Consider the following 115,343-nt stretch of genomic DNA (forward strand, 5'->3'; position numbering starts at 1 on the left):
CCCTGCAAATATTTTTCGGAGATGGCTGGACAATCTGCAAAACAGCGATCGCCTTTTTTATAGCTGCGATCGCAATTCAAGCAACGTTATGGTTAATTAAAATCATCAGTGATACGGTAGTCTCTGCCAGCCAATTACTAGTTAGTCGCATCATCTCTGCAACTCAACACAAACGCTCATGGACAGCTAAACGGCTCAAATCTATAGCTGAATTTAGTTCTGGACAACTGCGTTCAGTTGATTTTTTGCGATCGCTAGTCAATGAAATAGTAATAGTATCCTGGGTTTTAATAGTGATATTTTGGTTAGCTCGTTGGCAAGGCGTTACAGATGCACGACGAGACGCTGGTCAAAACTCCACTTTGCCAGTTGTAGCCTTAATTACACCGGAAGAAAAGTTTGCTCTAGGACGCAAACTTGATGATATATTTGCCGATCCATCTTTGAAAGGTTATCGCATAATTGGCGATCGAGGTTTATTCGATGACTTACGAGGCAGGGAAGACAATGATATCAGCAATCAAAAACAACCGAGAGTCTGGCGTTTACTTCTAGAACGTGGCGGCTGGATTTATTTGTTTAGAGCATTGCCCTCAAATGCAAAACCTGATGAGCTACCGTCAGTTTTAGCTATTCAAGAAAGTGATAAGGGACATATCATCATTCGCAGTCCAGAAGTTTCTAAAACTACTTCTCCTTGATATCTTGAATAACTTGTTTAAATTTAGGTTGATAAAAAATATTTTTCTTTAACCACCGTTTTATAATAATTTTTTACAGGATCTCGTTTAAAATACTCCAGATTCAAAGGAAAAATTTGATGAACCAGTGGCAACCTACTCCTCAACTCAGGAGATATTTAACTCAATTAGTTTCCACTTGTATTGTTAAACCTTTGCAGTTTATAAGACAGTGGTACATACAGCCAATCCAAAGTTGGTTCTATAGACATTCTTCGTGGAGCATTGTCTCTCTATTTTTGGCTGGAATTAGTTTGAGTATCCTGTTAGCTGCTTGCTCTTTACGTAATATCAATTACACTGGTAATACTAGCGCAGCTTATCAGCCTAATGTAACCTTAACGTTTGTTTCTTACTCTGTTACTAGCGCAGCATACGAGCAGATAATTCCCAAATTTATCAAACAGTGGAAGGAAGAATACAACCAAAACATCACTTTCAATCAAAGCTATGATGCGTCAGCTTCCCAAACCCTTGCAGCAGTGATTGAGGGTAAGGAAGCTGATGTGGTACATTTGTCACTTCCCCTTGACATTAATAAACTTGTTGAAGCGGGTTTTATTCAACCAGGTTGGGAAAAAGAAGCGCCTAATAATGCAATAGTTACCAAATCTGTAGATGCGATCGCTATTCGTGAAGGTAATCCCAAAAATATTAAAACTTGGGCAGATTTGGCAAAAGATGGCATCAAGATAGTTACAGCTAATCCCAAAACTTCTGGTGCTGCTCGTTGGAATTTCCTGAATCTCTGGGGTTCGGCGATCAATGCTGGCGGAAATGACAGTCAAGCAATAGACTTTATTTCCAAAGTCTATAATAATGCACCTGTGTTACCCAAAACTGCTCGTAATGCCAGCGAACTGTTCTTCAAAGATGGTCAAGGTGATGTTCTTCTCAACTATGAAAAAGAGATGATTGTATCGGACAAAAATGGTGAAAAACTCCCATACATTGTACCCGATCTTAATATCTCCATCGACAATCCTGTTGCTGTTGTCGATAAAAATGTTGATAAACACGGTACTCGCTCTGTTGCAGAAGCATTTATCAAATTTCTCTACACCCCAGACTCGCAACGAGAATTTGCCAAATTGGGATTTCGTCCCGTTAACCTTGCGATCGCCAAAGAAACAGAAGCCAATTTTCCCCAAATTAAAACTATCTTCAAAGCTGAAGATTTAGGAGGATGGGACGAGATTCAGGCAAAATTCTTTGATGAAGGTACAATCTTTGACAAAATTCGAGCGAAAAAGTCAACTTAACCTTAAAAGGGCAATAATTGGCCCTTATCTACGAGACACTAAGCTCTTTCTTCAACGCCTAGCGCAATGAATCAAAAGCTCTCTAGCCCTGGCGACTAGAAGTCGCGGCTACACAGACAAAACCTGCCTACGCAGGTTAAAAACTCTTAATTTTTCTTAGTCCACGCAAGTGGACTTTGTTTGTGTAGTAGCGAATTCGATTCACCCAATACTTTTAAAACATCCTCTAATCAAGTTGAGTATTTACCATTAATTTCTATATAACCCTCTGAAAGATCGCAACCCCATACAGTTGCAGAGGCATCGCCAATATTAAGGCTAACATGAATATCTACTTTATCTTGAGACATAATTTGCCGTAACTGTTCCAAATTTTCCTCAGTTAAGCTACTAGGATAAACTTTCACATTATCAAAACTAATAACAACTTTATCTTGATTGATCTGCTGTTCGTTTTCACATTTGCCTATAGCCATAGCAACTCTTCCCCAATTCGGATCTGCTCCATAAACAGCAGTTTTTACTAATGGTGAATTTACAATTGCTTTCGCTACTGTTTTAGCTTGTGCATAGTCAATCGCTGAATCTACAGTTACCTCAATTATCTTAGTAGCACCTTCTGCATCTCGTGCAATTTTCAGCACTAATTCCTGTGCAACTTCTTGCAATGCCCTAGCAAAATCTGGTTCTGAAACTTCACCGGCTATTCCATTAGCAAGAATCACAGCAGAGTCACTAGTAGAAGTGTCAGTGTCTACACTCAAACAATTAAAAGTTTTATCTATAGTAGAGCGAAAAATAGAACGAAGGCTATTTGCAGAAATTGCAGCGTCAGTAAAAAAGAAAGTTAAAAGGGTAGCCATATTAGGCTCAATCATGCCAACACCTTTGGCAATTCCTACTAGTTTGGCATTTCCTATTTGCCGTGTAGCTAGTTTCGCTACTGTATCGGTGGTCATAATACCACGAGCGGCAGCATCAAAATCAGCATCAGTCAATTTTTTGCCAAATCCTAATAAACCAGCCCGGATTTTTTCAATCGGGTAACGTCTGCCAATTACACCTGTAGAAGCGATCGCGATATTATGTGCAGCAATTCCAGTTTCAGTTGCGACTAATTGCAGAACCTCTTGGGCGTCAGCGATGCCAATAGAACCATTAGCTACATTTGCATTTTTAGATATAACGACAATTCCTTGTGCTTGTGAATCTTTTAAATTATCGCGGCTAATAGTAACACTTGGCCCAGCAAAAAGACTTTGAGTGAAGACCCCATCTGCAACACAAGGCACTGATGATTTAATAAATACAAAATCATCAGTTGTATCTCGTATTCCCAAATTCGTGATAAATGCACTAAAACCCTGAGGTACGGAAGATATAGTTAATGACATTTTTCGATATTTAATAATTTGCTTTCATTATCTCATATCAAGTTTAGTTAATTACTTATCATGAAATCTATTTATGCAGCTTGGTTAGACGGCAGTGAAAACCAAGCTAAATAAAAAATAAATTCATGAAATATTAATATCAAAAACCTGTTACTCTTCTAAAACAATTTGCTAACTATTCAAAAATTTGACAACACATTTTTTTTACTCTTCACCTTCATCGAGAAAATTTTGGGTTAGAGTACTATAAATCAGTTAATGTAAGAGTGAATGAAGTCCATCCATTGCCACTTTCTACTTTAATCTTTCCTTGCAATTGTTCAACTAGTTTCTGGACTATAGATAAACCTAAACCCGAACCACCTTGATTCCAGATATCTGTATTAGGGAGACGATAAAATTTATCAAATATCCGTGGTAACTCTGTCAGCGCAATTTCTACTGAATTACTGACAGTAATAATTGTTTTTGCAGGTGCTTCCGAGGAATTGTGACTTACACTTAAGACAATTTCACCATCGGCAGGTGTGTATTTACAGGCATTATTGAGCAATTCTACTATAATGCGTTCCAAGCTAATGCCATCTGACAATAGCGGCGGGAGGTTTGCAGGGAGATTCGCCTGTAGAGTTTGCTGATGTTCTTGAACACGAATTTGAAACGGCTCGATAACCCAAAGTAACCACTGTTGTAAGAGCAACGCATCAGGTGTAATAACTTGATAGGATGAGCTTTCTAGCCGTTGTAAGTCTAGTAGATCGTTAATTAATTCTAGTTCGCGATCGCACTCGCTTTCCATTAATTTTAGATAGCGTTGAGCATCCTCAGTACTTTTAGATAGTTGTATCATTTGAATCATCATCTTGATATTACTCAGAGGCGATCGCAGTTCGTGAGAAACTAAATTCAAAAAGTCATTTTTGAGTTGATTTATCTCTTCCCATTGCTCCACAAGTTGTTCTTGCTCAATTTGCTTTTGACGCGCCTCAATTGCTCGTTTATGCTCAGTAATATCTCGAAACACTAATACAGCGCCTGTAATATTATCTTTGTCATCTTTAATCGGTGCAGCGCTGTCATCAATTGGTATTTCTGCACCATCTTTAGTAATCAGAATTGTTTCTGCAGGAAGATGAACAATAATACCATCTTGAAGAACTTTTATAATCGGACTTACAATAGGGTTATGAGTTTCGCCATTAGCAATATTAAATACTTCTGAAGAATTTTTGCCACAAGCTTCTTCCTGTTTCCACCCAGTCAGATTTTCTGCAACCGGATTCATAAAAGTAATTAAATTTTGTAAATCGCTAGCAATCACACCATCGCTGATACTTTTTAAAAGTGCATCCAGCCATTTTTTATTAACTTTTAATTGCCTTTCCAAACCATGCTTAGTCAAAGTTATTTCAATATTTGTTTGTAGTTCTCTTTCTTTAAAAGGTTTCAGTAGGTAGGCAAACGGTTCTGTTATCTTAGCTCGTTCCAATGTATTCTCATCTGCATAAGCAGTCAAATAAATTACTGGAATATCCAAACGCTTATAGATTTCTTCAGCAGCTTCTATTCCGTCCATTGAGCCTTTAAGCTTAATATCCATCAGTACTAAATCTGGAGATATTTCTATTGCTATATCGATCGCTTCTTCTCCTGAAGAAGCAATAGCAGGCACTGTATATCCAAATTTCTTAAGCCGATATTGTAAGTCTTTGGCAACAATAGCTTCATCTTCCACAACTAAAATTTTTGCGTTTGTCATCTTTTATTGATTGTCTATTTATGGTAAAGGAAATGTCACCTGACATTCTACTCCAGTAGAGCTTGTAATATTGATGTTTCCTGCTAACTGATGGGTTAAAGCATCTACTAACTCCCATCCTAATGATGCAATTTTTTTTAAATCAAAGTTTGCTGGTAAGCCAATCCCGTCATCACGAACTATTAGCATTAAATTATTATTAATTATTTTCTTTATTTCAATATTGATTGCACCAGTACTACCTTTGGTAAATGCATATTTTAAAGAATTAGATACAAGCTCATGGATAATCAAGCTACAAGGAATTGCTGTATCTAAACCGAGAAAAATACAATCTTCGGTACTTATTGTCAAAGCGATCGCATCTTCATTGACTTCATAAGCAGTAAATAAACTTGTTACCAAATCTCGAATATATTCACCAAAATTAATCCTAGCTAAGTCTTGAGATTGATACAATTTTTCGTGAACGAGAGCCATTGATGCAATTCGCTGCTGGCTTTGTTGAAATATTACCAAATCTTCTTTGTCTTTGATATAGGCAGATTGCAGGTTGAGCAGACTGGAAATAACCTGTAAATTATTTTTGACACGATGGTAAATTTCTTTTAATAACACTTCTTTTTCTAATAGTGATGCTTGAATTTGCTCCTCCCACTGCTTGCGTTCGCGCTGCGCGGCTTTCCGTTCGCTAATGTCTTCGACCACAGAAATAAAATATTTTGGCTCCCCACTAGATTCGCGCATTAAAGACACAGTAAGATTAACCCAAACTATGGAATTATCTTTGCGGAAATAGCGCTTTTCCATCGAGTAAGTTTGAATATTCTCTGCTAAAATCTGCTCAACATATTTCAGGTTAGTGTTAAGATCGTCCGGGTGAGTAATATCTTGGAAAGTTAACAACTGTAGTTCTTCGAGTGTGTAACCGAGAATATCGCAAAGCTTCTGATTAACTAACAACCAGCTTCCATCGATTGCGACATGGGCAATGCCAACAGCAGCTTGATGGAATGCAGCCCGAAATCGCTGTTCGCTCTCTCGCAATGCTTCTTCTATTCGCTGGCGTTCAGTAATTTCTGTCTGTAATGATTCGTTGATTCTTGTTAACTCTGCTGTTCTTTCCTCAACCATGCTTTCTAATTGGTTAAGTAGGCTATTTAGTCTCTCCTCTGCTTGCTTGCGATCGGTAATGTCAGTATGTGAACCTGCCATTCGTACTACATTACCATCTTCATCCCACAGTGCTTGCCCTCGATCTAAAATCCATTTATGGGTGCCATCTTTACATAAAACTCGATACTCGGTAATGTAAAACGGTGTTTTCTGAGCAAAGTGATCTTGAACCGCTTGTTTCACCCACTCAATATCGTTCGGATGCACTCGTGTCAAGCATTCATCTAAATTGTTAGAAATTTCGTGGTTTTCGTAACCGAGCATTTCTTTCCAGCGAGCCGAGAAGAAAACTTCATTGGTTTTAACATTCCAGTCCCAAATTCCATCATTATTGCCTCGCAGTGCTAATTGCCAGCGTTGTTCGCTTTCCCTCAACACCTCCTCAGTCCGTATGCGTTCAGCAATTTCTTTTGCTAGTTGGTAGTTTGCAGCCTCTAATTGGGCAGGACTCGGTAGAGCTAGTACTTGTGGCATTAATGGCACAAGCTCTACAGCAGTTAATACGGAGACAAAAGCGGTAATAGCTTTGACTAACCCTGATAGCCAATAGGTAGGATACCAAAGCGTCCATATATCCATTAAATGAGTTGTGCCACATGCAACGATGAATGTACCAAACATTAAGAATATCCAGCCGAAAGGTATATCTCGCCGTTTACGAACAAAATAAACCAACATCACTGGAATTGAATAATAAGCAAGTCCAGTTAACACATCTGAAATCAGATGCAACCACACCAATCCGGGTTTCCAGAGATAGCAATGTCCGTGGGGAATAAACTGGCTAGTAGAGAAAAAGTTATTTAAAAATTCCATCATAAAAACCTATACATTGCATAAGTCTTCACTAAAGCCTGAATTGCGAAAGAAGAGGTTTTTAGCCTCAGACCTTTTGTAGATGCGTATACGCCTAGAGAGTGGCTCTCATCTTTTAAAAAAGAACTAAGTTTGGCATTTTTCAGAGTTTTACCGTACTAGTTTTAGGCTAGAATCGATTATTAGCTTGAGCTTCTACATTCTGTGTTCGTCATCTTTTCTGAGTTTTTTAATCTGAATAATATAAGATTTATGAAAATTAAAGTACCGCGATCGCTTTGGTTAGCGTTACCGTATATCCTCTGAAATCAACCATTTACATATATAAAAACCTTCAAAAATTACAGTAATATTTCGGTTATATAATAATCTAATTCTAATCTAGCTGCATACGTGTATTTGCGGGTTAACTCAAATCACTTTGGGTAGGTCAGCACTATTAATCTGTCATATAGTGTCTAGTGTCCGGTTAAAGATTTATCGTTAACACCGCACATAGCAAGTGGAAAAGCTCGCTCTCAAGGTTTGGAGACAGAGCAACTGGCATTAGATGAGGCTGAGGTAGCAAATCACAGACTATGTGTTGTAAGTAAAAAGACTAAGAAATCAATGTTATTTTAGCTACAAAAATATAAAACCACTTTGGAAAACATTGATAGCTACATCTCTTTCATCAGGAGAGAACCTAGCCATCAATAGGTGTATTTATAGATAAAAACTCTTGTAGCTAAACCGCCGAATTGCATCTGGGATAATAGCGATCGCGTCCTTAGTTTTCCCTACACAGTACCTTTTTTCACACAAAAGCTACCAAATCGAATATTGACCCAAGATTTGCTACCAACATGGCACTCATCGCTCCAATAGCCCATACATCAGCAAAACTGTCGGCATTGCTGATAGTGAGGGTATCTGGGCAATCGCTTCCAAGTGCTTGCGGTTAAATATAAGTATAAATTAGTGCTTTCTGTATTGATAAAACCGACTGCTACCATTACTCAGATGGCTTATTACTTATCTTGAAGTGAGACATTGGGTATTGGGCGCGATCGCTCCTACTACACACCCCAAAATTCCCTACAGCGATGCCAAGGTACAAATCCACAGCTAACCTACTAGCTAGAACCTGTTTAAACCAAAAATTAAGCGCCCTCCAGCGATCGAGGACCAAGGCACAGAGAGGCGATCTCACTTGACTGTCAAAAAACTTTGGTGATTGTTTCTACTTTTCCGAAAAAGAGGAATCGTAATGTGATTACTATTGTAGAAAACTTCCAATGCTTATTTTTATTAAATAAATAAGGATGCACTATGAGTACACAGAATGGAAAAAACTCCTTAGTCGAAACACAGTCTTTACTTGAGGAAAGTAAACAACCATTAACTCTCAATGATTCAAGAGGTCAGCAAGGTGTACAACAAAACGCCGATGCAGTAAATAATACTTTTAATCTACCACAAAACTATATACAAACAGACCCCTGGATTTACCGTATGATTGTTGGTACACTTACCTCTACGGTATTAATTTGCCTTATAGGTGCAATTGGTCTACAAGCAAAGGGCAACAAACACATTCCTGAACTTTTAACCGCTCTTGGAACTGGTTCTTTGGGTGCTTTATCAGGATTACTAGCACCATCCCCTATAAAAAGATAGTGTTTTCTTAATGCATCTTTTTTTATACAATCTTTCTCGTACTTAACTGTAGAGCGACGAATTATTTGACCACAGCGAAAAATAATTTGTCAAGTTCTTCAAGCTTGTAAGCTTCGCTTTAGAGGAATCTGATTTTTAGCGTTTCTGAGATGAAGCTATAGAAATTACTTGAACAAGCAATATAGAAGAATTTGGATTCTTGACAAAAAATCTGCCGTTTTGGTCAAATAATTTGTCCCTTTATAAGATTTAATCAGCAACTCAGATTTTAGTTTCCTCAATGCAAAGTATAACTCAATCAAAAAGGAAGTCTCTAATGGTTAAGACTTTGACTGCTCGTCAAATTAGAAAGACAACAAACCGTTTTGTTATTGGTACTGCTGCAATGGCTGTTGCTTGCAGTAGCATTGCTTTAACTCCAGCTAATGCTGATGCTGTTATTCGTGACTATTCATGTAGTAAAGGAGGTTTTACAGGCACAATTAAAATCGATTACAATCAAGGCTTAGGAGGAAGAATAGGCTCAATAATAAGAATCAACTATAAAATTAACAAGGGAAGTAATCGCGGCGGTAATAAAGCAAATGTTACGTATGTTGACAACGGAAATCTACCCGCTACAGTATTTAAAACCGGAGATGCAGGCATCCAAGATAATAAATGGCGTTACTTGGGTGGCAGCTATTCACGAGGTAGTGGAAATATCTATGTTAAGTTCATTTTTGATAAAAGCTTCGCTTCTGATCCTAGCTGTAAAGTAGACATCTCCAGATATTAAATATGCGTTATCCAGAACCCTTGTAGAAACGTAACACTGTTACGTCTCTACATTAGACTTCTTGCATAAGTCGGGAAAAAGGGAAGGGAGAAGGGCAAAAGGTTCAGTATTGTCCCCTTCCCCTTTAACCTTTACCCTTTTCCCCTCTCTTGCAAAAAGCACTTTTGCAAGAGGTCTATTCTTTTTCAGCAGATAACTAGTACCGCAAGGCGGAAGTCAAAAGTCAAAAGTCAAAAGTGTCAGGGAATAAGCTTTTTAGGGATTTGAAATTGTTGCTCTATTTACGCCGTGGCGTACTAGTGAAAATTACACGATCGGGGAAGGATTGAAGTCCTCGAAAAAATCCCTTGCATCCATATAAGTGTCACCCTAAAAATTTGACTGCATTTCAAAGCTGTGATTCCCGCTCTCTAAATTGTCCATTAACGGTATTCCCCTAGTATCGGCAGTCGTTTTACATCCAACAATTCAACGTTTTGAGACGTTGCAGGCTCAAGCTTTCAACTTTGTCTAAATGCGATCGCTCTTATTATTTCACATATTTCTAAAGGTTATAAATTGCGGCATTCTCAGTTAACCACTGCTTTTGCTTCAGATAATCTGGCACAATACGCTCCACCCTATGCCAAAATGCAGTGCTGTGATGCGGTTCAATTAACGTGAGTTCGACGAGTATTATTTGACCTCTCCCCCAACCCCTCTCCGTGTCGGAGAGGGGAGCAAAAGCTGAATTTTTCGCTACTCCTCCCTTTGGGTTTCGGAGAGGGAGGCTGGGAGGGAGAGGTTTGTCGAACTCACGTTCAATTAGATGCACCAGTTCATGAACTGCCAAATACTCAATACAATCATAAATTTGAGGCGATCGCTGTAATAAAACTTACTTTTACCTGCAAAATCAGTTTTATTGTTCATGCATCGGTGTGTTATGCCATTACGTCGGCGTGTTATGCCATTACATCGGTGTGTTATGCCATTGCATCGGTGTGTTATGCCATTACATCGGTGTGTTATGCCATTGCATCGGTGTGTTATGCCATTGCATCGGTGTGTTATGCCATTGCATCAGTGTGTTATGCCATTACATCGGTGTGTTATGCCATTACATCGGCGTGTTATGCCATTACATCGGCGTGTTATGCCATTGCATCGGCTTGTAAAACTGAAATTATCTTTTCTTTAACTTTGCCCGATCTAAAAACCTTACCCGACGGTTATTGAAAATTATATCTGCTACGCCTGTCGTCTACCGAAGTAAAAGCTGCTGTAAAATATAACTACCGTTGCAAATTCAACAAAACGCTTGATAATGACAGTATATCTCTTGTTGAGAGACACTCCAACACACTTCCAAATTGCTGAAGTCTAATCTTTCAACTTGCTAGCTATACGCCAATACCCTTGGGTTAAGGGTATTGGGTGTAGATGATTGGTCTTTCGAGACGCGATAAATCGCCGTCTCTACAAGTGTTTTGTTGCTCATTCTGAACTGTATTGAATCATACTGGAATTACATGACCTGCTTTGATTTGGACGTAGACGCTAGACGGCTTGCCCACTTGTTCTAATTCAAACTTTACAAGTTCGAGCGATCGCTTTTGATTGTCTCGTTGGAGCATCCACCGTGCACTTTTTCCAGATTCAAATAATTCTGGTTCTAATCTTTGATATAGGGTATCCAGACTGGATAGTATTCACTAATTTGTTAACAGTGACAAGATTTTGTTAAAATTGAGATTAATCTGTTAACAGTGACAAATAATTAGTGAATGTACAATTAATTTGTCACCGATGACAAACAATTAGTCACTGTACAAACAAAAATGGACGTAACTGGATTCGAACCAGTGACCTCTACGATGTCAACGTAGCGCTCTAACCAACTGAGCTATACGTCCTTAACCACACAGTTATCAATAGTAGCATATACTTCTCTGATAAGGCAAGATAAAAGACCAAATCAGGCGAAATCTATCAATCCCTAAGTAATCAAGCGCAGATGATGTGAAGTATTTGTTCGATTCGTAAAAAGGTTGCACCACTTGCTACAAATCAAACAAATAAGTCAAATTTTTTTTCCTTTTGCCTCCAGCAAGACTGCCTGATTTCCTGCAAGCGTCTTTAAGTTTCCCGAATCCAAAAGGCCAATCCTCCCCCACGACCGCGAGCTGCAATGAAATCTTCTGTCACTAAAAAGAAGCCAAAGAAGGGTAGTTTCGCTATAGGTTGGTTGTAGAAATCTTCTGTTTGAACTTTACCAGCACGGATTGCTCTGTTGTAAATAACACGACTAAACAAACTGATAATCATCTGGTTAAAGTCAAAGGCCAATAAATTTTTCTTCCCGAAATATTGCACTGGCCCTGTGAGTTTCAGTGAAACTGGGTTGAGCTCAACCTGATTAGCAATTTCGCCTCTGTCTGAATCCTTTTCCAAAGTGGCATTAAAGGAAACATGAATTGCCATAAACTTGGGTACATAGAAACCGTTGCCTAATACAATTCCGCCGCTACCTCTGTTTTTCTTAGTGCCAGTGACAAAGCAAAGTTGCCATTTACCGAGCAGAAACTCAAACGGATAAGTCAACTTTTGTTGCTTGGCAGTTTTTTCTGCTTGTAGCAAAGCCTTTACTAATATTTCACTACTAGGGCGTATACTTTTTGGTTCTCTATACTTAGCCGCAGCCTGGGATAGCACGTTAATAAAGTCAAATGTCGCTTTAGGTGTTAAATTAGCCGTCATGAAGCCACTCTGGATTTAACTATTTCTTTTATTTTCTGATAGATTGTAGCGTTCATCCGCAAGAAGACACATCTTTCAACCGTAGTATCCACTAGAAGTACGTCAGTCGATTTATGACTCTATATTCCCTATCTTCACCAAGGATTACCAACCATTGTAAATCCAGCCCAATAATAAGGATGCATAAGTGATTCATCAGCACTGTCAGCAGGTAAAGGCAAATTCCCAACTCCTCCTAGACCTTGCACTTGTCCATCCTTGACATAAATTTGCCCTTTGACCATAGCTACCTGAGCCTGTCTAAGAGCTTCTGCCTTAATTGGAGCTGTCTTTAAATTCTCATAAAATTTTGTCATCAACGCTGCTGTGCCAGCATCATTAACCGACCAAAGACTAGCAACACTAGTTTTCACACCTGCCAGCACTGCTAAACCTGCAAATCCCAGTTCAGATTTTTCATCCCCTAAAGCTGTTCTACAAGCACTCAGCACGAGCATTTCAACTTCAGGTTCATTCAAGCGCAATTGTCGTAATTGGTTCAAGCGCAACTTGTCTTCCCACAGTTGAATATAGGAATTACTCAAAGCACCCGTAGCAAAATCTGCATGGGTTGCCATGTGAATTATTCCAAAAGGTTGTTGGCGGCGGATCGTTTTGAGATTTTCTAAGGTGGCTTGCTTGTCTAACAATAATTTGCCTTGCCAGAGTTTAGATACTAGTGTTGATAACTCCAGGGGGACTGCTGGTAAAGGCTCTTGTCCCTGAGTACTCTGAGAAACTCCCAGCGCTAAAATTTGAGATTTTTTGATGTCTTTATAGAGGGTATTAGTCAGACTAAGACTAGGCATTAAGCCAATACTGTATTTTTCTACTAGAAATCCCTTACCATCGTGAAGTGCTGCCATTGGGGTTGAACGTAAACCAATGTCTGGTAAAAAGACCAGATTGTTGATTTCTCTCGCTTGTAAATCTGCCTCTAATGGTGCAATAATCCAGCGATAAAGTTGTTGAGATGAACGCAAATAACCGGTGCGACGACGGTTTTGTGGACTAACGATTTGGTCACGAAATTCTTGAGCTACTTGGAGAACTTTGGCTTTAGTTGTTTCTGGGATGCGCTTGCGGATAGGATCGCCTTTTCTTGTTACTACTACTAGTTCCAGTTGGTCGCTATCTTGTTCTGCTACGGTATTCAATTGTTTAGTAGATTTTTTAGCTTTGCCAAGATTTACCCCTGGTAGAATTTCCACAGGGACAAAACTGATGTAGATAAATGCAGGTTTCACACCAGTAGCTTCTTCAATTTTGCGAGCAATTTCTTTGGCATCATCTAGGGTTTTGATTCTAGGGGTGGGTATGCCTAAATGGTCGGTAAAATCATCTGTGAAATTATCTTCGGGAGTGGGGTCGGTATTAAGAACGGGGTTATCAATCTTAGGATTATTGAGGACAGGGTTATTCGGTTTACTTGGTAGATTGCATTGGAATGTGCACGGGTCAAGATTGGGAGTTTCAGGATTGGGAGTCTCAGGATTGGGAGTTTCAGGATTGGGAGTTTCAGGATTGGGAGTTTCAGGATTGGGAGTTTCAGGATTGGGAGTTTCAGGATTGGGAGTTTCAGGATTGGGAGTAGGAGTTTGACTGACGTTGATTCCTATCTGTACAGGTGCAGAAGAGGAAACGCCATCATTTGCGCTAATTACAAAGGCATTTAGTGACCCATTTGTATCTGCTGGGGGTGTGTATACCAAAGTATCGCCGCTAGATAAGGTTGTAACACCAGGGATGACGGGAACGCCATTGACAGTGATATTTCCCGTATTCACGACATCCACCTTGATGGAGGTGATGTCATTATTAACATCGCTGACCAGCGGAGCCAAACTAGAGAACGTTAAGGTAACAGGTTGATTAGTCTGGGTATCGGGTAGCGATGAGTTTGCCGTTAATGTCGGCGGGGTATTAACGGAAGTAATGGTGATGCCGGTTGGTGTACCGCTAGCATCTCCGCCATTTGGCAAGACTGGAAAGCTGTTTGAAGCGATTATTGAATTGTCACCTGTAGTGATTGACCCTGCTGTACCATTGACACTTGCATCACCGACAATAAAATCTACATTATTTGGGCCACCATCATGGCGAATGCTAATAGTACCTCCTGCTAAAGGTTGAACATTAGTATCTCCTTCGCCAGTAAAAAATCCACCAGTTGCGATCGCTTCACCGGTTCCTGTTCCTTGAATCAGTCCGTTGGTTAGCACTTGCACATTGCCACCTTGAACTGTGTTTCCATCAACAAAATCGTCTGCTATGGACTGGGTGTTGATGTTGGTAAAACGAATATTGCTGCCAGCATTATTGGTAGTCTGTAAAGTAACGTTGCCAGCTGTAACGTTTCCAGTTCCATCGACTCCGGTAGCGATCGCGAAGGCGTTAATGGCATCATTAACAGTGATATTATCTCTGGCAGTTAAACTAATCGCGCCAGCAGTGCCAATAAAATCGCCACCTCCTTCCTTAACTACAAATGAGTTAATTGCCCCTGTGGTAATACTGCCGTCTGTGGTTGTTGCGGCTACATCACCAGCCTTACCTGAGCCATTGGCATCATTTGAAGAGGAGTTAATGGTATCCGCAAGGATATCGCCTGCCGCAGTCAAAGTTACCGTTCCACCCGTGGCATTGCCAATCCCTCCACTATCGCTGGTGTTGATCTGATTTAGGGTAATTCCACCATTGCTGCTTACTACTTGAACATTACCTGCTGAGTAGCCCTGTCCACTGGCAATGATGTTGCCTGCACTAATATTGCCACTTGCAAACAAGTTTATATCCCCGCTTCTATTGAAATCAACAGTTGTGTCTAGATTTCCTAGTGATAAGCTAGCTCCTGAAATGTTAATGGCTCCTCCGGTTGTGCCGATTGTGTTGGTAGGATCGACAAAGTTTACAGAACCGGTTTGTGAACTCAGGCTGAAGCTACCGCCATTACCTAAGTTTAATGTAGCCACACCAGGGGTAGTCACTCCTGGCGTCGCTCCGGTGATGTCATTGATGGTAATATTCCCTGTAGCTTGTAAGTTGATATTTGCACCCGAAGCTGCGATCGCACCCCAAGAAACAGTGTTAGCCCCAATATCTGCATCGCCAAAGGCAATATTGCCTGCTGTGGCATCAAAATCACCTGTTCCTGCTGCACCATCGATAATTGTCAATGTGCTGGGGTCTAGCAATAAAGTACCAAAGTTGCCATTGACGGCTGAAGTATCTACTAAACCGTTGAAGGTCAAGAAATTTTTGCCTGATACTTCTACAAAACCACCATTCCCCGCATTTGCTCCTCCACGAGCCGAAATTTTTCCAAAAAACTGGGTTGTGTCGTTACCCCAAACAATTACCTGTCCGCCGTTTCCATTCAAATTACTATCAGCATTAATGACGGATTTTGAGTCCACGTAAGTCCGATCTGCGTTGGGTAAAGTCCCTTTACCTTGATAATCTCCACCAATTAGCACAGTACCGCCGCCATTATTCCCAGAGGCGTTAATATTGGCATCAATCACCGCGACTTTTTTACCCAAAGCAGTTACCGTACCGCCTGTTTGACTCGCTGCATTTACTTGCCCAGATACAATCGTTGTACCTGAAGTTGTGGAAATTGTGACATTGGAGTTTGTCAATTTTACAGTTCCATCAGGATTGGCAGTTAACCCTGTGTTACCAACTGTCAGCAATTCTGGTAAAGATGCAATGGGAATTGTCCAGTTATTGGGTTGGGTGCTACTAGAGGCGAGGGGCTGAATTTCTAGACTCAGCAGATTTCCTGGCTGACTGAGACGCACCCAATTTTGTCCTGGTACGGATGTAAGGGCAATCTGCCCTCCTGGTGCTGAAAGTTGCCCGGTGTTGACTACAGTACCGCCTAATAAATTCAAATTTTGCCCAGCACCTACTACCAAATTTCCAGCATTTGCGATCGCTCCTGGCTGGTTTGTACTAAAGGCAAATCCATTGGGGTTTCCAACTAAGTCATTGTAGTCATTAACACCAATAGCGTTAAACCAACTGCTACCAAAACCAATACCATTGGCTGTTGTGACTGTGAAAGCACCAGGCACATTTAAACTGGCGTTTGCTCCAAAAATAAATCCGGCTGGATTCATCAAGAAAAGGTTAGCATTGCCACCTGTCACCTGAATTAAACCATTGATAACCGAGGCATTCCCGCCTGTAATTCGACCAAGGATATTTTGCAGCGCCGGACTAGCTTGAAAGTTGGCGATTTGTTCTGGTGAAATCCCAAATTGTTGAAAGCTATGAAAGAGGTTTGCACCATCTCTAGAAGTTGTGCCGCCAGTGATATCAAGTCGATTGCCGTTGGGAGTCACAATTGTGTTTGTCCCATCGGTAGCTGGGACAATTTGTTGTGCTTGGACTAATCCCGCACTCATGCCTGTTACCAGAGGCATAATAGTTAACACTGAAGCGGCAATGTTGTGTAGTAGAGGTTTTTTGCGCCGTAATATGAAGCGACCTGTGGGTAATTCTACATCGATTTGTAACTTATTTGCTAATCCGCGCCGCCAAAGTGCTTGAGCGATCGCCTTTTGTGACCAGAGGATTTGTTCTGTTCTCCTGCTAACAGACATGTTTTGAGAATGATTTCGGTAGAAATAGAGTGGCTCTTTGACTCGACGTACTTGGGCTACTTCTGAAAGTCGCAGACATAGGTCATAATCATAGGCACTACAAGAGAAGGATTCGTTAACACCTCCCACTCGGTCGTAAACCGATCGCCGCATCAAGCGGAAGTGGAAAGTCATGAAATCTACCAACAGACCCGATCGAGAGTAAGGAATGTCACAGCGATCGCCATAACCGATAACTTTGCCGTTTGGATCGATATTTAAGTAGTCGGTGTAAACAAATCCCGTTTCTGGGTGGCGGTTGAGGACTGTAGCGGTTTGAGCAAGAGCTGTGGGGGCAAGGATATCATCATTGTCTAATATACCGACGTAAGTGCCGCTAGTTTGGCCGATCGCTGCCTTACAAGCCGCAGCAACTCCTTGATTGTCTGCCTCCACCACCCGCACTCGCCCATCTTTTTGAGCATAAGTGCGAGCGATCGCCACCGATCCATCTGTGGAGCCATTATCCCAAATTAGTAACTCAAAGTTTTGCCATGTCTGCGCTAAGACACTAGCGATCGCTTCTTGAAGGTAAGACTCCCGGTTGTAATTGACGATGACAATGGAAATCAGTGGTGACATCGAAGTTTTCCCAAGTTTTCTACCTGTTACCACAATATAATGCTAGGGACTATCACTTAGAAGAAATCGCTGTTAATTATAGTTTTAGTTACAAATCTTTTGAAATTTGAATATCAAAAATATGATATTGAAATACTCATACAGCCATAGCACACTCAAAAATCAAAATCAGCCCAGTCGTTATATAAGGCACTCCACTGAAGAGAAATGAGAAAAGAAACAGAAACTGGTGTTCAGCCTAGAGCAACGACTCAGCAAAAAATTGTCTATTTATCTCATCAGTTAGATACTTGGCGGAGTTTGGCAATTACTAAATGCAGTAAGCACAGTTTCAGCTTTCGGTGCGGCTTGCTAATTCTGCCTGCGGTCTGGATTGTAACTGCAAATGGACTGAGAGCTAGAGCTAATATTATTACACCTAACTCTGTTCAAAATAGCAGTCAGTCAGAGTTACAAATAGTACAGGAAACAGAACCTACTCCAGCAACCAACCCGCAACCAGAAACACCACAACGCATTCGGGTTCGCAAAATTCAGGTTGTAGGTAGCACAGTTTTTAAGGAAAATGATTTTAATCCAGTAGTGAAACCTTTTGAAGAACGGGACTTAACTTTAGAAGAAATCAGACAAGCCGCCGATGCCGTTACCCAACTGTACCTAAATAAAGGCTATATAAATTCCAGAGCGATTCCAGATACTCAACAATTTAGTACCGCAGATGGTGTTGTGGTGATTCGGGTGTTGGAAGGGCGTTTGACAGAGATTGATATCGAAGGGACGCGGCGATTAAACCCATCTTATATTCGTAGTCGCATCCAACTAGGTGCTGGTATTCCTCTGAATACTGTTAAGCTCGAAGAACAGTTGAAATTGTTGCGACTCGATCCCTTATTTACAAATGTGGAAGCGAGTTTGCGTCCAACGGGTAAGGTTGGTCAAAGTATTCTCGTTGTGAGAGTTGAAGAGGCAAACCCTTTAACTGGTAGCTTGGGTGTAGATAATTATTCGCCTCCCAGTATTGGTGCGGAAAGATTGGGTGTTGAATTGCGATCGCGCAATTTAACCGGTATGGGAGATGAGTTAGCTGGCTCCTATTACCATACACTCTCTGGTGGTTCCGATGTCTTTGATTTTAGTTATCAGGTTCCCGTGAACGCCATGAATGGCAAAGTGCAGATTCGAGCGGCATTTAATCGCAACGAAATTACTGAGCCACCCTTTGATGCCTTTGACATTCGGGCAAACCAGGATCTTTATGAAATCAATTATCGTCAACCATTGATGCGATCGCCCAAAGAAGAATTTGCCCTATCTTTAGGATTTACCTATCAAGATGGTCAAACCTTCCTTTTTGATAACCTCGCAACCCCCTTTGGCATTGGGCCTGATGCCAATGGCGTTAGCCGTACCAGTGTAATTAAATTTGGTCAAGATTATATCAGGCGCGAACCAAAAGGAGCTTGGTTTTTGCGATCGCAATTTAATTTTGGCGTTGATATATTAGATGCAACTATCAACAATGACCCCATACCCGATGGTCGCTTTTTTAGTTGGCTAGGTCAAATACAGCGCGTGCAGCAACTCAGTAACGATCATCTATTGCTCATCCAAGCAGACTTGCAGCTTACACCAGATAGCCTTTTACCTTCCCAGCAATTTGTGATTGGCGGCGGACAATCGGTAAGGGGATATCGCCAAAATATCCGTTCTGGGGATAATGGATTTCGGGTAGCGATCGAAGATCGGTTTACAGTGCAGCGCAATGAATCTGGATTATCAACAATTCAACTTGCGCCATTTGTGGACATGGGAGCCGTCTGGAATCAGTCTGATAATCCCAATCCGCTACCCAATCAAACTTTTTTAGTGGGCGCAGGCTTAGGATTATTGTGGAATCAGGCAATGGGAATTGATAATCTCTTTTTGCGGCTCGATTATGGATTTCCATTTATCGATCTGAGCGATCGTGGTAATAACGCTCAGGATGATGGCTTTTACTTTAGCCTTCGCTATCAACCCTAGCTAAAGACTATGGTAATCATAACTAATTCTGCGGGCATGATATTATTTGAGCCGCATTTGAGCAAGTCGAGTTTAATCGGCAAAATGCTATTTCACTTACTCCTTTTAGTGTTTTCCGCAAAAAATATGTCATTTGACTTACTCCTTTTGGTAGATGAGGTGCTTAATTCAGTATTTTCCACAGTTAATTACCTGTTCTTCTGCTTTATCCTAATATTGAACTAAAAAATTTACTTCTTTCTTCAGGAATTTGAATTTTCTCCTGTGTATATACACAAAGAGAAAAGTTTTAGTTTATAAATTTAAGAAGAAAAGAATTATAAGAGAAAACTTATGACGCAACCTAACTCGCAAGACAAAAATAGCTTTCTTTACCCTCGTAGTCGATATTATGGTAAATTTCAGCCAGAGAATTTGGTGTTTAATGCCAACCTCCAAGAATTCTCTCAAAAAATTAGTTACATCACTTGCCTAGAGACAGGGGGGAAATTGTCTCAGGAAGAGGCTTACCAGCAGATTAAGTCACTCTGGAAAGAGTTGAAACATAGCAAAAAGCAACTCTCTATTGGCGGAAATAGAGAAATTTAAACTAATGTGAAGGAAGGATTGGGAATTTTTATTAAATCCATTGCAAAAATCCTATTGCAAGAATACTTGAACAGCTAAAGACTTAAGTCTCTAGCTAATAGCAAAAGTTCGTTGAAACAGACGAAAAATACTTTCATAGCCAGTTTCAAACGAATTGAGTTATTAGCCCGAAAATTTATTTTCGGGCTATTTTTTGGCTTTTGCAAGAAGTCTTCTTTTTCGTCATGTTAATTCTAGTAGTTACAGGTAACAAGTAATAGACAGCAAAATTTTGCGTATCTACATTTTTTTTCGTCAGATGTCTAGTTAATTACCTTCTAGCAAAGTCCAGAAATAGCCATCTGGTGCGATAAAGGAGAAACTCGTCTCGCCAAATTCATTGCTAATAATATCTGTAACTTTTTGTGCAGTACTCGCCTTGATGCGATCGCAATATTCCTGTATTCCTTTAACCCGATAGGTATATAAAGACATACCAAAGCTACCTGGTTGGGCTGCCTCAAAGCGCGATTCTAAATTAATAGATTCTGGGAATCGAATGACATAAAGTCTACCACTGCGTGTAGCCATCAGATCGGACTTAGAAGAACGAGGATCGTCAAAGGTAGTCACAATAAACTTTTCACCAGGATTCAGGTCAAAAATATCTTTACCTGCTGGCGAAGATTCATAGCTAGTTTCGACACCATCCCGCACGCGCAGCAAACCCAAAACTTCTTCATAAAACTTCAGGGTTTCTTTGCTGTCATCTTGAACAATAATCCCCATGTGCGTAAACTGACTAGTCTTGAGAGGCGCATTCTGGTTAACTTGTCCGTAATGTGGTAGCGTATAGCCAAATCGTTGAAACAAAACCTGTCGAGCTAACGGTTGTAGTAGCAGCATTTCTCGCACGCCAACTGCTGGCTCAAGAAAAGGACGGCTTTTTCTATCTTTGTTATAGATGACTTCCCAATAAGGGCTAGAGTATCTAATAGGAAAACCTGCTGCTTTTGCATCCTCTATATGATTTAAAATACTCAAGACATCCGCAGTTAAACTTGTTGCCCAGCGATTTCCCTTAATTTTCATTGACGCTATTCCCAAACCTTCATTGGTGGGATTTTGCCAAACCATCAGCCGAATCAAACCATGATCTACATTTTGGTGGTAGAGGCGAATTGAGCGTAAAGACGAATTCACCCCATATAATTGATGGGCTACCTCTGCGGTTAATTCACCCACTTCACCAATGCGATAGCCAAATTGCTCCCAATAGTGAATTGCAGAAATTGGCTCTGGAATGCCGATGCAGACTTCATAGATACCTGCAATTGTAGTTTGTTGTTCTTGAGTCATAATCAGGGCTGAGTTGGGAGAGACGCGATGAATTGCGTCTGTACAAGAGTGAGAAGTAGAGACGCGATGAATTGCGTCTGTGTTTACAAAAGTATCTCTTAAAGAATCCGAAAAGCAACAACTTTATTTTGTAGCTTATGATGTACCTACAAAAGCGAGATTTAGCGATCGCAATCAAATTTTTCAACAGGAGTTAAGCTATGACGCAGCGACTGACTCAAGAGCAATTATCACAAATAGTTACAGAAGTAGAAGGTCTGCAATTGCGTCGGGAAGCGGAACTAGACCAACAGCAGGTTAAAGAAATTTTACAGGAGTTGAATTTACCGCCAGAGTTACTAGATGAAGCGCTGATTCAGTTAAATCGCCGCCAAGCACTGGAAGTACAACAACGCCGGAATCGATGGATTACCTCTGGAGTGGTGGCAATTGTAGTAATTGTCATTGCATCTACAATATTTTTCATGCAGCAGCAAAGTTCTACACTTTCCAGTGTTTCTGCTCAACAAGACCGCATCACTTTAACACAAGATAATGGCAGCGACTTAAAGACAATTTCTCGCCAAACCAATCCAGAAGTGTTGTATCGTGTCACCTTAAAGGATGCACCTTTGGGTAAAAAGCTGGCTCTCTCTTGTAATTGGATTGACCCAAGCGGTCAAATTGTCAAGCAAAACAACTATCAAACCCGCGAAATTAATACATCTGTCTGGGATACCCAGTGTCGCTACACTATTAACCCAGCTGCAACTGTTGGCAATTGGCAAGTGCAGATGTTTCTAGAAGGTCGGCAGATTAGCGATGCAACCTTTGAAGTTAAATAGTCCAGATGGGTATCCCGCATCACTTTCTTGGCTATTGGGGTTACGGCGAGCAACAGGAGTTGGAAGCGCTGTTGACTAGTGTTGTGGAAAACCTCTCTTTTAGAAGGGGAGAGGCTTTGAAGTTTTCTGCACAGGAAAATAATCCTCTTCCCATCTGGAATGTTGTTTACATAGGAATCGATGGCAATTCCCCACCGCAACAAAATCGAATTGCTGCCATCTCCGCATCAGGATTATTTAGTTCACCCGATGCTTGGGTAAGTCTCCAGGAAAACAACTGCCTAGTTTTGGGAAGAGAACCTTTCGGAAGAGTTCCTTTGTATTGGACTGTGCAAGGACAAATAATCTGGTTTGCATCCCAACTGCAATTACTTTTACCGATTTTGCAACAGTCAGAAGTTAGCATTCCTGGGTTATATGGCTATAGCTGTTTTTCTTACGTTCCTACACCCTTAACTCCTATTAAAGAAGTGTTTGCAGTGACGGCGGGAACTGAATTAGTTTGGCAGAGCGATCGCCAATCAGGTATTCTGCAAACACCTGAATCTAAAAAAATCCACTCGTGGCGAGAAGCGTCAGAACAGTTAACAGACGAAGCTACAGCAATTACTGAATTGCAAACTCTCCTTAAAAACTCCATTGAGCGACAAATTGCCGATTTAAAGGATGAGCCTGTCGGGGTGTTTCTCTCTGGTGGACTCGATTCTTCAGTGGTGGCGGCGCTGCTGGTACAAGCAGGGGTGAAAGTCCGCGCCTACACTTTAGATTTTGGTAACGCAGGTATTCCAGAATATCTCTATGCTGAACAAGTCGCCCAGTTTCTCAAAATTCCGCTTGTTAAAGTTGCAGTAACCCCAAGTTCGATCGAGAATGCCTTAATTCCGACTGTGCAAGCATTAGATTTGCCCTTTGGAGATGGCGTGTGTGTGCCGTTGTATCTCCTGTCAGAGAGAGCGAGTCAGGAAACTCAGGTAATTTTTAATGGCGAAGGTGGAGATCAATTATTTGCCGGTTGGACGAACAAACCTTTAATTGCCGCAGGTGTTTATCAAGCAGAAAATCCCGCCGGACAAGAAACTTTTATCCAGCAATATCTCCGCACCTTTCACCGTCTTGGAGGATACGAATCTCAAGTTTATCAGCCGGAGGTTTATGCACAGATCCAAAATTTGCATCCTGAAGATTGGCTGTTGGCGGCTCTCGATCGCAATGAGTGTCCATCTTTGCTGCATCGCTTGCGCCGTGCCAGTTTGATGCTCAAAGGAGCGCAGAATATCCATCCCCGTGCGACTGCATTGGGGTTTGCTCATGGGTTGTGGGTGCGATCGCCTTTTTGTGATTTACCTTTAGCTGAGTGGACATTCCGCCTATCTGGAGAACTCTGTTTGCAGGGAGCCTGTGAAAAATATATCCTCAAACGGGCTGTAGAAAATTGGCTTCCACCCGAAATTGTCTGGCGACAAAAACGGGGTATGGGGGTTCCTTTGACTTCTTGGTGTTTAAATGATTTTTGGCATCAACTCGGCATTTGGCTCAATCCAGAAAGACTTCGCGCTCACAATCACTTTTATCCTCACATCGCGGCACAAATCGTTGAAGGCAATCTAGGAGGAGCTATTCAAGGCCGTCGAATTGGTGAAACACTCTGGTTACTAATTATGTGGCAACTTTGGCGATCGCACGTTTTAAATGAAGAACTAAGTAAACAGTCTTGGGATCATCCCTTTTGGTTACATCGTTGGCTATGGAGAAATTACAAGCGATGGCAAGGTTAGATAAATGTAGGGAGTTGGGAGTTGGGAGTGAGGAGTTGGGAGTTAGGAGTGAGCAATTAATCTCCTCATCTCCCCCATTCTCCAGGGAATTTGCCGAGGAATTACTGAATAACTACGGTTCTCCGCTTTATGTTTATAATGGCGATCGCTTGCGCGAAACTATTGAGCGGATTAGCAAAGCAGTCAGTTATCCGCGCACGCAATTTCGGTTTGCCAGTGTTACTAATGGCAACATTGCGCTGTTAAAAATTTTTCGCTCCTTTGGGTGGGGACTTCACGCCAATACGCCAGGAGATATTTATTTAGGATTGCAAGCTGGTTTCGATCCAAGTGAGATTGTTTATAGCGGCAGTAATTTGAATCAGGCTGAGATGATACAAGTTTTGAATTGGGGAGTTACAACTCTCAATTTTGATAGCCTCGCTCAGTTGCAGTTGTGCTGTGAAGTTTTGCCCAAACCCACAGAGAAATCTATTCGGCTGGGTTTACGCCTTAATTTGCCGGAAATTACCGGAGATAGCCGCATTGGTGTACGTCCAGAGGAATTTAGTGATGCGATCGCTTTAACTGGTGAGGTGGGATTAAAGCTGAGTGGTTTACACTTCTATCGAGGAACGGGAACTAACGCCACAGCAGCTTTTACCCAAGCGATTGATACGGTAATCGCTATTGTACAAAAGTTACCTGATTGGGAATATTTAGATTTTGGTGGTGGCTTTGGCTATCCTTATCACCACAACAAAACAGCCTTTAACTGGGAAATATTTGGGGCTGGGTTAACCGAGAAAATTACTCGTTTAGGACGGGAAATTGATTTGGTGATTGAACCCGGACGAAGTGCGATCGCTGGATGTGCAACTTTGCTTGCTCAAGTTGTTTCTGTAAAATGGCAAGGAGAAAAACAGATTGTTGGAGTTGATACCACCGTTGCTAATCTTTCAGTACCCTCAGTACACGGCGGCTACCGAGAAATTATCACTTGGAAACAAGTAGACAATCCATTCACTACTGACATTTGTGGTAACACCACATATTCACGAGATTATCTAGGGAAAAATTGCCAACTCCCAGCGCTAGAAATTGGCGATATCGTTGCCATTTTAGATGTCGGTGCTTATGGTTATGCAATGTCGTCTCACTTTTTACACCGTCCCAAACCTGCGGAAGTCTTGCTAGAAAATGGCACACATCGCTTGATTCGTCGGCGGGAAGACTACAGTGTTTTATTAACAAATCAGGTGCTAGATAAATAACATCAAAAAACCATTATGAAGTGTATTAACTGCGGAACTGACAATAAACTAAAAGATCGGACAGCTAATCAAGGTCGGTGTATAAAATGCAATCATCCCTTTGCCTTTGAACCGACTAGCATGAGTAATGTTCAGATTACCGATCCTTTTTTTGCAAAAGCGATCGCTGACATTTCTGCAAATAACACTTTATTCTTTACACCCAAGCAACTGCTTTATTTTCTAGATAATCGGCTCAAAAAAAATTATAAGTCAATTTCACGATTTGGCTGGCTATTTCCTTTTATATTTTTTAACTTGGTTACATCAATAACGATTTTTTTACCACTAATAGTAAATCTGGTGGTTATTATTTTTTTTCATGAAAGTAGCAAATCAACTAAACTCAATCTTGTAAGTCGCAAACAGTATGCGAGGAATTTACAAATCATAGGAGGAATTATTCTTGCCATAGGAATTATACTAAGTCTTGGCTCAAACTCATTCAGCTTCTTTGTCATTGTTGTTCTTATAGGAATGCTGCCCATATATTTAGGAACTCGACAGATAGGGCGAATTGAATTATTAACACAAGACTTTTTAATTTCTGAATCTCAGGTTAAAGATTGGCTAGATCGTTGGCAGCAGATAAATGGTTCAATTCTCAAAATCCTTCCTTCGCCAAAGCAGGAAAATACACCAGCCACGATTAATCCTGATGTAACAGCTTACAGTTTTGATAGATTAGTAGTTTGTGATAGTGCTAGTATTGCTCAACTATTAATTGCTAATAATTTTCACTTTGAAAATAACTGTGCAATTCTCAGCATTACTGGATATCCCCAAAGCATTTTTAACACCACAATGCAAATGCTGCGGCGCAATCCCGATTTGAAAGTCTATGCAATACATGATTGCAATCTCCAAGGAATTGGTTTAGTTCATAATTTGAGAACCAATGCTAATTGGTTTCTCAATAGCGAGATTGCGATTATTGATATCGGACTAACGCCACGTCAAATTATCGCTACGAAGCGCGGAATGTTCATTCAAACCTCTCCAGAGTCGGCGCAAGCAGCTAAACAATTACCTGAAGAAGTTCGTCAAAGTTTATCTGCTGAAGAATTAGCATGGTTAGAATCTGGAAAATTTGTGGAATTAGAATCTTTTACTCCCCAAAGAATAATTAAAGTTCTGCAAAAGGGTATTGCTGGCAGCCAAAGTTTAGAAGGTGATGACAGTAGCTTGCTTTTAGTTGGCAATACAGGAAATGATATGTACGTTGTTGAAAGTTTTGGTTAGTATTCTCATTTCAATTGTAGGGGAACACAAATGTACACCCCTACATGAATAAAGCGCAGTTTCAGATAAAATTTATTTAATTGATTTGCAGATTAGATTATTCAATTGGTTGGTTTAACCAAGCTTCTAAATCAGAAATAGCTGAAAAGTCTAACAAAGCCTCTCCTAACGCCTCCAATTGTTCAATAGATAATCCTTGAACTCGCTCAATAGTAGATGAATCAATCTCACCCAAACGGTGATTTAGTTGACGTATAATTAAACGTTGTTCCCCTTGCTTATTCCCTTCTTGTATAGCTTGTTCCCGGTCTTGTTGATAAAGTGGTTTTAATCGCATAATTAACTCCCGATCGTCTTCTTCTGAATTTTGATTAACTTGCAAGTTTTGCCGCAAGTTATAAAGTAATTCTAGCGTTGCTCTGCGAAATGGATGATTTGATGATAGTGCTTCTAATTCATCTATTGCTTGTTTTTGTACTGTTCCTCGACCGAGAATTCTTAACCACAGAGTTTCTTGGGTGCGCGGTAACTGGTGAATCGCAACGATCGCAGTCCGCAAATACTCTGCGATAAAATGTACTCCAGGTAGCCAATCTACTTTTTGAGTAGCACCGAATCCTGCCAGCAGTGTTGTAGATGCTGTTGGGGTGAGTATCCATAATTTGGGAAGTTCTAATTCTGGAATGGAAGTTTTATTGCGATTTGCTTGACGTTGTAATCCACCCCTTACTTCTAATAATTTTAACAGACAATCACAAATTTCTTCTTTTGATGCAGGGTTGCGGAAGGGTTCAAAAATGGCTGTTGTAGCGGCAAATCTTCCTAATAATCCTAGTGTTTCTAAATTTGTGCTTTGTTTTATTAAAGGAGAAAATAAAACATCGATTTCTCGAACTTCTCCCGCCACACGGCTAGAACCTTGCACTTCTCCATAAGGTTTTAGTAATTCTTCCAAATAATCTTTTGCAAATTGGTCATGGATAAATCTAGTCATTCAATTAAAAAAATTTATTTAGCTAAGGAATTGGCGATCGCTCCAGTTACCTTTATCAGATGTATAATTTGTAATTTATCTCAAACCTCTTTCCATAAGCATTTGAGGTTCGACACTCTTAACATTAGCGATCGCTTCTAACTGAGAAATGCCAGCGATCGCATCAACAATCTTACCTGATTTGGCACGCAACCAAGCGGTATGAGGCGCATAAGAAAGGCTTTGTGCAACTTCATAACCCGCTTGATTAATTACCTCGCGTTGCGATTCCACATCAACGCTTTCAGCAAAGCGGATAAAAATTAATCCAGTTGGTACTGCTAAAGAAGCATTGGATTCTAATGTATAAACCGGACTCAATATACCCTGTTCTGATTGATTGGGTTCGCCTGAAAAAACTGCGATCGCACCGTCGTTAAGTCGTAAAATTGCCCCTATTGCCACAGTGCCGGGTTGATTGTAATGTACTGCATAGTACCCAGGTTTACGAATGTAGGATACAGCAGTGCGTAAGCGTAGCCCATCGTAGCCATCACTACCAACGCGAATTTGTTCAGGATACTCAGAAAAGTAGTCTTTTTGAAATCTCACTTCACCAATCAGGGGTAAAGAGTACACCTGGAGAAAATACTCAACCGGAAAATAAAACATCTTTCTCAAGTTCTAATGATCTTATAGTGTTTTTCAATGGTATGGAATACATTCTTTTCATCGTGATTCACAGTTATACGCCCCTACTAATAGTGAAGATTCTTAAAAAAACCTGATTTTGAATCCTCTCTTTTCTGGAAAGACTAATCGAAGGTTTGTATAAACTGAGATAGATTAAATTCTGTATCGTAGTACACATATAACACATGAAATCAGAAGCATCCATAAGGTAAACGTAAGCCTAAGATGGGTACAGCAAGCTTTAAAAGTAAGGCATAATACGGTTTTCCAATGCCCAATTTTCAAAACATTTAGGAGATTAAACAATGGTTCAGGTTCGCTATGGTGGACAGAACGGCCAACAGTATGAATTTGCTATCAGTAACGAACACGTTGTCGTCCGTACTGAAAGCCGTAGCACTATTGTTGGTGCAAGATCCTTTGAAGTCGCACCTGTATCACCCATAGCTCGTAGTATCCTCAATCAATTTGAGTTAAAAACACGGTTTCGGCAAGCGGGTGTAGAAATTTTACAAGCGAAAGTTCCGAATCAGGGTGTTGCTTTGCGCGATCGCGCCCGTGAAATACTTAACAACGAGTCCGAAGTCCAATTTGCCGGACGCGTCTTAATCGATCCAGTATCTCAACAACCTGTAGTTTACACTGAAAACCTTTTTGTTAAATTTGATAGCGAAGAAGAGTCAAGGGTGTGCCAAGAGGTTTTAAAACGTTACAACTTAACAATTAAACGCCAACTTGAATACGCACGAAATGCTTATTTTGTCAGCGCCCCTACAAATACTGGTATAGCCGTCTTTGACATCGCCGAGAGACTTCTAAATGAGGAATCAGTTGAACTGTGCCATCCCGAACTAGCGCGTGAGTCACGCCAACGTCAGGTTTTCCCACAACAGTGGCACTTAAAGCAAACAACAATTAATGGTAAAACAATTAACGCCCATGCCAACGTTGAAGCAGCTTGGAAGTTGAGTAATGGCACTGGGACAATTATTGCAATTATCGATGATGGTATGGATCTCGATCATGAAGAGTTCCGTTCTTCTGGCAAGATTGTTGCCCCGCGTGATGTCACACGTAAAACGAACAATCCCAGACCGGGAAATGATAATAACCACGGTACATCCTGTGCAGGAGTAGCGTGTGCAAACGGTAACTTTGGGGCATCTGGTGTGGCACCTGGTGCAAAACTCATGCCGATTCGTTTAGCTTCAGCGTTGGGGTCGCAGGATGAAGCAGATGCTTTTATTTGGGCGGCTCAAAATGGTGCTGATGTCATTTCTTGTAGCTGGGGCCCAGCAGACGGTACTTGGTTTGAGCCAGACGATCCCGCACACAAGCAAAAAGTACCTTTGCCTGATTCCACACGACTTGCTATAGATTTTGCAATCAATAAAGGGCGCAACGGCAAGGGCTGTGTAATTTTATTTGCAGCTGGCAATGGTAACGAAAGCGTCGATAATGACGGCTACGCCAGCTACCAAAAAATAATTGCAGTGGCAGCTTGTAACGACTATGGCACGAGAAGCGCTTACAGTGACTTTGGTCAGGCAGTCTGGTGTGCCTTCCCCAGCAACAATGGTGATATTTCTCAAACCACTGGAATTTGGACAACCGATCGCTCTGGTGTACTTGGCTATAATTCCGGTAATCGAAATCTGGGTGAGGCTTTAGGCAACTATACGAACGAATTTGGCGGAACTTCTAGTTCCTGTCCAGGTGCAGCAGGTGTAGCAGCCTTGATTCTTGCCAGAAACCCAAATCTGCGTTGGGATGAAGTGCGAGACATTATTAAACGCTCTTGCGATCGCATCGATCAAGCCGGAGGTAAATATGATGCCAATGGTCGCAGTCCCTTTTACGGTTACGGTCGAATCAATGCTCTGAAAGCTGTAGAATTGGCTAAGCCACCGCAAACATCACCCATCAGCAGATTCCAAGCAGTGCAAGATGTGCCAATTAACGACTTGCAAACATCAACATTATCGGTGGCGATCGCTAATACTACCCCCCTAAAATCCATCAAAGTTAATGTAGATATCGAGCATACTTATATTGGGGATCTTATAGTTACTCTCCTTCCCCCGGTACAAACAGGCATACTTCCCATAAATCTGCACGATCGCCAAGGCGGAGCTACAGATAATATCAAAACAACTTATGACGAGGTAAACACCCCTAAACTTGCTGCTTTTAAAGGTAAAAGTCCCCAAGGAACCTGGACTTTGGAAGTTGCAGATAAAGCTGAAGGAGATACAGGAAAAATTCGCAGCTTGACCATTGAAATGGGATTTTAAGCCAAGCGTATTAGCTTACAGCATTTTTCTCTGTATTTGAACTACATTTATCGTACTGACTTTTCCTGTTAAGTCTTGAAAAGCTTAAAATTATTACTAAAAAATAGCGGGAAATTAGCGATCGCACTTTATTTACCGGATCTGACAAAACCGCATTGCTCCCATGCGAACCTGACTTTTCACGGGAAGTCCTCAAGCCTCGATAAAGCGTGACTTTTTTCACAGAGTAATTATCAATAACTCAGAGTTAATGATAATTACTAACGGAAAAATTAGGGTTTAGGAAACCGCTAAAATGAGCTTTTCCACATGCTGTGAAAAGTCAGTTGTTCTCTCCAAATCGGCTGTTGTACATTCCTGAATAAACGGTATCACAGACTACTATTTTTTAGCGATCGCAGAACTTTTCGGTCTACTGACTTTCCTCCAAGCTCCTACTGTATATAGTAAATTACGAAAAATAGCTCTATTTGGTTACTAGAACCTCATCAAATGCAGTATTTACAGATACTTCCTTCCAAGCATCTAGTTCTGTTTTGACTGACTCCAGCTTGGCATTAATCGCATAAATTGCATCTTCTCCTAGCACCAATCTCAGTGGCGGATTATCACTATCAACTGCCTTAATAATTGCCAAAGCTGCTTTCTTCGGATTACCTGGCTCCTTAAATTCCAATTTCATATCCAGGATATCTCGCGCACCTTGACGCATCTCACCAATCACTGGTTCATAGTCATTAATTTGGATATCAGTTATGACAAGAGAACCTGTCACAAAATCTGTACGAAATGCGCCAGGTTCAACTATTGTGATTTTGATACCAAGAGGTGTAACTTCTTGAGCTAATGCTTCAGAAATTCCTTCTAGCGCAAATTTCGCACCATTATAAATTCCCGTACCAGCATAAGACACAAAACCACCAACTGATGAAATATTAAGGATGTGTCCACTGCGTTGTTGTCGCATCTGAGGTAATACTGTCCGTAGCACTTCCAAGACACCAAAAAAGTTTGTTTCAAACTGACTACGAACTTCTTCATCCTTGACTTCTTCTATTGCCCCTAAAACCCCATATCCAGCATTATTAACAAGTACATCAATTCGTCTAAACTTGGCAATTGCCTGTTTTACGGCCTCCCGAACTTCTTCGGGTTTGGTGACATCAAGTTTCACCGCTAATGTCCGATTCGGGAACCTTATTACTAAATCTTCTATTTGCTGTAGATTTCGTGCTGTTAATACCACAGTCTCACCATGCTCAAGGACTGTTTCTGCTAAAGCTCGACCTAAGCCCTTGGAGCAACCAGTAATAAACCATATCCGTGTCTGAGAAACTGAGGGATTCACCATATAAATTCTCCATTTTTAACAAGCGTTACTAAGGTAAAGAAAGTTGGAATTTCAGTAGCAGGAAAATGCTTATATTTTGTTGAGTGGTAGAAAAAAACCACCCAAATACGCAATTTAAATGCACATCTGCCTAAATATTCCCACATGTTTCCTGCATCTTTTTCCGCAGACTAAGCGGTCTCATATCAGTCCAGACTTCTTTGATGTAATCCAGACATTCTTGCTTTAAACCATTTTTTCCAGCATCCTTCCAACCAATAGGGTTTTCCCGCTGAGATGGCCAAATCGAATACTGTTCTTCATGATTAACTACAACTTTGTAAACTGTTGCGTCTTCTTTGTCGTCTTGATACATAATTCACCTCTTGATATTTGATTAAATATGTCTTGCAATCTGGTAGTAACTTATTTAATTGGTGCAGAACAACTTTATTATTTTACTAGTTATACATCTCACTATTTGCTCACTTGCGCTTTAAGTAAACTTAAATATTTAAATTCCAAAACTGTTAGTACAAATACAATTAGCATAAATAAAACATCTGCAAAAAGCATTCCATAGTATATGCCCCTTACACCTGATATTTTTGAAAAGAATAGTACCATTGGCACGGTTAAGATTATACTTCTTACCAAAATTACTGCTAATACAGTTTTACCTTTGCCTATAGATATAAAAAGAGTATTGCTAAAGTATGCTAAAGGCCATATCGGTATTAATATACTGAGGATTATAAAATTAAATACATCACCTTCTGTAAAATTAGCACTTGGGAGAATTATACCTAAAAGTGTCTTTGGAAATAATTGTAAAGGCAACCAAATTAATATTGCTAAAATAGTGCCAATGATTGCAAAAGTTAAGTAGGCTTTTTTTATTCTTTCATAATTTTGAGCGCCATAATTCATGCCGATTATAGGTTGTAATGCTTGGGCAAAACCAATGATGGGAATAAATACAAATGAAGACACTTTGACTGTTGCTCCAAAGAAAGCAATATCGCTATTTGTACCGTAGAAAGAAATTAAATTGAAAATCAGAAAATCTTGAATCAATATTGTCACCGGATAGAATAATTCTGATATGCCAACAGATAATATTGCACGGAGTAAATCTACAGCGATCGCTATTTTTTTAAGATTGACTGGGATAGAACTTTTACCAGAAATAAAATAACCTAAATTGACGATACAATAAACAATCATCGCAATAACTGTAGCGAAAGCAATACCTTGAGTTTTCCAATTAAATACACTAATAAATATATAATTCAATAAAATGTTGACAATAACAAAAAGCCAGTCAAATATTGTGGCTAACCTAATTTTACCTTCTGATTTTATGACACGACTACAAGCTTCTCCTAATATCAAAAATACTGAGCCTAGTATATAAGTCTTAAAATATTTTGTGCCTTCTAATGCTACTTCACCGCTTCCTCCTATTAATACAATTAATTCTTCACCAAAGCTGTAACCAAAAATTGTGATGAATAATGAGATGACAACACTCATCACAACTAAGTTACCAAATATTTTTGACTGAATTTTGATATCTCCAGAACCGATAGCTCGACTAATAACAGATGCAGAACCTACCCCAACTAATAGAGCAAATCCATTGATAATACTTGTAAATGGCAATGCAATTGAAATACCAGCTAAAGCAGATTCACCAATAAATCGTCCTGCAAACAAAGCATCAATAAAAGTGTTTAAACTAAGCATCAATATTCCCAAAGTACTGGGAATTGATAACTTAAACATCAGCTTAACAAGATTACCTTGAAGTATTTCATGTGTAATTTGAGATTGTTTTTGTGAAATCATTTTTTAGTTTTTGGCTCATTTCTGTTTACTCAACCTTAATCAAACGACTAACGCAATACTGCCTCACTGCTTCTAACTCCATCTCTTTTGCTGAGTTAAATGCACTCATAATCTCACCACATACTTCTACTCTGGCTTCATAAGCACCTGATGCACTACCATCTGGAAGTGCAAAATCAATCCGAACTTCTGCCCAGTCAGCATGCTCTCCTTCAGCAACCTCTTCCATCGCCAGCACTTTGCCTGCTTTCAAGTAATCTAGCCAACTCCAACCACGCTGCATCCAAATTTCGCGTTCAGCACTTTGCTCAAATTCGCTTAAACCAGTCCATCCTCGATAGTATTGACGTAAACCAGAAACTGAACCATTTCGCTGCACTAATAAATCCAATACATCTGGCTCTAGATGTCCCCACAAGCATCCTTGAGGTAAATCAACTAAAGTAGGAGCAAACTGATGGCCACCAAAGTGAGTTGTTTGCCAGACTCTTAATTTTCCATTAGAAACAGGAGCATATTCTTTACGTAATCGTCGATAGATGGGAGTCCCAAATCTGCCACAAGCCAGGTCAACTTGAGCATGTGTACAAACCATGAGTTCGCGGATGTGACTCGTTTTTTGTTGATATTGCTGAAATTCTGATAAATCGTTGGGTTGTTGCATTAATTGCTTGAATATTGCTGTCACCAAAGCAGCCGCTTTGCTTTCTGGAACAACAAATTCCTGTTTCTGAAACTGAGAAAATAACTTTGTAGGGCGATAGTAGTAGAAAATGCGGGTCAAGCCAGGATGAGAATACTCGCTGTCAGGAGCAATTAGCAAGGGTTTCAACTTGACCCCATGCTTAAAAACTAACTCTTCAAATAAACCCATCAATGGCTTAATAGTTGGATTTTCTTGAAATATTTCTTGCGGCCAAGGTTGTGGAACTTCCATAATCAACCAATACTCACAAGTCCCTGCTGTTCCAATTGGGTCTTCTCCATTAGCTTTAGAAACTAAGGAACAAAAACGGCAATCACTTATGAGAAATTGGTGAGTATGTTGAGTTGGCATATTTACTATCTCTGCTCCAGTTTTTCTTCAAAAAGAATGAAATAGCGATAAGTTACTAATCAAATCCCATTCCTTTTTGCATACCCTTATAAAAATTGTCATAAAAATATTGATGTGGCACCAATCTTTTATACAAGGCATACAGCCTAAGTTCCCATGATGATTGTGTGACAAAATATTGTCTTTTGGGCTTTTTAGCTCTCAGAGCTTCCAAAATCGTATTTGCCACTTTTTCAGGTGGTAAACCTGTGTTACGATTGTCCTCTACTGCACCTTGCATATATATTTTGTAATTCTTGCCATATATAGCTTTAGTTTCGGGAGACATATTAGCTAATGTTTCCTGATAACTAACTTCTACTTTATCAGCCTGTTCTGGGGTTACTATTCCCCCTGGTAAGATGGAAATAACCTCAATGCCACTAGAGCATAATTCCATTCTTAAACAATCTGTAATTGCCTCGATCGCAAATTTAGAAGCACACAAAAGACTTCTATAAGGTAGAGCTAATCTCCCACAAATTGCACTGATATTTATAATTCGACCTTTTGCTTGTCGAACCAATGGCAAGAATGCTTGGGTAACTGTAATTTGCCCAATAACATTTACTTCAAAGTTCCATCTGATATCATCTATTTGAAGACATTCTAGTGGGCCGTCTACTGCTACAACTGCATTATTAATTAATGCGAACAATCCTTCATCTCCAACCGCTAGTGAGACAAATTCCAAAGCAGCTTTAATTTCTTCTGCTTTGGTGATGTCCATAATAATTGGTGTTAAATTACCAGATGCAGCCTGTTTTAGCGACTGTGAATCTTTCTCAGTACGGACTCCAGCAAAAACTCGATATCCTTCCTTAGCAAGTGAAAGCGCAGTTACTCGACCTAAGCCAGTGGATGTTCCTGTGATGACGACTGCGCCTTTACGACTCTGTTTCATATTTATTGTCTCCAAGATGAAATGTATTTTTATACCTGAAAAGGGTAAAACTAGAAATATGGCTTATATCAACTGAATAAAAAACTAAATCCAATATCTAAACAAAGTCAGAAACAAGTGGTTTTGACTTTCCTTGATGCTGACGCCGACCATGCATAACCATTTTTACGCCACTCTTGGCGTAACATTGATCGTTGGAATGCTTTGCTTGTTCTGGTCGCTTATTAACCAGCGTTAATTTGTAGTTTGAAAGAATTGTTGCTAACACAAGCTTCATTTGAAAGCTCGAAAAAGCTCCTGCAATACAACTACGAGCGCCGCCACCGAAGGGGATAAATTCATAGGGAGAGAATTTGTTTTCTAGAAAACGCTCTGGCTTAAATTGTTTCGGCTCTGGGTACACATCTTCACGTTGATGTGTTGAATAAATATTGGTAAAGAGTATCGTACCTGGAATTAACTCATACCCCATGATCTTCACTGGGGACATTACCACCCTTGGCAGTGAGAACATCGAACTTGGGTAAATTCGTAGAGCCTCATTACAAACAGCATTAAGGTAAGGCAATGCTACAATCTTCATCGGATCTGGGTTTTCACCAAGGCTATCGAGTTCCTCAAGCAGTTGCTCACGAACATCTGTTAAACTGTGAACCCAGTATAATACCCAGGTAAGGGAATCTGTTGCACCATTATTACTTGCTGAAATAGGCAAAAACAAAAGATCGCGTACCTCTTCATCACTTAGCGGTTTACCTGTTTCATCACAAGCAAATATCAGATCGGAGAGCATATCAGTGCGTGAAGAATCTGCTTGTTTACGGCGTTCTTTGACTTCATTGTATAAAAATTGGAAAATTTCTTTCAGGAGATACTTGTGGTATCCCCACGGACTCAGCCGACCTAAATCCAATTGTGCAAAAGGCAATTTTTTTATGATCTCAAACAGAGGAGATTTTTCATATTTCATACAAGAGGTATATAGATGTTTTATTTTTTCATAGCGCTCTCCTTCTCGTAATCCAATCACAACTTCTAGAGCTACTTGCAAAGTGATTTTTGATAACATTTCATTGGCAATGAAAGTTTTTGCTATCGTCTGTTGACTAATAACTTTTTCTGTGAGTTCACAAATACTTTTTCCAGTAGCGTTCATCCGCTCCCCGTGGTAAGCTTTCATTAACAGAGGACGACGATGTTTGTGAACTAAGCCATCAACATGAAGAATTCCCTGCTGTCCCATCTGTCCGACTGTAATTGGAGAATCTCCTGGGGGAATAGTAGAGATTGTAATTTCTTTGGTATTAGTCAAATACTGTTTTATTCCTGATGGATTGCTGACGTAAACTATTGGTGTAGAACCAGCCATTATGGTGATAATATCGCCGTAGCGTTTGTAAATACCATCCAAACAGCCAAGGGGATTAGTATCGAGTTGCTGACGTAGTAGCCATAAGGGTGTTTTCGGCCCTGGGGGTAGTGTCATAAATCTTATTTACTCCGATGATTTATAGATATTTAGCTAGAAAAGAACAAATTCAAAAATCAGAATTTTCAGAAATATATATCAACAGAATTAAAAATCAAATTCATTAGTTAAACTAAACCAACAGCTAACGGCTGCGACTTTCCTTGATCTTGACGCCGACCACACATAATCATTTTCACCCCACTTGCCGGAGAAGAAATTAAACCTGCAAATTTGGGACGCTCTGGGCGCTGACTGACCAACTCTAATTGGTAGCGTGAAAGAATGGTTGCTAATATAAGTTTCATTTCAAATAGGGCAAAACTCGCGCCAATACACACACGAGAACCGCCACCAAATGGTAGAAACTCGTAGGGAGAGAATTGTTTTTCTAAAAAACGTTCTGGCTGGAATTCTTTTGGATTTGGATATAAATCATCACGCTGATGGGTAGAATAAATATTACCAAGTAGTATTGTGCCAGGATGGAGTTCGTAGCCCATTAACTCAATTGGAGATTCTACCAACCTGGGAAATGTAAACAATTGGGTTGGGTAAATTCGCAAAACTTCGTTACAAACAGCACTTAAATAGGGGAGTGCAACAATGCTCATAGGGTCTGGATTTTGACCAAGACTATCAAGTTCTTCTAGTAGTTTCTCTCTAACAGTTTTTAGCCGATGAATCCAATATAAAGACCAACTGATAGCAGTTCCCGAAGCATCACCAGCTGCAAATATAGGTGATAATAGCAGGTCACGCACCTCTTCATCACTTAATGCTTCACCTGTTTCATCACAAGCAAATATCAGATCGCCAAGTATATCAGTATGTGATAAATCTGCTTGCTGGCGACGTTCTTTAACCTCAATAGATAGCAATTGAAAAAGTTCTCGCCGGAGATGAAGCAGATATCCCTGTGGACTCCATCGACCTAAATCTTTTTCTTGGAAAATCTTGCTAAAAATCTTAATTATAAGAGATTGCCTATCGAGTTTAAGCAAAGATGCAAATAAATGCTTAATTTTGTCATAGCGCTCTCCTTCCTGCAAACCAATTACCCTTTCTATACCCACTTGAAAGGTAATATCTTCAATCACCGGGTAGGCAACAAAAGGTTTTCCAATCATCTGTTTATTCATCATCTTTTCTGTGATTTCACAGATACCTTGACCACAGGCTTGCATCCGCGCTCCATGAAAAGCTTGCATTAGGAGCTTACGCCGATTTTTATGAATTAAACCATCAAGTTGCAAGACTCCTTTATTTCCGGTTATGAAGGCGAAATCTTGGTTTAATGCACCGCTAGCTGTAATTTCTTTGGTATTTGTAAAAACTTCTTTTATCCCTGAAGGATTGCTGATGTAAACAATTGGTGTAGAACCAGACATTACAGTAACGATATCACCATAACGTTTGGAAATAGCATCTAAATAACCAAAGGGATTAACCTCGAATTGTAGACCTAGCAACCATAACGGTGTTTTAAGTTCTGAGGGAAGTTTCATTAGTCTTTTTTACTCCCATTATTTATGACATTGCACGCAGCACGATCAATACAATTTTTCAGATGTTTGGCTAATTCCTGAATATGAGGTTCAACGAAAACCGAGAAATGATCGCCAGGAACTTCAATTACTTGAATGGGTTGATTAGAATATTTACCCCAACCTAATAATGGGTCATCAGTATTCCATTCTGGATTGTCAAAGTCATGAATAATCTTCTCCTTGGCTCGAAATAGAGTTATAGGCTGAGGATAAAGTAGCGGAACATAATCTCGCATGGCTTGAACATCAGCTTTGAAAAGTTTGTAATAGCTAATAAAATCTTCAATCTCTGTATCAGTAAAGATGAAATTTGCTTTTTTATTAATTAACTCGAGTTGCTCATTTAGTGACAACTGTCGAAGTTCTTCAAAAGGAATTGAAAAATCTATATTATTATCGGTTTTTATTGATTCAGCCATGCGGAGTAAAAACTTTGCATCATCATCTTTTGTAGATTCAATGCGTGTTTCTAAGAGGATGGCATCAATAACAACTAACAAATCTACCGTTTCACCCTGTCTTTGTAATTGCTGCGCCATTTCAAAAGCGAGTACACCACCGTAACAGTGACCACCTAAAAGATAAGGACCATTTGATTGTACTTTCCGAATTTCTTGGAGGTAATTATTTGCTGTCTCCTCTAATGAGAGAATTTCAGTTTTTTCTTTGTCAGGGGTATGTTCTAAGGCGTAAAATGGATAATCTTCACCAAGCCTTCTGGATAACTTAAAGTAATTATTAATACCGCCACCAGCACCATGCATACAAAAGAAAGGTATCTTGGAACCAGAAGAGTTAATTGCTACAATTGGAGAATTAGGATTTTGGTGCGATCGCTGGCCAATAATAGGAGCAAGTTTTTCAATTGTGGGATTTTCAAAAAGAGTAGATAGGCTAAGATTATGCCCGAATTTATCTTGAATTTGAGCCATTAAGCGCACAGCTAAAAATGAGTGACCACCCAAGTCAAAGAAATTATCTGTAATGCCGATGAGGTTAGTATTTAAGAGGTTCTCCCACAATTTTACTAATGATAATTCTGTAAAATTACGAGGAGCAATAAAAGATTTAGTAGTATTTTGTCGGATAACTTTATTTGTAGAAAGAGAACGCTTATCTACTTTGCCATTAGGTGTAAGTGGGAGTGTATCTAATACCACAAAGGCAGATGGAAGCATATAATTAGGTAATTTTTGCTGTAAATAAGACAACAATTGTGTAGCTATATCCTGATTATCTGTAACAACATAAGCAATCAAACATTGATTTTCTTGCTCATCATTACTGGCAATTACAACAGATTCTTGTACATCTGAATGCTGTCTAATAACAGTTTCAATTTCACCCAATTCTACACGAAAACCTCTGATTTTTACTTGCTCATCATGACGACCCCAGTATTCAATATTACCATCATTCAGATAACGTCCTAAATCGCCTGTTTTGTACAGCTTTCTTTGGGGAACAAAGAGGTTATCGATAAATCTTTCCTGAGTTAATTCCAGACGATTTAAATATCCCCTTGCTAATCCGTCACCAGCAACATAAAGCTCGCCAACAACTCCTACAGGTGTTGGTTGTAAATTGCGATTTAACACGTAGACTTGAGTATTATCGATAGGACGCCCGATGGGGACACTATTTGCTTGATCTTGTAATAAACTTGTGTCGTAGTAAGTGGCGTTGGCTGAAACTTCCGATGAGCCATAAAGGTTGATTAATTTTGCAAATGGCATTAATTCTCGGAAAGTTTTAGCTAAGTTAATAGATAGTGCTTCTCCGCTAGTTATCCAGAGTTTTAGTTGTGATAATTTTTTGGTTAGATGATGGTAATTATCTATAACTAAACGCAGTAGTGAGGGTACAAGTATAATACGGGTAACTTTGTGATGTGCTAAAGCTTCTATAAATAGCTGTGGGTCTAATATAGTTGCATTACTGATAATTACTGTAGGAATTCCCTGAAGTAAAGGAGCAAAAATTTCCCAAACAGAATCTACAAAACTAATAGCTGTTTTCTGACAACAAACTTCTTCTGGGGTGAAAGGATAAGTTTTCCATAACCAGTGTAAGCCATTTACTGTACCGCGATGAGTTCCAAGAACGCCTTTAGGAGTTCCAGTTGAGCCAGAGGTGTAGATAATATAGGCAAGATTATCAGCTTTTAAGATGTTAAGGGGGTTTTCTAGACTTTCTTGAGCAATTTCGTCTTTTTGAATATCTAAGCAAACAGTTTTAGCTGAAGATAATGATAGTTTTTTTAATATTTCCTGCTGAGTTATTAATATCGATGCTTGAGAATCAGAGAGCATAAAATTTAAACGCTCAACTGGATAATTTGGATCGAGTGGAATGTATGCACCGCCAGCTTTGAGGATAGCTAAAATCCCTACCACCATATCTACAGAGCGTTCAAGACATAGAGCAACTAAGGTTTCTTTTGTTACGCCCTGTTTTTGTAAATAATGTGTAAGCTGATTAACTTTACAATTAAGTTGACGATAGGTAACTTCTTCTAATTGACTAATTAATGCTGATGAATCAGGTGTTAGTTCAACTTGCTGTTCAAATAATTGAGCCAGAGATACATCTTGATAGTCTGCATTAGTTTGATTAAAATTTAGTAATAATTGCTCTTGCTCAGAAGCATTTAGTAGCGATAACTCACAGATACCTTGCTCTGGATTAGCAAGAACATTTTCTAACAAAGTCTGAAAATTGTTAATAAAATTGGCAATTGTTGTTGCATCAAAAATATCTGTATTGTACTCCAAGCATCCTGTCAAATCATCTTGAAACTCAAACATCGATAGGAAAATATCAAGTTGAGATGTGCCGCTATCAAACTCTAAAGTACGCAAATTTAATCCAGATACTTCTTGTACAGATGTTGGAGTATTTTGCAAAACAAACATGACTTCATAAAGCGGATTTCGGCTTAAGTCTCGTTCGGGTTGCAATTCTTCTACAATCATCTCAAAAGGCAAATCTTGATGTGCATAAGCATCGAGAGTTACCTCACGAACCCGATGTAAAAGTTCGCAGAAACTAGGATTGCCCTTGAGGTTATTACGTAATATTAAAGTGTTAACAAATAAGCCCAACATTCCTTCTAATTCGGATCGATTACGGTTGGCAATTGGAGAACCAATCACAATATCTTCTTGGTCTGTATAGCGATATAATAATATATTAAATACTGTCAGCAAACTCATAAATAAAGTGGCATCTTCTCGCTTACTTAATTGTCTGAGCGCATCAGTCAAGGCTTTTGAGAATGTAAAGTATTGCTTGGCACCAGCAAAAGTTGTGACGCTAGGTCGTGGGCGATCTGTGGGTAATTGGAGTACGGGAAGTTCACCGCTTAGTTGTTGCTTCCAATAATTTAATTTGGTTGTAAGGAATTCACCTTGAGTGCGATCGCGCTGCCAAATGGTAAAGTCTGCATACTGAATAGGGAGTTCGGGTAAGGGAGAAGGCTGATTTGTAGAGAAAGCCGCATACAGCGTTGACAACTCTCGCAAGAACACACCACAAGACCACCCATCTGTAATGATGTGGTGCATGGTAACAAGCAAAACGTATTCTTCTTCACTCAAACGTAGTAAACTTGCTCTGACTAAAAATCCTTTAGCTAAATTAAAGGGTTTTGTTGCTGACTCAGCTACAAGTTTTTTTACTTCTCCTTCCCAATTTTGACCAGACAAATGCTCAAGATTAATGATAGGTAAATCCCAAGTTAAATCTGATGCGATTTCCTGTATTGGTTCTCCATTTACAAGTGTAAAATTTGTGCGCAAAATTTCGTGACGCTTGAGAATTTCATTCAAACTTTGCTGAAGTACTGCAATATTCAGTTGTCCTTTTATATGAAAAGCGATAGGAATATTATAGAAAGCGCTTCCGTGGTAAAGCTGGTCAATAAACCATAGTCTTTGTTGGGAGAAAGATAAAGGAATATTCTTAGATGTTTGACGTTTGGGAATAGTATCAGCTTGAAATTTTCCTCCTTTCCATTTTTCTAAAAGGGCTTTTTTTGCAGGTGATAAGTTAGAGTGCTGTTTGTTCATTGGTAATATATAATTAAAAGTTATTTTTAGCGATCGCAGTCATATTTGATTTGTAATTTCATAAATCTAGGAAATACAAAGCTTTTATAAAACTTCTGCTTGGAAACTCTTTCTCTGCGACAAAAAATATTTAATTTTATACAAAGGTGCAGAGAGAAGAGTTTTCACAAACGATTTAGGATTGCTGTATTACTTAAGCGGGGTTTTCTGACAAACAAAGCAAGCTATATCTTCACTCTCTCCAAAGTCTCTAGTATTGTAATAATTGAATTCTGTAAAGCCCGCATCTTTTAAAGCTGACTCTACTTCTGCTAGAAAGTGATCTTTTCTTAACCAAATGGTGTCTGAACGCTGCCATTGTTTTTCTATCAATTCAAACCCTGTGACTTTGATTTCCCACATTCTTTCTTCGGGCTTATAGGAGAACAACTCCATTAAAGTGCATTCATCATTGACATAAACAATGTTAAAATTGTTTTTTTGAGCGGCTTCATGTAGCCAATCTGTTATTGGTATGTTGAATACAAAGACGCTACCATCTTTAAGTGCAGCATATACGTTTTTAAATACCGTTTTTAAATCTTCATTGTTTTGGATAAAATGGAGAACATCATTTGCCAAAACTGCATCGAAGATGGGTTGTAACTCAAAATTACGTATATCACTAAGAATAAATTCACTTTCAGGGGCGTTTTCTCTAGCGTAGTTTAGCAGCCCTTCAGAAGCATCAATTCCAGTAACTTTATATCCTTTAATGTTAAGCTGTTGGGCTAAATAGCCAGAACCACAACCTAGTTCAAGAATATGCGCTCCCGTAGGAAGTTGTGATAAGAATATTTGCTCTAAAGCAGGTATTATACCTGCTAATAAATCTTCAGGTGTATTCTTGAATTCGTTCTGCAAGCGAGCGATTGGTTCATAGTTGGGGAGAGTATTTACTAGAGACATGGAGTATTTTTCCTGTTTTTTAAATGAAGGTTTTCAAGTTTTTAACAAACCGCAGAGGCGCAGAGGGCACGAAGAGAAGGGAGAAAGTGTATGCTTCTTGTAACTTTATTTGTTAATTAAAAGAGCTTCTACTTCTTCTTCAGATAATTCTTCTATTTTTTCTAATAGAAGTTGCTCAATCATTTCCGCCTGCTTGGTTGGAATCATGGCTTGTAATAAAAGGTCACGCAGTGGTAAATCTATGGGAAATTTTGCTCTCAATCGAGAAACTAATTGACTTGCAATCAGAGAGTCTCCTCCTAACTCATAAAAGTTGTCATAAATACCAACTTCTGCAATCCCAAGTACCTCTTGCCATATTTCCGTAATTTGTTTTTCCAACTGATTCGTCGGAGAAACGTAGGAATTACTAAGTTGAGGTCTGGAATAGGATGGAGATGAATCTAATTGATTAGAAGATTTTGCATTTGCTAAATCATCAAAGTTAGATGCATAATTCTGTCTAGCCTTTATATCTACTGTAGAAACAATAATCTGAGTTCCTTTCTCTAAGGAGAATATTCTTTTAAATACTTCTATAGTTTCTGCGGGAGTAATGCCCAATTGCACACCAGATGCTTTTCCTAGCATTTTTTGCTCTTGGGTAAGATTTAGGTGTAATTTATCCCAATTTATAATATGCCATGACAAAGAATTATTTCGGTTGTGTCGGTTAGCAAAGCTATCTACAAAATGATTAGCTGCCGAATACAAACCTAACCCAAATCCCCCTAAAATGGAAGCTAAAGAAGAAAAAATAATACAAAAATCTAACTCTCTATTTTGTAAAATTTCTTCTAATACAGTAATCTTACGACGTTGGCAGTCAAATAAATTTTCTAATTCTATTTTACCAATTTCTGGAATCGAACCAAATATTTTTTCACGATTGATTCCAGTTGAATAAATAACCCCGTTAATTTGCCCAATCTTATCAGATGAAAAGCATTGATGCATTTGTTCATAATTAGTTGGATCTGCACGCATTACTAAAAAATCTGCACCTAATTTCTCTAATGCCAGCAATTGTTTAATTTTGTAGCTTACTTCATCTTCTTGAGTGTGAGTTACAAGCCATTGCGATAAATCATTATTTTCTGGAAAACTTAAATCTTCAATAAATATTAGTTTTGCTTGGAAAGTTGTTGTTAAATACTCTGCAAGGAGAATTTCAATACTTTCTAACCCAGCTGGAAACAGGTAAACACCTTGTTTTTTAAATGGTATTTTCTCTTCAAATGTTGGCTTTAAAGCAATTGGTTCAAATGTTTGTACCCACCTATAGCAACCACGATAAGCAACAACTAAGTCTGAGGATGGAGATGTTAACTCACTTAAAAGTTTGTCAACAATATTATTTTCACAGTCGCCTTGTTTTTTCTCTACATCTAGGTGTTTAGTTAAAGCAATATCAATACTTCGACAGATTATATTAGGATACTCTTGAGAAATTACCTTACATAAACCTAACAGTGTTGCTTTCTCTGGAGTTATAATTTCACTTCCATTAACTTCTTGAATATGATTAGATACAACCCAAAGTTGCAAGCTTTCGCTAGTTTTCAGTTTTCTGAGGCTCTGTGATAGGAATAGCAGACTCTTAAATTCTAAATAATTACCTATTTGAATATTTTCACTACTAGTTACACTCCATAGGTAAGCTATATTTTGCGGGGTTTTGCCGAGTGAGATTAATTCTTGGAATAATGTATTATAGTCTTCGCTGGCACATGGATTAATTGTATAAATATCTTCAGATAGTTTATTAAAATGCTCTCCCTGCTTAACTATAATTACATTTATTTTTTGGCTTTTTAATACATTAATTAGGTTTTGAGTTACTCCCAAATCATCAACAAAAAATAACCATTCTTTTTGGGTAACGTCTGTTTTAGAAGAGGATGGGTGAGTGAGTAAAGAGCGTTTCCAGGAAGGAACATAAAACCAGTTTCTAATATCTTGTTTATGATCTAATGTTATTGGTTTACTATTTAAATTAGGTGATGAAGATTTGGCATCAATCCAATACCTTTGCCGTTCAAAAGGATAGGTAGGCATAGGTAAACGATGACGCTGTTCGTGGGTATAAAATCCAGACCAATTGATATCTACACCAAAAAGCCACAACCGACCTAATGTCTGCAACAAAAAGCTGACATCCGATTGTTGCTCTTTAACATGGGGTAAGGAAGTTAGTATGTATTGTTTAGCATTTTTATCTAAATGCTGTGTGCTGAATGTGCTTAAAGTTCGCCCTGGCCCTACCTCTAGCAAAACACCTGCAAACTGCTTTAATAGTTGAGATATACCATCAGAAAATCTCACAGTTTGTCTTAAATGTTGGCTCCAGTAGTTAGGATTTGTGGCTTGTGCATCTGTAATCCAACTACCAGTCACATTGGAAATAAAGCTAATGCGTGGTGGATTGAGTTTAACTGTTTTCAGAAATTGCACGAACTCTTCTAATATTGGTGACATCATTTGCGAATGAAATGCATGAGATGTATGCAACAGCCGACATTCAACACCTTGAGAAAATAATTGATTTTGTAGTGTGGCGATCGCTTCCTTTGTCCCAGAAACTACGCATGAAGTTTTGGTATTAATTGCTGCTATCTCTAGAGAGTTTTTATACAACATCTCTGCACCTAAGAGCGATCGCACTTCTTTTTCTGGAAGTGGGACTGTCAGCATCCTCCCTGGAGATAGCTGTTGCATCAGTTGTCCCCTTTTTGCCACAATTGCTAGAGCATCTTCAAGAGAAAATACACCTGCGATCGCTGCTGCTACATATTCCCCGATACTATGACCAATCATCGCTTCTGGGCGTACACCCCAAGACATCCACAACTTAGCTAGGGCGTACTCAATCACAAATAACGCCGGTTGGGTGAGCGCTGTTTGCTGTAGTTGCTGGTTAGCCACTTCAATCTTTTCAAACTCTGGAAAGAGTAAATGACGGATATCAAGACCGAGGTGAGGTTGCAAAATTTCGGCACAATTATCTATATGTCTGCGATATGTTGGTTCGACTTCATATAGTTCCCGACCCATATTTGCATATTGTGACCCTTGTCCTGAAAACATGAAAATGACAGGCTGTTCTCTATGCTCTTGACATATAGTAAAAATTCGTTCTTGCTCTTGTGTTTCTAAGATGTTGACAGCATCTTGAACACTCTCACACACCAATATTCGGCGATAGTTAAAAGCTCTCCGACCCGCCTTTAAAGTATAAGCTGCATTAGCTAAATTTATATCTGGATGTTGTTTTAAATACGTAAGCAGATTTCTAGTTGCAGTTTCTAATGCTGTGCTAGTTTTGGCTGAGAGTAACAACAATTGCGAAGGTCTAGAATCATCAAGATATTCAATTATAGGAGCTTCTTCAAGAATTACATGGGCATTAGTTCCACCAAAACCCAAGGAACTAATTCCTGCTCTTCGGGGAGTATTATTAGTTTTCCACTCGGTAAGTTCAGTATTAACGTAAAATGGACTGTTTACAAAATCAATCTCAGGATTAGGAACTTCAAAATGGAGGCTAGGAGGTATCTTTTTATATTTTAATGCTTGTACAGTTTTGATTAGACTTGCTATACCAGCAGCTATATCTAGATGTCCGATATTTGGTTTAACTGAACCGATAGCGCAGAAGCCATTTCTTTGTGTAAAAGCACGAAAAGCCTTAGTGAGTGCAGCAATTTCTATCGGATCTCCAGCAGCAGTTCCAGTTCCATGAGTTTCTATATAAGAAATATCATCAGCATCGATTCCAGCATTTGCTAGAGCTTCTACAATAACTTCAGCCTGACCATTTACACTAGGTGCTGTATAGCTAACTTTCAAGGAACCGTCATTATTGATTGCTGAACCTTTAATAATTGCATGAATGTAATCTCTATCTGCAATAGCATCTTTTAATCTTTTTAATACGACTATTCCAAGTCCGCTGCCGAAAATAGTACCCTGTGCTTTAGCATCGAAGGCTCGACAATGACCGTCAGGAGATAAAATCCCGTCCTCTTCATATAAATAACCTGACTTTTGTGGGACTATGATTGTAACCCCACCAGCTAAAGCAATATCACATTCTTCATCTAATAGGCTTTTGCAGGCTAAATGTAAGGCAACTAATGAAGTAGAACAGTAAGTTTGGACTCCTACACTTGGCCCTTTTAAATTTAATTTATATGAGATATTTGTGGTCAAAAAATCTTTATTAAAGGTATAGTTATTGGAAATATCTCTGGAATTAACGTTGTTATATATATTATTAAAAAAATAAGTATTTGTGCTAATGCCAGCATAAACTCCAATCAGACCTTCATAAGTTTCTGGGTCATATCCAGCGTTTTCAAGAGCTTGCCAAGCACATTCTATAAAGAGCCGATGTTGGGGGTCAATTAGTTCAGCTTCTTTAGGAGAATAACCAAAGAATCTTGCATCAAAATACTCAATATCTTCTAATACAGGTGCTGCTTTAACATAATTTGGATCGTGTAAAACTTCCTCTTCCAAATTTGAATTTACTAAATCCTCATTAGAAAAAAATGAAATAGATTCAACTTTATTTTGGATATTATGCCAAAACTCATCGATATTTTTAGCACCAGGTAAACGACCAGACATCCCCACTATTGCTATATCTGGATTTGCTATTTGTTCTTGTACTATTTCGGTACTCATGATTTGATGAACCAGATAAATTAACTTTATATTTTAGTTAGTTTGCATTCTCATCTGTCTTCTTTTTTGTCCTCGACTCAGCCTTTGCTCAAAAGCATTTTCCTGAGACTCTTCAGGAGTAAAAATCTTGATCATAGAGCTTATATTCGGACACTCATAAAGTTTTGCAATCGAAAGATTTGAATTAAATACCTTATTGACGATTGTCATAAGTTGAATACCTACGAGAGAATCACCACCAAGCTCAAAGAAGTTATCATAAATTCCTATGCGCTCAATACCGATAACATCTTGCCAAATCTCAACTAGGTTTTGCTCATTTTTATTTCGAGGAGCAACATAATCGTTATTTAGTTCGGGTCGAGAATATTTTAGTTTGGATTGATTAACAGTTTCTAAAAATTCTATGGTTTGTGTATTGTTGTACGAATTGTACTGTTTGAGTACATCCAATAAGTCAGAGGTAGATATTACAAATTGGGGCATTGGATTTCCCAAAATACGGAGAAAAATATCTATACCTTCATTAGGTAATATACCTTGCTTAAGATTTTCTAATCGTAATTCTTGGAGTCTTTGGGGCAGTTCTGTATTAACTGCCATCCCAACTTCTTGCCAAGTATCCCAGTTAATACTAGTAGTAAATCTACTCTGCTTTGCACTATTATAGTGAGCAAAAGCATCAAGAAAAGCATTTGCTGCACAATAGTCTACCTGTCCAAATTCCGCTACAATTGAGCTATTTGATGATGCTAGAATAAAGAAATCTAGCTCAATATCTTTGACAATTGTATCAATAATTATTGTCCCCTTTACCTTCGGAGCCAGAATACTTTCTGCTTCTTCTTGAGTTTTTCGCTGTATTACACCGCCTCCAGGAACTCCGGCAGCATGGATAACACCATTTAGTTGACCAAATTGTTTTTGAGCTTGTGCGATCGCACTTTGCATTTGCTCTACGTTGGTGACATCCGCAGCGATCGCCAAAACTTCTGCACCAAAATCTTCAAATTCTTGAACTTTGCGAATCTTGCAGCTAATACTATCAGTCTCATCATGAGTAGCAAGCCATTGCAACCACTCATCTTTTTTAGGTAAAGCAGAACGTCCTACTAACAATAATTTGGCTTGTAAAGTTCGAGCTAAGTATTCTGCCAAAACAAGCCCGATACCTCCGAGTCCACCTGTAATTAAATAGACTCCTCTTTCTCGTAGTCGAGGCTTTTCAATTTTAGCTTTATCAAAACGTACTGGCTCAAAACTCTGCACCCAACGATTTAAACCTCGATAAGCTATTAACTTTTCAGAATTATCAACCGTCAGTTCTGCCAGCAAATTTTCTACAAGTTTTTCTTCTTGCCAACTACCGTTGGGTGGAAGGGTAACATCAATACTACGACAGTTGATATTTGCGTATTCTTGAGAAATAACTTTAATTGGGCCTAGCAAAGTAGCTTTCTCTGGACAAAGTACTTCACTCCCCGTTACGGGCTGTAGGTTGTTAGAAATAACTGTGATTTTAAAATCATCAGTAGTTTCTCGTTTGCCCAAAGCTTGGGCGATAAATAGTAGACTATAAAATCCTGTCTCTTGAGCTTTATCAGCTACTTCAATCTCTAAATCTTGATTACAAATAGCTGTGACATTCCATAAATGAACTATCGTTTTTGGAAGCTTGTTTTCTCTAAAAATTTCTTGAAATAAAATATCGTAATCCTGATTATTTTTAGGATTAATAGTATATTCAGACTTGCCTCGTATCGTAAATTTGTCCCCAACTCTGACAGTGATTACATCCTGGTTTAGTTGTTCTAATTTTTTCACCAAGTTAATACCTAAGCCACACTCATCGATAAATACCAAAGTGCAAGATTTTTCAGTTGCTAATTCTTGGCTGTCGAGTTGTACTGGAGGTAAAGAAGGCTTCCAAAAAGGAATGTAAAACCAGTCTGCTACATCAGGTTTTTTACCCAATAATACTGGAGCGTGATTATCATCTTTTCCTTGTTTTTTCGCATCAATCCAATATCTTTGTCGCTCAAAGGGATAGGTAGGCAAAGGTAAACGATGACGCTGTTCTTCGGTATAAAATCCCGACCAATCTATATCTACACCAAAAAGCCACAATTGACCTAATGTCTGCAATAAAAAGCTTACATCTGATTGTTGCTCTTTGGTAGGGGGAAAAGAAGCTAATACATACTGTTTAGCATCGATATCTAAATGTTGCTTAGTTAATGTACTTAAAGCTTGTCCCGACCCCACCTCTAGAAAAACGCCTTCAAACTCCTCTACCAGTTGAGAGATACTATCGGAAAAATTCACAGTTTCTTGTAAATTTTGGCTCCAATAATTGAGATTTGTGGCTTGTGCATCTGTAATCCACCCACCAGTCTCATGGGAAATAAAGCGAATGTGGGGTGGATTGAGTTGAACTTTTTTGAGCGATCGCAGTTGTCCCCTGTTTGCTATGATTACTAAGGCATCTTCGAGAGAAAATACACCTGCGATCGCACCTGCTACATATTCACCGATACCGTCACCAATCATCGCCTCAGGGCGTACCCCCCATGAAATCAATAACTCAGCCAGGGCGTACTCAATTACAAATAATGCTAGTTGGGTGAGGTTAGCTGCGGTAATTTCTTCTGACTCTAGAAACAGTAAATCGCGGATATCAAGACCGATATGGGGTTGCAATATCTCGGCGCAAGTATCTACATATCTGCGAAATATGGATTCAACTTCGTATAGTTCTTTACCTATGTTTGCATATTGTGCCCCTTGCCCAGAAAACATGAAAATTACAGGGCAACGACTTGGTTTCCAGTGGTAACTAAAAACACGTTCTGGGTCTTCATTTTTCAGTAATTTAACTGCATCGTTCAAGTCTTGGCAAACTACCAGCCGCCGATGGTCAAAAGCTCTACGGCCTACTTGTAGAGTATAAGCTACATCAGACAGGTTGATATTGGGATGTTGCTGGAGGTAAGCCGCTAAATTTGCAGTCGCACTTTCTAAAGCCGTGCTAGTTTTGGCTGATAATAATATCAGTTGCCAAGGACGAGAAGCACTAGATGCTTCCATTACTGGAGCTTCTTCTAATATTACATGAGCGTTAGTTCCGCCAACCCCAAAAGAACTGACACCTGCTCTGCGGGGTAAACCGTTAGTTTTCCACTCAGATAATTTGGTGTTTACATAAAAAGGACTGTTGGCAAAATCTATCTCTGGGTTGGCTTTTTCAAAGTGTAAGCTTGGTGGTATTTGTTGATGTTTTAATGCAAGTACTGTTTTAATTAAGCCTGTCACACCAGCTGCTGTATCCAGATGCCCAATATTGCTTTTTACTGAACCAATAGCGCAAAAACATTTTTGATTTGTGCTAGCACGAAAAGCTTGTGTGAGAGCCTTGATTTCAATGGGATCTCCCAAGGGAGTTGCAGTTCCATGAGCTTCAACATAAGAAATCGTATCGGCTTCAATACCAGCTAAAGCAAGTGCTTCTAAAATTACTTCTCTTTGACCGTTAACACTAGGCGCTGTATAACCAACTTTTAAAGAACCATCGTTATTGATCGCTGAACCTTTAATTACAGCATGAATAAAGTCTCCATCTGCAACAGCATCAGCCAACCGTTTCAACACAACAATTCCCAAACCATCGCCGAATACTGTTCCTTTCGCATTAGCATCGAAAGTCCGGCAGTGACCATCAGGAGAACAAAGAACCCCCTCTTGATACTGATAACCAGATTTTTGGGGTAGCTTTGCAATGGAAACACCACCAGCCAAAACTATATCGCTTTCTCCATTTAGCAAACTTTGACAGGCTAAATGTACAGCTATTAATGATGTAGAGCAGTTATTCTGAACATTTATACTTGGCCCAGTAAGATTTAACTTGTAAGAAGTTTGCGTGCTTAAGTTATCTTTTTCATTACCAATAAAAATACTTAAAGCATCTACTGACTGCATTAAATCTTGATTTGAATATAAGTTTGTAAATAAATAATTGCTGTTAGTGACACCAGCGTAAACCCCAATTTTACCTTTGTATGATTCGGAATCATAACCCGCAGATTCCAAAGCTTCCCAGGCAGATTCTAAAAACATACGATGTTGTGGGTCTGTGATTTCAGCCTCTCTAGGGGTGAATCCAAAAAATGCAGCATCAAATAATTCGATACCTTCCACAATGCTGCTGGCTTTCACATAATTTGGATCGTTTAGTAAAGTTGGCTCTATGCCCGCAGCTAGAAGTTCTTCATCTGTAAAATGAGAAATTGACTCCACTCCATCTCGCAAATTATCCCAAAAAATATCAACATTGTTTGCACCTGGAAAACGGCCATTTATACCAATAATGGCTATTTCATCGTTATCATCAAAGTTATCAAACTCCTGAGAATTATTCATAGAAAAACACCTAAATAAACTTCTTTACAGCAACTATGCTAGGCTCTGAGTGGCTTCTAAGGAATCTGACATTGATAAATCTAAAGCAATCTGAATTTGGTCATTTAGTACTGCATCAATATCATCTTTAGTCGTAAGCGGATTGGCGATTACTGCACGAAGGGCAGTAACAGAAATTTCTTTTTCTAAATACGTAATTGTTTTTGTTGTGCGTGAGATAAAAGTGCGACCAGCTTGACGCTGAGTTTTTTGCAGGCGCTCATTGAATACATTTATTTGTTGATTATCAATTTCTGTTAATTGCTTTTTAACTGCAAGTTCTCTGAAAGATTCTGGAATGTAGCGGTAAAGAAGCAGATTTATATCCGGTTGAGATAGTAATTCAAATTCAGGCATGGTAGTGATTTGAGCAGCCATATATTGTGTCTTTTCGATGCCTGCATCAATCAAAAATTCATAACCTTTAAGTCCTATTAGATGTAGCCCAGCATGTAAAAATAATGCCATCCCACCTCGAGAACCTTCTAAAGCTCGTTTACCCAAATCGAATGAACCCTTACGCATGGTATAGCTAGCATTTTTTTCAATTGATGAAGCTAAGTACGGTTCGCGCATGAATACCATGCCAATACCCATAGGCAAATACAGCTGTTTGTGCCCATCAATTGTGATTGAATCAGCGCATTCAATACCAATAAGTTTTTCTCGATGTTGTTCGGAAAAAATGAGTGGGCCACCCCAAGCTGCATCTACATGAAAATGAACATTTGCACCTTGGGCGATATCTGCTATGTCTAAAAGTGAATCTATATTACCAGAATCCGTAGTCCCAGCAACGCCCACGATCGCAATAATATGCAAGTTTTTGCTCTGACAATCTGCAACAGCCTGACGTAAAGCTGGTAAGTCTACTTGGTTATTAGCATTAGTAGGAATTTTTATTAAACCATGTGTACCTATGCCTAATAAATCTGCGGCCTTGTCAAAAGAATAATGCATCAATTCAGAGCCAACGATCGCGGCTCCTTGATAACCATAGTAATCTAAAGCTGCTGCTAAACCTTCCTTTTCTACACCTGCAAAACTATTTTTTGCACCTAAAGATTTATTACGAGCGCACCAAAGTGCAATGATGTTTGCTGCTGTACCACCAGAAACCAATATGCCTAAAGTACTTTGGTTATTTTGGATATGTTCGGTATAAAATTCATCAGAAAAATTATAAATTAATCTATGCATCATTGCCAAAGCCTGACGCTCATAAGGGCTAAAAGCTTTGGCTGTTTCTATTTTGACAACATTTTGGTTCATTGCTGTCATCAGTTTTGCGATCGGTCGCACAAAACAGGGAAGTGCAGAGGTCATATGACCAATAAATCGTGGTGAAGATGTATGTATTGAATGATTAATAACACTATTTGCTAAATAATCAATATAGTTATCAAAATTAGCAGGATTAATGGGAACTTGACTATCAACAAAGGTTTCTACTAATGCATTAAAATCGATATCTGAATTAGTATTAGTTGCGCTTAAAAAATCATCAACCAAAGTATCAGTTTGAATATTCATCTTAGCTTCTATAGAGACTAAGCTATTAGATGGCGCAAATAATTGCATCACTTCATTTGCAACTGCATACTTTGGTGTTATCTCATTTTCAAAAAAGAGGTTCTGCTTATTTTTTTCTTGTTTTTGCTGACTTAATGCCATTTGATACTCCAGAATATATCTTGGTTCTTTATTGCCTTACTACTAACCACTACCAACAATGCGAGATTCTTTCAAGTAAGTTTGTAGTAAGGACTTTAGTCTTTCTTTCCCAAGCAGTTATTAAAAGTACTAACTATCTTCAATTAATGATGTCCTTCGATGATTTTGCCTGGCTTGTTTGCGACGCTTAACTGAAGCAGACCTCGTTTGAGTCCGGTAAGAATCTTTTTGATAAACAGCCTCTTGATCGTTACTTAAAAACTCCGCAAGTGAACTAATGGTAGGTCTTTCATAAATGCTGATTATCGGAATATGAGTATTTAATTGTTTTTGTAATTGAGAGATAACCTCAACACCGATTAGAGAACTACCTCCCAAATCAAAAAAGTTATCATAAATACCAATCTTTTCAATTCCCAGAACTTTTTGCCAAGTTGTAGCAACTATTTGTTCTACATTGTTGCTAGCTGGGACATACTCGTTTTGTAAGTTTGCTCTGGAATGGAGTGATAAACTATCTCGACTATTTGATGATTCCTTGTTTTGTAAAAAGCCTCGTTTTATCCATTGCTCAATTCTGGGTTGTAATTCTCCCGCAGAAACAACAATCTGAGGAGTTTTAGTTAGAGATAATACACGGCTAAAGACTTCTATCCCTTCTTGCCATGTCATGCGTAATTTTTCCAACGCTACTCCCACAGTTATATCTTGTATATCGTTTTCTTGAGATTGCCAAGTATCCCAGTTCACACTAATACAAGGAAACAAATTTATCTGGTTATGCTTGTGAGCATAAGCATCCATAAAAATGTTAGCAGCAGAATAAGAAGTTAAACCTAAACCTCCTAAAACAGATGATGAAGAAGATGTGAATAAACAAAAATCTATTTTCTGACCTCGCAAAACCTTTTCTAAAACAAATAGTCCATATACTTTGGGATGAAATTGTGATTTACTTTGAGCCTTAGAACTTTCTTCAATAGTGTAATATGCATCGTCATTAATTCCGGCTGCGTGAATTACACCATGAATTTCACCAAAGCGTTCATTAACTAACTCTATAGCCGTTTGCATTTGCTGTTCATTAGCTACATCAGCAGCGATCGCCTGAACTTCAGCACCTAATTCTTCAAGCCTCATCACTTTTCTAAGCTTCTGGCTAACTTCATTAGATTCCTCATGAGTTAGTAGCCATTCAGACCACTGATGTCTTTCAGGGATGCCATTTCTGCCGATTAAAACTAACTTAGCCTGTATTGTTTTCGCTAAGTATTCTGACATTGCTAAACCAATGCGGCCAAGCCCACCAGTAATTAGGTAAACACCCCCTTTTCTCAGCTTAGTTTTTTTGATAACGCCTTCATCTAGATGTGCAGCCTCGTAAGTTTTAATCCACCGATGATTGCCACGATAAGCAATTAAGTTATCAGTGATTGGGGCTGTAAATTCAGTAAGCAGTGAGTCTATAAGAGTTTGTGACGGCTTATTTTTAGAGTCTAGAAGTACGATATCAAAGCAACAGCAAGTTATGTTGAGATACTCTTGAGGAATTACATTGCATGGCCCTAATATAGTTGCCTTCTCAGGGCATAAATTCTCACTACCAGTTATATCATGTAGATTACTGGTGACAACCATCAACTTGATTGGGTCAATTATATTCTGTTTTGCCAAAGCTTGTGTCAGAAATAATAGACTATCAAAACCAAGATTTTGGCAATCTTCAAAAAACTCATATTGTGTTTGTGGCTCCAGCTCTTGACTAGGTAAGTTATCGTTAGGAGTAACGCTCCAAAAATGTGCGATCGCTTGTGGAATCAAGCTCTGTTCTTGTAGCGTTTGAAATAAGGTATCATAGTCATCCTTCTGTTCAGGATTGATTGTAAATGTACACTCATCAAGCTTGGTAAATTTATCTGCAACTCTAACTAAAATCACCTCACGAGCGTGTTGTTTGAGTCGTTCGGCAATTTCTGCTCCCACTCCAGATGTATCAACAAAAATTAACCAACGTGACTTTTCTTCTAGCAATTTATTCTGCTGCAAAAACTCAGGTGGTATCGATTCTTTCCAGCGAGGAATGTAAAACCAGTCAGCAATATCTGACTTTTTATCAGAAGTTTTTGGCGACATCATTGCCAAAGTCGCATTTCGATTTACCTCAATCCAGTAACGCTGGCGCTCAAAAGGATAAGTAGGTAAAGGTATCCGATGACGCTTTTCATCTACATAAAAACCCGACCAATCAATTTGAATTCCTACTAACCAAAGCCTACCCAAGGTATTAAGTAAAAATTCTACATCTGATTGTTGCTCTTGAGGATGTCGTATAGATGTTAGCGCTATAAGTTTATCTATTTGATGTTGTTTAACTAGACTAGTTAGCGTCCGTCCTGGCCCAACTTCCAACAGTATTGGCTCTGACTGTTTGAGTAACTCAGATATTCCTAAACTGAAGCGTACTGGTTGCCTTAAATGTCTAGCCCAATAGTTAGGATCTGTTGCTTCAGTTGTGGTAATCCAAGTTCCAGTAACATTGGAGATAAACGGAATTTTTGGGGGATGAAATTTTACTTTTTCTAATAACTTGATGAAAGTCTCAACGATCGGTGACATCATGTGAGAATGAAAGGCATGGGAAGTATGCAAACGTCTACAATTTACACCTATTTGTTGTAGCTTCTGTTGTAATTTATCTATTGCTTCTGTCGCACCTGATACCACACAGGAAGAAGGTGCATTGCTTGCAGCTAAAGAGATTTCCTTTTCTAATAGTTGTTGTACCTCTTGTTCTGGCAGCGGAACCGAGAGCATAGCACCAGCAGGTAACTGTTGCATTAGTTGTCCTCGCATTGCAACTATTCCTAAAGCATCTTCTAAAGAAAAAACTCCAGCGATCGTTGCAGCTACATACTCCCCGATACTGTGACCAATCATCATCTCAGGTAGTACGCCCCATGCCATCCATAACTTAGCTAGAGCGTACTCAATCACAAACAATGCTGGTTGAGTAATTGCCGTTTGCTGCAACTTTTGTGTTGCTTCTTGAGCTTTTTCGGCGCTGGGATAGAGAACTGTACGCAGGTCTAATTCTAAGTGAGGTTTGAGCAGTTCACAGCAATAATCAACTTGTTTTCTAAATACGATTTCATTCTCATATAATTCTCGACCCATATTCACATATTGCGAACCTTGTCCAGGAAACATAAACCCAACAGGCCGATTACAAGGTTCTTGGTAATAAGTAAAAGCTCTTTGAGGATCTTGCAATGCATTAATTGCATCTTCTTGATTTTGACAAACTACCATTTGACGATGGTTCAAAGTCCAGCGACCTAACTGCAAGGTATGAGCAACATCTGCAAGGTTTAAATCTGGATTGCTTTGTAGGTAATTAGCCAGGTTTTCTGTAGCAGTTTCAAGAGATGTACTCGTTTTAGTTGAAAGTAATAATAATTGCCAATTCCGAGAAGGACTAGAAGATGGAGTTATAGGAGCTTCTTCTAAAATTATATGGGCGTTTGTCCCGCCAAAGCCGAAGGAACTAACACCCGCACGGCGAGGAGTGCCGTTAGTTTTCCACTCCGATAACTTATTATTTACATAAAAAGGACTATTGGCAAAATCAATTTGGGGTGATGGTTCTTCAAAATTTAAACTGGGGGGAATTTTTTTGTGTTTTAAGGCTAGTACAGTTTTAATTAAACCTGCTACTCCAGCAGTTGAGTCTAAATGCCCAATGTTGGTTTTCACAGAACCAATGCCACAAAATCTCTTGTTCTGAGTTTTAGTACGAAAAGCTTGTGTTAACGCAGCAATTTCCACGGGGTCTCCTAGAGAAGTTCCGGTTCCATGCGCTTCAATATAGCTAATGGTATCAGGTTCGACTTCAGCCATAACCTGAGCTGCTCTTATTACCTTGGCTTGACCATTTACGCTGGGTGCAGTGTAGCTAACCTTATCAGATCCATCGTTATTAATAGCAGAGCCTTTGATAATAGCATGGATGCAATCGCCATCTGCGATCGCTTCTTCTAAACGCTTTAAAACTACAAGACCCAAACCCCTACCCTTTACTGTTCCCGCAGCCTTAGCATCAAAAGCACGGCAATGTCCATCAGGAGATTCAATTCCTCCGTCTTGATATAAATAACCTACTGCTGTTGATATTGAAACTCCTCCTGCTAAAGCAATATCACACTCACCACTGAGCAAACTTTGACAGGCTAAATGTACAGCAACCAATGAACTTGAGCAAGTAGTTTGAACCGCATAACTTGGCCCTTGCAAATTTAATTTATAAGAAGCAAGTGTAGTCACATAATCTGGAGAAGTCCCCTTTTCTATCTGCTTATCACCCACAGAGGATATAAGCTCATAATTAGAATAAATGTTAAGTAGATAACTGCCAAAACTTGTACCAGCGTAGACCCCAATAGGCTTTTTATATATATTTGAACTATAACCGGCATCCTCAAGTGCTTTCCATGAATGCTCCAAGAAAAAACGCAGTGAAGGGTCCATGACTTCTGCTTCTCTGGGACTGATGTCGAAGAATGAAGCATCAAACAAGTCTATACCTTCGACTACACCCTCTGCTTTAACATAATTGGTGTCGCTGAATAAAGCCGCATCTACACCTAAACTTTTTAATTCTTGATCGTTAAATCTATGTATTGACTCTACCCCATCTCGGAGATTGTGCCAAAATTGCTCAATATTTTCAGCCTCTGGGAAACAGCCACTCATTCCAATAATAGCTATTTCCAGACCTGTTCTATTACTTAATTTTTCTAAACTTTCCATAATAAAGTTAACTATTTACTAGTTACTATTAAACATTCTGTTGTCTTTTTTGCAAAAAGCGTTGCTTTAATCTTGCTTTGCCAGCTTCTAACTGTTCATTTAATTCATTACTTTGATTTGCAAAGCTATCATCTTCTTCTTGGCTAAAATACCGAGATATAGAGCTAATTGTTGGATATTTAAACAGGTCAGTTATTACTAAGTCAGCTTTAAAAAGTTCTCGTAGTTTGCTGTAAACTTGAAGCACATTTAGTGAATGACCACCAAGGTCAAAAAAGTTATCTTGAATGCCGACCTTCTCCACCTTAAGTATGTTTTGCCAAATATCAGCAATTGCGTGTTCCATCTCGTTTCGCGGCAAGATATAAGCTGTTTCTAATTCCGGGCGAAAATTATCTGGTTTAGGTAAAGCTTTACGGTCTACCTTTCCGCTAGGTGCTAGCGGTAGATTTTCCAGCATCACAAAAACAGAAGGTAACATGTGGTCAGGTAACTTTTCTTGTAAAAAGCTACGCAATTCACTAATACCAGGAACTGGTTGTGTCTTAGCAACCACATATGCAACTAATTGCAAGTTACCTGGTTCGTCTTGCTGAACCACAACTACATTTTCACGTACATTCGGATGCTGACCCAAAAATGTCTCAATTTCTCCAAGTTCAACACGGAAGCCACGAATCTTTACTTGATGGTCAATACGTCCAAGAAATTCAATATTTCCATCAGGAAGCCACCTTCCTAAATCTCCAGTTTTATAGATTAAGTCTCTACGATTTTCTGGTAAGTTTTTCCTAACATTTGTAAATGGATTGGGAACAAAACTTAAATTAGTTTTTTCTTGATTTTTCCAGTACCCATCACCTACACCAATTCCCGATACACAAATCTCTCCAGGAGCGCCAATAGGTAATAGTTGCATTTCTCCATCCAGAATGTAGAGATTTAAGTTGGCTAATGGTTTACCAATTGAAACTGTTCGCTGATTTTCTGGCAGAGGCTTGTTAACGATAAACTGGGTGATATCATCAGCAGCTTCAGTGGGGCCATAAGCGTTAACAATTTTGATTTCGGGATATATCTCAAGCCACTTATTTACCCAACTTACTGATACTGACTCTCCCACAACCATCATCCATTTTAAATCAGGCAATTCTCTTTTATGAATCGGTAGCTGGGAAGTATATTCAAGCAAGCCTCCGAATAATGCTGGTACTAATTCAACAACTGTAATTTTTTGTGATTTCAGTGTTTCAAATAGCTTATCAGGAATAGCAACGGTTTCTATATCTACTATTACTGTTTTTCCACCAATTAAAAGTGGTGCTAAAAACTGCCATACAGAAATATCTGTGGAAGAAGGAGCGCTTTGGAGAAAACAAAATTCCTCTGTTAAATCCAATTCATCGAATTGAGCATAAATGTGATTAATTGCACCATCATGCCTGACAATTGCTCCCTTTGGTAATCCTGTAGACCCGGAAGTATAAAGCATATAAGCTGGGTCAGCAGCATCATTTATACATTCTACATTATCATTAGATAGCTGCTCGAAATCCAATTGATCGTATATCTTTAATCCTGTTTTTTTCGCAAGCGGTGTATTTTTATTCAGAGTGCTATCTAAACAAATAATAGATGATAAATTTGAACAATCTTCTATTAAGTCTGATAAAACATTTAATAGCGAAAAATCTGTCAGCAAGAATCTAACTTTGCTATTGGATAGCATATATTTAATTCGATTTGCTGGATAAGTACTATCAATTGGTACATACGCCCCACCTGCCTTGTATATAGCAAGAATAGCAATAAGAAAATTTATATCGCGGTCTTTAAAAATGCCTACAAACTCTCCTTGACAGACTCCCAGCTTTCGCAACAATTTAGCTAGTTTATTAGCGTGATAATTTAGTTCTTGATACGTGAGTTCAGTCTGCTTATGAATAACAGCTATATTATTTGGAGTCTGAGATACTTGCTTTTCAAATAATTGATTTATCGTCTGTTCAATTGGGTAGTTTTTAATATTATTATTAAATTCTTTTAACAATTGGTGCTGCTCAAAATCTTTTAATAAAGCAATATCCGATATTTTAACAGCAATGTTGCTTATAATATTTTCCAGAATATTAATATAATATTTACCGATTAATTTTATATTCTCATCTTGAAACAAGTATTGCTTATAATCTATGTCGGCACTAATATTTTCACCGTTAACTGTAAAAGAAATTGTGATGTCATTATCGAGTTGATTTAAATTACTTTTGATATGAATATTTTCTAAGCAAACTATGATATCAAAAATTGGACAACGGTTAGGACTTGTTGGTATATCCAACAAATTAATTAATTTATCAAAATCATAGTTTTGATGGCTGTAAGCTGCGATCGCAGCATCTTTAACTTGAAGAAGAAAATCTTTAAATGGAAGTTGAGGTGTGACTTGAGTCCGCAAAGGGATAACTTTTGTATTTACGCGATCAATACCAATTTTTTCATATACTGGTATTCCAATAATAACATCATTGTTCCTAGTATATTTTTGCAGCAATATCTTCAAAGCAGACACAAGTATCAAGTAGATTGAAAAGTAAGAGCCATTACCTAGCTTAATGATTGCTTGCGATAAATCATTTGATAAATCAAAGCTAAGAGATTTATTTTTACCACTAGAAAATAAAGGTCTTACATAGTCCAGCATCAGATTTGTTTCTGGTAGTTCTCCCGATAGTTTATTTATCCAATAAGTTTTTTGAGAGAATAAATCATTCGAGTCTAAATGTATACCCATAGCTTTCTCCTTTTAACCAATTACTTACCGATTTATAATTACTAGTATGTAAATCTACTTTGATATGCAATCATAAAAAGCTTCTTTGATAATTAAACATCCTTTTTCTAAAGTGAACATATCAATTATTAAAGGTGGCAAAATTTTAATAACGGTATCATTTCTACCTGCTAGCTCAACTATTAACCCTAGCTCAAAACAACGGGATGTTATACTTTTTGCTAAACTGCTACCACCAAAATTTTTAATATCAATACCCCAAATCATCCCAATTCCACGGATTAGTATGTTTTGATTAATTGGTAATATTTCTTGAGTTAGAAAATTTTTCAAAAAAAGCTCTTTAGCTTTAACATTCTGCTCAAAATCACAACTTTCTCTATACTCTAGAGCAGCTGTTGCTCCTACAAATGCCAATTGATTACCCCTAAAAGTACCATTATGTTCGCCCGGTTCCCATATATCCAAGTCTGGCTTAATTAATAATAGTGACATTGGAAACCCATACCCACTAATAGATTTAGAGAGTACTACCATATCGGGAACAATATCTGCTCTTTCAAAAGAAAAGAAAGGCCCTGTACGACCACAGCCAACTTGAATATCATCACATATTAATAAAATATCATGCTCGTCACATAAATTTCTTAGTCTTTGCATCCAGTCAATAGGAGCTATAACAACTCCACCTTCAGCTTGTACCGTTTCAAAAATTATTGCTGCTGGTTTTTCAATTCCCGAATTTACGTCATTTAAAACTGTTTCTATATATTCTATTGTGTCAAAACTTGCCATAAACCCATAGGGATAAGGCATAAAAGTTACATTATTTGATGCTCCAATTGCCCCGGCTCGGATTCCGACGTTACCACTAATCGATAGGCTACCTAGAGTCATTCCATGATATGCTCCCATGAAGGAGAATATACCTGGTCTTTGTTTTACTTTTCTGGCCAACTTCAAAGCTGCTTCAACTGCATTTGTTCCTGTTGGCCCACAAAACTGAATGCGATAATTTAGCTTTCTTGAACTTAGTACTACCTCATCAAACTTAGCTAAAAACTTCTCTTTAGCCGAAGTATACATATCCAAACCATGTGCAATACCATCGGCATCTAAATATGACATAACCTTTTGCTTTATATAATCATGGTTATGTCCATAGTTTAAAGCACCTGCTCCTGCAAAAAAATCAATATATTCTTTCCCTGAGTCCGAATAAATTATAGAACCTTTAGCTCTATGAAATATATCGGGAAAATTACGGCAATAGCTTCTAACGTTTGATTCACACTTTTCAAAGATATTCATGAGAGTGTTTAGTGAGATTTGCAAAGATTATATATTTGATATTTATTGCTTTTTAAGAAACATAATTTAGATAAGACTTATAAAATTTAAAAATAATTTGAGGGGGTACTTTGAATACTAAACCCATAGTTAATAAAAAGTTATAATAGAAGTTTTGAATTGGCATCCCTCTTGTAACAGATGCTAAAGCATTAAATGAGCTTTTATGAGTATGCCAATCGATATTAAATGAAATCGACATATCTAAACTCCTAACATGATGCAGCGTTCCGGGAGGCATATATACAATATCCCCAGGATTTACAATAAATTTAATCGGTCTGGCATTTTTGTATTCAGGATATTTATTGAAATCTGGATTTTCTGGATTAACCAAAAACCATCGCCAGCCTTTGCGATAACAATATTTGGCATCTTCAGGCAGTAAGATGGTAAATTGTTTCCTGCCAACAATTTGAAAAAAAATATTGTTAGTCAGAAGACAATCAAAATGTAGTGGCGTAATACTGTTAGAAGAACCTAAGAAAAACTGGCAGTAACGCCACCACTTGTGCCAATACCATTCTGGTAAATAATCAAAAGGGAATGCTTGAGCATCTTCCACTAAAGAAGGTATTAAGCTAAATAAAGGTAGGTCATGACAATATGGCGGTCGAGGATTATTTTGAGGATCTTCTTCATAATTTTCTATTAATTCTATATATCTTTCCATTGTCAGACTAAATATCTCGATTCTTTTCTCGCCAAATTTCTTTGCGTAAATATTTAGAGAGGGGAATAAATCTTTAAGATATTCTAAAGACCATTTATCAAAGGCATTCCAGTTTGAAGTTACTCCAGAAATTATGACTGGTTTTCCTAATTCAACATAATCTTTCTTAAACTCATCACTTGAAAGTCTATATCTTCTTTCTATTGCAGATGAAACGATCATATTTTTATCCTTTGCAATATTGTAATTTATTATAATTATGCTTAGTACCTTTACTTTAATTACAGGAATAAGCATAGCTAACTTTGAAGTATTTACAAGGCAAAGTTGCTTATTGCCGATCAATTAAAACATTGGAGCTAATTCCCAATCAAATGATGCTTCTTTTTCTAAAGTTGCTGTTATTTGTAGTTGTTGTGCTGTCAAAAACGATAAGGTTTTTATTTGAACATTAGGATTAGCCATTATTTCTTGTAGTAGTATTTGAAAATCTTTAAGTATCCCAGTAATGGTAGTGATATCAAATCTACGAGAATCGTATGAAATTGCCACTATAATTTCGGAGTCTGGATATATAACTAAATTCAAAGGGTAGTTATTTCTGTAATAAGTTCCAGTCTGCTTAAATCGGATATTTCCTTTCCAATTTCGCACAAATTGACTTACCGGAAGGTTCTCAACTACAACAATAGTTTCAAACATAGGTAAATTTCGAGGTACTTCACTCCAACCTTGAATTTGCGTCAGTGGAGTATATTCATGATGACGCGCTTCTACTAATTGAGTCTGAAAATCTTGTAGCCATGACAAGAACTGTTGCTCAGGATTCAATTTGACATTAATTGGTAAGGTATTTATAAACATACCAACTATTGAATCTACCTCGGCCAAGTCAACTGGTCTTCCTGTGACAGTACATCCATAGACTATATTGTTACGACAAGTATAACGACTGAGGAGAATAGACCAGATTCCATGAACTAATGTGGCAAGAGTAAAGTGATTTTTTGTAGCAAAAGATAGTAGTGCTTTTGTAGTTGCTTCGGATAGGTTAATTCTCTCTTCATCATACCTTTCCTGTTGGTTAGATAATTGATTATTTTCTATAAAAGTTAAGGGAGTGGGTGCTTTAACTCCTTGTAATGCTTGCCGCCAAAAGCTTTCGGTTTTAGCTATATTTTGCTGCTGCAACCAGTCGATATAATTTCTAAAAGGACGAACTGGTGCTAAAATCACGTCTTTAGATTCACAAAGCGCTTCGTAAATTTGTAAGCATTCTTCTAATATGATTGGGCCAGACCATCCGTCTGTGGTTATATGATGATTGCTCCAAACAAATTCATAACATTCATCAGCAAGACGAATCAAAGTTAGACGCATTAAACATGGTTGAGAAAAGTCAAAACCTAATTTGCGATCGCTCTCTAAAAATAATTTTAATCGCTCTTGTTGTTCTGCTTCTTCAAAACCACGCCAATCGTACTGATTTAAGGTAACTTTTACTTGTTTATAAACAACTTGTAATGGATTGTCTATGTCTTCCCAGTAAAATCCTGTACGCAAAACGGTATGTCTATCTACTACTTTTTGCCATGCTTGTTCAAAGGCTTCTACGTTTGGATTACCATGCAAAGTTAAGGTATGGTGAAAAAAGTATAGTGCTGATTCGCTTGCATACAAACAGTGAAATAGCATCCCCTTTTGTACGGGTGTAAGTTCATAAATGTCCTCGACATTTTCTGTTTTCATTGTGCTTTTTTCTCACTTGTTCGGTTAATTTTTGCCAGAAATTTATCTAGGTCTTGTTGGCTCAAGTTAGCTCTGGGAAAGTCGGAAGGTGTATATTTCTCTGCTTCAAGAGACTCACAGTGAGCAATTATGCTTCGCATCTCTCTAAGGAAGCTTTGGACTAAAGTTTCAATTGTTTCTCGACGATGAACTGCTGTGTTATAAGTCCAATTAAATTGCAGTTTATCTTGAAGAATAATTCCGTTAATTTCCAGTAAATAAAATCGATTTGCTTGTGGACTTTGGCTAACTTTAAGAGACTGTCCGGTTAAATCGAATAAAGATGACTGTAATCTCACAGGGTCAAAATTACCTAAGTAATTAAAACTTACTTGAGGTTGGGGAAAAGATTTGAGCTTTGAATTTATTTCTGGATTACTGGTTATATAGCGCAGTATATCGTACCCAATTCCTTTATTTGGAATTCTACGTAAATACTCTTTGACTGCTATCAATGCACTTCCCTGTTCCGAAGCTTCTGTTATATCTAAAATAATTGGTAAGCAAGTTTTAAATAAACCAACTGTACGAGACAAAGATATATTATTTACATCTTTGAAAATTGTCTCTCGACTATTATCTTCTAGATCTACCCATAGTTGCTTCTCTCCCGTCCACTTTGCAAAAGCTTGTACTAAAGCTGTTAGCAGAACATCGTTAATCTGGGTATTATAAGCCTTATTAACATTTTTTAATAAGGCTTGTGTTTCCTGTTTATCCAGAGAAAATGATACTATGTCAGCCTTAGCTCTCGTATTTTCACTTGCAGAATAGTCAACAGGTAGACTATAGAAATGTTTTTGGAATTTTGCCAACCAATAGTCTTGCTCTTGGATGATTTCTGAAGTCTGAGCGTACTCTTGCAAACACTGCGTCCATCGCTGGAATGAAGTGGTCTGATTAGGCAAATCTATGACTTCACCTTGACTGAGTTGCTGATAAGCTGTTTGTAAATCTTCTAGCAAAATCTGCCAAGAAACAGCATCTACTAACAGATGGTGGATGGTAATTAATAGGTAGCTATTTTGCTGCGATCGCAATTCCAAAAAAGCAACTTTTACAAGGGGACCTTCACTTAGGTTGAAGTTACTTTGTAGTTCTGTCGTTGCAGATTCAAAAGCATATTGTTGCTCCTTTTCACCAAGTGAAGACAAATCTATATGCTTGTATACCATTATATCATTAGTATCAGCTTTTATTTGCTGCCAGCCAGATTCTTTTTTAACAAAACGTAGACGAAATGTATCGTGGTGTTCAATCACATATTCTACAGCCTGCTTTAATAATTTTGGATTGCATATTTGTTGCATCTCCAGCATGAAAGACTGGCTCAAGGAATATCCATCTGGTTTATTCTGGTCAAAGAACCGATGCTGGATGGGTGTAAGGTATACCTCTTTAGTTGTTGAATTATTTTCAGTCTGTTTAGTTTCAGCTACACCTGCTGCTGTTGCTAATTCAGCAATAGTTTGGTGCATAAACATTTGCTGAGAGGTTAACTTTAAACCTAATTTGTTTGCTTTAGCAACAATTTGGATTGTAATGATTGAATCTCCTGCCAACTCAAAAAAGTTGTCATGAATACCAACTTTATCAATTCCTAAAAACTGTTGCCAGATGTCAGCAAGGGTCTGCTCAACTTCGTTACGAGGAGCTACATAAATATTTGCTAAGTTTGGACGTGGATGATTAAGTTGGGCAATATTTGTTATTGATGTCTCTGATAAAAATGCTAATTCTTTTTCTAGATAATTGAAAGCATTGTCCTGCTCAATTACTGTTTGGAAGTCTTGCGGAGACACAACAACATGAGGCAAGCTAGTTAGTAAAATGCGATTAAAAGCTTCAGCACCTTCTTTAGATAATATTCCTTTTTTGAGATCCTCTTCACGTTGAAGCTTTAGTTGTTCGGGTAGTGCTGTCTCTACTGCCATCCCTACCTCTTGCCAAGTACTCCAGTTGATTGCCACTGTAAATTGGTCAGATTTAGAAGTACGATAATGTGCATAAACATCTAAAAATGCATTAGCTGCACAATAATCGACCTGTCCAAATTCGCTCAATATAGAACTTTGAGATGAACAAAGTACTAAGAAATCTAGATCGATATTTTTTAAGTTTAATATTTCCTCTAATACTAATGTGCCCTTGACTTTTGGTGCTAAGACGCTGTTTGCTACATCTTCTGTTTTTAGTTGGATTATGCCACCACCAGCAATACCTGCTGCATGGATAACACCATTGATTTGACCAAATTTTTCTAAGGCTTCAGTAACGGCTATCTGCATTTCTTCGTAGCTAGCTACATTGGCGCTTTTAACCTCAACTTCCGATCCCAACTCTTCAAGTGCTAGCATTTTTTGGATCTTGCAGCTAAGACTATCCTTGCTATCATGATTTTCTAGCCATTGATTCCAGTGCGATCGCTCCGGTAATCCCTTTCTGCTAATTAAAATTAACTTAGCCTGTACTGTCTTTGCTAAATGTTCTGCCAATACCAAACCTATGCCACCAAGTCCACCAGTAATTAAGTAAACTCCTCCTTGCCTTAACTTAGTTTTCTCTGCGGTACTTTCATCCAAACGGATATTTTCAAAGGTTTGAATCCAACGACGATATCCACGATAAGCAACTATATTATTGGTTTGCTGTGTTGTTAGTTCTGTAATCAGATAGTCAATAAACTTTTGTGTTGGTGAGGTGTTAGAAACAGGAATTACTACATCGATCAGACAGGAATTAATGTTTGGATATTCCTTGTTAATTATCTTACACGGCCCCAAGATAGTTGCCTTTTCTGGGCATAACTTTTCGTCGCCAATGACATTATATAGATTGTTAGTTACAACATTCAAATTCAGAGAATGGCTGATATTTTGCTTTCCTAATGCCTGTGTTAAATACAATAAACTCCAAAAGCCAAGATTTTGGCAGTCTTCAGAAATTTGTTTTTTTAACTTATTGTTAGATAAAGTATCATTTGGCGTAATGCTCCAAAAGTGAGCGATTGCATTTGGAATCAAACTCTCTTTTTGGAGTTCTTGAAGCAAAGTATCGTAGTCATTTCTTTGTTGGGGGTTAATGGTATATGTATGTTCGTTCAGCTTAGTAAATTTATCTGCAACCCTAACTGTAACAACATGATTTTGCTGTTCTAGCCTTTTAGCAACTTCGCTTCCAATTCCATATTCATCGATAAAAACTAACCAACGAGTGTTTTTATCAATTACTAGTTCCTTCCCTTGAAAAAAATCAAGTGGTGTAGATTGTTTCCAGATTGGGATATAAAACCAATCGGCAATATCTGGCTTTTTACCTAATGATTTTTGTGATACCTTTGATAACGCAGTTTCGGGGTTAGCTTCAATCCAGTAACGCTGACGTTCAAAAGGATAGGTGGGCAAAGGAATATGTCTGCGTTGCTCTTTTGTATAAAAGCCTGCCCAGTTTATTTGCAATCCTGAAAGCCAAAGCCGAGAGAGAGTATTAAGCAAAAATGCGACATCAGAAATTTGCTCTTGAGGATGCCGCAATGAAGTTAGCACCACAGCTTGTGAAACCAACTGTCGTTTAGCTAGGGTAGTTAATGTTCGTCCTGGGCCAACTTCCAACAGTATTCGCTCAGGCTGTTGCAGAACTTCGGCGATTCCCTCGTTAAATAATACGGGTTGTCGTAGATGTCTAGCCCAGTAGTCAGGATCAGTCGCCTGATCTGCTGTAATCCAAGTTCCCGTAACGTTGGAAACAAAAGGAATTTGAGGTGATTTCAGATTGACTTCTCTAATATGGCGTACAAATGGCTCTAAAATCGGCTCCATCATCTGAGAATGAAAAGCATGAGATGTATGCAGCCAACGACAATCAACACCTTGCTCCGTCAAACGATTTTGTAATAGTGCGATCGCATTAGTCGCACCAGAAACCACACAAAGTGATGGAGCATTGCTAGCTGCTAAAGAAAGTTCTGAACCTAACATAGGTTGTATTTCTTTGGCAGAGAGAGAAACGGAAAGCATCGAACCAGCTTCGACTTCTTGCATCAGTCGTCCGCGAATTACGACTAAAGTCAATGCTTCTTCTAAAGAAAAAACACCTGAAATACAAGCAGCTACATACTCGCCGATGCTATGACCAATCATCGCTTGCGGATGGATACCCCACGCCATCCAAAGTTTAGCAAGGGCATATTCAATCACAAATAGCGCAACTTGCGCTAGGGAAGTTTGTTTAAGTTGTTCTTCTGTAGCTTCGATTGTCGAAGGATAAAGTATATCTTTCAGGTCTAATTTTAAATATGGTTTGAGTAATTTACAACAATCATCAATTTGTTCTCGAAAAATCGGTTCTGCTTCGTATAATTCCCGTCCCATGTTTACATACTGCGCTCCCTGTCCAGGAAACATAAACACAATTGAATGTTTACGGTCTTCTGAGTAATTATTTAAAACTCTTTCTTTTTTTGGCGCAGTTAGTATTTTTATAGCATCTGGAATATCCTGACACAGCAACGCTCGACGATGGTTAAAATTTCGGCGTCCGACTTGCAAAGTATAAGCTATATCAGCAAGATTGCTATCAGGATGTTGTACTAAATAATTAGCAAGGTTAGTTGTAGCTGATTCTAAAGCAGTTTGAGTTTTGGCAGAGATAACTAACAACTGCCAGGGGCGAGAAACACTCTCTTTGGTTGTAAAAACTGGAGCTTCTTCTAAAATTACATGGGCATTAGTACCGCCAATACCAAAAGAACTGACTCCTGCACGTCTAGGATGCTTGTCTACTTTCCATTCGGAAAGTTTGTTGTTGACATAAAAGGGACTGTTGGCGAAATCAATTTGAGGATTGGGTTCTTCAAAATGTAGGCTAGGAGGAATTTGTTTGTGTTTAAGAGCTAAGACTGTTTTAATTAAACCTGCAACACCAGCAGCTGCATCTAAATGCCCTATATTTGTTTTTAAGGAACCAATTGCACAGAAGTTTTTATTTTTTGTACTGCTTTGAAATGCTTGTGTCAGTGCTGCAATTTCAATTGGATCTCCTAAAGATGTTCCCGTCCCGTGAGCTTCAATATAAGTTATTGTTTCTGCTTCTAACTCTGCAACAAGTTGAGCCGTTTTGATAACTTTAGCTTGACCTTCTATGCGGGGTGCAGTGTAGCTAACTTTGTTTGAGCCATCGTTATTTATCGCCGAACCTTTAATTACAGCGTGAATAAAATCTCCATCATTTAAGGCATCTTCTAATCTTTTCAAAACAACGATTCCCGCACCTTCTCCGCCTACTGTTCCCCGTGCTTTAGCATCAAAAGCACGGCAGTGTCCATCAGGAGAATTAATACTTCCCTCTTGATAAAGATAGCCAGATTTTCTTGACGCGCTGATGGAAACACCACCAACCAAAGCCATGTCGCATTCACCATTGAGCAAACTTTGGCAGGCTAAATGAACAGCTACTAATGAGGTTGAACAAGCTGTTTGAACTGTATAGCTAGGCCCCGTTAAATTAAGTTTGTAAGAAGTACGTGTAGCCAGATAATCTTTATCGCCAGCAATCGCTATTTGCCGTTCGTCTATTGAGTTTCTAATATTTTGATTAAAATAAATGTTTAGTAAATAACCGCTTAAGTTAGAACCAGCAAAAACACCTATAGAACCATTGTATGTTTCAGAATTATACCCTGCTTTTTCCAGCGCTTCCCAAGCACACTCTAAAAAAATTCGGTGTTGGGGATCAGTTATTTCTGCATCTCTGGGATTAAAACCAAAAAAGTCGGCATCAAAAAGTTCTGCATTTTCTATGACAGCGTTTCTTTTAACATAATTGGGATTACTGAGAAGCGCTGCATCAACTCCTGCTTGCAATAGTTCTTCATCACTAAAAGTAGAAATTGATTCTATACCATTTTGGAGATTATGCCAAAATTCGTCAACATTTTTAGCTCCAGGAAATCTTCCTGTTAATCCAATAATTGCTATTTCTGAACCGTTCGTAGGATATGCACCAGTTGGAATATTCATTAGTTGTTAATTCCTTAATTATTTTCAACTGATTTCATTTTTTGAAGCCGTTTTTTTTGTTGCACTTTACCAGATGATATTTTCTCTGCTTGAGTATCATTATCCTGGAAAAACTCTGTGATATTTGGAGATGAATTTAAAAACTCTGCTAACGAACTGATGGTGGGATACCTAAACAAATCAAGGGTTGATAGTTCGGCTTTTAATATTTCCTGCAATTGGCTGTGAACTCTGACTAAAAGTAATGAATGACCGCCAATTTCAAAGAAATTATCGTGAATACCTATCTTTTGAAGATTCAAAGCTTTCTGCCAAACAGAGGCTATTATCTTTTCCACCTCAGTTTGCGGTACTACATAAGCAACTTCTAATTCTGGGCGCAGAACATCGGGCATCGGCAATGCTTGACGGTCTACTTTACCATTAGATGTTAATGGTAACGCTTCTAATATCATAAAGGCATTTGGTAGCATCTGGTCAAGCAATTTATTCTTCAAGAAGCGGCGCAGTTCAGGAATTGTTAATGTTTTATTTGGGTGGAGAGTTGTATAAGCTATTAAGTTTTGATTTCCAGATTTATCCTCCCGAAGGATAACTACACTTGTCGATATTGATGGATGTTGATTAATAGTCGCTTCAATTTCTCCTAATTCAATACGGAAACCACGTATTTTAACCTGGTTATCAATGCGACCGATATACTCAATATCGCCACTTTGTAAAAAGCGAACTAAATCACCTGTTTTGTAAAGGCGATCGCCTTCTTGTTTACTAAAGGGATTGGGGATAAATTTCAGTGCTGTTAATTCAGGTTGATTTAAATAACCTCTAGCTAATCCAAGTCCGCCAATGTGCAATTCACCCGGTACTCCCATTGGTACTGATTGCAAATATTGGTCTAAAATGTACAACTGAGTATTAGCGATCGCCTTTCCAATAGGTATGGAACCTGTAGAATGTTTCCCGACTGGAACTTGATAAACACAACAGCCTACAACTGTCTCTGTGGGGCCGTATTCATTTACTAATATGGTTTCTGGAGCTACATCTTGCCAAAAGGTGATGCTTTCAGCTAATAAGTTTTCGCCACCAATAATAAAAGCTCTCGTTTTATTAGCGATCTCTTCTTTGGATAACTGTTGCTTAAGTAAATCTAAGTGAGCGGGGGTAATCTTCACCAAACTTAAATTTGAGCTTTTCTTTAAAGCTTCAGAAAGGGTTTCAATACCTTGTTCTTCTGATAGTAGTTCTACTGTACGACCAACTAATAAAGGTGAAAAAAGACTGGTAATTGTTAAGTCAAAACCTAGAGGCGAGTGGACTAAACTTCCTACTCCTTGTTCTACTGCATATCTTTGAGTAGCCCAACTTAAGTAGTTAACTAATCCTTGATGGGGGATTAGAGTTCCTTTTGGTTTACCAGTGGAACCAGAGGTGTAAATAACATAAGCTAAATTTAATGCGGTTGTTGTAGTAATTGGATTTTCATTTTTTTGTTGGTTTATAGTTTCCCAATCATTATCTATACAAATTACTTTAATTTCATTTGTGGCTAAATCTGCCAATAGATGCTGTTGAGTCAGCAGCACTGGCATTTGAGAATCGTTTAGTATAAAAGTTTTTCTTTCTAAGGGATAGTTAGGGTCAATCGGTACATAAGCACCACCTGCTTTTAAAATGCCTAAAACTGCAATCAACATTAAAGGCGATCGCTCAACACAAAGCCCTACCATGACATCTGGTTTTACACCTAATTGTTGTAGGTAATTAGCTAGTTGGTTGGCACAAGTGTTTAATTCTTGGTAGGTAAATTGCTGATTTTGGTAAATAATAGCAATGTTTTCTGGCGTGCGTTCTACTTGTTCTGCAAAAAGTTGATGAAAACATTTATCTATTGGAAAAACAGATTGTGTATTATTAGATTCAATTAACAGTTGTTGTCTTTCGATACTGCTGAGTATGTCTAATTCACTTACGAATGAGTATGGATGATTAATTGCACTTTCTAAGAGAGTAAAAAATTGCCCTGCTAAACGTTCGATATCTTGTGTTAAAAATAATTCTGTATCGTAGTGCCATTCAGTATGAAGAGAGTTTTCTATACGTATAAATGATAATTTTACTTTGAACTTATCGAAACAAACATATTGCTTTGATAGAGAAAATGTAATTGCATTTGGAGTCAATAAGTTAGAAGTTTTGTCTATAAAGTCGAAACAGAAGGGGAAAAAAGGTACATAATTGGTAACTTTCTTTAATCCTGAAACTAGTTCCCAATTAAAACAATCTTGCCATTCAGATGCTTGATTTTGAGTAAAAGCAATTTGTTTTATAACTTCGCTAAACTTTAAGCTACCTTCGAGATGACAATCCACTGGTACATATTTGGCAAGTAGTCCTATCATTTCTTGAAGTTCTTCTTCCGATCTTCCATCGCAACTAGTTCCAATAACTATATTTGATACATTGGTTAAACGCCATAGTAGTATTTGCCAACATGTTAGGAATACTGTTGATTCAGTAGTATTAAACTTTTCAGCGATCGCGGTTATTTGTGCTGTTAATTTAGATGAAATTGTCTGAGTAAAAATTTGAGGTTGAAATTCAGTTTCTTTAGATAATAACTTTTCATTTGGCAGTTTCAAGTTGAAAATATGGGTGATATCTTTTTGTCGCCAATATTCTCTACCAATTTCTGCTTCTTCTGATTCTAATAATTCATTTTGCCAATCTGAAAAGACAATGTATTGCACTGGTTCATCATCATGCAAATGCCCAGTGTAGGCACGACTTATTTCTGCGACTAAATTATTAAGTGAGATTGCATCTGCGTATAGAACAGGTAAGTTTAACAGCAATATATTTTTAAATGCTGAAAGAGTAGCTAGAGATATCTTTAATGAAGATGATTTTTCCAAGTCAAAAATTTGCTGTTTACCAGATTCAATAAGTAATTCAACAGCATTATTTTTTTCTTCAGATTCCATCGTTCTGAAGTCATGTTCTTCTATTAAGAAATTGCCACCATTTTCAATTACTTGTATTGGAATATTCATTCCTGGTAAGCAACGAAAACTGGTACTAAGAATTTGATGTCTGTTGACAACACTTTTTACGGCAATTTTCAATGCTTCGATATTTAAATCTCCTGTAATTTCCACCGTACTAAATGAACGATAGGCACGGCTATGGTTATTTTGTTGTAGTAGCCATGAATGTTTTTGTTGTGGCGAAAGTTGAAAACCGTAAATTGATTTATTATTCATAATATCTGGATTGAAAAAGTTGTAGTGACTAATTAATCATGATGCCTAGTGTATGCGTTTGATAACTGAATTATTATTTAAAAATGATGCTGAAAAGGCTCACCCATCGCAGTTAAAATTTTTCTGGAACCAGAATAGGGATTACGTCCGTGAGCGGTCAACATATTATCTAGCATTAATATATCCCCTTTTTCCCAAGGATAAATAATCATTTCTTGTCGATAAGCTTCACGAATTTCTGCAATAACTGAGTCTTCAATAGAAGAACCATCACCATAAAAAGTGTTGTATGGTAAATCTTCTTCTGTAAACTCGCTGAGAAATTTTTCTCGAAATTGTGTTTGTAAACTTGACACATGCCAAAAAACAACATGATTAAACCAAACCATTTCACCAGTTTTTGGATGTTGTGCTATGGCTGGACGAACTTGACGAGTTCTTAAACGGTTACTATCTTTCCACTCAACCTGAATGCAAGCATTACGACAATAATCTTCCATCACAGCTTTATCTGCTGTGTGAAAAGCTTTTTGCCAAGGTAAACCAAATCCATTACCATAGTTGCGAACTAACATCCAGCCTTTTTCTTGAAAGCGTTCTCTAATCTGAGGATGAATACGTTGAAATACTTTTCTCACATTAGCAATCGGAGTTTCTCCTCCTTGGTTTGCAGGTTCAATACAGCAAAACCATATCTTCATTGGATAGGTACTGGAATATGATGATTCATTATGTAAAGCAATGGTTTGATCGGCTGGGAATTCAGTAGATGTATAAACTTTTTCGCTTAATTTAGTACGAGGTGTGGAAGATTCTATGTAAGGCATTAATTGAGGACATACGGCACTAACGAATTGCTCAAAATCTTCTTTTTGATTAATAGCAAAGCCCCTAAATAAAATTCCTCCATATTTAAACAAATTATTAATAATAAATTGTTGATTGTTCTCAGCCCAAATTGGTAAATTCAAATCGCTGAATTTAGGCGTAATCACCAAAGGTAGATTACCTTCAAATTGTAGAAAAGACTCTGTAATTAATTCTTGTTGAGATAAGTTAATTACTGTAGCTTTTGGCTGAGACTTAAATGCTTTAAATTTTTGGCGGCGGGCTTGTTTAAATTCCTGCTGCTTTGCATCTTGTCTTTGTTTGTCTGCTGTTAGCAGTATTTCTTTTATGGCTGTAAATTTAATATTAGGTTGAGCAACAACGGCACGCAAAATAATTTCATAATCTGTAATAAATTTAGCGATCGCAGCAGCATTAAATAAGTCTGTGCTATATTCCAAACTACCACTCAACCCTTGTTTGCTTTCCCACATAGTCAATAGTAAATCAAATTTAGCTGTACCATTGTCAATATCTTCGATAATTTTCAACTTCAAACCTTCTAGTTCCAGTGGGAAGGTTGGGAAATTTTGTAAAACAAACTTGGATTGAAACAAAGGTGTACGGCTTAAATCTCGTTCTGTTTTTAAGGCTAATACCAATTGGTCAAATGGCATATCCTGATGTTCATAGGCAGCCAATGTCACCTCATGAACACGTTTCAATAATTCTTGAAAAGTTGGATCGCCACCAAGGTAAGTACGTAATACTAGCTGATTAACAAAAAAACCAATAATATTCTCTATTTCTGGAAAATTACGGTTAGCAACATCAGTACCTACAACAATATCATCCTGATTTGTGCAGTAATGCATCAAAGTCTTAAATGCTGCTACTAGAGTCATAAATAGAGTGACTCCTTCCCTACCACTTAATGCTTTAATTTCTTCACAAAGTTCTTTTGGCAATTCTAGATTTTGCCTACTACCGCGAAAAGTTTGGATTTCAGGACGGGGATAGTCGGTAGGCAATTCCAGCACAGGTAAGTTTGCAAGTTGCTGTTTCCAATAAGATAGGTTTTTCTCCATCACTTCTCCTTGCAACCACTGATTTTGCCAATAGGCGAAATCTGCATATTGAATCGGCAATTCTGGTAAAGGTGAAGGTTCTCCTTTGAGAAAAGCTGCATAAAGTGCAGAAAATTCTCGAATAAGTATACCAATTGACCAACCATCAGAAATAATATGATGCATTACCAACAGCAATACATAAGATTCTTCACCCAAGCGTAATAAGCTAACCCGCAGTAATGGGCCCTTAGCTAAGTCAAAAGGTCGTTGAGCTTCTTCCAGAATTGACTGCTGCACCTTAAAGAACTGTTTTTCTTCGGAAATTTCATTTAAATCGATTATTGGCAAACAAATAGAAACCGATGGAGTAATTATTTGTACGGAAACTCCATTGAATTTCCCAAAAGTAGTACGTAATAGTTCTTGACGCCGCAAAAGCTCTTTGAAACTTTGCTCTAAAATATGTATGTCTAAATGTCCATTTAGGTAAACCGCAGATGACATATTATATGTAGAAGTTTCACTTGCCAATTGGTCTAAAAACCATAATCTTTTTTGGGCAAAAGATAAGGGTAATTCTATCTCTCGTGAAACTCGTTCAAATGGTGGGATTGACTGAGTAATTAACTGTTTATCCTCGATAATTTGAGCTATTTTTGTTACTGTTGGTAATTCAAAAAGCCGGCGCAATGGTAACTCAATTTCAAAGCTTTTATTTATGCGGGATATAACTTGGGTTGCGAAGAGTGAATGTCCACCCAATTCAAAAAAGTTGTCGTTTACTCCTAACTTTTCTAAGCCAAGTACTTCCATCCAGATAATAGCCAACTGTTTTTCGATTGCTGTCTGAGGTGCAACAAAGGTTTCTTCAAATTCTGAAGGTAGTGTATCAAGTGCAGGTAGCGCCTTCCGGTCAACCTTCCCATTAGGTGTTAGTGGGAGTGCCTCTAATATGATAAAAGCCGATGGTATCATGTAGCTTGGCAACTTTGACTCCAAAAAGTCGCGTAGTTCAAAAGTTGTCAGTATTTGCTCTTTTTGAAGAACTACATAAGCAACTAAACGTTTAGAATCTGCTGAATCATCGCATACTACAACTACAGTTTCTCGGACTGTAGGATGTTGAGTGATTGCCGCTTCAATTTCTCCCAATTCAATGCGGAAACCACGGATTTTTACTTGATAATCAATACGACCAATATACTCTATTTCTCCATTTGCTAAATACCGGGCTAAATCCCCAGTTTTATAGAGATGCGCTGCTTCATCGCTGAAAGGGTTAGGGATAAATTTTTCTGCTGTCAGTTCGGGACGGTTTAAGTAACCTCTACCTATTCCTACCCCACCAATATAAACTTCACCCGTTACACCGATAGCAACAGGGTTAAGATATTTATCAAGCAGATAGATTTGAATATTCGCAATTGGACGACCGATGGGAACAATCTTTTGGTTGGTAACACAATCTTTACACTCCCAAAAAGTTACATCTACAGCTGCTTCTGTTGGGCCATAAAGATTATGCAGTTGGGCATCAAGTCGATTAAAAAAGCGTTGTTGAAGTTGAGCAGGTAATGCTTCACCACTTGCGAACACTCGCACCAGAGACTGACATTTTTCTAATCCTTCTGCTGACAAAAACACTTGCAGCATTGCTGGTACAAAATGTAAAGTTGTAATTTGCTGCTGTAAAATCAAGTTGACTAAATAGTTGGGATCTCGATGCCCTTCTGGTTGAGCTACTACTAAACGGGCACCTGTCAACAACGGCCAGAAAAATTCCCATACAGATACGTCGAAACTGAAAGGTGTTTTTTGCAACACAATATCTGCTGTTGTTAATCCGTAGGCATCCTGCATCCACAGTAAGCGATTGCATATTCCCCGATGAGTATTCATCGCCCCTTTTGGTTTCCCTGTAGAACCTGAGGTATAGATGACGTAAGCAAGGTTATCGCAAGTAATGTTGCACGTAGGATTTTCTGTGTTTTTATTGGCAATTACTCTCCAGTCGCCATCAATGCAAACTACTTTAGCTTTGTGAGTTGGTAAACTTTCTACTAAGTGTTGTTGTGTTAACAAAACCCTTGGTTGAGAGTCTTCTAACATATAAGCCAAGCGTTCTTGGGGATAGTTAGGGTCTAGTGGAATGTATCCACCACCTGCTTTCAGGATGGCTAATAGTCCAATCACCATAGAGAGCGAGCGCTCTACACAAATCCCCACCAATACCTCTGGTTTTACTCCCAGGTCTTGCAAATAATGCCCTAGTTGATTCGCTCTACTGTTGAGTTCTTGATAAGTAAGTTGTTCTTCTTCAAACACCACTGCCACAGCATCGGGTGTTTTTTCTACCTGCGCTTCAAATAACTCATGAATGCATTGTTGAGGATACTTAACTTCCGTATCATTCCACTCAAGCATTAATTGGCATCGCTCAGATTCTGTTAACAATGGTAACTCTGACAAACACTGCTGTGGATTAGCAACAATTCCTTCAAGCAACATTTGTAAATGCGCCGCCATTCTTTGTATGGAACTTTCCTCAAATAAATCAGTATTGTATTCTAAATTACCAATTAACCCATCGGCTGTTTCAGTCATATATAGGGTTAAATCCAACTTGGCACTATTACTATTGCTTTCTAAGGGGCTTAAAGTCAAACCAGGTAACTCTAAGGCAGACATCGGCGCATTCTGAAGCACAAACATCACTTGAAATAGTGGTGTATGACTTAAGTCTCGCTCTGGTTGCAGTTCTTCAACTAACAACTCAAAGGGTAAATCTTGATGTGCATAAGCTTCTAAAGCTACTTTCCGCACCCGCTTGAGTAACTCTTCAAAGCAGGGATTTCCTACTAAGTTAGTCCGTAGGACTAAAGTGTTGACAAAAAAACCAATTAACCCTTCTATCTCTGCTCGATTGCGGTTAGCGATGGGCGAACCGACCACAATATCTTCACTACCTGTGTAACGCCATAGCAATGTTTTGAAAGCTGCTAACAGCGTCATAAATAAAGTACTTCCCTGTTGCTGGCTTAATTTATTTAAGGCAAAAGAGAGTTTATCAGATAGCTTGAATGAGTAGGTTGAACCTCGGAAAGTCTGAATTGCTGGTCTGGGATAATCAGTGGGTAACTCTAATACTTTTGGTGCATTCTCTAACTGCTTGAGCCAATAAGATATTTGAGTTTTTAGTACTTCTCCTTGCAGCCATTGTCGTTGCCAAGCCGCAAAGTCTACATATTGTATTGGTAGTGCAGGTAACGGTGACGGTTGTCTATCACAGAAAGCTTGATAAAGTGTTGCCAACTCCCGCACTAATACACCTATTGACCAACCGTCAGAGACGATGTGGTGCATTGTCAATAATATTATGTGTTTTTCTTGACCAAGATGTAATAATTTGACTCTCAGCAGCAAGTCGTCTTTCAGATCAAAAGGTTTCTGTGCTTCTTTATAAGCCTCTTTTTTAACTTCGGCTTCTTGTTGGTTTAAAGATAAATCGCTAATATCAAATACTATTAATGTTAATGATACAGCTTCCGAGATAACAGCGATCGCTTGCCCTTCTCTTGTTTGAAAATTGGTTCGTAGGGCTTCATGGCGGCTGATAATTTCGTTAAAGCTTTGTTGTAATGCCTCTACATTCAATTGTCCCTCTAGGAGAACAGCAGCAGGAATATTGTAGAAGGGACTATTTGGCTCTAATTGGGCAAGGAACCATAACCGTTGTTGAGCAAATGATAGCGGTAATTCTGGCGATCGCGCAATCCGTTCAATATTTGTTGCCCGATCTCCTGAGTCTACCTCGATCGCTTTTTCAATTTCTTTTGCTAGCCCAGCTATTGTTGGTTTTTCAAATAAATCACGTAAAGGAAGTTCTACTTGAAACACTTGCCGAATTTGGGAAATTACACGAGTAGCGATTAAGGAATGACCACCTAGTTCAAAGAAATTATTATCAATACCTACTTTTTCAATACCAAGTATTTCTGCCCAAATACCTGCTAATAAATTCTCAATTGGTGTAGAAGGAAGAATAATATCCGATGATAATATCTGTGTTGATTCGGGGATTGGTAGTGCCTTCCGGTCAACCTTCCCATTAGGTGTTAGTGGGAGTGCCTCTAATATGATAAAAGCCGATGGTATCATGTAGCTTGGCAACTTTGACTCCAAAAAGTCGCGTAGTTCAAAAGTTGTCAGTATTTGCTCTTTTTGAAGAACTACATAAGCAACTAAACGTTTAGAATCTGCTGAATCATCGCATACTACAACTACAGTTTCTCGGACTGTAGGATGTTGAGTGATTGCCGCTTCAATTTCTCCCAATTCAATGCGGAAACCACGGATTTTTACTTGATAATCAATACGACCAATATACTCTATTTCTCCATTTGCTAAATACCGGGCTAAATCCCCAGTTTTATAGAGATGCGCTGCTTCATCGCTGAAAGGGTTAGGGATAAATTTTTCTGCTGTCAGTTCGGGACGGTTTAAGTAACCTCTACCTATTCCTACCCCACCAATATAAACTTCACCCGTTACACCGATAGCAACAGGGTTAAGATATTTATCAAGCAGATAGATTTGAATATTCGCAATTGGACGACCGATGGGAACAATCTTTTGGTTGGTAACACAATCTTTACACTCCCAAAAAGTTACATCTACAGCTGCTTCTGTTGGGCCATAAAGATTATGCAGTTGGGCATCAAGTCGATTAAAAAAGCGTTGTTGAAGTTGAGCAGGTAATGCTTCACCACTTGCGAACACTCGCACCAGAGACTGACATTTTTCTAATCCTTCTGCTGACAAAAACACTTGCAGCATTGCTGGTACAAAATGTAAAGTTGTAATTTGCTGCTGTAAAATCAAGTTGACTAAATAGTTGGGATCTCGATGCCCTTCTGGTTGAGCTACTACTAAACGGGCACCTGTCAACAACGGCCAGAAAAATTCCCATACAGATACGTCGAAACTGAAAGGTGTTTTTTGCAACACAATATCTGCTGTTGTTAATCCGTAGGCATCCTGCATCCACAGTAAGCGATTGCATATTCCCCGATGAGTATTCATCGCCCCTTTTGGTTTCCCTGTAGAACCTGAGGTATAGATGACGTAAGCAAGGTTATCGCAAGTAATGTTGCACGTAGGATTTTCTGTGTTTTTATTGGCAATTACTCTCCAGTCGCCATCAATGCAAACTACTTTAGCTTTGTGAGTTGGTAAACTTTCTACTAAGTGTTGTTGTGTTAACAAAACCCTTGGTTGAGAGTCTTCTAACATATAAGCCAAGCGTTCTTGGGGATAGTTAGGGTCTAGTGGAATGTATCCACCACCTGCTTTCAGGATGGCTAATAGTCCAATCACCATAGAGAGCGAGCGCTCTACACAAATCCCCACCAATACCTCTGGTTTTACTCCCAGGTCTTGCAAATAATGCCCTAGTTGATTCGCTCTACTGTTGAGTTCTTGATAAGTAAGTTGTTCTTCTTCAAACACCACTGCCACAGCATCGGGTGTTTTTTCTACCTGTGCTTCAAATAACTCATGAATGCATTGTTGAGGATACTTAACTTCCGTATCGTTCCACTTAACTAACAGAGTCTGGCGTTCAGATTCTGTTAATAGTGGCAAATCTGATAAACGTTTTTCTGGATAGCTGACAATACCCTCTAGTAAATTAGTAAAATGCTCGGTCATTCGGTTAATAGTGGCAGCATCAAACAAGTCATTATTGTATTCCCACCACCCCGAAAGTTCTGACTTTGCATCCACTAGATGCAGCGTTAAGTCAAATTTATTAGTTTTACTATCGGTTTGCAGCCATTTTAGAGTCAGACCAGGTAATACCAAATCTTTTTTGGTATCTTGCTGCAATGCAAACATGACTTGAAACAAGGGGGTATGACTAAGATTGCGCTCAGAGTGTAGTTCCCCGACTAATCGCTCGAAAGGAAGCTCTGCATGAGCATAAGCTCCTACACATACTGCACGGACTCGATTTAGTAATTCCAGGAAACTTGGGTTTCCAGAAAGATCGGTACGCAGCACAAGAATATTGACAAAAAAACCGATTAATCCTTCAATATCAGGATGGTTGCGGTTAGCAATTGGAGAGCCAATGCAGATATCTTCTTGGCTTGTATAGCGGTACAACTGTGCTTGAAATGCCGCTAACAAGGTCATAAATAGGGTAACTCCCTGTTGCTTGCTTAAAGACCTCAGCATATCAGTCAAGCGCGGTGATAGCTGAAAAAAGCTAGTCGATCCTGAGAAGCTTTGTACTGGAGGCCGTGGACGGTCTGCGGGGAGATCCAAAGTAGTGACAGCATTTGTCAGTTGCTGCTTCCAATAGGAAAGTTGAGTTTTTTCTCGCTCATCTTGCAACCATTGATGTTGCCAGAGAGAATAGTCTGCATATTGAATGGGTAGTTCTGAAAGTGGGGAAGATTTTTCAGCAGAGAAGGCTGTGTATAGTGCTGCTAATTCTTGGTTTAGCACTTGTATTGACCAGCCATCACAAACAATGTGGTGAATGACTAACAAAAACAAATGTTCCTGTTCGCCTGTCTGCAATAACATTCCTCGCAACAATGGAGTGGATGCTAAATCAAAAGGCTTTTGAGTAATTTCAGTAGTTAGCCGCTCAACTTCAGCATCTTGCAATGCTTGCGTTAGGTTGCTCAAGTTCACCACTGGCAATTCTAGAGTCAAGCTGTGATGAATCACTTGAACTGGTTGCTCATCCAAAGTTTCAAAGGAAGTCCGCAGAGATTCATGGCGTTTGACAATCTCATTAAAACTCTTCTCTAGAGCGGCTAAATTGAGAATACCTTGTAAATGTATACACGCAAATTCGTTATAAACAGAACTTTGGGGTTCTAACTGTTGAACAAACCAGAGTCGCTGCTGACCTGCGGATAAAGGAACCAGGTTTTGCTGGGTACGGCGAGAAATAGCTATTTGTTTAGTATTAAGATGATGCTCACCCCGTAAGCGCTTTTCTAAAATTGCTTGTTTTTCAGGTGAGAGTTTAGAGCGTCGTTTAATAATATCATCTCTTGTTTTATCCATAATATTTTATTACTTATTAATTTAGTTAATAACTTGAAACTTTACATAATCTGGTACAGATTGAATCCGCGTTAAATCATTTTCAAAAGTTACTAAATTACCCTGAGTATCAATTTCTTTAAAACCGGAAAATTTATAAGATATATACATCATTCGATTGCGATTGTTGGGGGCAAACTCTGCTAAAAGTCGGACATGATTGCTTTGAGCCAGACTCATGATATGATTCAACATGATTGTCCCAACTCCCCGCGACATGACGCGACAAGACATGAGCAATAGCTTTATCGTCCAGATTTCCCTTTGGCATTCAATCAGAACTAACCCTATCTTCCCATAGCTGCCATACTTGTCTTCTAGACTTGCAATCAGCAATTTATAGTTTTCTGATTGGCGAAAATGATTTAGTTCGTCGTAGGAGTAGGTATAACCAGTTGTATTTAATTGGTTAGTTCGTAATGTTAATTCTTCTGCACGTTGCAAATCTTCTTCTTTAGCAGAAGATATTGTGAAATTCATCTTGAGAGTAGCTAAGAATTCTTCTGTTGTGCCAACAAATTCTTTCTCTACATTTTGACGTTCTATATCACTAATGTACATCAACCTTCTAATTCGGGAATCTTCCGTAATAAACCGGGGATTCATGACAGGCATATCTAAAATATTGCCTATTTCATCTGCATTGATACAGAGAATTTCTGGCAAGGTAAATTTTACTTCTTCTAGTTCGAATAGTTGATCGTCAATAAATGCGATCGCATCCACACTAATATTAAGTAAATTAGCAATTTCTTTCAGAGAATCAGCCTTAGAATTCCAATTTATTTGTGGATATAAAAAATACTCTTTTAAACCAAATTCTTCTAATTTAGCAATTGCTTTAGTATATTCGTTCTTACTAGCTATAGATTGTAGGATACCACGATTATCTAAAGTATGAATAATATTTGCTACATTTTCTCGTAGAGAAACTTTTTCATCTTCCAGCAAAATTCCATGCCAGATGGTATTATCTAAATCCCAAACGACACATTTAATAACTTTTTTATCTTTTTGTTTACTATTTATATTTTTTTCTTGAGTACTAATCATATATTAAACTCTCTCTACCAATTTATTTTCTAAGTCAGTAGTAACAGTTGCAAAAAGATAATCTTGATAACCTGACTCTGCGATAGTAATTTCTTGAATTTGAGTACTACCTTCAATAATTTCCATAATTTTAGAGTCTCGCAAATACCTTTCAACTGGGTACTCACTACTACAACCATTTCCACCATGAATTTGGACGGCATCATTTGCTATTTTCGTAGCTTCTGTGGATGTAAAATACTTAGCAATGGAAGTCTCCATAATCGAGTTAGGGTCGTTAATGTCTTTGAGATAACCAGCTTGATAACATAACAGTCTTGCTGCTTTTATGTTAGTTATCATCTGAGTAATCTTTTGGCGGATTAATTGATGTTCTTTCAAATAAATGCCAAACTGTTTTCGCTCATTTGTGTACTTAATACAAGCTTCTAAACAAGCTTGAGCAATACCTACACAACCCCAAGCCACACTATATCTACCATAATCAAGTGCAGTAGCAGCAATATAGGAAAATCCAAAACCCAGTTTACCTACTAAATTTTCTTCAGGAATTTGACAATTATTAAACTGCAATTCTGCTGACATTGAAGCCCTAACACCTAGAATTCCAGACATTGGTTTGACTGACAGTCCAGGACTATTTTTTTCAACTAAAAAAGCAGTAGGTTTACCTTCACATTTAGTAAAGACCAAAAATACATCTGCTATTTGTCCATAGGTAATCCATTTTTTTTGCCCATTTAAGATATAAAGATTACCAGCAATTGTTGCTGTTGTTTCTACACTTTTAGCATCGCTACCTACATTCGGTTCACTTAACGCAAAAGCAGCAATAGTTTCACCAGATGCAAGTTTAGGAAGCCAATACTGTTTTTGAAATTTATTACCCCATTTACACAAAGCATGAGCAACCATGTTGTGAACTGTCAACAAACTCCTAATAGAAGAACATCCCCGTCCAATTTCCTCGTTGAGAATGCCATAGGTAATCATGTCCATTCCTTGACCGCCATATTCTTGGGGTAATATAGCACCGAGAAAACCACGTTGAGCTATTTTATTAATTAGTTCTGGCGGGGTAAATTCTTTCCTATCCCATTCGCCAGCATCAGGGCATATATCCTGATTAACAAAAGCTTTAAATTCAGCTTTAGCGTTTTTTTGTTGAGTAGATAGTTCCAGCTTCATAATACCATTTATGCCATATAAAATGGCAATTTATATTTTATTACTGCGCGAAAATAGCAGTTTTCCGTTCAATTAAATTGGCAAGAGAGTTGATTGTACGGAAATTTTCAAATTCCAAGTCTTCATTCTCAATGGCAATCTGAAACTCTTGCTCTACAAATAAAACCAGTTGCATAGCAAACATAGAATTTACAAAACCTAGAGCAAAAATATCTTCATCTGGTTGTAAATTATGATTGCCAAAAAATTTTGAAAGAAAAGTTTTGATTTTAGTTTGAATTTCGTTCATTAGTCTCGATATTTCCTATTTATTGATATACGTAAAATCCTTTACCACTTTTTCTACCATGCAACCCTGCATCTACCATTTTTTTGAGTAAAGTGCATGGTCTATATTTGCTATCGTTAAAGTTTTCGTACAAGACTTCGATAGAAAATAAAATTGTGTCTAACCCAATTAAATCTGCTGTTTCTAAAGGCCCCATTTTGTGACCGAAACAGCCTTTAAAGATTTTGTCTACATCTTCTGCTGTAGCAACTTGGTCTTGCAATAGAAAAACAGCTTCGTTAATAGTTAACATCAACACGCGGTTGGAAACAAAACCTGGTGAATCATTGACAATGATGCATTCTTTACCCATCTGAGTCAGCATTTGTTTTGCCGTCTCAATTGTTGTTTCAGAGGTGTGATATCCACGAATCATCTCCACCATTGGCTTCATTGGTACGGGATTCATAAAGTGGATACCAACAACTTTATCTGCACGCTTGGTGGTTGAAGCTATGCGGGTAATGGGAATTGCTGATGTGTTAGCTGCGAATATGCAATCTGCTGGACAGATAGAATCTATTAGAGGATAGACCTCTCTTTTAATATCCCATTTTTCGGTAACATTTTCTATGACAAAATCTGCATTTTCTAAATTTTTATAGTTTGTCGAAAACTCTATTTTACTGAGGATACTATCTGGAGTTTCTGTGTTGTCACTTTTTTTGAAAAAACCCTGAAAGCGGATATTATTTCTGATTTCGTGTTTAGCTTTATCCAGGATATTTTCAGAAATATCTACAAGAACTACTTTATGACCTGTTTGAGCGAGGTTTTGTGCAACCCCTATTCCCATCACCCCTGCACCAACAATACCTACTTTTTGAATGTTCATAATTAATCCTGGAAGCGAATATTTTTCCTGGTTTTCAGTTAAGCTTTTCCAAATTTAAATTAGCTTAAACTTCAGATAGTCTTTCTAATTCCTCTATGAGAGTTTCTTCAATAACTACAGCCAATTCAAATACGGAGGGTGCCTCAAAGAGGTAACGAACAGATAGTTCTATCTGAAAATCTTTACGAAGCTGAGAAATCAGTACAGTTCCTGTTAGGGAATCTCCCCCTAAAGCAAAGTAGTTATCATGAATACCTACCTGATCGATACCCAGTAACTCTTGAAAAATATCGGACAGCTTGCGCTCTACATCATTACTAGGAGCAACATAGGCATTCTTTAAATTCGGTCTCGAATGACGATAAGATACATTGACTTTTTGAGAATCTGCTTTTTCTTGTAAAGATTTAGGCTTACCCCATTTTTCAATGGTAGTTTGTAGAGTAGCAGGGGAAACCAATATCTGATTGAATTTACTCCAGAATAAAATTCGTTCAAAGGCATTGACACCTTCTTGCGGTGTAAGACCTAATTCACCCCAATTTTCCGCCAAAGTTCGTCTTAATTGCCCTTCTTGTCCAACTTTCCAGAAACCCCAGTTAGCACTGACCCAAGGTATAGGATTTGTCTGATTATGCTCATGAACAAAAGCATCAACGAAGAAATTTGCTGCTGAGTAAGCAACAGTTCCTATTCCTCCAAAAACTGACGATAAGGAAGACATCAATAAACAAAAATCAAGCTCTCTATCCTGTAAAACATTTTCCAATACTAAGAGTCCATGTACTTTGGGCTGAAAGTACTGTTTGCACGTAGTTTGACATATATCTTCCAGAATAAGAGATGAACTTCCTGAAGAGATAGTGGCAGCATGGATCACGCCATTGAGTTGTCCAAATTTCTCTTCTGCTTGAGCTATCGCTTCTTGCATTTGTTGCTGATTAGCTACGTCAGCATTGACTACCAAAACTTCAGCACCCAGTTCTTCAAGTTCTTGCACTTTCCTAATCTGGCGGCTGACGCTATCGGTGTCATCGTGAGTAGTTAGCCACTTTTCCCAGTTGTCTCTAGCAGGAAAAGCTGAATATTTTGTTAGGAGTAGTTTAGCTCGTACAGTTTTCGCCAAATGTTCTGCCAGTACAAGACCAATACCTCCAAGTCCACCTGTAATCAGATAGACCCCTCCTTCCTTTAACCGTGATTTCCCTTCTTTTGCTTCTCCTAATCTAGCTGGCTCAAATGTTTGCACCCAACGGTGAAGACCACGGTAGGCAATAATCACGTCAGAAGTAGGAGTAGTGAGTTCTGTTAACAGTTGGTCTGTGAGTTTTTCCTCTTGTCTACTTCCCTCCGAAGGAATAATAAGATCAATGCTACGACAGCGAATGTTTGGGTATTCTTGCGGAATGACTTTAACAGGTCCAAGCACAGTCGCCTTCTCCGAGCAAAGAATTTCTTCTCCAGTCACTGACTGCATACTGTTGGAAACGACTGTGATTTGAAACTTATTAGTCAAATCCTGTTTTCCAAGTGCTTGAGTTATAAACAGCAAACTATACAATCCCAAATTTTGGGTTTCGTCAAATCCTTCAAGTCTTGATTCATGGTGAGCGAAAGGTGTAACACCCCATAAATGAACAATCGTCTCTGGTATAAAGTCTTGGGTGCGAAGCTCTTTGATCAGGGCATTGTAGTCATCCTGTTGTCGAGGGTTAATCGTGTACATGTGTTGACAAAGCCCCTCTGTAGGAGATTCGCTCTCACTACCAAATTGCTCCCCAACTTTTACAGTAATCACATTTTGACCTTCTAGTTCAAGTCGCTTCACAAGTTGAGTACCTAAGCCGCACTCATCAACAAATACTAACCAGTACCCCGGCTGACTTACCTGGACTCTTGATTTAAAAGGCTGCGGCAGTACTGAGCGTTTCCAGGAGGGAATATAAAACCAGTCGGCAATGTCCGGCTTTTTATGTGACAAGACTTGAGGCATCTTGTCAATATCTTTTTGATCGACTAAAGCAGCTGTAAATGCTGCTGGTGCTGATAATGCTGCTGACGAAGAAGCCTGAGCAACAAAGATATGTTCTCCAAAGGCTTTAAATTCAGACAAAGCCGCCACCTCAACAAAACCATAGGAGTTTAGTGCTTCCTGCCACTGTTCCTTTGATAAAAATGGATTACCCATGTTGCGGCTGCCTTTTTCATCTTCTATGGGATTCATGAGCAGACCGTCAATCATGTCAAACTCTCGTCTGGGTTGAGTGATCTCCCAGAGCAGTAAGAAACCTCCTGGAGCTAATAAAGAGTGAACATACTGAAGAGTTTCTTTGATGTTGCGGATTGTGTGCAATACATTGACAGCTACTACTACGTCAAAACTGTGGCTATTGTACCCCTGCTTTTGTGGCGATCGCTCGATGTCTAGTAAGCCATATTCGACAAAAGGATACGCACTAAACTTATTTTTGGCTTCTTTGACAAAAAAACCGCCCACATCGGTAAAAGTATAGTTTGTTTGCTGGGATGACAACACAGGCAGTAATTCCGCCGTGGCAATCCCAGTTCCACCGCCAATTTCTAAAATTCTGAGGTTTACGTCTGCGGGTAAAGTGATTGCCAGCTTTTCCACCATTGCCCGCATAATACCTCTGAAGTAAACCTCAGAGGGCAAGTTTTGTCGAGAAATTTCTCCTTGTTGGACTAATGTAGCAACATGCAACTCCAATGGTTCTTTTTGACCAGTCAGCACGGCTACCAAATTTTCACCAAAGAGCTGGATCAGGTTTATATTTTGAGGTGTATTTGCCCATCTGACTCTGACTTCTTCTAGAAGAGTGGCGATCTGGTCTGTTGACGATGGTAAAAAGTTTGTAAATAGGCCCTCCTCTTGCTGTAACTGACCTTCCTCTACCAGTATTTCCAGCCACCGACACAACAATTCACGGTATTTAGGAATAATGGAACATTGCTCAAATAATTCCTCAATAGAATACTTTTTGACTGAATCGCTAAATGCACCTATATGTTTGAGAGCAAGGCTCATGTAAGCAGTACATAAACGATCTAACCATTGTTCGTTGGCTCGATAAGTTTGGTCGTCAAATTCTAAGCTACCTTGAATCGCTTGCATCTGAGCAACTTCTACCAGAGATTTCCAAAGCTCTGATACTGTTGGTCTTGGATGGAACTGTCTGGGTGAGGGTGATGGTTTTTGTGGTTCAATCCAGTAACGTTGGCGCTCAAAGGGATAAGTTGGCAAGGGAAGGCGATGACGGCGCTCGTTGGTATAAAAGCCCGACCAATCAATCTGGACTCCTGAGAGCCACAACTGACCTAATGTCTTAAGCAAGAAAGCCAAATCTGACTGTCGCTCGTAGGAATGCCGGAGCGAGGGTAGTACAACTTGATCTGTAGAGGAGGTGTTATCCAAACACTGTAAAGCTAAACTGCTCAGTGTCTGTCCCGATCCCACCTCTAACAGAATCGGATTTTGTTTTTTCCACAATTGTTGAACTCCATCTGCAAAACGCACGGTTTGGCATAGATGCTTTGTCCAGTATGTGGGATCTATAGCTTCGGCTGCTGTAATCCAAGTTCCTGTGACATTAGATAGATAGGGAATTTTGGGTGACTGGAGGCTGATCGTTTTTACCAAGTCGGTGAATGGTTGTGCGATCGCATCCATCATTTTTGAATGAAAGGCATGGGAAGTTTGCAAACGCCGACAGGCTAATCCCTTTTCAGTCAACTTGCTTTCTAATTCATTCACAGCGTCTATGGTTCCAGCAATCACGCACTGTTGCGAACCGTTGATTGCTGACAAAGAAAGATTCTCACTCAACAGAGGATGCACCTGTTCTTCCGAAAGGGGAACAGCCAACATTGCGCCACTTGGTAATTCCTGAATCATTTGCGCTCTTTTAGCAACAAGAGTCAGAGCGTCTTCAATAGACAACACTTCTGCTAGCGTAGCCGCGACATATTCACCAATGCTATAGCCAATCATTCCCGTAGGACGAATTCCCCATTCCATCCACAACTGAGCCAAGGCGTACTCGATGACAAAAACAGCTGGCTGAGTGAGATAAGTTTCATTGAGTTTTTGAGTGGCTACATCTGCTTGTTCCGTCCCACGACCTAACATTTTTCGCAAATCTAGCCCAGCAGCAAGAGTGTTTTGTTTTTGCTGGCTGTCATTCTCACTGTTTCTACTGGGATACAGGACATCTCGCAAATCTTGACCAAGAAGCGGTTTGAGAAATTCACAACAGTAGTCAATTTGTTGCCGGAATGTCGGTTCAACTTGGTAAAGTTCAAGAGCCATGTTGACATATTGAGTACCAAGCCCTGGAAACATGAAGGCTAGAGGACGTTCTTCAGTTTCTTGAACACTGGCAAGTAAGCGTTTTGGATCTTCAAGTGCTGCGATCGCATCTTGAGTATCTTGACAAACAACTGTCTGCCGATGCTCAAAAACTTGTCGTCCACACTGCAATGTGTAAGCAACATCTGCAAGGTTTAAATCAGGATGCTGTTTTAAGTAATCTATCAGATTGACAGTAGCACTTTTTAATGCTGAGTCTGTTTTGGCTGAAAGTACTAATAACTGCCAGGGACGAGAAGGGCTAGATTCTGGAAGCGTCGGGGCTTCTTCCAAAATTACGTGAGCATTAGTCCCGCCTATACCTAAAGAACTCACACCAGCCCGGCGAGGAGTATGAGTAGTTTTCCATTCTCTCAGCTTGGTGTTGACGTAAAAAGGACTGTTGGCAAAATCAATCTCAGGATTGGGTTCTTCAAAGTTTAAGCTAGGGGGTATTTGCTGATGTTTGAGAGCCAAAGTTGCCTTAATTAAGCTTGTAACCCCTGCGGCTGCATCTAAATGACCAATATTTGTTTTAACTGAACCGATCGCACAGAAGCCCTTTTTATCGGTACTTTCACGAAAAACGTTTGTTAAAGCAGATATTTCAATGGGATCGCCTAAGACTGTTCCCGAACCGTGAGTTTCTATATAGCTAATGGTTTCAGGTTCCACCCCAGCTAAAGCCAGTGCTTCTGCGACTACATCTGCTTGTCCGTTCACGCTGGGGGCTGTATAACCAACTTTACCAGAACCATCGTTATTGATAGCGCTACCTTTAATGACAGCATAGATACGATCGCCATCAGCGATCGCGTCAGCTAATCGCTTTAAAACCACTACTCCAGCACCATTACCAATAATCGTTCCTTTTGCTTTGGCATCAAAGGCGCGACAGTGACCGTCAGGTGATAAAATTCCCCCTTCTTGATGCAAATACCCTGCTTTTTGAGGAATGCGAATCGATACTCCACCAGCTAAAGCCATATCGCATTGATAATTCAATAAGCTTTGACAAGCTAAAGAAGTTGCAACTAAGGAAGTAGAACAAGCTGTTTGTACTGTCAGACTTGGGCCAGTGAGATTTAATTTATAGGAAACGCGAGTAGCAAGGAAATCTTTATCGTTACCGATCATTTTTTGGAAGGTGTTCACTGCCCCAATTTGGTCGCGGTTTAAATTAAATGATTGATAATTATTTAAACTAGCACCAGCATAAACACCAATTCTACTTTCAGAGCGTTGGGAATCATAACCAGCATTTTCTAATGCTTCCCATGCACATTCTAAAAACAACCGATGCTGCGGATCTGTAATTTCCGCCTCTTTCGGATTAAAGCCAAAGAATGAGGCATCAAATAAATCTATATTTTCTAAGATAGCGCCAACTTTTAAATAATTAGGATCGTTGAGGAGTTCCGGTGAAACTCCAGAGTTAATTAATTCTTCATCTGTAAAGGCAGAAATTGACTCAACTCCATCACATAAATTCTGCCAAAAGCTGGAAACATTTTTTACACCAGGAAAGCGCCCAGCCATGCCAATAACAGCAATACCTTCTAAAAGATGAGAATTTGTAGCATTATTCATAATTAATTCTTTTTACCTTGTTTGCTCAATAATTGCTTTTGGCGGTTGATAGCCTCAATTTGCTTTTGAGCGCGATCGCGTGTTCCTGTAAAAGAAAGCTCTTGCTCTTGACTTAAATATTGCGCCAGTGAGTAAATAGTTGGATTCTGAAACATGGTGACAACTGATATGTCTCGCTGCAAAATTGAACGCAGTTTATGATTAAGCTGAATCATCAGTAGTGAATGCCCACCAAGATCAAAGAAATTATCATGAATACCCACTTTATCTAAGTGCAGTACGTCTTGCCAAAGTTTTGCTATCTGCTGTTCCGTTTTCGACTGAGGCACTTCATAGGTAGTCGTTAATGTTGGACGCAAGCTTTCTGGTACAGGTAAAGCACGACGGTCTATTTTTCCGTTAGGCAAAAGAGGTAAGGTGTCTAGGAAGATAAAAACACCGGGAATCATATATTCAGGTAACAGTTCTTTGAGATAGCTTCGCAGTTCATTAATTGTGGGTGTTTGGTCTGCTAAAAGAACAATATAAGCCACCAATTGTTGAATACGTGGTTTATCTTCTCGCGCCAGAACTACAATTTCTCGCACTGCTGGATGTTTGAGCAATGCATTCTCAATTTCACCTAACTCAATCCGAAATCCTCTAATCTTAACCTGATGATCAATGCGCCCCAAATACTCTAAATTTCCATCTGGTAAATAACAAGCTAAATCTCCAGTTTTATATAGCCGTGATTCGAGTTTATCATTGAGCGGGTTAGATATAAACCGTTTCTTTGTTAACTCTGGTTGGTTTAAATAGCCTCTAGCTAAACCAGCACCACCAATATAAATTTCTCCTGGGACACCAATTGGTACTGGTTGCAACTTCGTATCAAGCAGATAAATTTGTGTATTGGCAATGGGACGACCAATAGTTACGCTACTATCTCTATTTATTTGAGTAAATGTGGAGTAGGTTGTATCTTCAGAGGGGCCGTAAAGATTGAAAATTTTCTGAATATGATGATTTTGATAAATCTGTTGCACAAGTTGATTTTGCAGTGGTTCACCAGCAAGATTAACTGTCCTGACTGAAGGCGGTAAACCATCTACTTGCAGCAATTCTGCAATGATGCTTGGAACTGTATTAACTAAGCTTATCTCCGCAACCAATGAGGGTAAGTGCAAAGCATTCTCTACGAGAATCACTCTACCACCCCAACTGAGGGGAACAAACAATTCAAATACTGACAAATCAAAGCAAATAGAGGTTGATGCTAAAACTCCAGCAAGATCATCATCCGTAAAAACCTCTCTTGACCATGTTAATAAAGCAACACAACTTTGGTGTTCTATAGCAACACCTTTTGGTACACCTGTAGAACCAGAAGTATAGATGACATAAGCTAGGTCATTGGATTTTACTTCAGTAAACAGATTTTCTATCTTCTGTTGGCTAAGTAATTGTGAATCTCTATCGATACAGACAAGATGCACATTCGATTTAGCAAACAGTTCAACTAGATGGCTTTGAGTTAACAGTACCTTGGACTGACTATCTTCTACCATGAAAGTTAAGCGTTCCTGGGGATAAGCTGGGTCTAGTGGTAGATAAGCCCCGCCTACTTTTAAAATAGCCAACAATGCAATCAGCATTTCTGAACTGCGCTTCATGCATACGCCTACAATTACTTCTGGCTTCACCCCTAATTTCTGTAAGTAATGCCCTAGTTTATTCGCTCGGTTGTTTAACTCCCGGTAGGTTAATTGTTCATTTTCAAAGATGAGAGCGATCGCATCGGGTGTTTTTTCTACCTGTGCCTCAAATAACTCATGGATGCACTTATCTTGCGGATAGTCTGTCTTAGTATCATTCCACTCAACTAATAACTGCTGTACTTCCGATGGCGTTAGTAGTTGCAAATTTGAAATGCGTTGTTGGGTATCGCTAACTACACTTTCTAGCAAAGTCTGGAAGTGTTCCAGCATCCGAGTAACGGTATCTGCATTGAATAAATCCGTGTTGTACTCGCAAGTTGCAACTAACCCTTGCTGGGAATCCTCCATAAACAATGTCAAATCAAACTTAGATGTCCCGTTGTAACCTTCTTCATAAGTAATCGATACATCCGATAGACTTAAATTTGGTTTTGGCATATTCTGGAGAGCGAACATCACCTGAAACAGTGGGTTATAACTCAAGTCTCTATTTGGCTGTAGTTCTTCTACTAACTTCTCAAAAGGTAAGTCTTGATGAATGTATGCTTCTAAAGCTGTTGACTTCACCCGCTCTAACAACTCCTGAAAACTTAGGTCGCCAGATAGGTCTGTACGCAACACCAAAACATTGACAAAAAACCCTATTAATGATTCAACTTCTGCTCTATTGCGATTGGCGATTGGTGAACCTACTACAATATCAGTCTGACCTGTGTAACGATACAGCAAAATTTTGAAGGCTGTAAGCAAGGTCATAAACAGAGTTACTCCCAAATGACGGCTCAAATTCTTTAGCTCTTTTGTCAGAGTTTGAGAAAGAACTAATTTGGCTTGAGCGCCTTTGAAGGTTTGAACTGGCGATCGCGCCCGATCCGTTGGTAAGTTTAATACAGGTAGCTCACCGCTTAATTTTTGTTTCCAGTAGTCAAGTTTTGGTTGAATGCGTTTGGTATCAAGCCATTGTCGTTGCCAATTGACAAAATCTCTATACTGAAGAGGTAGTTCAGGAAGTAATGAGAGTTTGCCTGTAGAAAATGCTTCATATAGTGCAGCTAGTTCTTTAATCAGAATACCGATAGACCAACCATCTGCAATTATATGATGTAATGTTACAAATAATTGATAACTTTTCTCATTTAAAAATAAAATTTTAGCACGCAAAAGCGATTGATAGGATAAGTCAAATGGCTGCTGTACAAATTCCATAGCCAAACGTTGCGCTTCTTGAGTGCATTCGCTTTCTGATAGCGATCGCAAATCTTCAACCGCCAAAGTTAAAGTTACAGCTTGATTTACAAATTGGACAGGTTGTCCATCAACTACTGTAAAGCTTGTGCGTAATACTTCGTGTCGTTGAATAATTTCGTTCAGACTATCTTGTAAGGCTACTAAATTAATGCAACCTTGTAAGCTAATAACTATAGGAATATTATATGTAGAAGTATTAGGATTTAGCTGATTAATAAACCACAATCCCTGCTGGGCAAAAGATAGAGGCTGAATGGATGTAGTTTTTTCTAGTTGGGTAAGGGATATTGATGGTATTGCGGCTGTTGTTATTTGAGCCAGAATCTTGGTGAGGAGCGATCGCGTACTCATCCCTGCAAAGAAGTCTGCTATCGATACCTCTACCTCTAAGTCAACCTCAATCCGGTTTTTCAACTCAAATACTTTTAAAGAATCAAGCCCCAGAGCGCTTAATGGTTCTTCAGGATTGATATCATTGGGTGCGAACGCCAGTACTCTCGCTTCCTGTTCAATCAGATATGTTTCTAAAAGCTGTTGACATTCCTTTGGAGAAAGCGCCAAAAGTTCGGAACGCTGTAATCGAGTTGACTCTCTGAGAATATTGCTAATTTTGAGAATATTACTGACAACTACATTCAGTTGACCATTCTGAAACTGGGTGCGAGTTGCCCGACGTTGAATTTTACCACTGGAAGTTTTGGGAATGCTACCTGGTTTAATCAAAACCACAGCATAAACTTGTACTTCATGTTCTTCAGTCACAGCTTGGCGAATTGCAGATATGACTTCTTCTAAATTTGGCTTGGCGCGAAACTTCAATTCTTGGACAATTACCAGCCGTTCTTCGTTGTCAACTTCGACTGTAAAGGCTGCGCTAGCACCGGAATTTAAAGCTGAATGACTGCGTTCTGCGGTTAATTCTATATCTTGTGGGTAAAGATTTCTACCCCGAATAATAATTAAATCTTTGGCTCTACCTGTAATGAAAAGCTCGTTATTCTGTAAAAAACCTAAATCTCCCGTCCGCAGAAAAGGGCCTACACCCGTATCTGATAGATAAGCACGAAAAGTTTCTGCTGTCTCTTGAAGACGATTCCAATAACCTTGGCCAACACTCGGCCCAGATACCCAAATTTCCCCGATTTCATCAGGTTTACAACTACCGAGGGTTTCGGGATTAGCGATCGCTACTTCCTGTTGTGGTATAACTCGACCACAACTGACGAAACGATAAACATCCTCATCGTTCACAGATGATTCAACTACCCGATTAGATTCTAATGCAGACTTTTGAACTGTCTTGATAATCGGTGAGGTTGCCTTCTGCACGCCAGAAACCATCAGAGTTGTTTCAGCCATCCCATAACAAGGATAGAATGCCTCTTTACGGAAGCCACAATCTGCAAAAGCTGCTGCAAACCGCTCTAAAGTATCATACTGAATCGGTTCCGCGCCGTTAAATGCCACACTCCAACTACTCAAATCAAGAGTCTCTTTTTGTTCAGGAGTAATTTTTTGAGTACATAACTGATATGCAAAATTTGGGCCCCCACTGGTTGTCCCTTTGTAGCGAGATATAGCCTGCAACCAACGATAAGGACGCTGAAGAAAGGAAGTTGGAGGCATAATGATGCAAGGGAAACCTCCATACAAAGGTTGCAATATTCCCCCAATCAGACCCATATCGTGGTACATCGGCAACCATGTCACGAACTTACTTTCTGGAGAATGCTCCATAAATTGGTAAGTTGTGTAAGCATTGTGCAGTAGGTTTCTATGACTAATCATTACACCCTTGGGTGTCCCTGTAGAACCAGAGGTGTATTGCAGAAAAGCTAGGGTATCTCCATCAATAGAGGGTTCTTGCCAAGTATCTTCTATTCCCTCTGCAAGATTATCAGTAGTCAGCCACATTAAAGATTCTAAATCAGTCTTTTGTGACATTAAAGACCGCACAGTAGGCAGGATATCTGTTGTAGTGAGAGCGATCGCTGCTTGTGCATCTATAGAAATAGCTTTTATTCTCGGTGTGTTGCGCTCATTTCTAGGGGGATAGGCAGTTACAGCCACAACTCCCGCATATAAACAACCAAAAAAGGCAACCAAAAAATCTAGTCCGGCGGGATAAAGTAGTAAAGCGCGTTCCCCAGTCAAACCCAATGCTTGTAATTGAGCAGCTATTTGACGCGATCGCCTATCTAATTCTTGATATGTTAGCGTTGTTTGTTCTGTTTCTCCATCTAACAAAAAGGTAAAAGCATCTCTATCTGGCTGTGTAGAGCTTCTTAAGCGCAGTAATTCGACAACTGTAGAAAAGTTGCCCACAACATCAAAGAAGCTATGAGAAAAACTATTCATTTTTATTTTCAACCCAGCACGATGTGCAACTTACTTTGTTACAAGAGCATCAATCAAACATTCTCTTAAAGAATTCATCCAATTTTCTTGGATAAATATTTCTACTATTGCAAGTAATTTTTATTTATCCTTGATTAGATTAACGAGAATTACTTGCTTTAGCAATAGAGCTTTTATAGATAGTCTTTATCAAAAAGAAATAAGTTATTAGCTTTACTTATGTAATTTCCTTTATATTTTATGATGAACAATATATTTTTTAAATCTCATCTCAAAATAAATTTCTAAGTTCTGGATATGGTTACATCACCTACAACTTCGCCATATTTAGGGTTAACTCCGTAATTAACAAGGCTATTTTGGCTTTGGCGAATACTCAAAGATTAAGTATTTTTAGCCACTAGTACAACCGATGATATTGTGTCAAGCAAACACATGGCTATAATAACAATTGCTGTTTGGTATCTAGATTAAATAAAAAAGATTATTAATTATCTTGTGTCTTGCATCACTTCATAATATGATTCAACTAGCTTAAACCTAAATGACAATTCTTTTCAAAGATTGTCATTGTGTCTTCGGTACGACCAAGTAGTGTGATTGAGTGTAAGCGGATCAATGAAGTTAGATAAATTTTTTCAAAGCCTGCTGCTAACAGGTGCGGTTGTTGTTGCGATCAACACTCCTGCTAAAGGTGAGGAAGTACGAGAGGATATTCAAAGCAAATCTTCTACCCAGAGGGTAGGAAAATCTGCATTAGATCAGAAGCTTGCAGTTATAGACAAAGAAATTGCGAGCCGCAAATCTTCGGTATTAGCTCCCAGCACCAGGAAATCCCGACTCTTTAAGTCTCAAATTGCCAGTTCACTGCAAAGAGCAAAGTCGGATAAAACAAGTAAAAATATTCGTCAACTCAACGAAATCGAACTTCCCGCGACTAGCGCTCAAATGCTGGTACAGTCACCAACACCAACCAATTCCCCTAACCCAGAACCAAGAAGTGGGGATCGACAAGTCATACCAATCACGGGAGTCAAGGCAAATCCCACAGACAAAGGTATAGAGGTAATTTTAGAGACATCTCTTGGGGAACAACTGCAAATTACCAATCGCAGTCAGGATAATAACTTTATTGCTGATATTCCCAACGCCCAACTGCGTTTACCCAGTGGAGAGGCTTTCACATTTCGTTCCGAAAAACCGCTTACGGGAATTACTGAGATAACAGTTACAAATATTGATGCGAATACTGTTCGAGTGACGATAGTAGGCGATGCAAAGTCCCCGACAGTTGAGTTATTTGATGATAATGTCGGGCTGGTTTTTGGGATCAATTCTGCGACAACAGCAACGCAGCCATCACAGCAGCCCCAAACACCACAAGCACAACAACCAGCAAGTGAGACACCCCAAGAAGAACCAGCAGCAGCGCAGCCGGATGAGCCAATTGAGTTAGTGGTGACAGGGGAGCAAGATGGGTATCGCGCAACAGATACTACGACTGGCACAAAAACCGATACACCTTTGCGTGACATTCCTCAATCAATTGAAGTAATACCACAAGAAGTATTACGCGACCAACAGGTAACTCGCTTAGACGATGCACTCAGAAACGTTGCTGGTGTGAATCAGAGTTTTAACTTTGGGCCATTTACTTTCTATAACATTCGCGGATTTGATGTGACAGAGACGAATCTTCTAAGAGATGGACTCATTGACACATTGGCTGGACAAGTGAGTGAACTTTCTAGTGTTGAGCGAGTCGAAGTTCTCAAAGGTCCTGCATCAGTTCTATTTGGTTTGGGTAATCCCGGAGGAAGCATCAACCTCGTATCTAAACGTCCTTTACCCGACCCTTTTTATGCTGTTGAGGCAACTATTGGCAGCTATAGTTATTATCGAAGTGCAATTGATTTTTCGGGGCCGCTAAATGACTCGAAGACAGCTTTATATCGTCTCAATTTAGCCTACAGAAATTCAGGTAGTTCTGTTGATTTTTTTGATGGTGAGAGCTTAAATATATCGCCTGCGATCAGTGTGGCGATTGGCGAGAGAACAAATCTGACCTTGGAAGCAGAATATATCAGGACAAGAGATAGATACGCATCTGGCGTACCTGTAATTGGTAGTTTGTTACCTAACCCAAACGGGAAAGTTTCCCGTAATCTCAACCTTTTTGAACCTTCTGATAGTAATGAACAGACAATTATCAGGCTGGGATACCGACTAGAACATAAGTTTGACGCAAACTGGTCGTTAAACAATGCGTTTAGATTTGTATTTCGCGATCTCGATCAACGACGCACGGATTCTAGAGGTTTAGACGAAGATAATCGCACTTGGCTGCGATCGGCTTCAGAAAGCTCTTCCGAAAATAGCAATTATGCGATGTCAACAAATCTGATTGGGAAGTTTGCTACAGGTTCAATTCAGCATCAGCTATTATTTGGATTTGATTTAAATCGTTTTGACAACTACTACCCAGTCACTCCTACTTTCGAGGCGGCATCAATTAATATCTTTAATCCTGTATATCGTCAACCGCGAGGATCGAATATTATTTTTTCTGAGGGTTTTCGACAGCAGACAAACTCATTAGGAATTTACCTACAAGACCAAGTTGCACTGATGAATAACTTGAAGATTTTGTTGGGTGGGCGGTTTGACGCGATCGATCGAAAATATGAAGATTTATTCAATAATACAGAAAGCAGTGGGACAGATAGTGCATTCAGTCCTCGCTTTGGCATTGTCTATCAACCCATCCCTGCGATCTCTCTCTATACCAGTTACACAAGTTCATTTACTCCACCAGGCGGATCATACTTTTTTGGCGTTGACTCTTCCTTCGAGCCAGAACGCGGTAATCAGTATGAGATTGGGGTAAAAGCAGATTTGAATGATCGACTTTCAGCAACCCTGGCATTGTTTGATTTGACTCGTACTAATGTCACGATAGAAGATCCCAACAGACAAGGCTTTTCTATCCAAGTAGGTGAGCAGAATAGCCAGGGGGTTGAACTGAGTCTGGCGGGCGAAATTTTACCAGGATGGAATATTTTTGCAGGCTATGCTTATATCGATGCCCGCATTACTAAAGATAATGATTTGATAGTTGGAAACCGATTGGCAAATAGCGCCAATCACTCTTTCAACTTATGGACAAGCTATGAAATTCAAAAAGGTAATTTACAAGGTTTAGGGGCAGGAATAGGCTTGTTTTTTGTAGGCGATCGCGCTAATTTTGACAACACTTATACTGTGCCTAGCTATCTTCGAACTGATGCCTCTATTTTCTATAAACGAGATCGATTCAGAGCCGCACTCAACTTCAAAAATCTATTTGACATAGACTATTTTGAAAGTTCGCTAGGTAATCGTGTTTATTATGGACAACCTTTTACAGTTCAAGGAACAGTTTCTTTCCAGTTTTAATAATTGAGATAATCATGCGACATTTTTTCTCTTGGCTAATATTGGGCATCTTAGGATTTACTCTAGTAACAGCTTGCAATCATGACGCATCCCAAAATATATCCTCTTTACCTAAACAACCAACCGCAGAATGTCGCATGGTTAAACACACAATGGGGGAAACCTGTGTTCCCATTCACCCCCAGCGTGTTGTCACCTTATCTTCATGTACTTTGGGCAATGTGCTTGCACTTGGTGTTAAACCCGTTGGAACTACCAACGAAGTTTACTATGACGAAAATTCTCTGACATCTGTTAAAGGTGCAACAAAGGGAATAAAACTAGTCGGAATTTCTCAACCAAATTTAGAAGCAATATTACAACTTAAACCAGATTTGATTGTAGGTGTAGATTGGTACAAGCCCATTTATCCTCTGCTATCTAAAATTGCCCCTACCGTATTGGGTAAAATCGATTTTCCTAATTGGGAAGATCATTTTAGTTTTGTGGCTGAGGCTTTAGGAAAGCAAGAGGCTGAAAAAGCACTTGTGGATCGCTACTATCAGCGAATTGAACAGTTAAAGTTAGCATTAGGAACTCGCTATCAAGACAAAAAAATATCATTCATATATATTGGGAGTGGTCGAATCTCAATTGACGCAAAAAACTCATTTGCTGGCTCAATTCTTAACGATGCTCTTTTGCCGCGTCCAGCTTCACAAAACATCGATTCACCCTATGGAGCAATAGATGTTTCCCTAGAAGAATTAGAAAAAGCAGATGGCGATATTTTATTTGTAACGACTTATTCAAGTGGTGGCAAAGAATTTCTTGCAGAGAAGCGACAAGAGCCACTTTGGAAAAGCCTGAAAGCTGTTCGAGAAAATCATGTTTATTATGTTGATTTCATGTCATGGGCTGCTACAAATATGCTTGGAACTGATGTAGTAATTGATGATCTCTTTAAATACCTTGTCAACACTCCTTAATCCAAATGACCAAATACACAATATTTGTCTGCAAATCCTGCCACCGCTCATCTGAAGAAGAGCTAGAAACTTCGCTTTCCGATGGCACTATTTTACTTAACCAACTAAATACTTTATGCGTTCAACAATTTCATCCTGATGAACTTGAAATACAGCCCGTTGGATGCCTTTGGGCTTGCAGGCACGCCTGCGTTGTATCTGTATCAAGCCAGGACAAACCCAGCTATCTTTTCGTTAATCTTCCCCCAGAAGAAAGCCCAACTGCGTTACTAGAATTTATGCAACTGTATATTAAGAGCCGTAAAGGGGTTTTAGTTTGGGAACAGCTTCCCGAACTTTTACAGCCTGCGATTTTCGCGCAAATTCCGCCTGTAAAATCGTAGTTTTGGTAAAATATGTTTAATTTGACTCCAAATTATCGGAGCATCAGGTATAGGGTTACTATGGAATGCTGTGCGATCGCTAACGCACTTACTATACAATTTCCAGAAGATAGCGATCGCTATTTATCTAATTTATCTCGCTACCAACCAAGATTGTAAATCAGCCAAGCTGTTAAAATCTAACAGTGCTTCGCTCAAATCTTCCAACATAGACAAAGGTAAACCAGAAATTAAAGAGTGGATTTCCTCAGAAAGTTCTCCAAAGCGCTTAGTCAACTGTCGAATCACAAGATTCACAGTTCCTTATTCTCGTCTTTCTTCCTTGATTTCTCAGTAAACTCTCGTTTCCTTGAGTGTTATTCCTAGCATAGACTCTACCTACCTTCTGCTTAACTGTTCAAACCTGCACACCATAATTGTTGTTATCATTATTTATTAAATGATGATTTATACTCCAATTTAGGAACACCCTATTTTTTATTTCATCCCTGATTGCACATTCCATAAAGCAGCATAAATTCCACTTTTCTCCAACAATTGTTCATGTGTTCCCGACTCAACTAATTCTCCATATTCCATGACATAAATACAATCAGCATTCCGGATAGTGGAAAGACGATGAGCTATGGCTATGGTCGTTCGATTAACAGTAATCCGTTCTAAAGAACGCTGAATAGCAGCTTCAGTTTCATTATCTACTGCTGAGGTGGCTTCATCTAAAATTAAAATGGGCGGATTCTTTAAAACAGCCCTAGCGATCGCAAGTCTTTGGCGTTGTCCACCAGATAACTTTTGACCCCGTTCTCCAACGATTGTCTCATAAGCTTGGGGTAGGCGCATAATAAAATCATCAGCTTCAGCAATTTTCGCAGCTGCAATGATTTGTTCGTCGGTAGCATTAAAAGTACCGTAGGCGATGTTTTCAGCAATAGTACCATGAAATAAGAAAACATCTTGGCTGACCAAACCAATACTACGACGCAAATCACCTAGATTTAATTTTTGGATATTAATCCCATCAATAGCGATCGCTCCCGAAGAAATATCATACAATCGCAACAATAATTTCACTAAAGTGCTTTTACCAGAACCTGTTGAACCAACAATCGCGATAGTTTTTCCTGCCGGTATATGTAAAGATAGTCTTTTAATTACTGGCTCTCTATCTTGATAAGCAAAAGTAACTTGTTTGAAGTCAATTTCACCACGGACTCTATCAACAGGTAAAAACTTATCTCCCGCAGTAATCTTAATGGGAGTGTCTAGTAAATTCAATACTCGATTTGTAGAAGCCATTGACCTTTGATATTTGTCAAATATTTCTCCTAATGTTACTAATGGCCACAACAATCTCTGTACTAAAACAAGTAAAACACTATAGCTACCAATAGAGATTTGACCATTATATGTTGCTAAACCTCCCCAAAATAATAAGGCTGTGAACCCTACTAAAATTAACATTCTAATTAAAGGATTAAATGCAGCAGAAAGTTTAATTGCTTTACTGTTACTTTTTCTATATGCTTCACTTTCTCCGGCAAATCTAGCGCTTTCATAAGCTTCAGCAGTGAAACTTTTAATTGTAGTAATCCCGCTGAGATTATTCGCCAATCGTGAATTGAGAAAGCCTACCCTTTCCCGGACTTCAGCATAACGCTCTTCCAAACGCTTTTGATAAATAAAGGAACCCCAAAGAATAAATGGCATTGGCAACAATGTTGCGAAGGTGATCGATGAAGGTAAAATCCAAAAAGCACCACAAGTTAAAATAATAACTGAAGTGGTTATTTGAAGAATTTCATTAGCTACATAATTCAAGAAATCTTCTAATTGGTTGATATCATCATTCAAAATTGACATCAAACCGCCAGTGCTACTTTCTTCAAAGTAAGCTGAATCTAATTCTTGTACATGATTGTAAGCATCTAAACGTAAATTATGCTGGATATTTTGGGCTAAATTACGCCAAAGAGTACTATATGCGTACTCAGAAGCAGATTCTAATATCCAAATAATGATAGTTATCAATGAAAGCAGTAAAAATTGCCAAAATACATCTTTTACACCTAACCTGGCAAATACAGAATTTTGTCGTTCTACGAGAATATCTACTGCAATACCAATTAACCACGGTGGTGCTAAATCTAAAATCGTATTGATGATAGAAAATAATGTCGCCTGCCAAATTTGTTGACGATATTGGCTGCCATAGTTGAGTAAGCGTTGTAAAGGATGAGCTGAATTTCGCCGATTTTTAGATACTTTAGGGGATTTGGATATGATTGTCACGACTGTTTATTGCTTGTAGTTAAGTAGGTTGGTGCAATTAAAGTCAACTGGCTAAGGCTGTCATTTGTCCTTTGTCATTAGTAGGTATATTTACGTTTCGTAAAATAATTGGATTTTTTTGCATCAACTTAGTTAGATGATTGATAAGAGTGATATTTGAGTGGAAAGAGCATCAGGAATTTAAGGCGACTTGTTTGTTATTTGTTAATTTTCCCTTGCGTCCTATCGGTACACACATCGGTGTCTCCATCACTGGGTCGGAAATAATATGGCACTCCAACCCAAAAACCTCTTGAACCATTTCTTGAGTCATTACTAGCTTTGGTTCTCCAGCAGCAAAAATTCGACCTTCTTTGACTGCAACTAAATAATCAGCATAACGACACGCGTGATTTAAATCATGCAGCACCATTACAATTGTTCGTCCTTGATTTTGGTTCAACTCATACAACAAATCCAAAATCTCTATTTGGTGCGCTAAATCTAAAAAAGTAGTCGGTTCATCTAAAAGCAAAATATCTGTATCTTGCGCTAACGCCATTGCAATCCAAGCTCTTTGTCGTTGTCCACCAGATAAAGTATCTAATGCTCTATCTGCCAATTTCAACAAATCTGTAATTTCTAGTGCCTGTTGGACGATTTTTTCATCTTTTGCAGACCACTGCTGCAACCAGTTTTGATAAGGGTAACGTCCTTGTGCTACTAAATCTTGTACTGTTAATCCTTCTGGTGCTACTGGTCCTTGAGGCAAAATACCTAATTGCTGTGCTAGTTCTTTACTAGAAAGATTAAAAATAGACGTTCCATCAAGGTAAACTGTACCGCCACGGGGTTTAAGCAATCTTGCCAAACCTCTTAACAACGTCGATTTACCACAACCATTAGCACCAACTAAAACACTAATTTGTCCGGTGGGAATTACCAAATTTAGGTCACGGATAATCAGCGCGCCATCGTAAGCTAAAGACAGACTTTTGGTTGATAGTCCTTTCATAAGTGAAACCATTTTAGATTTGTCATTTGTCACTTGTCACTTGTTTTCATTTGCGTCCCCCATCTCCCCATCTCCCTCATCTCTCGGTTGGTGAGCGTTCGCGTAGCGTCTCGTAGAGAAGTCAAACCACATCTCTTCCAATCCCCAGTCTCTTATTTTTTGCGGTTACGAATTAATAAATAAAGAAAATAAGGAGCGCCAATCGCAGCAGTTACCACCCCACAAGGAAGTTCGATAGGTGCAAAGAGTGTTCTTCCTAGCAAGTCTGCCATCACAACAATTACTCCCCCTAAGAGTGCAGAAGTAGGTATCAAACTTTCATGGGTTGCACCTACCAACTGTCGTCCTAAATGGGGCGCGATTAAACCAATAAAACTAATATTTCCGGCGGTCGCGACTCCTGCACCTGCTAAGGCTACACCCACTAGCACGAGTAAACCACGTTGCCATTCAACTTGACTACCTAAACTTTTGGCGACATCATCTCCTAAATTTAAAGCGTTCAACTGCCTTGCTAGCATCAAAGCCATTGGGACAAAAACAATTAACCAAGGTAATAAGGAAAAGACTTGCTCCCAAGTCCGGCCATAGACGCTCCCAGCTAACCAAACTAAAGCATTGCTAACGTCAGAAATCTGGCCAAAGGTAATCATCAAGCTGGTTATGGCAGTTGCGATCGCAGATAAGCCAATACCCATCAAAATTAATAGAATCGGGGAACTACCGTTATTCCAAGCCAGCGAGTAAATTAAAATCGCCATCAGCAAAGCACCAGCAAAAGCTGATAGAGGCAAAGTATAAACCGATGCTGATGGAAATAGTACAATTACTATAACTGCCGCCAGACTTGCGCCAGCGTTGATGCCGATAATTCCTGGGTCAGCCAATGGATTGCGTGTCAATCCTTGGAAGATAGTGCCAGAAATTGCCAGCGCCATTCCCACCATAAAAGCGACAAGGGTGCGGGGTAAACGCAGATTTTGAATCACAAATTGATGGTCTGGGTTTCCTGTATCTAAACCCAATATAGTTTTCACGATATCTAAAGGCGAGATTGGATATTCACCCCGCCCTACATTCATCACCATTGCCACTGCGATCGCTACTGCCAAACATAACAGTATGACTGGTACACGTCGCTCGATGCGGAAAGATATCGCTTGGGAACGAATGACTAGCCAATCAACCTTCATTTCTTCACCTTTGACTTAGCCAGGTAGACAAAAAAAGGAGCGCCAACTATTGCTGTCATTACACCTACAGGTAACTCCTGTGGTTTGAGCAATATACGGGCGGCAATATCTGCGACCAAGAGTAAAATTGCCCCCAAAATTGCACAATAAGGTAATATCCAACGATAATCGGCTTTAATGTAAAATCTCACTATATGGGGAACTACTAAACCAATGAAGCCGATTGGCCCTGCAAGAGCGACAGAACTTCCTGCCAGTAAAACTACGCTGATAGCAGTAATTATTTTGATCGAAGCTGTCTGTTGACCCAAGCCTCTGGCGACATCTTCACCTAAACTCATAGTAGTAATTTGTCTGCCGAGGGCAAAAGCTACTACTAATCCGATGCCGATGAAAGGCAGTAGTTGTAAGAATAAATTAAAATCCCGACCAGATAATGAACCAGCTAACCAAAATCTGACTTGTTCGAGTGTTTGTTGACTGACAATAAGGATACCGGTGCTGAGGGAAGAAATCAAAGCAGTTAAGGCTGCTCCTGCTACCGTCAAATTTAATGGGGTGGCTCCTCCCCGTCCCAGCGAACCAAGGATGTAAACTAACACCGCTGTTACTCCCGCACCCAGAAATGCTACAAGAGCGTAAACACCTATGGATGAGCTGCCAAAAATAAAAGTTGCGACAACTACAAAGAGCGCGGCTCCCGATTCAATACCCAAAATACCTGGATCTGCTAAGGGGTTTCGCGTCAAACCCTGCATCAATGCTCCTGATACAGCAAGGGCTGAACCTACAAGGATAGCAATTAGCGATCGCGGTAATCTCACAGTCTGAATAACTAAGTGATCGTAGGAACCATCAAAGGCTATAAAAGATGTCAAAATCTTACCTAGAGGTATTTCTGCTCCACCTAGCGTCACACTGAACAGCAAGCAAATTACTAGCATACATAGCCCTAAAACCAGACCAAATAAGGCTGAAATTTGTGGCTTTTTCAATTCTCTAGGTGAGAGTGTAGTTACTTTTATCATTTGATTCTGCCGTCACTGGAAAATACTACGCTCTGCTGATTAGTTGTTTTTTCACTGGGCACTCTCAATATTTAACAGCTTTTTAATTATTAGAGTTGATAATCTTTCTTGATAAATATATAGATTACACGATCGTGTAGCCTTTTCCCCATTTTTTAAACGGAATAAAGCATACCGTTATAGTTTTGATATAGTTTCTCAATAAAGTGGTATTGTTAGATCGACTTAAATCTGCTTTGTCAAAATCACTTGCGTGCCAAGAGGGGGACTGGGAAGCACAGAAAAATAAGCAATGCCCAATGCCCAATACAACTCTTGGAGAGGCTACGCCAACGACTTCTCTACGAGACGCACTCGCGTTCGCGGTAGTTGAATCTCGACTCACTTCGACGCTGCGGTAGTTGAGCGTAGTCGAAACTCAGTGCAAGTCGCTCGATTACCGCGCAGCGATGCACTGAGCTTGTCCTGAGCGTAGCCAAAGGGCGCAGTCGTTGTGTCGAAACTCATTACAAGTGCCCAATAAGCAGTTTCAGTCACCAAGTGTTACATCTGTAAATGGTGGTGTTCATGAGGATTGATGGTTTACTTAAGGTTTACAAACGAAAATCAATACGCGTTTTACCTTTAATACTCAGCTTGATACTGGTTTTGTTTGTTGGAAGCCGCACTATGGCTGTACCAACAAAATCCACAGAGATATTATGGGATACCTATGGTGTGCCGCACATCTACGGCAAAGATAACCAGAGTGCATTTTATGCCTTTGGTTGGGCACAAATGCAAAGTCATGGAGATTTACTTTTGCGTCTCTATGGTCAAGCACGGGGACGCGCGGCCGAATATTGGGGAGAGGAATATCTGGAGTCAGATCGTTGGGTACAGACTGCGGGAGTACCAGAACGCGCTCATTCTTGGTACAAAGCACAGAATCCAACTTTTCGTAGTTATCTTGATGCTTTTGCTGCTGGGATCAATGCTTATGCAAAACAAAATCCGAAGTTAATTGACGATCGAGTTGAGGCGGTGCTACCAGTCAAGGCAGAAGATGTCATGGCTCACTTACATCGGGTACTCAATTTCACCTTTGTGGTTAATCCAGAGTCAGTATTAGACCTGAGCAAAGAAAAGTTGCAAGCAGGATCTAATGGTTGGGCGATCGCACCAAGTCATTCTGCCAATGGGAATGCCATGTTGTTGGCAAACCCACATCTACCTTGGTCAGATTTATTTTTGTGGTATGAAGCCCAAATCACCGCACCAGGGATTGACGCTTATGGGGCAACACTTGTAGGTATTCCTGTATTAGCGATCGCCTTTAACAACAACTTAGGTTGGACTCACACCGTTAACACCTATGATGGTTGGGATGTTTATGAACTTACACTGGCAGGAAATGGTTATCGCTTTGATGACAAAATTCGTAACTTCCTTTCTAAAACTCTTTCCTTAAAGGTGAAGCAGAAAGATGGCTCCTTGCAAGAGCAACCATTAGTAGTGAAAAGTTCTGTCCACGGGCCTGTGTTCGTCGAGAAAAATGGTAAAACCGTGGCATTGAGAGTTGCAGGCCTTGACCGACCAAGTGTACTCCAAGAGTGGTGGGATATGGCACGAGCAAAAAACCTTGCCCAGTTTGAAAAAATACTCCAGCGCTTGCAATTGCCAATGTTTACGGTGATGTATGCGGATCGAGAAGGGCATATTATGCACCTATTCAATGGTCAAGTTCCAGTACGCTCCTTTGGTGATTTTAAATATTGGCAAGGCATAATCCCAGGAAATACATCTAAAACCTTGTGGACAAAAATTCATCCTTACAAAGATTTACCGCGTATAGTTGACCCTAAGAGTGGCTGGTTGCAAAATACAAATGACCCACCTTGGACAACTACATTTCCAGCCGCCATTAAAGCAGATAATTACCCACCTTACATGGCTCCTCGTTTTATGGATTTCCGCTCTCAACGTTCTGTAAGGATGTTGGCTAAGGATGACAAAATCTCTTTTGATGAAATGGTTGCAGACAAGCATTCTACCCGTATGGAACTGGCAGATCGGATTTTGGATGATTTAATTACAGCTGCACGCAAATATGGTCAGGACTTAGGACAAAAAGCAGCTAATGTTCTAGAAGCGTGGGATCGGCAAGCCAATGCAGATAGTCGCGGGGCTGTATTATTTGCCTTTTGGGTAAAACAGATAGACTTAGATAAGACGTTTAATAAACCCTGGAATGAAAATTATCCACGCACCACACCCGATGGTTTAGCTAATCCTGAAAGTGCAGTTGCAACTCTGCAAGCAGTTGCAGCAGAGATAGAAAAGACTTATGGGGCGCTTGATGTACCGTGGGGCAAAGTTTTTCGGCTACGGTTGGGTGATGTAGATTTATCTGCCAATGGTGGAGATGGCAACCTGGGAATTTTTCGTGCGCTCGATTTTGCTCCCGCAGCAAACGGTCAGTTCCAAGCCGTTGCAGGTGATTCCTATGTGGCTGCAATTGAATTTTCCAACCCTATACGGGCAATGGCACTTACCAGCTACGGTAACGCAACTCAACCCGGATCGCCCCACATTAGCGAGCAGTTACAGATGTTTGCCAACAAAAAATTGCGTACTGTGTGGCGCGATCGCTTAGATATTCTTGCTCATCTAGAAGAACATAAAATATTCTGAGGTCAATAGTCCAATACGGTTCAGTTGGGAGCATCCACTTTTGGAAGAAACACCGGGCGATTGGAAATCGCGGCTACACAAACGTTCGCCCTTGGCGTTCCCGAAGGGTAGTCCGCCTACGCGGACTCTTTGAAACCCGCGCAGGCGGGTTTAGTTTGTATAGCTCCAGACTTCACTTCTCTTCGCGTAGCGTGCGCCTTAGCGCAGGGCAATCCGCCAAAACGGGATGCTCCCAAGAATTCGAGCGCTAATATTACCATTAGAAATATCGGCTATATCATCAGGTTAAAATTACCGCATATAACTAGATATTTTTGCCTAATTATCAACAGTAAATATCTCAAAGTCTTATTTTATCGTACAGACTAGCTAATTTAAAATGATTGCATTTACAGGCTACAGCCTAGCTACACAAAGGCTTTGACTGTTTTCGGAGATATCTAGAAATAATTTGGTGATATCTAATTCTACTCAAACAGACATAAGTTAATTTTATATATAAGCTGATAACATCTCTACTCAAGCAACAATCAAGTTCATAGAAGCTTTATATGATGCTGTTAGCTGTGGTAAATCCGCTCATAACCTACATGAACAGCTTTTTCTGTGCCCCTACAGGATGGTCTATTTACGTGAAAATAGCTTTAAGGATAATTGTAGGCTGGGTAGAGCGATCGCAAAACCTAACCTTATATTTTGCGAGAAGCAAAACTATTTTGTCTCATTCCCAGTTTCCGGCTGGGAACGAGGTTTTAAAAGAGTTTTAACTTATATTTGATACCAGTTACAGCGGTTTTTCGACTTTTGCAAAAGGTCTAATCTGTTAGCTTTGTGTTACAGCCTCTTTCGCTAAGAACTTCTCTAATTCTGTCAGCGCATCAGCATCAACCTTAGTTTGCATCGGGCAGAACTTAGGCCCACACATCGAACAAAACTCAGCAGTTTTATAGATATCTGCTGGCAAAGTTTCATCGTGATATTCCTTAGCTCTTTCTGGATCGAGTGATAATTCAAACTGACGGTTCCAATCGAAGTTGTAACGCGCCTTAGAAAGTTCATCATCTCTATCTCTTGCACCAGGGCGATGTCTAGCAATATCAGCCGCATGAGCCGCTATTTTATAGGCAATCAACCCATTCCGCACATCTTCGGCGTTTGGTAGACCCAAATGTTCTTTGGGTGTTACATAGCACAGCATTGCAGTACCGTACCATCCAGCCATCGCGGCTCCAATGGCTGAAGTGATGTGATCGTAACCGGGAGCAATGTCTGTCACCAATGGCCCCAACACATAGAAAGGTGCTTCGGAACACTCTTCCATCTGCTTACGGACGTTGAACTCAATTTGATCCATTGGGACGTGTCCAGGCCCTTCCACCATCACCTGTACATCATCTTCCCAGGCTTTGCGAGTTAGCTGTCCGAGGGTTTTCAATTCAGCTAATTGTGCTTCATCGGAGGCATCATGGGTGCAACCAGGACGCAGGGAATCTCCTAAACTGAAGGAGACATCGTACTTTTTGAAAATCTGAATAATATCTTGAAAGTGGGTATAAAGCGGGTTTTGTTTGTGGTGATGTAGCATCCACCGCGCCAAAATCCCGCCGCCGCGAGAGACAATACCAGTGAGCCGGTTTCTCACCAAAGGCAAATGCTCAAGCAAAATCCCTGCGTGGATAGTTTGATAGTCTACTCCTTGCTGGGCGTGCTTTTCGATGATATGAAGAAAATCATCAGCAGTCAGATTTTCAATTGTGCCGTGAACACTTTCTAAAGCTTGGTAAACCGGTACTGTACCAATGGGAACAGGTGAAGCCTTGATGATTGCGGTACGAATTTCATCCAAGTTACCGCCGCCTGTGGACAAATCCATCACGGTATCAGCGCCGTACTTCACCGCCAGATTCAGCTTATCCACTTCTTCTTGAAGATTAGAAGAGTTGGGGGAAGCACCGATATTAGCATTTACCTTACATTTAGAGGCGATGCCAATAGCCATCGGCTCTAGATTAGTGTGATTAATATTCGCGGGGATAATCATTCGTCCCCGTGCTACTTCCTCACGAATGAGATCGGCCGGGAGATTTTCCCGTTGGGCGACGTAGTGCATTTCTTCGGTGATAACACCTTGGCGGGCGTAGTGCATTTGAGATACATTAACCTGCCCACGTCGTTTAGCAACCCATTCAGTCCGCATATTGTACATTCCTCAATAAACAGCTTCCCTCCGCTGGTATTACCCAGACTCAGGTGTTAAGGGTGTGATCTCAGCCTCGTTATGTAGGCACCCCTAGCATGGATGTAGTGTAGCACCTTGGTTATATCTAGGAGCAAGGGTGTTAACAATTTATGAGGTAATACAATTTTGGATTTTAGGATTTAGGCGCGAATTTCATTTGCACAAGCACGACCTTGTTCAACATCGGTAATATTAGCAAAAGTTGTTTCGGCAATGTTGTAGAGAGCTTCTGCTGTAAAAAAGGCTTGATGTCCGGTAATCAGTACATTGGGGAACGTTGTCAGACGCTGGAAAATATCATCTTGAATAATTTCCCCAGACAAATCCTCAAAGAACAATTCTGATTCTTGTTCGTAGACATCTACAGCAAGATAGCCAATTTTACCAGATTTCAATCCCTCAATTACAGCTTGGGTATCAATCAGCGCTCCTCGACTAGTATTAATTAGCATCACACCTGGCTTAATCTGTTCTATAGCCTCAGTGTTAATTAAGTGATGGGTTTCAGGAGTTAGAGGGCAATGCAGGGAGATAATATCGGAATTGGCAAATAGCTCAGGTAGTTCTACATACTTTCCACCTAGCGCCTCCAATTCGGGATTGCGATAAACGTCATAGGCGAGTATGTGACAGCCAAACCCCTTCATAATCTGTCCTAAAATCAGACCGATTTTGCCAGTGCCGACAATCCCGACTGTACGCTCATGTAAATTAAATCCCAACAGTCCATTTAAAGAAAAATTGCCTTCTCGGACACGGTTATAGGCATGATGAATTTTGCGATTTAGGCTTAAAATCAACCCTACGGCGTGTTCTGCTACCCCATAAGGTGAATAGGCGGGAACACGCACAACGGTAATTCCTAAGTCTGCTGCGGCTTGTAAGTCTACATTGTTAAACCCCGCACAGCGAAGGACAATCAGACGAGTTCCCCGTGAGGCGAGAAGTTCTAAAGTTGGGGCATCAACCTGATCGTGGACAAATACACAAACTGCGGGAAATTCGGCAGCAAGGATAGCCGTATCCCGATTTAAACGGGGTTCAAAAAAT

Annotated in this window: 60 protein-coding genes, 1 tRNA gene and 1 riboswitch (2 of these 62 cut by a window edge); of the genes, 17 read left to right on the top strand and 44 right to left on the bottom strand. The window is 39.2% G+C overall.

Annotated elements, in window-relative coordinates; translation table 11 throughout:
- Together V7K53_RS18810 and V7K53_RS18815 are read left to right on the top strand one after the other, a co-directional pair.
- Positions 1 to 701: the 3' portion of a hypothetical protein gene (locus V7K53_RS18810; RefSeq protein WP_335198983.1), read on the top strand. The gene continues 175 nt to the left of window position 1, outside the view; the window shows 701 of its 876 coding nt (coding positions 176–876); its start codon lies off the left edge, out of view; the stop codon is at positions 699 to 701.
- 119 nt (positions 702 to 820) lie between these two features.
- Positions 821 to 2,002: a sulfate ABC transporter substrate-binding protein gene (locus V7K53_RS18815; protein WP_335198984.1), complete on the top strand. Its 1,182-nt coding sequence runs from the start codon at positions 821 to 823 to the stop codon at positions 2,000 to 2,002.
- A 230-nt stretch (positions 2,003 to 2,232) separates the two neighbouring features.
- Here the strand turns inward: V7K53_RS18815 and argJ are convergent, their stop codons facing one another.
- From argJ to V7K53_RS34080, 3 genes are all read right to left on the bottom strand, one after another.
- Entirely contained in the window at positions 2,233 to 3,396 is a 1,164-nt protein-coding gene (gene argJ / locus V7K53_RS18820; protein ID WP_335198985.1) for a bifunctional glutamate N-acetyltransferase/amino-acid acetyltransferase ArgJ, read from the bottom strand.
- A 244-nt stretch (positions 3,397 to 3,640) separates the two neighbouring features.
- Positions 3,641 to 5,155, bottom strand: coding sequence for a hybrid sensor histidine kinase/response regulator (locus tag V7K53_RS18825; protein ID WP_335198986.1), 1,515 nt, complete (start codon positions 5,153 to 5,155; stop codon positions 3,641 to 3,643).
- Positions 5,156 to 5,173: 18 nt separating this feature from the next.
- A complete protein-coding gene (locus V7K53_RS34080) occupies positions 5,174 to 7,150 on the bottom strand; it encodes a PAS domain S-box protein (protein WP_442940499.1) in 1,977 nt (658 codons plus the stop codon).
- Positions 7,151 to 8,458: 1,308 nt separating this feature from the next.
- Between V7K53_RS34080 and V7K53_RS18840 the strand changes: the two genes are divergently transcribed.
- The gene (locus V7K53_RS18840) at positions 8,459 to 8,806 is read left to right on the top strand and encodes a hypothetical protein (protein WP_335187628.1); all 348 of its coding nucleotides are present in this window, start codon (positions 8,459 to 8,461) and stop codon (positions 8,804 to 8,806) included.
- Between the two features lie 316 nt (positions 8,807 to 9,122).
- Positions 9,123 to 9,584, top strand: a complete 462-nt coding sequence (locus V7K53_RS18845; protein WP_335187626.1) for a hypothetical protein — start codon at positions 9,123 to 9,125, stop codon at positions 9,582 to 9,584.
- Positions 9,585 to 10,128: 544 nt separating this feature from the next.
- Here the strand turns inward: V7K53_RS18845 and V7K53_RS18850 are convergent.
- The gene (locus V7K53_RS18850; protein WP_335198987.1) at positions 10,129 to 10,398 is read right to left on the bottom strand and encodes a M48 metallopeptidase family protein; all 270 of its coding nucleotides are present in this window, start codon (positions 10,396 to 10,398) and stop codon (positions 10,129 to 10,131) included.
- Here V7K53_RS18850 and V7K53_RS18855 point away from each other — a divergent pair.
- A complete protein-coding gene (locus V7K53_RS18855; protein ID WP_335199177.1) occupies positions 10,335 to 10,802 on the top strand; it encodes a hypothetical protein in 468 nt (155 codons plus the stop codon). The two genes, V7K53_RS18850 and V7K53_RS18855, sit on opposite strands and share 64 nt — an antisense overlap.
- 603 nt (positions 10,803 to 11,405) lie before the next feature.
- Here the strand turns inward: V7K53_RS18855 and V7K53_RS18860 are convergent.
- From V7K53_RS18860 to V7K53_RS18870, 3 genes are all read right to left on the bottom strand, one after another.
- Positions 11,406 to 11,479: transfer RNA gene (locus V7K53_RS18860), tRNA-Val, on the bottom strand.
- 223 nt (positions 11,480 to 11,702) lie between these two features.
- Positions 11,703 to 12,323, bottom strand: a complete 621-nt coding sequence (locus V7K53_RS18865; RefSeq protein ID WP_335198988.1) for a hypothetical protein — start codon at positions 12,321 to 12,323, stop codon at positions 11,703 to 11,705.
- 134 nt (positions 12,324 to 12,457) lie between these two features.
- Complete coding sequence (locus tag V7K53_RS18870; protein ID WP_335198989.1) at positions 12,458 to 17,593, bottom strand: CHAT domain-containing protein; 5,136 nt, start codon at positions 17,591 to 17,593, stop codon at positions 12,458 to 12,460.
- 207 nt (positions 17,594 to 17,800) lie between these two features.
- On the opposite strand from V7K53_RS18870, the gene V7K53_RS18875 reads away from it, so the two are divergent.
- Together V7K53_RS18875 and V7K53_RS18880 are read left to right on the top strand one after the other, a co-directional pair.
- On the top strand, positions 17,801 to 19,615 hold the full coding sequence (locus V7K53_RS18875; RefSeq protein ID WP_335198990.1) for a ShlB/FhaC/HecB family hemolysin secretion/activation protein: 1,815 nt from the start codon (positions 17,801 to 17,803) through the stop codon (positions 19,613 to 19,615).
- A gap of 333 nt (positions 19,616 to 19,948) precedes the next feature.
- Complete coding sequence (locus V7K53_RS18880; protein WP_322637376.1) at positions 19,949 to 20,203, top strand: DUF7219 family protein; 255 nt, start codon at positions 19,949 to 19,951, stop codon at positions 20,201 to 20,203.
- A 306-nt stretch (positions 20,204 to 20,509) separates the two neighbouring features.
- On the opposite strand, the gene V7K53_RS18885 is transcribed toward V7K53_RS18880, so the two are convergent.
- Positions 20,510 to 21,541 (bottom strand): VOC family protein, encoded by a 1,032-nt coding sequence (locus V7K53_RS18885; protein ID WP_335198991.1) that lies wholly within the window; start codon positions 21,539 to 21,541, stop codon positions 20,510 to 20,512.
- Positions 21,542 to 21,741: 200 nt separating this feature from the next.
- Between V7K53_RS18885 and V7K53_RS18890 the strand changes: the two genes are divergently transcribed.
- The 4 genes from V7K53_RS18890 to V7K53_RS18905 are packed head-to-tail and all read left to right on the top strand — an operon-like array spanning position 21,742 to position 26,674.
- The gene (locus tag V7K53_RS18890; protein ID WP_335198992.1) at positions 21,742 to 22,365 is read left to right on the top strand and encodes a DUF3859 domain-containing protein; all 624 of its coding nucleotides are present in this window, start codon (positions 21,742 to 21,744) and stop codon (positions 22,363 to 22,365) included.
- Between the two features lie 5 nt (positions 22,366 to 22,370).
- Positions 22,371 to 24,140, top strand: coding sequence for an asparagine synthetase B family protein (locus V7K53_RS18895; RefSeq protein WP_335198993.1), 1,770 nt, complete (start codon positions 22,371 to 22,373; stop codon positions 24,138 to 24,140).
- Positions 24,110 to 25,393 (top strand): diaminopimelate decarboxylase family protein, encoded by a 1,284-nt coding sequence (locus V7K53_RS18900; RefSeq protein WP_335198994.1) that lies wholly within the window; start codon positions 24,110 to 24,112, stop codon positions 25,391 to 25,393. The genes V7K53_RS18895 and V7K53_RS18900 overlap by 31 nt, the downstream gene beginning before the upstream one ends.
- Positions 25,394 to 25,408: 15 nt before the next feature.
- Entirely contained in the window at positions 25,409 to 26,674 is a 1,266-nt protein-coding gene (locus V7K53_RS18905) for a hypothetical protein (RefSeq protein WP_335198995.1), read from the top strand.
- Between the two features lie 97 nt (positions 26,675 to 26,771).
- Here V7K53_RS18905 and V7K53_RS18910 read toward each other — a convergent pair whose 3' ends face one another.
- Both V7K53_RS18910 and V7K53_RS18915 read right to left on the bottom strand, forming a co-directional pair.
- Complete coding sequence (locus V7K53_RS18910) at positions 26,772 to 27,668, bottom strand: DUF4351 domain-containing protein (RefSeq protein ID WP_335198996.1); 897 nt, start codon at positions 27,666 to 27,668, stop codon at positions 26,772 to 26,774.
- A 75-nt stretch (positions 27,669 to 27,743) separates the two neighbouring features.
- Positions 27,744 to 28,319, bottom strand: coding sequence for a hypothetical protein (locus tag V7K53_RS18915; RefSeq protein WP_335198997.1), 576 nt, complete (start codon positions 28,317 to 28,319; stop codon positions 27,744 to 27,746).
- A 326-nt stretch (positions 28,320 to 28,645) separates the two neighbouring features.
- On the opposite strand from V7K53_RS18915, the gene V7K53_RS18920 reads away from it, so the two are divergent.
- Positions 28,646 to 30,634, top strand: a complete 1,989-nt coding sequence (locus V7K53_RS18920) for a S8 family serine peptidase (RefSeq protein WP_335198998.1) — start codon at positions 28,646 to 28,648, stop codon at positions 30,632 to 30,634.
- A 466-nt stretch (positions 30,635 to 31,100) separates the two neighbouring features.
- Here the strand turns inward: V7K53_RS18920 and V7K53_RS18925 are convergent, their stop codons facing one another.
- The 26 genes from V7K53_RS18925 to V7K53_RS19050 form a co-directional block, all read right to left on the bottom strand.
- Positions 31,101 to 31,985 carry an oxidoreductase gene (locus V7K53_RS18925; protein ID WP_335198999.1) on the bottom strand — a complete coding sequence of 295 codons (885 nt, stop codon included), beginning with the start codon at positions 31,983 to 31,985 and terminating at the stop codon, positions 31,101 to 31,103.
- A 130-nt stretch (positions 31,986 to 32,115) separates the two neighbouring features.
- Complete coding sequence (locus V7K53_RS18930) at positions 32,116 to 32,340, bottom strand: MbtH family protein (RefSeq protein WP_335199000.1); 225 nt, start codon at positions 32,338 to 32,340, stop codon at positions 32,116 to 32,118.
- A 101-nt stretch (positions 32,341 to 32,441) separates the two neighbouring features.
- Entirely contained in the window at positions 32,442 to 33,815 is a 1,374-nt protein-coding gene (locus V7K53_RS18935; RefSeq protein ID WP_335199001.1) for an MATE family efflux transporter, read from the bottom strand.
- Between the two features lie 25 nt (positions 33,816 to 33,840).
- Positions 33,841 to 34,872, bottom strand: coding sequence for a sucrase ferredoxin (locus tag V7K53_RS18940; RefSeq protein ID WP_335199003.1), 1,032 nt, complete (start codon positions 34,870 to 34,872; stop codon positions 33,841 to 33,843).
- Positions 34,873 to 34,927: 55 nt separating this feature from the next.
- Positions 34,928 to 35,815: an SDR family NAD(P)-dependent oxidoreductase gene (locus V7K53_RS18945; protein WP_335199004.1), complete on the bottom strand. Its 888-nt coding sequence runs from the start codon at positions 35,813 to 35,815 to the stop codon at positions 34,928 to 34,930.
- 97 nt (positions 35,816 to 35,912) lie between these two features.
- Entirely contained in the window at positions 35,913 to 37,301 is a 1,389-nt protein-coding gene (locus V7K53_RS18950; protein ID WP_335199005.1) for a cytochrome P450, read from the bottom strand.
- A 110-nt stretch (positions 37,302 to 37,411) separates the two neighbouring features.
- Positions 37,412 to 38,791 (bottom strand): cytochrome P450, encoded by a 1,380-nt coding sequence (locus V7K53_RS18955; protein WP_335199007.1) that lies wholly within the window; start codon positions 38,789 to 38,791, stop codon positions 37,412 to 37,414.
- Positions 38,791 to 42,903, bottom strand: coding sequence for a non-ribosomal peptide synthetase (locus tag V7K53_RS18960; protein WP_335199008.1), 4,113 nt, complete (start codon positions 42,901 to 42,903; stop codon positions 38,791 to 38,793). The genes V7K53_RS18955 and V7K53_RS18960 overlap by 1 nt, the downstream gene beginning before the upstream one ends.
- 189 nt (positions 42,904 to 43,092) lie before the next feature.
- Entirely contained in the window at positions 43,093 to 43,851 is a 759-nt protein-coding gene (locus tag V7K53_RS18965) for a class I SAM-dependent methyltransferase (protein ID WP_335199009.1), read from the bottom strand.
- A gap of 105 nt (positions 43,852 to 43,956) precedes the next feature.
- On the bottom strand, positions 43,957 to 48,579 hold the full coding sequence (locus V7K53_RS18970) for a type I polyketide synthase (protein WP_335199010.1): 4,623 nt from the start codon (positions 48,577 to 48,579) through the stop codon (positions 43,957 to 43,959).
- Positions 48,580 to 48,612: 33 nt separating this feature from the next.
- Positions 48,613 to 52,998, bottom strand: coding sequence for a type I polyketide synthase (locus V7K53_RS18975; RefSeq protein WP_335199011.1), 4,386 nt, complete (start codon positions 52,996 to 52,998; stop codon positions 48,613 to 48,615).
- A gap of 33 nt (positions 52,999 to 53,031) precedes the next feature.
- Positions 53,032 to 54,711 (bottom strand): pyridoxal-dependent aspartate 1-decarboxylase PanP, encoded by a 1,680-nt coding sequence (panP, locus tag V7K53_RS18980; RefSeq protein ID WP_335199012.1) that lies wholly within the window; start codon positions 54,709 to 54,711, stop codon positions 53,032 to 53,034.
- 129 nt (positions 54,712 to 54,840) lie between these two features.
- Entirely contained in the window at positions 54,841 to 59,517 is a 4,677-nt protein-coding gene (locus V7K53_RS18985) for a type I polyketide synthase (RefSeq protein WP_335199013.1), read from the bottom strand.
- Between the two features lie 28 nt (positions 59,518 to 59,545).
- Positions 59,546 to 62,311: a non-ribosomal peptide synthetase gene (locus tag V7K53_RS18990; protein ID WP_335199014.1), complete on the bottom strand. Its 2,766-nt coding sequence runs from the start codon at positions 62,309 to 62,311 to the stop codon at positions 59,546 to 59,548.
- 54 nt (positions 62,312 to 62,365) lie between these two features.
- Positions 62,366 to 63,622 (bottom strand): diaminobutyrate--2-oxoglutarate transaminase, encoded by a 1,257-nt coding sequence (ectB, locus tag V7K53_RS18995; RefSeq protein WP_335199015.1) that lies wholly within the window; start codon positions 63,620 to 63,622, stop codon positions 62,366 to 62,368.
- A 52-nt stretch (positions 63,623 to 63,674) separates the two neighbouring features.
- A complete protein-coding gene (locus V7K53_RS19000; protein WP_335199016.1) occupies positions 63,675 to 64,631 on the bottom strand; it encodes a cupin-like domain-containing protein in 957 nt (318 codons plus the stop codon).
- A gap of 48 nt (positions 64,632 to 64,679) precedes the next feature.
- Entirely contained in the window at positions 64,680 to 66,083 is a 1,404-nt protein-coding gene (locus V7K53_RS19005; RefSeq protein ID WP_335199017.1) for a condensation domain-containing protein, read from the bottom strand.
- Positions 66,080 to 72,139, bottom strand: a complete 6,060-nt coding sequence (locus V7K53_RS19010) for a condensation domain-containing protein (RefSeq protein ID WP_335199018.1) — start codon at positions 72,137 to 72,139, stop codon at positions 66,080 to 66,082. Before V7K53_RS19010 ends, V7K53_RS19005 begins: the two co-directional genes overlap by 4 nt.
- 14 nt (positions 72,140 to 72,153) lie before the next feature.
- Entirely contained in the window at positions 72,154 to 75,405 is a 3,252-nt protein-coding gene (locus V7K53_RS19015) for a non-ribosomal peptide synthetase (RefSeq protein ID WP_335199021.1), read from the bottom strand.
- A 77-nt stretch (positions 75,406 to 75,482) separates the two neighbouring features.
- Positions 75,483 to 84,386 (bottom strand): amino acid adenylation domain-containing protein, encoded by an 8,904-nt coding sequence (locus tag V7K53_RS19020; RefSeq protein ID WP_335199022.1) that lies wholly within the window; start codon positions 84,384 to 84,386, stop codon positions 75,483 to 75,485.
- 21 nt (positions 84,387 to 84,407) lie between these two features.
- Positions 84,408 to 85,478 (bottom strand): HAD-IIIC family phosphatase, encoded by a 1,071-nt coding sequence (locus V7K53_RS19025; RefSeq protein ID WP_335199023.1) that lies wholly within the window; start codon positions 85,476 to 85,478, stop codon positions 84,408 to 84,410.
- A 3-nt stretch (positions 85,479 to 85,481) separates the two neighbouring features.
- Positions 85,482 to 86,666 carry an acyl-CoA dehydrogenase family protein gene (locus V7K53_RS19030; protein ID WP_335199025.1) on the bottom strand — a complete coding sequence of 395 codons (1,185 nt, stop codon included), beginning with the start codon at positions 86,664 to 86,666 and terminating at the stop codon, positions 85,482 to 85,484.
- A 40-nt stretch (positions 86,667 to 86,706) separates the two neighbouring features.
- Positions 86,707 to 86,955 (bottom strand): acyl carrier protein, encoded by a 249-nt coding sequence (locus V7K53_RS19035; RefSeq protein ID WP_335199026.1) that lies wholly within the window; start codon positions 86,953 to 86,955, stop codon positions 86,707 to 86,709.
- 19 nt (positions 86,956 to 86,974) lie between these two features.
- Positions 86,975 to 87,829 (bottom strand): 3-hydroxyacyl-CoA dehydrogenase family protein, encoded by an 855-nt coding sequence (locus tag V7K53_RS19040; RefSeq protein ID WP_335199027.1) that lies wholly within the window; start codon positions 87,827 to 87,829, stop codon positions 86,975 to 86,977.
- A 64-nt stretch (positions 87,830 to 87,893) separates the two neighbouring features.
- Entirely contained in the window at positions 87,894 to 93,785 is a 5,892-nt protein-coding gene (locus tag V7K53_RS19045) for an SDR family oxidoreductase (RefSeq protein WP_335199028.1), read from the bottom strand.
- Between the two features lie 2 nt (positions 93,786 to 93,787).
- Positions 93,788 to 99,091, bottom strand: coding sequence for an amino acid adenylation domain-containing protein (locus tag V7K53_RS19050; RefSeq protein ID WP_335199029.1), 5,304 nt, complete (start codon positions 99,089 to 99,091; stop codon positions 93,788 to 93,790).
- A gap of 618 nt (positions 99,092 to 99,709) precedes the next feature.
- Between V7K53_RS19050 and V7K53_RS19055 the strand changes: the two genes are divergently transcribed.
- The 3 genes from V7K53_RS19055 to V7K53_RS19065 are packed head-to-tail and all read left to right on the top strand — an operon-like array spanning position 99,710 to position 103,877.
- Positions 99,710 to 102,526, top strand: a complete 2,817-nt coding sequence (locus tag V7K53_RS19055; protein ID WP_335199030.1) for a TonB-dependent siderophore receptor — start codon at positions 99,710 to 99,712, stop codon at positions 102,524 to 102,526.
- A gap of 14 nt (positions 102,527 to 102,540) precedes the next feature.
- Complete coding sequence (locus tag V7K53_RS19060; protein WP_335199031.1) at positions 102,541 to 103,494, top strand: iron-siderophore ABC transporter substrate-binding protein; 954 nt, start codon at positions 102,541 to 102,543, stop codon at positions 103,492 to 103,494.
- A gap of 5 nt (positions 103,495 to 103,499) precedes the next feature.
- Positions 103,500 to 103,877, top strand: a complete 378-nt coding sequence (locus tag V7K53_RS19065; protein WP_335199032.1) for a DUF1636 family protein — start codon at positions 103,500 to 103,502, stop codon at positions 103,875 to 103,877.
- Between the two features lie 132 nt (positions 103,878 to 104,009).
- Here V7K53_RS19065 and V7K53_RS19070 read toward each other — a convergent pair whose 3' ends face one another.
- From V7K53_RS19070 to V7K53_RS19095, 6 genes are all read right to left on the bottom strand, one after another.
- Entirely contained in the window at positions 104,010 to 104,174 is a 165-nt protein-coding gene (locus tag V7K53_RS19070) for a DUF4351 domain-containing protein (protein WP_335199033.1), read from the bottom strand.
- A 180-nt stretch (positions 104,175 to 104,354) separates the two neighbouring features.
- Positions 104,355 to 106,166, bottom strand: a complete 1,812-nt coding sequence (locus V7K53_RS19075) for an ABC transporter ATP-binding protein (RefSeq protein ID WP_335199034.1) — start codon at positions 106,164 to 106,166, stop codon at positions 104,355 to 104,357.
- A 172-nt stretch (positions 106,167 to 106,338) separates the two neighbouring features.
- Complete coding sequence (locus V7K53_RS19080) at positions 106,339 to 107,160, bottom strand: ABC transporter ATP-binding protein (protein ID WP_335199166.1); 822 nt, start codon at positions 107,158 to 107,160, stop codon at positions 106,339 to 106,341.
- 152 nt (positions 107,161 to 107,312) lie between these two features.
- Entirely contained in the window at positions 107,313 to 108,353 is a 1,041-nt protein-coding gene (locus tag V7K53_RS19085) for a FecCD family ABC transporter permease (RefSeq protein WP_335199035.1), read from the bottom strand.
- Positions 108,350 to 109,381 carry a FecCD family ABC transporter permease gene (locus tag V7K53_RS19090; protein WP_335199036.1) on the bottom strand — a complete coding sequence of 344 codons (1,032 nt, stop codon included), beginning with the start codon at positions 109,379 to 109,381 and terminating at the stop codon, positions 108,350 to 108,352. Before V7K53_RS19090 ends, V7K53_RS19085 begins: the two co-directional genes overlap by 4 nt.
- Before the next feature lie 381 nt (positions 109,382 to 109,762).
- Positions 109,763 to 109,888 carry a hypothetical protein gene (locus V7K53_RS19095; protein ID WP_335199037.1) on the bottom strand — a complete coding sequence of 42 codons (126 nt, stop codon included), beginning with the start codon at positions 109,886 to 109,888 and terminating at the stop codon, positions 109,763 to 109,765.
- Between the two features lie 60 nt (positions 109,889 to 109,948).
- Here V7K53_RS19095 and V7K53_RS19100 point away from each other — a divergent pair, with 60 nt between their 5' ends.
- Together V7K53_RS19100 and V7K53_RS19105 are read left to right on the top strand one after the other, a co-directional pair.
- A complete protein-coding gene (locus tag V7K53_RS19100) occupies positions 109,949 to 112,054 on the top strand; it encodes an acylase (RefSeq protein ID WP_335199167.1) in 2,106 nt (701 codons plus the stop codon).
- Positions 112,055 to 112,605: 551 nt separating this feature from the next.
- Positions 112,606 to 112,821, top strand: coding sequence for a hypothetical protein (locus tag V7K53_RS19105; protein WP_335199038.1), 216 nt, complete (start codon positions 112,606 to 112,608; stop codon positions 112,819 to 112,821).
- A 56-nt stretch (positions 112,822 to 112,877) separates the two neighbouring features.
- Here V7K53_RS19105 and thiC read toward each other — a convergent pair whose 3' ends face one another.
- On the bottom strand, positions 112,878 to 114,251 hold the full coding sequence (thiC, locus tag V7K53_RS19110; protein WP_335199039.1) for a phosphomethylpyrimidine synthase: 1,374 nt from the start codon (positions 114,249 to 114,251) through the stop codon (positions 112,878 to 112,880).
- Between the two features lie 8 nt (positions 114,252 to 114,259).
- Positions 114,260 to 114,356: riboswitch (TPP riboswitch) on the bottom strand.
- Positions 114,357 to 114,433: 77 nt separating this feature from the next.
- Positions 114,434 to 115,343, bottom strand: partial view of a 2-hydroxyacid dehydrogenase gene (locus V7K53_RS19115; RefSeq protein WP_335187600.1) — the 3' portion only. 83 nt of this gene lie beyond the right edge of the window; only the last 910 of its 993 coding nucleotides appear in the window; its start codon lies beyond the right edge, outside the window; it ends in the stop codon at positions 114,434 to 114,436.

The sequence above is a fragment of the Nostoc sp. genome (assembly GCF_036917355.1).
Lineage (GTDB): Bacteria > Cyanobacteriota > Cyanobacteriia > Cyanobacteriales > Nostocaceae > Nostoc.

Excerpts from the sequence above, each read along its gene's own strand:
- V7K53_RS19010 (WP_335199018.1), bottom strand. The coding sequence starts at position 72,139 with ATGAATATTCCAACTGGTGCATATCCTACGAACGGTTCAGAAATAGCA.
- V7K53_RS19065 (WP_335199032.1), top strand. The coding sequence starts at position 103,500 with ATGACCAAATACACAATATTTGTCTGCAAATCCTGCCACCGCTCATCT.
- panP (WP_335199012.1), bottom strand. The coding sequence starts at position 54,711 with ATGGCATTAAGTCAGCAAAAACAAGAAAAAAATAAGCAGAACCTCTTT.
- V7K53_RS19085 (WP_335199035.1), bottom strand. The coding sequence starts at position 108,353 with ATGAAGGTTGATTGGCTAGTCATTCGTTCCCAAGCGATATCTTTCCGC.
- V7K53_RS18865 (WP_335198988.1), bottom strand. The coding sequence starts at position 12,323 with ATGACGGCTAATTTAACACCTAAAGCGACATTTGACTTTATTAACGTG.
- V7K53_RS18845 (WP_335187626.1), top strand. The coding sequence starts at position 9,123 with ATGGTTAAGACTTTGACTGCTCGTCAAATTAGAAAGACAACAAACCGT.
- V7K53_RS19025 (WP_335199023.1), bottom strand. The coding sequence starts at position 85,478 with ATGATTAGTACTCAAGAAAAAAATATAAATAGTAAACAAAAAGATAAA.
- V7K53_RS19020 (WP_335199022.1), bottom strand. The coding sequence starts at position 84,386 with ATGGATAAAACAAGAGATGATATTATTAAACGACGCTCTAAACTCTCA.
- V7K53_RS19055 (WP_335199030.1), top strand. The coding sequence starts at position 99,710 with ATGAAGTTAGATAAATTTTTTCAAAGCCTGCTGCTAACAGGTGCGGTT.
- V7K53_RS19090 (WP_335199036.1), bottom strand. The coding sequence starts at position 109,381 with ATGATAAAAGTAACTACACTCTCACCTAGAGAATTGAAAAAGCCACAA.
- V7K53_RS18965 (WP_335199009.1), bottom strand. The coding sequence starts at position 43,851 with ATGTCTCTAGTAAATACTCTCCCCAACTATGAACCAATCGCTCGCTTG.
- V7K53_RS18985 (WP_335199013.1), bottom strand. The coding sequence starts at position 59,517 with ATGGAAAGTTTAGAAAAATTAAGTAATAGAACAGGTCTGGAAATAGCT.
- V7K53_RS18900 (WP_335198994.1), top strand. The coding sequence starts at position 24,110 with ATGGAGAAATTACAAGCGATGGCAAGGTTAGATAAATGTAGGGAGTTG.
- V7K53_RS19015 (WP_335199021.1), bottom strand. The coding sequence starts at position 75,405 with ATGAATAATAAATCAATTTACGGTTTTCAACTTTCGCCACAACAAAAA.
- V7K53_RS19060 (WP_335199031.1), top strand. The coding sequence starts at position 102,541 with ATGCGACATTTTTTCTCTTGGCTAATATTGGGCATCTTAGGATTTACT.
- ectB (WP_335199015.1), bottom strand. The coding sequence starts at position 63,622 with ATGAATATCTTTGAAAAGTGTGAATCAAACGTTAGAAGCTATTGCCGT.
- V7K53_RS18815 (WP_335198984.1), top strand. The coding sequence starts at position 821 with ATGAACCAGTGGCAACCTACTCCTCAACTCAGGAGATATTTAACTCAA.
- V7K53_RS19080 (WP_335199166.1), bottom strand. The coding sequence starts at position 107,160 with ATGAAAGGACTATCAACCAAAAGTCTGTCTTTAGCTTACGATGGCGCG.
- V7K53_RS19000 (WP_335199016.1), bottom strand. The coding sequence starts at position 64,631 with ATGCTTATTCCTGTAATTAAAGTAAAGGTACTAAGCATAATTATAATA.
- V7K53_RS18930 (WP_335199000.1), bottom strand. The coding sequence starts at position 32,340 with ATGTATCAAGACGACAAAGAAGACGCAACAGTTTACAAAGTTGTAGTT.
- V7K53_RS18840 (WP_335187628.1), top strand. The coding sequence starts at position 8,459 with ATGAGTACACAGAATGGAAAAAACTCCTTAGTCGAAACACAGTCTTTA.
- V7K53_RS18925 (WP_335198999.1), bottom strand. The coding sequence starts at position 31,985 with ATGGTGAATCCCTCAGTTTCTCAGACACGGATATGGTTTATTACTGGT.
- V7K53_RS19040 (WP_335199027.1), bottom strand. The coding sequence starts at position 87,829 with ATGAACATTCAAAAAGTAGGTATTGTTGGTGCAGGGGTGATGGGAATA.
- V7K53_RS19035 (WP_335199026.1), bottom strand. The coding sequence starts at position 86,955 with ATGAACGAAATTCAAACTAAAATCAAAACTTTTCTTTCAAAATTTTTT.
- V7K53_RS19045 (WP_335199028.1), bottom strand. The coding sequence starts at position 93,785 with ATGAATAATGCTACAAATTCTCATCTTTTAGAAGGTATTGCTGTTATT.
- V7K53_RS18935 (WP_335199001.1), bottom strand. The coding sequence starts at position 33,815 with ATGATTTCACAAAAACAATCTCAAATTACACATGAAATACTTCAAGGT.
- V7K53_RS18870 (WP_335198989.1), bottom strand. The coding sequence starts at position 17,593 with ATGTCACCACTGATTTCCATTGTCATCGTCAATTACAACCGGGAGTCT.
- V7K53_RS19050 (WP_335199029.1), bottom strand. The coding sequence starts at position 99,091 with ATGAATAGTTTTTCTCATAGCTTCTTTGATGTTGTGGGCAACTTTTCT.
- V7K53_RS18920 (WP_335198998.1), top strand. The coding sequence starts at position 28,646 with ATGGTTCAGGTTCGCTATGGTGGACAGAACGGCCAACAGTATGAATTT.
- V7K53_RS19105 (WP_335199038.1), top strand. The coding sequence starts at position 112,606 with ATGATGCTGTTAGCTGTGGTAAATCCGCTCATAACCTACATGAACAGC.
- V7K53_RS18875 (WP_335198990.1), top strand. The coding sequence starts at position 17,801 with ATGAGAAAAGAAACAGAAACTGGTGTTCAGCCTAGAGCAACGACTCAG.
- V7K53_RS18905 (WP_335198995.1), top strand. The coding sequence starts at position 25,409 with ATGAAGTGTATTAACTGCGGAACTGACAATAAACTAAAAGATCGGACA.
- V7K53_RS18955 (WP_335199007.1), bottom strand. The coding sequence starts at position 38,791 with ATGAAACTTCCCTCAGAACTTAAAACACCGTTATGGTTGCTAGGTCTA.
- argJ (WP_335198985.1), bottom strand. The coding sequence starts at position 3,396 with ATGTCATTAACTATATCTTCCGTACCTCAGGGTTTTAGTGCATTTATC.
- V7K53_RS18950 (WP_335199005.1), bottom strand. The coding sequence starts at position 37,301 with ATGACACTACCCCCAGGGCCGAAAACACCCTTATGGCTACTACGTCAG.
- V7K53_RS19095 (WP_335199037.1), bottom strand. The coding sequence starts at position 109,888 with ATGAGTTTCGACACAACGACTGCGCCCTTTGGCTACGCTCAGGACAAG.
- V7K53_RS18895 (WP_335198993.1), top strand. The coding sequence starts at position 22,371 with ATGGGTATCCCGCATCACTTTCTTGGCTATTGGGGTTACGGCGAGCAA.
- V7K53_RS18915 (WP_335198997.1), bottom strand. The coding sequence starts at position 28,319 with ATGTTTTATTTTCCGGTTGAGTATTTTCTCCAGGTGTACTCTTTACCC.
- V7K53_RS18970 (WP_335199010.1), bottom strand. The coding sequence starts at position 48,579 with ATGAGTACCGAAATAGTACAAGAACAAATAGCAAATCCAGATATAGCA.
- thiC (WP_335199039.1), bottom strand. The coding sequence starts at position 114,251 with ATGCGGACTGAATGGGTTGCTAAACGACGTGGGCAGGTTAATGTATCT.
- V7K53_RS18890 (WP_335198992.1), top strand. The coding sequence starts at position 21,742 with ATGACGCAGCGACTGACTCAAGAGCAATTATCACAAATAGTTACAGAA.
- V7K53_RS19030 (WP_335199025.1), bottom strand. The coding sequence starts at position 86,666 with ATGAAGCTGGAACTATCTACTCAACAAAAAAACGCTAAAGCTGAATTT.
- V7K53_RS18885 (WP_335198991.1), bottom strand. The coding sequence starts at position 21,541 with ATGACTCAAGAACAACAAACTACAATTGCAGGTATCTATGAAGTCTGC.
- V7K53_RS18945 (WP_335199004.1), bottom strand. The coding sequence starts at position 35,815 with ATGAAACAGAGTCGTAAAGGCGCAGTCGTCATCACAGGAACATCCACT.
- V7K53_RS18990 (WP_335199014.1), bottom strand. The coding sequence starts at position 62,311 with ATGGGTATACATTTAGACTCGAATGATTTATTCTCTCAAAAAACTTAT.
- V7K53_RS34080 (WP_442940499.1), bottom strand. The coding sequence starts at position 7,150 with ATGATGGAATTTTTAAATAACTTTTTCTCTACTAGCCAGTTTATTCCC.
- V7K53_RS19005 (WP_335199017.1), bottom strand. The coding sequence starts at position 66,083 with ATGAAAACAGAAAATGTCGAGGACATTTATGAACTTACACCCGTACAA.
- V7K53_RS18940 (WP_335199003.1), bottom strand. The coding sequence starts at position 34,872 with ATGCCAACTCAACATACTCACCAATTTCTCATAAGTGATTGCCGTTTT.
- V7K53_RS19100 (WP_335199167.1), top strand. The coding sequence starts at position 109,949 with ATGAGGATTGATGGTTTACTTAAGGTTTACAAACGAAAATCAATACGC.
- V7K53_RS18910 (WP_335198996.1), bottom strand. The coding sequence starts at position 27,668 with ATGACTAGATTTATCCATGACCAATTTGCAAAAGATTATTTGGAAGAA.
- V7K53_RS18960 (WP_335199008.1), bottom strand. The coding sequence starts at position 42,903 with ATGAACAAACAGCACTCTAACTTATCACCTGCAAAAAAAGCCCTTTTA.
- V7K53_RS18825 (WP_335198986.1), bottom strand. The coding sequence starts at position 5,155 with ATGACAAACGCAAAAATTTTAGTTGTGGAAGATGAAGCTATTGTTGCC.
- V7K53_RS18880 (WP_322637376.1), top strand. The coding sequence starts at position 19,949 with ATGACGCAACCTAACTCGCAAGACAAAAATAGCTTTCTTTACCCTCGT.
- V7K53_RS18975 (WP_335199011.1), bottom strand. The coding sequence starts at position 52,998 with ATGAATAATTCTCAGGAGTTTGATAACTTTGATGATAACGATGAAATA.